Source organism: Nesterenkonia aethiopica (genome assembly GCF_039534665.1).
Classification (GTDB): domain Bacteria; phylum Actinomycetota; class Actinomycetes; order Actinomycetales; family Micrococcaceae; genus Nesterenkonia; species Nesterenkonia aethiopica.
This window is the reverse complement of record NZ_BAAAVT010000003.1, coordinates 55,143-168,675: the sequence shown is the minus strand read 5'-3', so window position 1 is coordinate 168,675 and position 113,533 is coordinate 55,143. Positions and strand designations below refer to the sequence as shown.

Here is a 113,533-nt window from a genome sequence, read left to right as displayed (position 1 = left end):
ACAGCCGCTGCTGCTGACCGCCCGAGAGTCCCGACCCGGGCTTGTCCAGGCGGTCCTTGACCTCGTTGAACAGGTTCGCCCCGCGCAGGGACCGCTCGACGACGTCGTCGGCCTCCGCGCGGGAGAGCCGCGTCCCGTTTAGCCGGTACCCGGCCAGCACGTTGTCCCGGATGCTCATGGTGGGGAACGGGTTGGGCCGCTGGAAGACCATGCCGACCATGGTCCGCACCGTCACCGGGTCCACCCCGGGGCCGTAGATGTCGTCGCCGTCCAGCAGCAGCTTCCCGGAGACTGTGGCCCCCGGCAGCACCTCATGCATGCGGTTCAGACTCCGCAGGAAGGTGGTCTTTCCGCAGCCGGACGGGCCGATGAACGCCGTCACCGACCGGGAGGCGATCTCGATGCTCACCCCCTCCACGGCGAGGAAGTCGCCGTAGTAGACGTTGAGGTCCTTCGCCTCGATGCTCTTGGACATGTCTCACTCTCTCACTGGATCGGCGCCGGGTGATGCCCGGCAGGATGAGGGCCTGATCGGCGCTCCGGGCAGCCCCGCCCGGTCTGTCAGTGGCCCGGTCTGTCAGTGGCCCGTCTGTCAGCGGCCCGTCTGTCAGCGGCCCGTCTGTCAGCGGCCCGTCTGCTTCGGCGCGAAGACCTTGGCCACCAGGCGGGCGATCAGGTTCAGCAGCATGACGATGATGATCAGCACCAGAGCCGCCGCCCAGGCCCGCTGATGCGACGGGTCCGAAAAGTTCGGGGAGGTCGGGTTCTGGAACTGACGATAGATGTACACCGGCAGTGCCGTCATCCATCCGGAGAACAGGTTCCAGTTCACGTTCACCACGAACCCGGCGGTCACCAGGATCGGAGCGGTCTCCCCGATCACCCGTGCGATCGCCAAGGTGACGCCCGAGGCGATGCCGGAGATCGCCGTCGGAATCACCACCTTCAGGATGGTGCGCCACTTGCGCACCCCCAGCGCATAGGAGGCCTCCCGCAGCTCGTTGGGCACCACCCGCAGCATCTCCTCCGTGGTGCGGACCACCACCGGGATCATCAGCACCGAGAGCGCGATGGCCGCAGTGATGCCCATGGTGGAGCGGATCCCGCCGAACGCCCCGGTGAGGGTGTTCACGGTGGAGAGGAACCACGCCATGGCGGCGCCGGCGAACAGACCGGCCACGATGGACGGAATGCCCGTCATCACGTCCACGAAGAAGGTGATCGCCCGCGCCAGGGGGCCGCCGCGCGAGTACTCCACCAGGTAGATGGAGGTCAGCAGGCCGATGGGCACCGAGATGACCGTCGCGGCGATAGTGATCAGCAGCGACCCGATGATCGCATGCCGGATCCCGCCCAGCACCGCGGCCCCCTGCTCCTGGGACGCCTGGTCGATGGTGCCGTCGATGCCTCGCATGTCCGAGGCGAAGAAGCCGGGCTCGATCAGCCCGGGAAGCCCCACGGAGACCACCGACCAGATCACCGAGACCAGCGGCAGCAGCGCCGTCAGGAACGCCAGATGCACCAGATTGGTCCACAGCCCGTCGGTGGCCTTGCGCCTGCCCACCCGAAGGCGGGTGACCACATAGCTGACGATCACGTGCAGCACCGCGGTGAGCACCAGCCACAGCGGCACTGAGAAGCCCGGCAGGGCGCTCACGGCCGCGGCGACGACGGCGGATCCGGCCAGCACCGCGAGCCACGTCCAACGCGGCGGGGTGTTCCGGGTCAGTCGGCTGCGCCGACCGGCGAGGTCCCCGGTACCCCGCCCCTCGGCGTCGCCGGAGCGGGAGCCGAGAGCCGGTGCCCCCGGGGTCTGCACGGTGGCCGGAGTCGGCTCCGGAGTCGACGTGGGCTCGGAGGTCGACGGGGACGTGGGGGCGGAGGCGCCGTCGTCGGGGCGCACGCCCTGCTGCGTGGAGTTCGGGGTGTCGGCCATCAGTTGGCTCCTGAGAATTCCTTGTGGCGGCTGACGATCCACCGGGCGGTCATGTTCACGATCAGGGTGATGACGAACAGCACCAGGCCGATGGCGATCAGCTGAGCCTGCCGCTCGGAGCCCGGAGGGGCCTCCGGGAAGCCCAGGGCGATCTCCGCCGGGATGGTGCTGTTGCCCGCCGAGATCAGCGAGGCCGAGAGCGGTCCCGCCGAGAGCACCAGCGCCACCGCCATCGTCTCTCCCAGCGCCCGTCCGAGCCCCAGCATGACTCCGGAGATGATGCCGGCCCGGGCGAAGGGGAACACCGCCATGCGGATCATCTCCCAGCGGGTCGCTCCCAGCGCGAGCGCGGCCTCCTCATGGAGCTTCGGGGTCTGCACGAAGATCTCCCGGGACACCGAGGTGATGATCGGCAGGACCATCACCCCCAGCACCACTCCGGCGGTGAAGATCGTGCGACCCGTCTGCGAGGGCGACTCCCCGAACAGCGGGATGAAGCCCAGGTGTTCGTGCAGCCACGTGTAGGCGGGCACCAGCGCCGGCCCGAGGAAGCTCATCCCCCAGGCGCCGTAGACCACCGAAGGGATCGCCGCCAGCAGGTCGATCACGTATCCGATGGACTTGGACAGCCGCGGCGGGGCGAAGTGAGAGATGTACAGGGCGACGCCGACCGCCACCGGGGTGGCCAGCACCAGCGCGATCGCCGAGGCCACGACGGTGCCGATCACCAGCGGATAGGCGTACTCCAGGAACGCCCCGATGATGAGCCCCTCCTCCTCCCGGTAGACCGCGCCGGTGGAGTTGGCGGTGAGGAACAGGGCCACGAAGGCCAGCACCACCAGGATGGCGACGCCCGCCGCCAGCGCCAGGCCGGAGAACACCCGGTCACCGAACACTCCCCCGGAGTCGGAGGTGGTCAGCGAATTGTGTCTGTTCTCCCGATCGGGTGCGGCCGCCACGGCCGTCCCGGGGGTGGGTGACTCGTCCGAGCTGGTCACAGGATCTCCCATCAGAGCATCACAGGTGTCAGTGGTGCGCACGCCGCCGGGCGAGCACCGTCGTCGTCGGCTGCGCCGCGCAGGTCAACGGACGGACCCCGGAGGAGGGCACCATGCGGCGCCCGCCACCGGGGTCCCGGATCAGTGGCCGGTCACTCGGCCGCGCTGATCTGGTCGAGGGCCTCGAGCGCCTGGTCGCGCAGCTCATCCGACATCGGGGCGTTGCCCGCGGCCGACTCGGCGGTGGACTGGCCGTCCTCGGAGACCACGTACTCGCCGAACGCCTTCACCAGGTCCACGGTCTCCTGCTCCGGGTACTCGTTGCAGAAGATGTTGTAGGCCACCAGCACGATCGGATACGCGCCGGACTCCTCGGTCTCGCGATCCAGCTCGACAGCCATGTTGTTCGGCGCCTGACCCTCCACCGGGCTGGAGGAGGCGACCGCCTGCGCGGCGGCCTCCGGGGAGTACTCCACATACTCCTCGCCCACCTGGACGGCCACCGAGTCCAGACCGCCGATCTGTGAGGCGTCGGCATAGGTGATGGCGCCGTCGGTGCTGGTGGTCAGGTCCACCACGCCGGACGTCTGCTGAGCGGACTCCGAGGAGACCTCCGCCGGCCAGGCGCCGTCGGCCTCCCATTCCCAGACGTCGGGGGCCGCGGCCTCCAGGTACTCGGTGAAGTTCTCGGTGGTGCCGGAGTCGTCCGCGCGGTGCACCACGGTGATCGGGGTGTCCGGGAGGTCCAGATCCGGGTTGTGCTCGGCGATCGCCTCGTCGTCCCAGGAGGTGATGTCCCCGGTGAAGATCCGCGCCAGGGTGTCAGCGTCCAAGTTCAGCGTGCCGTCGATGCCCTCGACGTTGTACGCCGCGGCGATCGGCGAGATGTAGGACGGGATGTGGAACGCGCCGTCGGGTCCGCAGACCTCCTGCGACTGCTCCCACTCGCCGTCGTCCATCGCCGCATCGGAGCCTGCGAAGTCATACTCCCCGCCCAGGAAGCCCTCCCGACCGGAGCCGGAGCCCACCGAGGCATAGTTGACCTGCGCCTCAGGGGCCACGGAGGTGAAGCCGTTGGTCCAGGCGGTCATGGCCGCCTCCTGGGCCGAGGAGCCGCCGCCGGAGAGCGTGCCCTGGACCTCCGAGGTCTCCCCGCCGTTCTCGCCGTCGCCGCCGTTGGCGTTCTCGCCACCGGGGTTGTTCGCCTCGCCGCAGGCGACCAGCGCCAGCGACGCCACGGACAGGATGGCCGCCGCGCGACCGTAACGATGAAGCTTCACGTCGTCCTCTCTCAGGTGTTGACTGCCAGGCGGAGCCGATCGGCTCCTGCTCGGTGTCCCCGCGCAGATGCGGGACCGGCATGATGCCAGGGGTGGCAGGGTGCCGCGGGTCCGGGCACAGTCATGCCGCGGACCGAGAGCCACAGTAGGCACGTCAGGTGACGGCACGGCCGGAAGGACGTGACGAGAGCCCGCGCATCCGGTGAACGCTGGGTGAACCACGGCACAGTCTGGGACCCCGAAGCCGGTCGTAGACTGGGGCGATGACCTCCACCGCGCCGGCCGGTCCCCAGGATCCGGCCCACGACACCTTCAGCATCCGGCCCGCCCGCACTCCCGACGTGCAGCGGATCGTGGACCTCTCGCAGCCGCTGGTGGAGCGACGCGTGCTGGTGCCCAAGGAGAAGGTCGCCTACTTCGAGTCCCTGCAGGAGTTCCAGATCGCCGAGTCCGACGCCGGCGAGCTCATCGGCTTCGGCGCCCTCCACGTGATGTGGGAGGACCTCGCCGAGGTCCGCACCCTGGCCACCCACGACTCCTGGCGCGGCCACGGCGTCGGCTCCGCCCTGCTGCGCCGACTGGTCCAGCAGGCGCGCGAGATCGGCGTCAGCAGGGTGTTCTGCCTGACCTTCGAGGTGGACTTCTTCACCCGACACGGCTTCACGGTCATGGAGCAGCAGGACGCCGTGCCGCCCGAGGTCTACTCGGAGCTGCTGCGTTCCCACGACGAAGGTGTGGCCGAGTTCCTGGACCTGGCACGGGTGAAGCCCAACACGCTCGGCAACACCCGGATGATCCTGCACCTCTGAGCCGACGCCCCGCCGCGCTGGTGGGCGGGTGGGCAGGCGTGCAGGCAGGCGGGCCTCCCGCTCAGCGCGGCGGCCGGGGGCCCTCCTCCGGGGCGTCGGAGCCGTCCGGGGCGGCACCGTCGTCGTCCTCCTCGAACGGCTCATGCTGCCAGGGGTCCTGCGGCTGGGGCTTCCGTTCCGCCCGCTCCGCGCGGCGTTCGGCCTTCACGATCCGGATCCGCCCGGTGAGCGTATCGCGGCGGCCCAGCGCCGGCAGGTGCTCTTCGGCCTCCTCGTGGGTCAGCCCTGCGGCCTCCATCACGTCCACGATCAGGGTGCGCAGCATCAGCACCACCGACTCCCCCTCCAGGGTGTCGATCTCCAGCCGGGTCGGGTGCAGACGCGTGGCCACCGCCGCCAACCCGTGCTGGGCTGCCTCCATGCGTTCCGCCGAGGCCGGCCCCGGCTCGGACACCGCCCGGGCGAGCATGTGGACGGCGTCGGCGAGCTCGTCCAGCAGCGCGGACAGACTGGTGGTGGCCTCATCGTTGAGGGAGGCGTTGTCCACCATGGACACCGCCCGCCGGGTGATGACCCGCATGGACCGCACCGCCAGGTCCATCTTCTCGGTCAGCCGCCCCATCCTGCGCACGTAGTGCCGGTGGCGCCGATACGCCGGTGAGTAGCGGGTCAGCTCCTGGGCGGAGGACACGGCGGCCTCGGCGTCGTCGATCCGCGACTGGATGCCCCGGCAGCGGATCAGCGCATGCCAGGCCTCCCGCGACTCCGAGGTGCGGATGGCCCGCGCGGTCTCCCGCAGCGCCAGCACCAGGTCGTCCACCACGGCGCGCAGCTCGCGGATCGGCTCCCGCCGGGGATCCTTGGGCGTCAGCAGGGCGATCAGCATCGCCACCGTGCCGCCCAGCACCGCGTCCGCACTCCGGGAGAACGGTCCCAGCAGGCCGCTCTCCGGGGCCGGGATCAGCACCACCAGCAGCGCCTGCAGACCCATCTGCATGGCCAGCAGAGACGAGTTGTCCAGCAGGCGGGCCAGCATCACGGAGATGAACAGCACGAACGAGGCCGTCACCAGTCCGGCGCCGAAGATGTGCAGCACCATGTCCCCGATGAAGATGCCCAGCGTGCAGCCGGCGGCCACCTCCACCACTTTGCGCAGCCGCGGCTCCTTGGTGAACCCGAGGGCGATCATGGCCGCGACCGCGGCGAACAGCGGGCCGTCGTGACCCAGCAGCGTCTCCGCCAGCGCAAAGGAGCCGACGCCGGCGATCGTCATCTGCAGCGCCGGGATCACCGAGCGGCCGGCACGGATCCCGCCGGAGCGGGCGCGGGCCACCACGAACCGGCGGATCCCGCCGACGAGCTGCCGCAGGTGCGCGACCATCCCCCACCGGCCGGTGCCGGCGGGGTCCGGGACGTCCGCAGCTGTGCTCACCCTTCGAGTCTATGCTCTCCCGAGCCTGTGATCAGGGGGCATGTGGCCGAGGACATGTGGCGCTCATCCGGCGTTGAGGCCCGCGATGAGCACCAGCACGCTGAACGCCAGGAAGGGCAGGAACAGCAGCACGTGCAGGAACATATGACCCTTCATCACCGCGATGAACTCGCGCAGGAACGCGCTGGGCACGTAGTAGCGGGCCGTCTTCGCGCCGGTGACCTCCGCGCGCATGCCCGCCTTCCGAGACAGCAGCGCCGCCCGCAGCACGTGGTAGTTGTTGGTGACCGCCAGCAGCGGACCGGAGCGACCGGCGTCGTCCTGGATCTGCTGGGAGAACCGCAGGTTCTGTGCGGTGTTCACCGCCCGGTTCTCCGGGATCACATCCTCTGCCGCCGCCCCCTGGCCCAGCAGATACTCGGCCATGGCCTCGCCCTCGGGGCGGGACTCGTCCGGCCCCTGCCCGCCGGAGGGGATGAGCAGCGGCTTCTGCTCGGACTGCCGGTAGATCTCCAGTGCACGGTCCAGGCGCGCCTTAAGCAGCGGCGGCACCCCACCGTCGATGAGCCGCGACCCCAGCACCACGACGGCGGCCGGGTGCTCCTGGTGCGTCATCCGCCCGTAGGCCGCCGCGTAGCTCAGGAAGATCACGAAGGCGGCGCCCGCGTAGCCGGTGGCCAGGAACAGCAGAACCGCCAACGTGATCAGGTACGGGTCCCCGGTGACGACGAGGACGACGGCGATCACCGGCAGTGCAGGGATGGCCAGCCCCGCCAGCAGGGAGAGCATGTTCCCCAGCCGACGGCCCTCACGGCGCAGCATGGTGACCCCGTTGGCGATGAGGAAGCCGCTGAGCACCAGCACGCTGGCCGGCAGCAGCAGCACGATCAGCAGGGTGACGAACCCGAAGCCGGGGACCACCTGGGTGAGGATCTCCACCACGCCCAGCAGGGCGCAGCCGACCGCGGCCACGAGCGCAACACCGTTGCGGAGCATGCGCCGGTCCTTCCGGCGGAAGTGCAGGTAGACAGCTCCGAAGAGTGCGGCGAGGATCAGCATGAACACGGGGCCAGCCTAGCTGTAGGAGGCCATGGCGGGGTGGATGGCCTCCCCAGACTCCGCACCCGATTCGTGAGATCGCACCCACAACGTTGTGGGTGCGATCTCACGAATCGGGTGCGAATCAGGAGGTTCCAGATCATCTCGCCAGCAGGACATCACGTTTTCCACAGATGCCTGCTGCGGCCCTGCGCAACGGCGGCACATACCGCAGAGTGAAGGACATGCGTCACACCTCACCGCGGACCCCAGAGTCGCCCGCCCTGGAGTCGCCCGCCCTGGCCGGTTCCGTCCAGCTGCGACGTCTCAGCGCAGTACCGCCGGCAGAGCAGGAGGCCGTGCGGCAGCGCTGGAGCCTCGAGGTCCGACGAGGTGGGCTGCTCCGCCTCGCCCCGGGCGTCTACGTGCCTCCGGAGCAGTGGCTGCGCGCCGCGCCCTGGGATCGGCACGTCATCGCCCTCGCCGCCCGGGCCTCTTCTGCAGGCGGCTCGCTGTTCTGCCGTGAGTCAGCTCTCGCCCTGTGGGGCGTGCCGCTGTTCCGGGTTCCCTCTGAGCTCTCCCTTCGCGCGTCTTCACGGGGGAAGGTGGGGCGTCGCCCGCTCCGACCTCTCACCGGAGCCGCCTCGACTGAGACGGTCTCTCTCCTTCTCGCTGCCCATCAGCGGCACGACGGCGTCCGGATGCGACCCAGCGCACCGCGGGACCTCCGTGGCTTCCCGGTTCGGCGGGTGGCACCTGTCCGAGCAGACGGCGCGGGACACCCGTCCGAAGTGCAGGTCGCGCCCACCAGGCTGGACCTGAGGCACTTTCCGTGGCTCCGCGGAGGGCCGCCCGGTGTCGACGTCGAGCCGCTGGCCTTCGCGGTGCTGGACACGGTGGCGGAGAGCTCACTGCCTGCGGCGACGGTGATACTGGATGCGGTGCTCGCGGGCAGGACCGGGCGAAAGGACCAGCTCTCAGTACCTGACCTGGCGGGGTGGTCGGAGCTTCTGCGCACCCGCCGCCGTCGACAGCGCTGGTCCGAGACATTGGAGTTCGCCGACGCTGACGCCGAGTCTCCGGGTGAGTCCGCCGCCCGGGCGCTGATCCATGAGCTGGGGTTCGAGGTCCCGCAGCTGCAGCGGAGGTACACCCTCCCGAACGGCCGAGGGGCGCGTGTGGACTTCGCCTGGGATCGGGTCGTCGCCGAGTTCGACGGCATGGTGAAGTATCAGGGAGCACGGGAGCTGAGCGGCATGAGCCCTGAAGCCGCGGTGGCGGCGGAGAAGGAGCGTGAGGACGGGCTACGGGCGCTGGGGCTCATCGTCGTGCGGATCGTCTGGGCTGATCTGCTCCGTCCGGAGCGCCTGTACCAGAAACTGCTCCGTGCGGGAGTGCCCCGCCAGGCATGAACGGGACGCCGCACTCGCTGCCTGCACGAGAACGCATCCGGTTTGTGAGATCGCACCCGGAACGTTGGGGGTGCGATCTCACAAACCGGGTGCGGAACAGGGAACGGCTGAGCCGGCCAGCGCCGGGACGCGGGGAGCCGGGCGCCCCAGCCGACCTCACTTCAGCGTGAACCGGTGCGGCTCCGAGGTGATCCCGCCCAGGCTCACCGTCAGCTCGTAGGCCCCGGGCTCGAGCTCCACGGGCTCGGTGCAGCTCGCGGACGAATCCGAACGGGGCCAGCTCAGCTGCGCCCGTTCCTGCTGGCCCGGTTCCATCGTGAGCTCATAGGAGTCCGCCTCGCCGCCGCACTCCGTGGTGGTGAAGACTTCGCGTCCGGCATGGGAGACCGTGAACTCCTGCTCGGCGGTGCCGACGTCGAGGGTGCAGTCCTCGTCCCCGACGTTCTGCACGGTGAGGATCAGCAGCGGCGCCACGGCGGCCGAGTACTCGGCGTCGTCAGTGTCGGCGATCACCCGAATGTCGCCCGGAGCGCAGTGGCCCTCCGGGACGTCGTCGGTGTCCGCGTCGGACCCTGCGTCTGAGTCCTCCTCCGAGTCCGCATCTGGGTCCTCCTCGGAGGCGGCACCCTCATCAGAGCCCTCGTCCGAGTCCGACTCCGAGCCGGATCCGCCCTCAGTGTCGTCCTCCTGCTGCGCCGTGGGGTCGTGCGGGTCCTCGTCCACCAGCAGCGCGAAGATCGCCGAGCCCGCCCACCACAGGCCCACCAGGACCACCAGGAGCAGCGCCCCGACCACGAGCCGGCGTCGCCGATACACCGCGGCGGACTGGCGCCTGGGCATGCGGCGCGGACCTGGGGAAGCCATGCGCACCAGGGTATCTCCGCGTCCTGGACGCATCCCGTCCACGCCACTCGGAGACGGGTGTGATGTTCACCGGCCGCCCCGTCGCGCGGCTGTCAGGCGGTCAGCCGTCCGACGAGCTCCTGCACACGGCGGCGGATGTCGTCGCGGACCAGCTCCATGCGTTCGCGGCCCTCGATGCCGCGCAGGCTGGGCTCGTCGGTCTCCCACCGCTCCACCAGCACACCGTCGGGCTGCGGCACCTGAGCCTCGGCGCCGAGGACCACCACATGCCCGGCACGGCGCATCATGTCCTCGGTGAGCAGGGTGGGAGTCTCGCCGGTGATGTCCACGCCGAGATCCTGCAGGACCGCGGCCGAGAGGGCGTTGACCGCCGCCCCCGGTGCGGTGCCGGCGGAGGCCACGCTCACCGACGACGGCGCCCCGGCCGCTTCCAGCTCGCGGCGCATCAGTCCAGCCGCCATCTGAGACTTGCCGCCGTTCTTCACGCAGACGAACAGCACGCCGTCGGAGGGCCGGTCGGCACGCTGGACGGCGGGGTCGGGTGTGGTGCTCATGCGGGCTCCAGGGGAGAGTTCGGGTGCGGTGGGACGATCCCATGGCCGACAGCGTGGGCGATGCTCTCCAGCGCCCCGTCGACGACGGCATAGTAGGACCAGACGCCGCGCTTCTCCCGCGTGAGGAGGCCGGCGTCGACCAGGATCTTCAGGTGGTGTGAGACCGTGGGCTGCCCCAGGTCCAGCGGGCCGGTGAGGTCGCAGACGCAGGCTTCTCCGCGGGCGTCGGCGGCGACGAGCGCGAGCAAGGTCAGGCGGTTGGGGTCGGCGAGGGCCTTGAGCCGGGCGGCGAGCTCGACGGCGGCCTCAGCGTCGAGTGCGGGCGTGCCAGGCTGGGGAGTGCAGCAGCTCGAGGTCTCGCCGTCGGCCTGGTCCGACGTGAGGGAGAGAGTCATGGGTCCTCCGGGTGATGGGGGCGTCGGGCGGCGCGTCCGTGATGCCTGGTGGCGTCGACATCCGGCGACGGCGACATTGACATTCTTCGATGCCCCTGACGATACTCGGACCATCGATGGTTGTCGATGCCGTCGTCTCACCCTCTGCGGCGCCCCTCCACGGAAGCGCCGCAGACCCTGAATCCGTCCTGCACCCAGACCTCAGGAGCACCGTGTCGCAGAGCACCACCTCGGCCACCGCCTCATCAGCCCCGCCGGACGCCTCCGGCGTCGTCGCGAAGCTGTCACTGCTGGACCGATTCCTGCCGGTGTGGATCATCGCCGCCATGGCGGTCGGTCTCGGCCTGGGCGCCGCAGCACCAGGCTTCGGTGAGGCGCTGGAATCGTTCAAGATCGCCGGGGTGTCCCTGCCCATCGCCCTGGGACTGCTGATCATGATGTACCCGGTGCTCGCGAAGGTCCGCTACGACGAGACCGCCACCGTGATCGGCGACCGGAAGCTGATCATCACCTCGCTGCTGATCAACTGGCTGCTCGCTCCGGCGTTCATGTTCGCCCTCGCCTGGCTCTTCCTGCCGGACCTGCCGGAGTACCGGACCGGGCTGATCATCGTGGGGCTGGCCCGCTGCATCGCCATGGTGCTGATCTGGAACGACCTCGCCTGCGGGGACCGTGAGGCCGCCGCCGTGCTGGTCGCCATCAACTCGGTGTTCCAGGTGATCATGTTCGGAGTGCTCGGCTGGTTCTATCTGCAGCTGCTGCCCAGCTGGCTGGGACTGCCCACCACCAGCGCCGAGTTCTCGGTGGTGGCGATCACCGTCTCCGTGCTGGTGTTCCTGGGCATCCCTCTGGTGGCCGGGTTCCTGACCCGCACCCTCGGCGAGCGCGCCCGCGGACGCGACTGGTACGAGGAGACGGTCCTGCCGCGCATCGGCCCCTGGGCCCTGTACGGTCTGCTGTTCACCATCGTGGTGCTCTTCGCCCTGCAGGGCGACCAGGTGCTGAGCAGCCCGCTGGACGTCGCCCGGATCGCGCTGCCACTGACCATCTACTTCCTGGTGACCTTCGGCGCCTCCATGCTGATCGGCTGGCTCCTGCGCCTGGGCTACGAGCGCTCCACCACCCTGTCCTTCACCGCGGCGGGGAACAACTTCGAACTGGCCATCGCGGTGTCCATCGCCACCTTCGGTGCCACCAGCGGTCAGGCGCTGGCCGGGATCGTCGGCCCCCTCATCGAGGTGCCCATCCTCGTGGCGCTGGTCTATGTGGCCCTGTGGGCGCGCCGCTGGTTCGCGACGTCGACGCCGGCCGCCGTCGGGGCCTCACCTGAGTCGCCGCGCCCCTCCCCTGCTGACACCCCTGCTGAGACTTCTGAGAGGACCCGCTGATGACCCGCGAGAACCACAAGCCCACCGTCCTGTTCGTCTGCGTGCACAACGCCGGCCGCTCCCAGATGGCCGCGGGTTTCCTGCGGGAGATCGCCGGCGACGACGTCGTCGTGCACTCCGGCGGCACCCAGCCGGCCGACCAGGTGAACCCGGTGGCCGTGGAGGCGATGGCCGAGGTCGGCATCGACATCTCCACCCGCGTGCCGGACCAGCTCTCCCCGTACACCGTCCAGGAGTCGGACGTGGTGGTCACCATGGGCTGCGGGGACGACTGCCCGTTCTACCCGGGCAAGCGCTACGAGGACTGGCAGCTGGACGACCCGGCCGGCCAGGGCATCGAGGCCGTGCGGCTGATCCGCGATGACATCCGGGCCCGCGTGGAGGAGCTGGTGGCCTCGCTGCGCACCCCGGCCTGAGGCCGCGTCGCCCCGCGTCGCCCCGCGTCGATCGTCCGTAGAATCGCAGGGATGCCTGAGACCGTACTGCCTGAAGGCGCCGCAGTCGCCGACGCCCCGATCCCGCCGGCGCCGGACGACGTCCACACCCGGGTGATCGACTGGTTCGCCGAGGCCGCCCGGGACCTGCCGTGGCGCCGCCCGGAGTGCACCCCGTGGGGTGTGCTGGTCAGCGAGATCATGCTGCAGCAGACCCCCGTGGTCCGGGTGCTGCCACGCTGGGAGGAATGGCTGCACCGCTGGCCCACGCCCGCCGCCTGCGCGGCCGCGCCGAGCGCCGAGATCCTCACGGTCTGGGACCGGCTGGGGTATCCCCGGCGGGCGCTGCGCCTGCAGGCCGCGGCGGAGGCGATCGTGGAACGGCACGACGGCGAGGTCCCGGCGGACCCGGAGGCGCTGCGCGCCCTGCCGGGAATCGGGGAGTATACGGCCGCCGCGGTGTCCTGCTTCGCCTTCGGGATCCCGGAAGTCGTGGTGGACACCAACATCCGTCGGGCGCATGCCCGCATCTTCACCGGCGTCGCCCTGCCCGGACAGACCTACACCGCTGCCCAGCGGCGGCTCGCCCGTGACCTGATGCCGGACACCGATGACGACGGCGGGCGCCGCGCCTGCGCCTGGAACGCCGCCACCATGGAGCTGGGGGCACTGATCTGCACCGCCCGTTCCCCGCAGTGTGCGATCTGCCCGGTGGCCGACCTGTGCGCGTGGCGGGCGGCCGGTTCCCCGCCGCCGACCGAGGAGCAGAAGACCCGCGGCCAAGCCTGGGCGGGCACAGACCGGCAGGTGCGCGGGGCGATCATGGCGGTGCTGCGCCGCGGTGAGCCGGTGCAGGCTGAAACCCTGTTGGCCGGACTGCCGCTTCCGGAGGCCGAGGACGACCAGCGCCGCCGCTGCCTGGACTCGCTGGTGCGGGACGGCCTGGCGGAGCGGCGCGGCGACATCGTGGCGCTGCCGGGAGTGCTGGGCGGCTGAGTGTCGCCGCGGCGCCGTCGGCTGCAGGACCTCCAGCCTGCCCGGCCGCTCCGGCCTCCGTTGTGACCCTCCGGCGTGCCGGGTAGGCTGGCCGTTCAGCTCGTCGAGGGAGGGGCGAGCCGTGGCGCCTTCGGCTCCGCGCATCGCACTCGACCTGAGGATGGGGACCTGAATGAGGCACGACCGTGGCTGGCAACGTCGAGGACCGGTGGCCGGATTCGGGATCGCCACCGTACTTGCCCTCAGTGGCTGTGGCATCTTCGCTCCGGAGGACACGGTCGACGAACAGGACTTCGAGGATTCCGTCAGCACGGCGGAGGACGGTTCGATCGTCCTCGAGTCGGACATCCTCTTCAGCGCCAACAGCTGGGAACTGCCGCGGGGTGCTGACGTGCTGATCGCGGAGCTGGCGGAGGCAGTCCCGGACGACGCCGAGGTGCATATCGTCGGCCACACGGATTCCCGGCCGATTCGCCAGAGCGATGAAGACCTCACCAATGAGGAGCTCTCCGAGAGGCGCGCGCAGTCGGTGGCCGACGCCCTGAGTGCGGAACGTGATGATCTCGTGCTGACGATCGAGGGACGGGCCGACACGGATCCGGCGGTGGAAGAGGACCCCACCGAACCGAGCACGTACGCCGAGAATCGTCGCGTGGAGATCCAGTTCGAGGACTGATCCGTGTCGGCTGTCGGGCATGACGCGCGTCGCTCCCGCCAGCTCAGGCACTACGCGACAGGACCTCAGTTCTGCGAGGCCTGTGCTGCGCCGCCGTCGAACAGCAGCGCCATCGCCTCCGGCAGGGAGCCGATCTCCTTCACCGTCATGCCGGCGGGGATGTCGCTCGTCGAAGCCCCGCGGGGCACGATCGCATGGGTGAATCCGAGCCGCTGGGCCTCCTGCAGGCGTCGCTGCAGCCCGGGAACCTGCCGCACCTCCCCGGCCAGGCCCACCTCTCCGAAGGCGAGGAACCGGTTGGGCAGGGGCTTCTCCAGCGCGGCCGAGGCCACGGCGAGCGCGATGGACAGGTCCGCGGCGGGCTCCGTGATCTTCACGCCCCCGACGGTGGCCACGTAGGTCTCCGACTTGAACAGGGTGGCCAGCCGGGCGCGCCGCTGCAGCACGGCCAGCAGCATCGAGACCCGGGAGGAGTCCAGCCCGGAAACAGCCCGCCGGGGTTGGGAGGCCGGGGACTCGGCCACCAGGGCCTGCACCTCGGCGGTCAGCGGGCGCCGCCCCTCCAGGGTGATGGTGATGCAGGTGCCGGGCACCCGGTCGGTCATCGCGGAGACGAACAGTCCCGACGGGTCGGCCAAGGAGGTCAGCCCGCCCTCGTTCAGATCGAAGCAGCCGACGTCGTCGGTCGGGCCGTAGCGGTTCTTCACCGCACGCAGCAGCCGCAGCCGGGAGTGCCGGTCCCCCTCGAACTGGCAGACCACGTCCACCAGGTGCTCGAGCATGCGGGGCCCGGCGATGTTGCCGTCCTTGGTCACGTGGCCCACCAGAATGGTGGTCATGTTGCGGCGCTTGGCCGCCTCGATCATCGAGGCGGTGACCTCGCGGATCTGAGTGACCCCGCCGGCCGCACCCTCCACCTCCGCCGAGGACAGGGTCTGCACCGAGTCCATGATGGTCAGCTGCGGGGAGCTCTGGTCGATCTGCCCCAGCGCCTGCCCCAGGTCCGACTCCGCAGCCAGATACAGCCCTTCAGCCATGGCGTCGATGCGTTCGGCCCGCTTCTTCACCTGCGCGGCGGACTCCTCGCCGGTCAGGTACAGCACCGGCTGGTCCGGGTGGGCCTGCGCGACGGCAGAGGCCACCTGCAGCAGCAGCGTGGACTTCCCGACGCCGGGCTCCCCGGCCATCAGGATCACCGCCCCGGGCACCAGCCCGCCGCCGAGCACACGATCCAGCTCCCCGATGCCGGAGGCGCGGAATTCGGCCACCGAGGCATCGACGTCGCCGATGGCCTTCGCTGGGGCGGCCAGATTCGAGGCGGCAGTGGTCCGCGCGGTGACCTGCCCCTTCTCCTCCACCGTGCCCCAGGACTGGCATTCCGGGCAGCGTCCGACCCACTTGACCGTCTGCCATCCGCATTCGGAGCACTCGAAGGTGGGGGCGTTCTTCCCCTTGCTGCGACTGGTGGTGCGGGTGGCCATGGGGACAACCGTACCGCGGGCCGCTGACACACCGGGGCGGCGTCGTCAGCGGCGAGGAACCGGATCCGTCTGGCTGCGCCGCACATGACTGCCGCAGCTGCTCAGCGCACCAGGTGCGCCCCGTAGGCCGGGTCGGTGCGCATCTGCTCCAGCGTGCCCGCCAGCTTCCGCACGTCACGCTCCTGAAGCGTCTCCTCGCGGCCAATGAACACCCACAGGGTCAGACCCGCGACGGCGGCCCCGCCCAGGCAGACGCCCGCGAGCAGCCAGTCCTCCCGCTCGCCGGCCCAGAAGAGCCCCAGCACTCCCACGATCACGGCCACGCCGCTGAGGCACTTCCTCAGCAGACGTGGCCCCGTCCTCCAGGCGCTCACCAGAGAGGGAGACGTGGCCGGGCTGTCCCGCACAACCTCCAGCGGACGCAGCATCGGGTCATAGGCGGCCGCCCGATCCTCCCGCTCCTGCCGAGCATCAAGCTTCTGCGGATCTCCGGGTGCGGCGACCACCCGCTGCCACCAGTTCGTATGGCGCACCGCTGTCGCATGCCCTCCCGGGGTGTCCGCGGCGAGCTCCCGGATGGAGACCGCGCGCATCGCGCGGATCCTCCGGTCGTGGACCGCACCGAGCACCGGCAGGGCGACGCACAGGACCAGCAGCATCGCCAGGAACACCACCAGCAGCGGCTGCAGGAGCTGCTCCGCCTCGAGATGCGCAGCCAGATAGGCGACGCCCAGCGCAGCTGCGGCCAGCACACCGCTGATCACCGCGGCGCCCCGGACCCTGCGCTCGAGTCGACGCATCGGCTGGGCGGCGTCGTCGATCTGCTCCCCGATCCGACGCACCTCGGCCCCGTGCTGCGCCGCAACGCGGTGCTGTGCCCCACTGTCATCCGCCTCGGATGTCTGATCGGCTGAGTCCAGGAGCCGGACGTTCTCGATATAGGCCTCGGCGGCCTCTGGGGACATCATCGGAGAGAGGCTCACCGACCCGCGGCGCCACTGGCGGTCCAGCGGACCGCCGGTGGAACCACGCCGGAGCAGCGTGTGGACGTCCCGGCGCAGCTGAGCCAGACGCCACTCCTCCTGTCGCGGGTGAGTCAGGTCCGCGGCCGTGCCGTAGTCCTCCGGGTCCTCGTCCTGGTGTGCGACGACGGCAGGGTTGTCTCGGCTGGCATCGGCCTGCGCCAGGATGTCCGCATAGGCCCGCAGCTGGTGGGCCTCCATGCCGTCCGGCCCGGGCCCTGCGAGGTCCAGATCCACCGGCCCCATGGTGGTGGTGAGCGTGTGGCGCAGCGTCACATCGGCCGTCCGTTCCGCGGCGGGATCGTCGTCATCCGGCCGCTGCCCGAAGACGCCGAGGAGCCCGGCAGGGTCGTCCTGCATGGTCAGTGGGGACTCGTGAGAGTCTCCCCCGATGATCTGGTCGACCGGAATCTCGCGGCCCTCCACCAGGAGAGCTCCCCCGCCCGGGGCGACGGCGACCGACCTCTTCGTCTCACCGAGCAGCAGTCGGGCGCCGATACGCATGGCGAGCCCCAGGATGAGGGCGGCCAGCGGTGCGAGCAGCCAGAACCAGTCGAGGAGGAGCACGACGCCGGCGGCGGCCACCGCGACCGTCCAGCCGAGGACACGGGGCAGGTGCCGGACCATCGGGCCGGACCCACGGAGAAGTTCGACGGCGGCTGAGCCGCCGAGCTGCGACGGATGCTGAGGAGTGTGCTGAGTCATGACCAGGACACTGTACCGACGACCCCGGACGCTTCGCCCCGCCTGCCGCCAGGGTCGTCCGAGCCCAGAGCCGCCCCGGGCGAGGCACACGCTAGCATCGGTGACCGTGACAGATGCCTCGCCGACCGGCGCCCGCGCCCGAGCCCGGCAACCGCACCGACCCATGAGCCTCGCCGCACGGCTCATGCCGCTGGTGATGCGCGCCCGGCGGGCCAACCGGCACTACCGCACCCGCGAGCATGTGCTCCGACACCTGGAGGACCTGACCCAGCGCCCCCAGTCTGTGGACCCGCCCCTCCGCCGGCGGAAGGACATCAGGATCTCCGCGTGGAAGGACAAGGGCTGGCTGATCCACAGGATCACTCCGGAAGCCTCACCTCCTCGCGGCACCGTGCTGTACCTGCACGGCGGCGGCTGGGTCCATGAGGCGGCGCGGGCCCATTGGCGGTGGATTCAGCGTCTGGCCGCAGAGGCCCAGGTGCAGGTGCTCATGCCTGCCTACCCGTTGGTGCAGGCAGGCGGCACGGCGGCCACGGTGGTGCCGCGCGTCGCGGAGCTCGCCGCAGAAGCGGAACGGCCTCTGGTGCTCATGGGCGACTCTGCGGGGGGTTCCATCGCCCTGTCCGCCGCCCTGATGCTGGCGCAGCAGGAGCAGCCGGCGTCGCTGACCGCGCTGGTCTCCCCGGCCCTGGACCTGCGATTCAGCAACCCGGAGATCGACGCCCGCCAACCGGAGGACCCGTGGCTGGTCAAGAAGGGCCAGCTCGAACTCTCGGAGCGGTGGATCGGCGAGCACGGGGAGGACCCCCTCCTCAACCCCTTCCTCGGTGACCTGACAGGCATCGGTCCGATGCTGGTCTTCAGCGGCACCCGAGACATCCTCCACCCTGACACCCGGTTGTTCATGCAACGCGCCACAGACGACGGCGCCGACGTCGAGTACCACGAGGAGCCCGGCCACCTGCACGTCTACCCGCTGCTGCCGACCCCGGAGGGGAGGCGGGCACGGCGCAGGATGGTCGACGCCGTGCGGCAGGCGACGTCGAGCACCGCCCCGACACTCTGACCGCCGTTCCCAGCCGGACCCCGTACCATACGGTCGGGCGACCGGGCCCGCACCGGGGCCGTCGTCGTCATGTCCCGTTCATCCCAGACCCTCAGGAGAGGCGTGTTCCGCTCCCCCAAGATCTTCTTCCGCGTCCTGGCGATCGCCGAGGCGATCTCCTGGACCCTGCTCATCGGCGGCATGATCCTGCGCGCCACCCATGGCCTCGACGTCGCCGTGACCATCGGCGGCGGCATCCACGGCTTCGTGTTCCTCGCCTATGCCGCGACCGCGGTGATCGTGGCGAAGAACCAGCGCTGGAGCGCCGGCCCGGCCGCCACCGCCATCATCAGCGCGATCATCCCCTACGCCACCGTCCCGGTGGACATCTGGCTCAAGCGCAGCGGCCGACTGGACGGACCGTGGCGCCTCCACGCCGGCGAGGACCCGCGCGACCACAGCTGGCATGACCGGCTGCTGCGGGTGCTGCTGAACCGGCCGGCGCTGGTCGGCGGCGCGCTGGCGGTCGGCGTCGTCGTCGTGTTCGTCGGACTGCTGGTGGCGGGGCCGCCCGTACCGAAGGGCTGAGGCCCGGCCGCGAGCGGCCCGCGCGCAGTTGAGGTCCGCACGCCGGCACCGTCCACGCACGACAGCGGGGGCCGAGTTCCTGGGATGGAACTCGGCCCCCGCTGTCGTTCACCGGGAGTCCCGGCCGCGTCAGCTCAGCTCTCGATCGCGGCGGGTTCCTCGGTGCCTTCGATCTGCGGCGCCGGGGTCGTCCAGTCGAAGGTGAGCTCGCGGTCGTCGCCCTCACCCTTGAGCCCGATGGTGATCTCCGCGCCGTGCGGGATCTCGCCGTAGAGGATCTGCTCGGAGAGCTGGTCCTCGATCATGGACTGGATGGTCCGGCGCAGCGGGCGGGCGCCCATGGACGGGTCGTAGCCCTTCTCCGCGAGGAACTCGCGGGCCGGCTGGGTGACCTGCAAGGTCATGGACTGCTCGGCCAGGCGCTCCCGCAGGCGGTTGACGAACAGGTCCACGATCTTGACGATCTCGGCCCGGTCCAGCTGCGGGAACACGATGGTGTCGTCCACACGGTTCAGGAACTCGGGACGGAAGTGCTGGCGCAGCTCCTCGTTGACCTTGCCCTTCATCCGCTCATAGTTCGTGGCGGTGTCCGTCGAGGACTGGAACCCGGTCATCACACCCTTGGAGATGTCCTTGGTCCCCAGGTTGGTGGTCATGATGATGACCGTGTTCTTGAAGTCCACCATGCGGCCCTGCGAGTCGGTCAAGCGACCGTCCTCCAGGATCTGCAGCAGCGAGTTGAACAGGTCCGCGTGAGCCTTCTCCACCTCGTCGAACAGCACCACGGAGAACGGACGACGCCGGACCTTCTCGGTCAGCTGGCCGCCCTCCTCGTAGCCCACATAGCCGGGAGGTGCACCGAAGAGCCGGGAGACCGTGTGCTTCTCCGAGAACTCCGACATGTCCAGAGTGATGAGCGCGTCCTCGTCGCCGAAGAGGAACTCGGCCAGCGTCTTGGCCAGCTCCGTCTTGCCGACGCCGGTGGGGCCGGCGAAGATGAACGAGCCGGACGGCCGGTTCGGGTCCTTCAGCCCGGCGCGGGTGCGGCGGATCGCCCGGGACAGCGACCTGACCGCCTCGTCCTGACCGATGACCCGCTTGTGGAGCTCCTCCTCCATCCGCTTGAGGCGGTCGGACTCCTGCTCGGTGAGCTTGAACACCGGGATGCCGGTGGAGAAGGCCAGGACCTCGGCGATCAGATCGGCGTCGACCTCGGCGATCTCATCCATGGAGCCGGACTTCCAGGCATCCTCCTTCTGCTGGCGCTCGTCGACGAGCTTCTGCTCCTTGTCACGCAGCGCAGCGGCGCCCTCGAAGTCCTGGGCGTCGATGGCGGCTTCCTTCTCCCGCCGGACGTCCTCGATCTTCGCGTCGTACTCCTTCAGCTCCGGCGGCGCGGTCATCTTCTGGATGCGCAGCCGGGCGCCAGCCTCGTCGATCAGGTCGATCGCCTTGTCCGGGAGGAAGCGGTCGTTGATGTACCGGTGGCCCAGGGACGCGGCGGCCTCCAGGGCCTCCTCGGTGATGGACACCTTGTGGTGGGCCTCGTAGCGGTCGCGCAGCCCGCGCAGGATCTGCACGGTGACCTCCACCGAGGGCTCCTCCACCTGGATGGGCTGGAAGCGGCGCTCCAGGGCGGCGTCCTTCTCGATGTGCTTGCGGTACTCGTCCAGCGTGGTGGCACCGATGGTCTGAAGCTCACCGCGGGCCAGCATCGGCTTGAGGATGTTGGCGGCATCGATGGCGCCCTCGGCGGCTCCGGCCCCGACGAGGGTGTGGATCTCGTCGATGAACAGGATGATGTCGCCGCGGGTGCGGATCTCCTTGAGGACCTTCTTCAGGCGCTCCTCGAAGTCACCGCGGTACCGGGAGCCGGCCACCAGCGAGCCGAGGTCCAGCGTGTAGAGCTGCTTGTCACGCAGGATCTCCGGGACGTCGTTGTTCACGATCGCCTGGGCGAGACCCTCGACGACGGCGGTCTTGCCGACGCCGGGCTCACCGATGAGGACCGGGTTGTTCTTGGTGCGACGGGAGAGCACCTGCATCACGCGCTGCCGCTCGTAGTCACGGCCGACCACCGGGTCCAGGGCGGCCTCCCGCGCGGCGGCGGTGAGATTGCGGCCGAACTGGTCCAGCACCACGGAGCCGGAGGGCTGCCCTTCGGTGGCCCCCTGCCCGACGCCGGCGCCGGCCTTCTCCTGGCCACCGCCCTGGTAGCCGGACAGCAGCTGGATGACCTGCTGGCGCACCTTGTTCAGGTCGGCGTTGAGCTCCACGAGCACCTGGGCGGCGACGCCCTCGCCCTCGCGGATCAGGCCGAGCAGGATGTGCTCGGTGCCGATGTAGTTGTGGCCCAGCTGCAGGGCTTCGCGCAGCGAGAGCTCCAGTACCTTCTTGGCGCGCGGAGTGAAGGGGATGTGGCCGCTGGGCGCGTTCTGCCCGGGGCCGATCTTCTCCTGGACCTTCTCGCGGACCCCGCCCAGCGAGATGTCCAGAGACTCCAGGGCCTTGGCGGCGACGCCCTCACCCTCGTGGATGAGTCCGAGCAGGATGTGCTCGGTGCCGATGTAGTTGTGGTTGAGCATGCGGGCCTCTTCTTGGGCCAGCACAACCACTCGCCGTGCGCGGTCTGTGAATCTCTCGAACATGGCCAATGACACTCCTCGCGTTGATGCTCACTCTCGATGCTACGGGGGTGTGACCGCTTTGGGGCGCCTGTTCGCCACCGGGGAAAGTTCGGTCCGGGTCGGGCCCTTCCCGCGCGGATCGTCTCTCTGCACGGATCCGCCGCCTCACACCCTCGCCGGCGGTGCCAGCGCCTCGCGCACCGAGGGCCAGGCGGCCAGTCGTGCCCGGACATCGCCACGGGACTCGATGGCGAGCGCCTGCCGCCAGGCGTTGTCGAGCACCTCGTCGACCCGCACGCGCCCGCCGCGGGAGGCCGATTCGACGGCGGCCTCCACCATCGCCAGGCTCATGACGTTCTGGTGGACCTCGCCCATCGGCGCTGTGCCGCCCGGGCCGGCCTCCAGGGCGTCCAGGAACTCCACCAGCGCCCCGGCGATGCCCTCCCCCGGCGCGACGGCGCCATCGTCGGTGTCGGCGTCACCGAACGTGCCGCTGACTGCCTCCGGCGCGCGATCTGGGGCGTCCGCCACCGGCGCCTCCTCGCCGTCCCAGACGACTGTGCCGTGTTCGGCCGAGAGCCGCCACGACCCGTTCCAGGAGGTCTCCTGCCCCGGGCTGCACCAGCTGCCGGTGTAGACGAACCGGGAGCCGCCCTCCATCTGGAAGATCGCGCTGGCCGCGGCGTCGCCGTCATACCAGGACCACGGCGGGTTGAACTCCTCGCAGTACACGGACACCGGTTCGGCGTCGAGCAGGAACCGGGCGGTGTCGAAGGGGTGGATGGCCATGTCCACCAGCAGCGGGTGGACCATCCGCTCCCGGAAACCGCCGAAGCGCGGAGCTTTGAAGAACTCGGTCACCAGCGCCCCCGGCGCGCCCAGGCCGCGCGCCTGCGCACGGAGGGTGAACAGCTGCTGGTTGTACCGGCGCGACTGGCTCACCATGAACAGCTGTCCGGTGACCTCCGAGGCGGCGGCCAGGGACAGGGCGCGGGGCAACGTGTCGGCCACGGGCTTCTCCCCCAGCACTGGCAGCCCGGCCGTCAGCGCCGCCGTGGTGACCGGGTGGTGGGCGCGCGGGATCGTCACGTTCACCACCGCCTCGGCGCCCGCCTGCCCGGCGAGCGCGACGGCGTCGGCCCCCACGGGCACGTCCGGACGGCCCGCCTCGGCCAGGGCGGCGCGGGCGGCCTCCATGTCGAGGTCCACGACGCCGGCGAGCTCGGCCCGAGGCTCGTCCAGGATGGTCTGCAGCCAGGCCCGGCCCATTCCGCCGGCGCCGACGAGGATCAGCGGGGTGCTCATGCGCGCACCTCCTCAGCATCAGAGTCCATCGGACCGGCGTAGCCGTGCCCCGTGTAGAAGTCCTCGGTCTCATAGCGCAGCAGAGTCGGGGTGGTCCGCTCCGGCCTGTGGGTGACCGCCCATTGCACGGCATTGGAGATCACCCGGCGCACGCCCTCATGGAAGTACGTGGGGAAGTCCTGATCCCCGGGCCGGAAGTAGAAGATCCTCCCGTAGCCGCGGCGGTAGGTCATCCCGGAGCGGAACACCTCCCCGCCGGAGAACGTGGAGAGGAAGATCAGCTCGTCGGGGGCGGGGACGTCGAAGTGCTCCCCGTACATCTCGTCCTCGTCGATGATCATCGGATGCGGGATGCCCTGGGCGATCGGGTGGGTGGGGTCCACCGTCCAGATCAGCTCCCGATCATGCTCGGTGCGCCAGCGCAGCGTGCAGGTGGTGCCCATGAGCTTCATGAAGATCTTCGACCAGTGCCCGGAGTGCAGCACGACCAGCCCCATGCCCTCCAGCACGTGCCGGTGGACGCGCTCGACGACGTCGTCGGCCACCTCTCCGTGGGCGGCGTGACCCCACCAGACCAGCACGTCGGTCGCGGCGAGCGTCTCCTCGGTGAGGCCGTGCTCGGGGTCGTCGAGCGTGACCGTGCGGACCTCGGCGGTGTCACCGAGGTTGTGGCGGACGCCGTCGGCGATCGCCCCGTGCATCCCGTCCGGGTAGCGTGCGGCGACCTCGGGTTCGACCTGTTCGTGGCGGTTCTCGCCCCAGACGGTCACCCGGATCGGGCGGGCGAAGGCCAGAGAGGGGGCGGGCTGGTCAGCAGATGTCATCGGTCCATCCTTGTCGATTGTCAGGGTCAGGTGCGGCAGGTCGGGTGGCGGCGACGCTCATTTGACGGCTCCACCAGTGGCCCCGGCGGCGACGTACTTCTGCGCCACAGCTAGCAGCACCACTGCCGGCAACGACGCGAGCACCGCCGTCGCCATCATGGAGCTCCAGTCGTTCACATAGGCGCCCAGGTAGTTGTAGATGCCCAGCGTGACGGGGCGGACCTCCTCCGTGGTGGTGAGGGTGAGGGCGAAGAGAAAGTCACCCCAGGTGAACAGGAAGGTGAACAGCCCCGCGGTGATGATGGCGTTGCGGCTCACCGGAACCACCACGGACAGGAACGCGCGCACCGGTCCGGCGCCGTCCACGTGGGCAGCCTCCACCAACGCCGGCGGGAGTGAGCCCATCAGGGCACGGCAGATGAGGATCGCGAACGGGATCCCTGCCGTGGAGTCGGCCAGGATGAGTCCCGGGATCGAATTCAGCAGGCCGATCTCCGCGTACACGTTGTACAGGGCGTTGGCGATCACGATGCCGGGGATCATCTGGCTGATCAGCACGCCGAAGAGCAGGTAGTCCGCCCAGCGGATGCGGAACTGGACCAGAGCGTACGCCGCCGGGACTGCGACCGCCAGGGACAGCGCCACGCTGCCGACGGCGACCATCAGACTGGTCATCAGGTTTCCGCCCTGCTCCTCCAGCGCGGCCCGGTAGCCAGCGAGGTCCGGGTTCAGCGGCAGCCAGGCGGTGTCCACCGTGACACCGCCGGGCTGGAGCGAGGCGTTGACCATCCAGTAGATCGGGAACAGCAGGACGGCGATGACCACCAGTCCCAGGGCGGTGTTGAGCTTGGGGTGTCGGACCGTGTTCATGGGTACCTCACTCGTCGACGGGACGCCGGTTCAGGCGCAGATAGACGGCCGCGAACAGCAGGGAGATCAGGATCAGGATGTTGCTGACCGCCGCGCCCTGGCCGAAGTCGAACGTGGCGAAGGACAGCTGATAGGCCTGGGTGGCCAGCGTCTGCGTGGCGTTGGCCGGACCACCTTCGGTGAGCCCCAGGATGATGTCCAGGACCTTCAGCGTGTAGACCACGCCGAGCACCAGCACCACGGAGACCACGGGCCGCAGCATCGGCCACGTGATGTGCCGGAACGCCTGCCAGCGGCTGGTGCCGTCGATGGATCCCGCCTCGTAGAGCTCCTGCGGGATGGTCTGCAGACCGCCGTGCAGGATCACGGCGTTGAACGGGATGCCGATCCAGATGTTCACCATGATCACGGTGAACAGGGCCAGGCCGGTGGAGGACAGCCAGGGGATCCCGGACTCCACCAGCCCGGACCCGATGAGCACCCGGTTCAACGCACCGGCGTCGGTGTCGAGCAGCCATTTCCACACCGCGCTGGCCACGATGAGGGGGATCAGCCAGGGCAGCAGGATCAGGGAGCGCAGCGCCCCGGAGAGCGGGAACCGCCGACGGAAGAACAGTGCAAGCCCGAGGCCGCACAGGAACTGGCCCAGGATCGAGCCGACCGTGAAGATCACGGTGTTGGCCGCCGCGGTCCGGAACAGCGGGCTGGTCAGGACCTCGGTGTAGTTGGACCATCCGGCCCAGGGCGCCTCCCCGGTGAAGAAGGTGGTTATCGTGTAGTGCTGGAACCCCATGATGACGTTCTGGACCACCGGGTAGCCGAAGAACAGGAGCATGTAGAGCACGGCCGGACCGATGAACAGGGCCGTCACCAGCCGGCGGCGCCACGCACTGGCCCGGGCAGAGACCCTCGGCGCGGCGTGGCCTTCCCCGCGCTGACCGGGCGCGGTAGGTGGCGTCGTCGTCTCGTGGACGCTGGTGATGCTCATACGTACTCCTCCGCTCGGTGAAGTGCCTCGGCGGGGGTGGCCTGCCCGGAGACCGCCAGCTGCACGGCGGTGTAGAGCGCCGTGGCCGTGGTGGGCCAGTCCTCGCCCAGCTGGGCCGTGCGCGCCCGGGCGTCCGGAATGAGGTCGGTGAACGTGTCCATCTCCGGGCGCCGCCGGAGGAACTCTGCGGTCAGCCCCGGCCGGCCGGGGACGGTGAACCGCTGCTCGGCCATGGACAGCACGCTGGAGTCGGAGAGGAACTCGGTGAGCACCGCCGCGGCCAGCTCCTCCTTGTCACGATCACCGGTGGCGGGGACCGTCCAAGCCTCACCCCCCAGCGGGGCGACGGAGCGCTGGGCCGAGTCCCGCACCGGAAGCTCGACGATCTCGTAGTCCAGGTCCTCGAGGCCGGAGAGCTCCGGGAGCTGCCACGGCCCGTTGATCATCATCGCGGCGCGCCCGGCCACGAACTGATCCTTCACATCAGCCTGACCCCAGTTCAGCACCGACGACGACGCCGAACCCTCCTGGACGAGGTCGGACAGCAGACCGAGGGCCTCCGCCGCCTCCGGGGTGCCGATATGCCGCTCGTCCCCGCCGTTGGACCAGAAGAACGGCAGGAACTGCCAGGTGCCCTCGTAGGTGGCATTGCCGCAGAAGGCGATCCCATAGCGGGTCCCCTGGGTCAGGTCGGTCGCACAGCGGCGCAGCCCTTCCCAGGTGCGCGGATAGTCGAGCCCGGCATCCTCGAACATGGCAGTGCGGCAGAACAGGGCGATCGTGTTGACCGTCGGCACCACACCGTGGACCTGCCCGTCATAAGTGCCGGCGTCCAGCACGCCGTCGTGGTATCCCGCGGTGGGGATTCCGAGCTCGTCGAAGGAGCGCAGCGCCGTGGTGGCGGCGATCTGCTGCAGGTCCGGGTTGTCCAGCATGAGGATGTCCGGCAACGTGCCCGAGGATCCCTGCTGCAGCACGCGCTGGATGAGGGACTGGCCGGAGACCGCCACACGCTGGAGCTTCACCCCGACCGTGTCCGCGGCCTGCTGGAGCGCCTCGCCGATGATCCCGTAGTCCGGATCATTGGAGTACGAGTCCATCACCCGCAGGGTGTCCGCCGGGGTGCGCCCGGTGTCTCCGCAGGAGCTCAGCAGCGCCGCGGCCGGAGCGAAGATCCCGGCGGAGAGCAGGCTGCGCCGGGTGAGTCCCGACGACGCCGGGCGGGACGGCGTCAGGCCGGGTGACCGAAGCCCGAGCGCCTTCAGGCCGGCGCGCGGGCCACCGCGATGGCGGCTGGACCCGGCGCGGCCCTGCTGGGCGTGGTGGTGTGTTCGTCTGCTCATCGCGCATCACCTATCGATACGTATCGACAGTGAGTGCAGAACTGCTGGGTGCAGAACCATGGACTCTCCTTCGGATCACGGAACTCTGGACTGTCGGTGGGTCTGCGCTGCAGCACAGACCGCTATCTGGGTCAGGCCCTCCCGGTGGATGCCCGACGGACCAGCGTGGCGGGCACGATGTCGACGCCCTCCTGGGCCGGACAACCTGCATCGATCAGCGCGAACAGCCGTTCGGCCACCATCCGGGACACGTCTCGGGGCTGGGTGGAGACTGCGGTCAGCGGAACCACCTGCTCCTCGGCCTCCGCCTCGGTGCACAGAGCGACGACGTCGGCGTCCCTCCCGGGGACCAGTCCGCGCAGGGCGAGCGCGCGCATCCCGCCGGAGAGACCGGCCGTCATGATGATCCCCGTCCGGCCACCGTCGGGATGCAGACCCGCGTCGAGGACTGCAGCGAAGCCGTCGGCCGCCGGCGCCAGGTGCCAGTCGACAGGAAGCCTATGCGCCTCCGCCGCCCCCGTGACCCCTCGTGCGAAGCGACCGATGTAGTTGTAGTCCCGGCCCACCGAGTCGGCCCCCCAACCCAGGACGCTGAGGCGTGTGTTCCCCAGATCGGCGAGCTCCTCGACGAGGAGCCTCCCGGCGGCCTCGAAGTCGAAGTCCACGCAGGCCAGGCCGGTGGTGTCCTCCGGCACTCCGATGAAGATCACCGGGAAGTCGAGGGTGCGAGCCAGATCGGCACGCTGGTCCTGCGCAGTGACCTGCATGACCACCGCAGCATCGCATTGGCGCCCTCCGGTGATCCGACGCAGGCCTTCGATCCCCTCCTCCGCCGTGACGAGCAGCACGTCATAGTCGTGGACCCGGGCAGCCAGGACGAACTCTTCGACGAAGGCCATCAGCTGACCGGCGTCGTAGGCCGAGGCGAACGGCATGACGATCGCGATGGTGTTCGTCCGGCTGCCCGCCAGAGCGCGGGCCCCAGCATGCGGCTGATAGTTCAGCGCCGCCATCGCCTCCTCCACCCGCCGGAGCGTCTCAGCAGAGATGGACCGCTTCCCGGACATCACATAGGAGACCGTGCTCTGCGAGACGCCGGCCAGCCGTGCGACATCCTTGCTGGTCGGACCACGACCCACAGAACCACCTCCTTCTGCCGAGATTCTCCCGTCACGAGAAGTCGATGCGTATCGACGCTCGGGATACAGCCGTGACTCTAGTCACAGGATCTGGTGCTGGCAACCCCTCCTCTCGTCGCACGAGTCCGGCCGACCCCGTCGAGATCTTCAGACCCCACGCATATACGGGGGGCTCAAAAACCTTGGTGGGGTGCGTGGGGGCGGCACCCCGGAGGCACGATCGACGACGCCGGCTTCGCTGCTTCACCGCCGGGCATCCTCACATCCGGCTCAGTCGCGCCCACAGGTCCGCGTCGAAGGCCTCGGGAGCCAGCGCCGACATGTGGCGCACCGCGTTGTCCAGCTTCGCCCGCCAGGTGCGCACCGCCTCCTCCGCGCGGCCGGCGATCAGCTCCGCCATCAGTCGGCGATCATCGTGGACGATCCTCTCCACCGCCGGCGTGTAGTCCAGCTGCAGCACGGAGATGAACATCCGCACCCGCAGGGTCAGCGCATGGAAGCTGCGGGCGGACTGATCCAGCCCCGCCGCATCGGCCAGCTCCTGCTGGAACTGCAGGTCAGCCTGGTCGACGTCGGCGCCGCCTCCCTCCCTTGCCGCGGCCTCCACCGCCCCCAGCGCCAGGCGCGCCGGCAGCAGCCGATGCCGCGGCTGCACCGCACAGCCGCGCAGCAGCACCATCCCCACGTGGAGTCGGGCCGCATAGAGGTCGATGACGTCGGCACCCGTCACCTGCGGCACGCTGAACCCACCGGCGCCCGAGGCCAGCAGGCCGTCGTCGGCCAGCCGCCGCATCGCCGTGCGCACGGTGCCGGCCCCCAGTCCCAGTCGGGAGGCCAGCGGCGCAGCACTCAGCCGGTCCCCCGGACGGTACCCGGCGTTCATGATCTCCTTGCGCAGCGCGATCGCGATCTGCTCGGTCACCGAGAGCTGCGCATGCGGCAGCCACCGACTCGCCCGCCCCGGGGCCGGATACTCGGGCACTGCCAACGATTCTGAGTCAGAAAACTGACGAGTTTCCACCGGCTCGCCCCGCCGCCAGTCCACCCCATGCAGCCCGCGCCCCGCCCGGGCGGCCAGCTGCTGCAGCAGATCCCCCGGCACGGCGTCGTCCACCGGCAGGCAACGGTCCAGCAGCCCCGCCACTGACCCCGCGAACTCCTCCCAGCCAATGGCTCCTGGCCGCCACACCACCCGCAGCCCCCGGACCGACTCTCCGCTGGCGGGCGCAGCCTCCCCCTGCTCCGGCCAGCCGCGCGCACCCGAGACCTCCAGAGCCGCCATCACCGCGGCGGCCCGTCGGCCGAACGCGGTCGGTCGCGGCGACACCGCGCGCTCCTCGGCCGGCGCAACCTCCCGGAACTCCACCAGAATCTCCGGGAAGCTCACCCGGACGCGCCCCAGCTGCAACGCACGCCCCGACGTCTCAACCGCCCGGATCGTCTCGATCGCCTCATCCTCGCCGCCACGCTCGCCACCGCGCCGTCCGGCGTGTTCCCCCGCGCGACGGATCCGTCGGAAGGCCCGGGAGACCACCGACTGGCTCAACCCCGTCAGCTCGGCCACCCGTCGGGTGGAGAACTCGGCGGTGCTGACCCTCGGACCCGCCGTCGCGAGCACGCTGGCCACGATCTGATCGGCGGTCTCCTGGATGCGGGGCCGCCCCCGGGACGCAGTCATGATCCTATTCTGACTCATCTTCGCCACCGTGGGGTCGATCACCCTTCCCCCGTCCGAATGCCACAGCGCACACTGGCAGAAAGCATCGACGCGCACCCGCCGGAAGACCCGCGCCTCGGCCGCACGCCCGTCCGGTCACCCCGAGCGGACACGTCCCGGCCCGCGGGCCGCCCACGGACCACCGCTGCTCCTCCCGGCACCGGTGCCGCCCCCGCACAGCTCACCCCAGACCCCAGCGAGGCATCATGACGGCAGATCTCCAGCACACCCCCGCCCCGTCCGCCGACGGATTCGAGCCCCTACCCGAGGCCCAGGCCGAGCTGACGGCCCTGGCCGACGCCGCCGTCGGGAAGGTCACCCAGTGGCTCGAGGCCACTCAGCGCGCCGGGACGAAGCCCCACGCCTCCGCCGAGCGGCTCTCCGCCGTGCTCTCCCACCCGCGCGGGCTCGACTTCACCGTCGGCTTCGTGGACCGCGTGATCCGCACCGAGGACACCAAGGCTGCCGCCCAGGCGCTGTCCGAGCTGGGCGGCATCGCCCCGGACACCCTCAACGCTCTGGACCGGGCCCAGATCACCGCCGGCTCTGCGCTGGGCCGGATGCTGCCGAACGTCGTCGTCCCCGCCGCCCGGGCCCGCATGCGCTCCATGGTGGGCCACATGGTGGTGGACGCCCGGGACAAGCAGTTCGGCAAGGCCGTGCAGACGCTCACCAAGGACGGCCACCGGCTCAACATCAACCTCCTCGGCGAGGCCGTGCTCGGCGAGGCCGAGGCGGACAAGCACCTGGAGGACACGCTGCGGCTGCTGCGCCGCGACGACGTCGACTACGTCTCCATCAAGGTCTCCTCCATCGCCTCCCAGCTGTCCATGTGGGGCTTCGAGGAGACGGTGGACTACGTGGTCGAGCGCCTGGTGCCGATGTACCAGGAGGCCGCCAAGGCACCGGCCGGCACCAAGTTCATCAACCTGGACATGGAGGAGTACCGCGATCTGCACCTGACCATCGCGGTGTTCAAGCGGCTCCTGTCCCTGCCGGAGGTCACGGACCTCGAGGCTGGCATCGTGCTGCAGGCCTACCTTCCGGACGCCCTGGCCGCCATGCAGGACCTCGCCGGCTTCGCCGCCCAGCGGGTCGCCGACGGCGGCGCCGGGATCAAGGTGCGTCTGGTCAAGGGCGCCAACCTGGCCCTGGAGACGGTCCACGCGGAGATCGCCGGCTGGCCCCGCGTGGTCTGCGAGTCCAAAGAGGCCTCCGACGCCAACTACAAGCTCGTGCTGCACTGGCTGCTCACCCAGGAGAACATGGCGGGCGTGCGCCTGGGCGTGGCCGGGCACAACCTGTTCGACATCGCGTTCGCCCACCTGCTCGGCGTGCAGCGCGGCGTCAGCGACCGGCTCGAGTTCGAGATGCTGCAGGGCATGGCCGCCGAGCAGGCCGAGGCCGTCAGCTCCGACGTCGGCCAGCTGCTGCTCTACGTGCCGGCGGTGCGCCCCGCCGAGTTCGACGTGGCGATCTCCTATCTGGTGCGCCGGCTGGAGGAGAACGCCTCCAGCGAGAACTTCATGTCCGGGATCTTCGACCTGCAGCCCGGCAGCCACGTCTTCCGCCGGGAGGAGGACCGCTTCCGCGCCTCGGTGGGCACTCTGGCGGAGATCCTGCGCAGCCACGGCCATCTGCCGCCGTCGCCGCAGCACACCCAGGACCGCCGTGAGGAGGAGCACAGCCTGGCCGAAGCCGCCCTGGCCTCCCCGGACTACGCCGCCGGCGTCCCGGACTTCGTCAACGAGCCGGACACCGACCCCTCCCTTCCGGCCAACCAGGAATGGGCGCGTGAGGCGCTGGAGCGTGCGGCCCGGCCCGGCTGGCTGGAGGCCCAGCCCGTGCCGGAGCAGATCACCGGCGACGACGTCGACTCCCTGGTCTCCGGCGCCCGGGCCGCCGCCGCCGAGTGGGCCGCCCGCCCCGCCGCTGAGCGCGCTGCCATCCTCTACCGCACTGCCGACATCCTCGCGGCCCGGCGGGGTCACCTGGTCTCCATCGCCGCCGCCGAGGTCGGCAAGTCGGTGGCCCAGTCCGACCCCGAGGTCTCGGAGGCCATCGACTTCGCCCGCTACTACGCCCACCGGGCCCTGGAGCTGGAACAGGTGGAGCATGCCGAGTTCACCCCGGACCGGCTGGTGCTGGTGACCCCTCCGTGGAACTTCCCCCTGGCGATCCCCGCCGGCTCCACCTTCGCCGCGCTGGCCGCCGGCGCTGCGGTGATCCACAAGCCCTCGAAGCCCACCCCGCACTGCTCGATGGCGATCCTGGAGGCCCTCTGGGAGGCCGGCGTACCGCGCGAGGTGCTCCACGGCGTCTACCCGGATGAGCGGGAGGCCGGCCAGAAGCTGGTCAGCCACCCGGACGTGGACCGGGTGATCCTCACCGGTGCCTCCGAGACTGCCGCCATGTTCCGCTCGTGGAAGCCTGACCTGCAGATCAATGCCGAGACCTCCGGGAAGAACGCCCTGGTGATCACCCCGTCCGCGGACCGCGACCTCGCTGTCCAGGACCTGGTGAACTCCGCGTTCGGCCACGCCGGGCAGAAGTGCTCGGCCGCCTCCCTGGGCATCCTGGTGGGCAGCGTGTACGGCTCCGAGCGGTTCCGCCGCCAGCTGGTGGACGCCGCCTCCTCGATGGTGGTGGACTGGCCCACCAACCTCTCCGCCACGGTGGGTCCGCTGACCGAGCTTCCCAGCGAGAAGCTCCACCGGGCGCTGACCACCCTGGAGGAGGGTGAGCGCTGGCTGCTGGAGCCGAAGCAGCTCGATGAGACCGGCAAGCTGTGGTCCCCGGGCATCAAGGAGGGCGTGAAGCCGGGCTCCTTCTTCCACAGGACCGAGGTCTTCGGCCCGGTGTTGGGCCTGATGCGGGCCAAGGATCTGGATGAGGCCATCGAGCTGCAGAACGCCGTGGACTTCGGGCTGACCGGCGGCATCCATTCTCTGGAGCCGCGGGAGGTCCGCACCTGGCTGGAGCGGGTGGAGGCGGGCAACGCCTACGTCAACCGCGGCATCACCGGCGCGATCGTGCAGCGCCAGTCCTTCGGCGGCTGGAAGCAGTCCTCGGTGGGTCTGGGCTCCAAGGCCGGCGGCCCCAACTACGTCATGCTGTTCGGCCGGTGGGCCGACACCGCGTCCACCCCCACAGCGGGCGCCGCCGTCGAGACCCCGCGGGCCGTCAACGGTGCGGCGGCCGCCGTGCTCGGCGCCGTGGAGGACAAGGGACTGCTCGACGACGCCGACCTGGCCTGGCTGCGCACCGCGATCGACGACGACGCCGTCTGGTGGGATCGCGAGTTCGGTGTGGGCGTCGACAGGACCGGCCTGCAGGCCGAAGCCAACGTGTTCCGCTACCTTCCGGAGGCCGTGCTGCTGCGGGTGGGCGACGACGCCGAGGCTCGTGAGGCGGCGCGTACCCTGGCCGCCGCCGCGGCCGCCGGCTCAGACGTCTCCGTGTCCTACGACCCAAAGGTCGACAAGGCGGTGAAGAAGACCGTGAAGTCCCTCGCCGACGAGCTCGGGCTCGCGCTGCACAAGGAGACCGTGGACGCCTTCACCTCCGCACTGGCGAACGGATCCCATGACACCGGCGTCGGCGTGCGGGTGCGCGTGCTCGGGGCCCTCCAGGACTCCGTGCGACAGGCCCTGGCTCCGCGGCCGGAGGTGGCGCTGCTGGACGACGCCGTCACCGCCTCCGGGCGGGTAGAGCTGCGCCACTGGGTCAAGGAGCAGGCGGTCTCCATGACCCTGCACCGCTTCGGCAACCCCAGCCCGGCCTTCCATGAGCTGGCCGACGAGCTGAAGGGCTGAGGCCGGGCACCGCGCGGAAGCGCCGGTGGTCTCACGGTCACACCCTCGCACGACGACGGCGGCCCGCCCCCGCCCGGGATCACCGGGCTGGGAGGCGGGCCGCCGTCGTGCTGTGCGCTGGGGTACGGGGCGTCGGCTCAGCGCTTCTTCGCGTTGCGATAGGCCTCGACGATGTCGCGGTGCAGTCGCCCGCGGCTGGAGACCTGGTAGCCGTTCTTGATCGCCCATTCACGGATCTTACGCGCCTCGTTCTGCGGCGACGGCGGGGCGATCGCCCGTCCCTTGCGGATGTACTTCTTCAGCAGCTCACGCAGTTCCTTGGCATGCTCTTCGCTCAAGTCGATCTCGTAGAAGCGAGAATCGAGACCGAATGTCACAGTCTCTTTCGCCTCGCTGCCATCAAGGTCATCGACCAGGACGACTTCAACTTTCTGGGCCATAAGCACCTCACTGCTCAACATAGGGTCGAACACGAGATCTCACGAAGAGTCCTCACTGATCGACCGGCGGGTTTCTCGGCGATTTCCTGGATTCACACCCCGACCAGAGTGGGCGAAGTGCGTCGATCTCAGAGACACCTCGAAGGACGAGAAGCACTGACCTCTGAATCTCGCGCCAGATGGACACCGTTGTCAGTTCCAGTCTTTCAACAAAAGACAATTATCGTCAACTGACGATCATTCAGGTAATTCCCAGGAAAGTGGTCAAAAGAATGCATCGTCCGGTCAGCGCTGCCGGCATGACAGGATCCGGCCGCCCACCGGGCCGCCGGATCCTGTCCAGAAGGGTCTCAGGCGCGCGAGGCGTCCGCAGAACCCGGAGACGGCGCCGACGGCGCCTGAGCCGCGTCAGGGCGGGGATCAGGCCGCTCCGCGGCGAGCTCCCGGCGCACCTCGGCCTCCATGGCGCGCTCCTTCCGGTCGGCTCGGAAGATCGCACGAATGGCCAGCCAGAAGACCAGGCCGACACCTACCGAAGGCGCCAGCACCTGGAAATAGGTCCAGAAAGTCTCCATGTCATTCCCTGCCTGTCATCAGGTTCACGCGTCGGATGTGACGAAACACGTCGCCAGAGGATTCATCGCTGGGCGGTCGCGGGCTCGGCCGTCGGCTTCTCCACGGTGTTCTCAGCACCGGCGTCGGCCGCCTCGGGCTTCAGCAGCGGGAACAGGATCGTCTCGCGGATCCCCGCACCGGTGAACAGCATCACCAGGCGGTCGATGCCCAGACCGATGCCGCCCATGGGCGGCGCGCCGTACTCCAGCGCGCGCAGGAAGTCCTCGTCGAACTGCATGGCTTCGTCGTCCCCGCCGGCGGCCTTGCGGGACTGCTCCACCAGACGCTCCCGCTGGACGACCGGGTCGATCAGCTCGGAGAAGGCCGTGCCGCGCTCCATGCCGCCGATGATCAGGTCCCAGGCCTCGATGACGCCAGGCTTCTCGCGGTGCTCACGAGCCAGCGGCTGGGCGGCCGGCGGATAGTCGCAGACGAACGTCGGCTGGATCAGCGTCGGCTCGACGATCTCGCCGAACAGCTCGATCACCAGCTTCTGAGCATCCCAGGCCGGATTCACCGCCACCTCGTGCCGGTCCGCAATCGCCCGCAGAGTCTCCACATCGGTCTCCGGGGTGACCTCCTGGCCGACAGCCTCCGACAGGCCCGGGTACACGCTGACCCACGCCCATTCGCCGTCGAGGTCCACCACGCCGTGCTCGGTCTCGATCTGCCGGCCCGCACCGACGGCGTCGGCGGCGTTGAGGATCATCTCCTTCATCCGGTCGGCCATGATATACATGTCCGCCCAGGCCTCATAGGACTCCAGGGTCGTGAACTCGGGAGAGTGCGTGGAGTCCACGCCCTCGTTGCGGAAGACCCGGCCGATCTCGAAGATCCGGTCGATCCCGCCCACCACCGCACGCTTCAGGTACAGCTCGGTGGCGATGCGAAGCGTCATGTCCTGGTCGAAGGCGTTCAGGTGCGTCTCGAACGGCCGGGCCTGGGCGCCGCCGTGGATCAGGTTCAGCATCGGAGTCTCGACCTCGACGTAGCCGCGCCCGTGGAGGGTGTCACGGATGGAGCGCGTGATCGCGGCACGCCGGTAGACCATCTCGCGGGCCTCGTCACGGACGATCAGGTCCGCATAGCGCTGCCGCACCCGAGTCTCCTCGTTGAGCTCCGCGTGCAGCACCGGCAGCGGACGGATCGCCTTGGACGCGACCTCGAAGGAGCTGGCCATCACGGACAGCTCACCGCGCCGGGAGGCGATGACCTCACCGGTCACCCGCACGTGGTCGCCCAGGTCCACCAGGGACTTCCACTGCGCCAGGGCCTCCTCGCCCACCTCGGCCAGGGAGAGCATCGCCTGCAGCCGGGCGCCATGGCCGTCCGGCCCGCCCTCCTGCAGGGTGGCGAAGCACAGCTTGCCGGTGTTGCGGATGAACATGACCCGGCCGGTGACCGAGACGGTCTCCCCGGTGGAGGCGCCAGGCTCCAGGTCCGGGAAGCGCTCACGCACCTCGGCCAGGGAGGAGGTGCGTTCCACCGTCACTGGGTAGGGCTGGACGCCCTCGGCGAGCAGCCGGGCACGCTTGTCCATGCGCACGGCGCGCTGGTCGTTGGTGTCGAGGTCACGGGCGGCGGGATTCTGAGCACTCACGGTGCCCCATTCTACGCGTCGCCGCACGGGCCCATCACCACAGCCCGTGAGACCGGAGCGCCCCCGAGCTCGGCCGACGGCGACGCCGCGAGGGCCGCCGTCGACCGGTGGAGCACAGGGCCGCCGTCGTCGGCCCTGCCGGTGTTCACCTCACCAGATGGTCACGCGCTGCTCGGGCGCCAGGTACATGCCGTCGCCCTCGGCGGTGCCGAAGGCCTCGTGGAAGGCGTCCAGGTTCTTCACCACCTGGTTGGCCCGGATCTCCGCCGGGGAGTGCGGGTCGATGCTGATCAGCGTGATGGCCCGCTCGCGACGCACGATCTGCCGCCAGGCCTGGGCCCAGGAGAAGAAGTACCGCTGGTCGCCGGAGAGGCCCTCGACGACGTCGTCCGCCTCCGCGAGGCCCTGTTGGTCCAGCCAGATCCGGTACGCCTGGTGGGCGATCCCCAGGCCGCCGAGGTCCCCGATGTTCTCCCCCAGGGTGAGCTCCCCGTTGACATGGTGCTCCGGCGCCACCGACGGCGCCAGGGCGGAGTACTGCTCCACCAGCGCGGACGTACGCTCCTCGAAGGCGGTCCGGTCGGCGTCGGACCACCAGTTGGTCAGCGAACCGTCGGCCCCGTAGCGGGAGCCCTGGTCGTCGAAGCCGTGACCGATCTCATGCCCGATGACCGCACCGATCGCCCCGAAGTTGGTGGCCATGTCCCGCTCGGCGGAGAAGAACGGGGGCTGCAGGATGGCCGCCGGGAAGCAGATCACGTTCTCCAGCGGGTGGTAGTAGGCGTTGACCGTCTGCGGGGTCATGTGCCACTTCTCAGGGTCCGGGCCCTCGTCGATCTCCTTCACGTCCCGGTTCCACTCGGCGACGGCGGCGCTGATCACGTTGCCGACGGCGTCGCCGCGGTCCACCGTGACGTCGCCGTAGTCGATCCAGCGCGCGGGGTACCCGACCATCGGCCGGAACGCCTCGAGCTTCTCCAGGGCCTTGGCCCGGGTCTCCTCCCCCATCCATTCCAGGGTGGAGATGGAGCGACGGTATGCCTCGACCAGCGCGTCGATGAGCTCGTCCATCCTGGCCTTGGCCTGCGGCGGGTAGTGGCGCTGCACGTAGATCCGGGCCACATCCTCCCCCAGGCAGGAGTTGGTCAGCGCGACCCCGCGCTTCCACCGCTCCTTGAGCTCCTGGGCGCCGCCGAGCACCTGGGAGTAGAAGGAGAAGTGCTCCTGGACGAGCGCACTGTGCAGCAGCGGGGCGGCCCAGCGCAGCAGCTGGGCGCGCAGCCAGTGCTTCCAGTGCTCGAGCGGCTGTTCGGTGAGCGCCGTCTGCATGGCGGGCAGCACGTCCGGCTGGGCCAGGACGATCTCCGCCGACTGGGAGTCGGTGAGCCGCCAGCCGGCCAGCGCCTCGGTGATCAGCGGCATCTCGGCGATGACCTGGTCGCGGGTGCGCAGGTTGTAGCGCTTCTGCGCGTCACGGGTGGCCACCCGGTCCCAGTGGTGGGAGGCGATCACGGTCTCCAGGGCGACGACGTCGGCGGCGGCCTGCTCGGCGTCGGCCACTCCGCCCAGCGCCAGGAAGCGGCTGAGGTGCTCGCGGTAGGAGGACAGCGTGTCGGCGAGCTGCTCTTCGCGGTAGTAGGACTCATCGGGCAGCCCGAGCCCGTCCTGGATGATGTGCCACAGGACCCGCTCGGGGTCACCGGCGTCGCGGCTGGCCCCGGCGGCGAGCAGCCCGTCCACGCCGTACCGCTGCCAGGAGGCGGACAGGCGGAGCAGCTCGGCAGGAGAGGAGACGGCGTCGAGGGCGTCGAGCATGGGCTCGATGGGGGCGAGCTTCAGCTCCTCGGCGCGCTCGGCGTCCATGAAGGCGGCGTAGAAGTCACCGATGCGGGCGGCGACGGCGTCGTCCCTCAGGTCCGTGGAGCCGGCGGCGGCGTCCTCGAGGATGGCGCGCACGTCAGCCTCGGACTTGTCGCGCAGCTCGATGAAGGAGCCGTAGGCGTCGAGGTCCGCGGGGATCTCGGCGGTCTTGAGCCATTCGCCGTTGACGTGGCGCTGCAGGTCGTCCTGGGGGCGGGTGGCCGGGTCCAGGTAGGGGAAGGTCGGGGTCGCCGTGGTGGTGGGAGTGTCGGTCACGTCTGCCGGCTCCTTCGTCTCGGGTGGGGTCGGATCGGAGGCGATCCGGAGATCCGTGGGATCTTTTCTTGAAGCAACTGTTTCACATGTCGTGCGGCCTGTGTCACGTCTCCCTGTTCGCGGGGCGCAGAATCGTGGGGCGCAGCATCATGTTGTCGATGAGCCGCACGGGACCGACCCGGGCGGCGACCAGCGCGAGGGCCTCCCGCTCCAGGACTCCGTCGGCGGGCAGCGCGGCGGGACGCAGGGTCTGCGGGTCCGCCACCACCAGGTAGTCCAGCTCCACCCCCTCGGCGGCACGCAGCGCGGAGACGACGCCGTCGACGTCGAGCCTCTGGCCCACCTCAGCACGCCGAGCCAGCGTGGACAGCGCCTCCACCAGCCGCAGGGCATGCTGACGCTCCTGCGCACTGAGCCGCTGGTTGCGGCTGGACAGCGCCAGGCCGTCGGCGTCGCGGACGATCGGCAGCGACCGGATGGTGACCTCAAGGTCCAGGTCGGCGACCATGCGGCGGATGATCGCCAGCTGCTCGGCGTCCTTCTCCCCGAACCAGGACTCGAAGCGCGCTCCGACGTCGGCCATGACCGGCGGAGACATGATGCTGAACAGCTTGGCGACCACGGTGACCACCCCGTCGAAGTGCCCCGGACGAGAGGCCCCTTCCCACCGGCGGCCGAGCTCCCCCGCGCTGACCCGCACCAAGGGTCCGTCCGGGTAGCCCGGATACATCTCCTCCACCTCCGGGGCGAAGACCAGGTCCACGCCGTGGGCGGTGAGGAGCTCGACGTCGGAGTCGAGGCTGCGCGGATAGTGACGGAAGTCCTCGGGATCGTCGAACTGCAGCGGGTTCACGAAGATCGAGGCCACCACGATTTCCGCCTCGGCGCGGGCGGCATCGGCGAGCGCGGCGTGCCCGGAGTGCAGAGCTCCCATGGTGGGCACCAGACTCACCGTGGGGCGGGCGACGCCGGCGGCGCGCCGGGCGCTGAGCAGTTCGGCCAGGGCGGCGCGGTAGGCGGAGACGGTGGTGAGGACCTGCGGTGCTGTCACCGGTCCATCGTAGTCCGGCCGCGGCGAGTGCCCGCAGACGTCTCGGGACTGTGTGACGGTGATCGAGGCGTCAGTTCCCCGTGCATCTCCGCCTCCTGACGCGCGTCACCCGGGGATGATGCGCGGGGAAGTGACTCCTCGATGTGTGGGGCGGGCGCCGACGCGGCGGGTGACCGCCCGCCGCTGCTCAGTCGGTGAGCACGTCGAGGATCGCGGCCGCCTGGGTGGAGCTGATGAGCCCGCGGTCCAGGGCCCGCTGCGCGGTGGCCCGGGCCATCTGCACATAGGCGGTGCGGACGTCGGCCGGCAGCTCGGAGTCACTGAGCAGCTGGACGTGCCGCGCCACGGTGCCCACGTCGCCGCGCGCGATGGGGCCGGTCAGCACGCCCTCCCCGGAGGCGAGCGCATTGTCCAGGCTCGCCTGCATCAGGGGGCCGAGCACGCGGTCCGGGGCCTCCACCCCGATGCCGCGCAGCATCTCGGACGCCTGCCCTGTGATGGTGTTCAGGTGGTTCGAAGCATGGGCGAGGGCCGCGTGATAGATGCCTCGGTCGGACTCGGAGACGGTGACGGGCTCTCCGCCCATCTCCACCACCAGGGCCTGGGCGATGGGCAGCACGGGCGCCGGGGCCGTCACTGCGAACGCGCAGGCGTTGAGCCGCTGCAGGTCCATGGTGAGCCCTGTGAAGGTCATCGCCGGGTGGACGGCCAGGGTGATCGCGCCGGCCTGCTGAGCCGGGGCGAGCACATCGGTGCCATAGCGACCCGAGGTGTGGATGACCAGCTGGCCGGCCTGGAAATGTCCGGCCTCGGCGGCGCCGGAGACGACGTCGGCGAGCGCGTCGTCCGGCACGGCCAGCAGCACCAGCTCGGAGCGGCGCAGGATCTCCGGGATCTCCAGGATCGGGACCCCGTCCAGCAGAGACTCCGCACGGCTGCGGGAGGCCTCCGAGACGGCGTGCACCCCCACCACCTGGTGGCCCGCGCCGCGCAGCGCGGCACCCAGCACCGCCCCCACCTTGCCCGCCGAGATGATTCCGACGCCGAGACGGCCGTCCCGCTGCGAGGGCTCCTTCTCGCTCGGATACGGATCAGCGACGACGTTCATCGGGCTCCTCGTCGGGACGGGGCTCGGGGTATGGGCGCGGATGCGGCGGCTGACCGGGCTGCGGCCCGGGCGGCGGTGCAGCAGGCGGGGCGGCAGGCGGGGCGGGGCTGCGCGGAGGCTCGCCCGGCTGACCCGGCTGGTACGGCTGCTGCGGCTGGTACGGCTGCTGCGGCTGGTACGGCTGGTACGGCTGGTACGGCTGGTGAGCACCGGGCTGCCACGGGCCAGGGTTCCCCGGGGCGGGGGTCCCCGGAGGCTGCGCGGACGGCCCGGGAGGCTGCGGCGGCAGCGCGGAGTATGACTGGCCTGAGTACGGCTGACCTGGGTGCTGCTGTCCTGAGTACGGCGGGCCGGCGACGGGACCCTCGGGCTCCGAGGCGGCGGCCACAGAGCCGTCCGCGGACTGGGAGCGGGTCTGGCTGACCATACGCTCGAACTCGTGGAGCTCTTCGGGGAGCATCCACTGGTTCCGGTCGCTCATGCGTCGGGCGACGGCGGCTCGACGCGCCTCGTTCTCGAACAGCCAGTGGGCGGCGTCGAGGTCCTGATTGGCCAGCTGCACCTGGAACGGGCCAGCCGGCGTGTGCAGATGGACGTCCGCCAGGCGCTTGGCTCGCTGCCACGGCCCCTGCAGCAGGGCCAGCGACTGGATCCGCTCATGCGAGATCAGGGTGAGCCGGCGGGACAGGCGCCCGTCACGGAACATCACCGCCGCAGGCGTGGTGCAGAACCCTCGCCGACGCCGCACGAACGGGTCGAAGATCCGTGCGCGCCGCGGCACCTCGGTGAAGCCTCCTGCCGTGCCGGAGCCGGTGAGGCCCTCACTGACCAGCTGCTCCGGATACGGCACCTGCAGATCGGGGAACATCTCCGCGGTGACCGCCATGACGTCTTCGCGGCGTCCCACCGGCAGCAGCACCGAACGGCTCTCTCCTGATCCGTAGCCGGCGACGACCACGAGCACCCGGAACCAGCCGCAGGACCGCCACAGCAGCGGCTGGTGGATCTGCAGCGCCTGCACCCGTCCCGGCGGGACGGTCTGGGTGGTGGTCTCCAGCAGGCCGTAGCGCATCCGCAGCCCGGCACCGGTCATGGTGGCGGTGAATCGGAATCCGCCGCTGAACTGCTGGTAGTAGACCGCCACCACGGCGATCCCCACCGGGATGAGGCCGGGAAGGACCGCCACACCGACGGTGCCGATCACGGCCCCCGCCTGCCCCAAGGGGTCCTCAACGCCCATCGAGAGGGACACGATGCCGCCGACCACCGCGGCGATGAGACCCGCCCCGGCGATGATCAGCAGGAACACCGTCCCCCAGCCCATGAGGACGGAGCCGATCAGGCGCCCGGTGGGCACCCGGGTGATCTCCCGGTCGGGCACGTCCTGGAACAGGGGCGCCGGCCCGGCAGGCGGCATGGCCTGCCCCGGAGGGAACGGCGCGGACCCACCCTGAGGGGGCCGGCCACCGGGGGGACCTGGCGGCGCGGCCCCGAACCCGTCAGGCTGAGCGGCGCCCGGGGAGGCCGCCGCCTCGGCCTGCTGGCGGCGCCACTGGGCACGCCCGGAGGCACGGTCCATGATGTCGGCCCGCAGCTGCTCGGCCTGGCCCTTCTTCAGGAAGGCCAGCGTCGCGGCGGTGCCGTCTCCTTCAGCCACCTCGAACTTCAGCTCCGCCAGACCGGTGATCCGGGCCAGCAGCGGCTGGCGCAGGTCCACGGCCTGCACCCGGTCGATGCGCGCCTGCCGGTGCTGGCGCACGAAGATCCCGGACTTCACCATCACGTGCTCGTCGGTGATCTTGTACCGGGTGAACCACCAGGAGAGCATGAACCCGCCGAAGACCACCACCACCAGGAGGACGAGCCCTCCGCCGCCGGCCAGGAACGCCACCGGGTTGCGGTCCACCTGGTCCCACAGCTCACCGGATCGCCACAGGTTCCACAGATCCGCCCAGATCTCCCAGTTGTAGCCGAAGACGATGCCGGGCACGGCGATCACCGTCAGCCAGCCGCGCACGAAGGGACTCAGCGGGTGGACCTTCGTCCAGGTCTCGTCGAACCACTTCTCGTCAGGCTGGGCCTCTGTCATCTCTCGCCCCCTCACAGGCCGGCCAGGCGGGCCTGGCCGCGGGCCGGCAGCTCTTCGCGCAGCCGGGCCCCCTCGTCCCGGTGGGCTCCGGGGATGACGGCGTCGGTCCCGGCGGAGGCGGTCTTCAGCTGCACGGTGCACACGTGGAAGTGGCGCATCAGCGGCCCGGCCTCGATGTCCACATACTGCAGGCGGCCGTACGGGACGGCCACCACCTTCTGGAACAGCAGACCGCGGCGGATGAGCAGGTCATCGGCGCGCTCGTGGTACCCGATGGCGCGGATGCGGCGCGGGATGAGGATCAGATCGGCGGCTGCCCAGAGGATCGCACCGATGACGACCACCAGCACCAGCCACAGGGGCAGGCTGATCACGTCTGCCAGGTCGAGCACGACAGGCACGGCGATGATCAGCAGCGTCACCGCCCATCCGATCACCGCGGAGATCATGCGCACCGTGATGTACCGCTCGTCGACCCGGGTCCAGGTCACTCCCGCCGGGTCAATGGGTTCCGCCGGCATGTCCCTCCTCAGTTCGTGCGTGGGCGCGGCGCGGGCCGCGCAGCGCGTGTCCATAGGTGGATCCGACATCAGGAGCGGCTTCGCGTGCCGCCCCGCCTGCAGTCCCGGGCTCCTGACCGAAGTCACGGCGGGGCCGCCGGACGGGCCCTCCGCCGTCGTCGCCGCGATTCGGCGGGAGGCGGCAGAGCTGCTCCACCACGAACCCGATGATCACCCACACCAGGCCGCCGATGATCATCAGCAGCGCCGCGTGGGCGTTCGGCGCGGCGAGGCCCGCCGTGGGACCCAGGTCGATCAGCACGCCGGCGTGCCAGCCGGCGATCACCGCACCCGCATATCCGCAGGCCTGCGCGGCGACCACCACGCGGGCGGCCTCCAGCGGGTGCAGACGTCGCCCGCGCCGCGGTCCCCGTCTCCCGGAGCGCCGGTCCGCGTCCTGTCGCTCACCGTCGCGTCGCGCCTGGTCAGCGTCCTTCTCCAGGCCGCGCTGGTCCCACCACACCACCATACCCAGGCCCAGGACCACCAGCCCGATGCCGCCCAGGGTGATCAGCGAGACCGGGGCCAGCACGGGGGAGCCGAAACCTCGGGTCACCATGAGCACGGTGGCCACGAGTCCGACCAGCGCCGAAGCGCCGGCGATGATCATCAGCCACATGGGCTGCAGCCTGGTCATGGCGCCACCTCCCGGCGCACGCCCTCGGCGTCGGCGGCCTCGGCGGCGAGCTGCCGCACCGGGACGCCGTCGAGCAGCGCTATGGGGTCCATCCAGGACCACGGCAGCAGCACGAAGGCGCGCTCGGCGGCCCGCGGATGGGGCACGGTCAGCCGGGGTGAGTCCACATGCGCCCCGGCGTAGGTGATGATGTCGACATCGAGGGTGCGCGGGCCCCAGCGGACCTCGCGGGTGCGGTGGTGCTCCGCCTCGATCCGCTGGGCGACGTCGAGCAGGGCGTGGGGCGACAGGGAGGTCTCCACCTCCACCACCTGGTTGAGGAAGTCGGGCTGCCCGACGGGCCCGCCCACTGGGGCGGTGAGCGCGCGAGGAGAGGTGTTCAGGACGTCCACCTGATCGGACCCGTCCAGGGCGGCGACGGCGTCGTCGAGGATCTGCGCCGAGTCGCCCAGGTTGGAGCCCAGCGCGAGCACGGCGCGCACCGGGAAGCTCGCGGGCAGGTCCGGGTCGCGGAGGGCAGACCCACGACCCACGCCATGGGACCCGGCGCCGCGCCGCGCCGAGGGAGAGGCGTGCTGGTCGCCGGCTTCGGCCGCGTCGGCCTGGTCGGCGAGGGAGACGGTGTCATAGCCGCCGACGGCCGCGGTGCGGGTGAGGATCCGTCCGCCCTGCAGCTCAGCGCGGGTCCGGTGGACCGTGACCGCGACGTCGGCGAAGCTCTGCTCCAGAGGCGCCTCCGGCTTGTGGACGGTGATGCTCGCCGCCTCGATGCGATGATCGGCGGAGAGGACGTCGGCAGCGATCTTCTGGGCCAGCGCCTCGATGAGGTCATAGGGTTCCCCGGTGATGGCCGCTTCGATGCGCTCCGCGATGTCCACGTAGGAGACCGTGTCCTCCAGAGCGTCAGAACGGCCGGCCGCCCTCAGGTCCACCGCGAGCTCGGCGTCCACACGGAAGGGCTGGCCCTGCCGCCTCTCGAACTCGAAGACCCCGTGATGGCCGACGGCGGTGACGCCCGTCAGGCGGATCATGTCGCTGCGCATGCCTCTACCTTCTCCCATTCCGGGCCGATCCTGAACCCGCGCCGCATCATCGACCCCGACGAGCATAGGACTGGCGCCGACGAGCACAGAACCGACGAGGACAGAACAAGGGGGTGGAACTCCGGGATTCCCCCGGGGATCCACCCCCTGTGCACTGGTCAGGTCACGTCACCGGACCTGAGGGCTCAGCGAGTCAGCCGCACTGCGAGACGTTGCCGCTGAGCTCACCCCCGGCCGAACCGGTGGTGGTCATGGTGACGGTTGCGTCACCGGCCTGCAGCGCGGCGACCTGCTCGTCGGTCAGTTCGAAGCTGCCGCCGGCTGCGCCGCTGGTGCCGCCGGTGGCCGTCAGCTCGAGGTCGCTGCCGCCGGTGTGCAGGGTCACGCCGGTGACGTCCGAGGTGGTGCCGGCGTAGAGGCAGTTGACCGTCAGCGAATTGCCGGTCAGGGTGCCGTCGCACTGGCCCAGCCCGGAGGACTCGGTGCCGCCCAGCAGCACGGTGTACTCGGTGGTGACGGAGGCATCGCCGTCGGTGTCGCCGGAGTCGCCTCCGCCGCCCAGTAGGCCGCCGAGGCCGCCGCTGCCGAGGAGACCGTCGTCGCCGCCGAGGAGACCGTCGAGCAGGCCGTCCAGACCGAGTCCGCCCAGCAGGCCTTCCACGCCGCCCTCGTCGAGCAGGCCCTCGAGCTCCAGCAGGCCGTCCAGTCCGTCCTGGCTCAGCAGGTCCTCCAGTCCGCCGTCACCGACGAGGCCGTCAAGACCGCCCTCATCCAGGACTCCGTCCAGACCACCCTCGTCGAGCAGGCCCTCGAGCTCCAGCAGGCCGTCCAGCTCACCGGCGTCGAGGAGACCGCCGAGGCCGCTCTCGTCCAGGAGCCCGTCCAGCTCCAGGATGCTCTCCAGGTCACCGGCGTCGAGGAGCTCGCCGAGGTCGCCCTCCCCGAGGAGGTCACCCAGGGCGTCGTCGCCGACGACGTCGGAGAGCGACTGCAGGGTGTTGATGTTCTCGGTGATCTGCAGCAGCTCCAGGGTCCCGGTGGGGTTCCCGCTAGTCACATCGTCCAGCGCGGTCTCCCACAGGAGCCGCCAGGTGTCGAAGTGGTCCCCGGCGAACCCGACGTACTCCTCCAGGTTGAGCAGCGTCTCCGGAGTGACCCGGTCCAGGATGGCGGAGGCGTCAGTGGTCTCCCACAGGTAGTCCGAGGTCAGCATCTCCGGGGTGGGCAGTCCCGGGATGATCAGGTCCGACAGGTCCGCCAGCTCGTCCGCCGAGGGCACGTCCAACGCAGTCAGATCATTGCTGTCCAGCGGGATGCCGATGCCGCCGCAAGAGGTCAGCAGCGTGACGTAGTCGGTGTTGTGGCCCTTGACGTGCGAGGGGTTGAAGACGGGAATCCAGCCCAGGGGCCCGCCGTAGATGTCGATGATCGGCATCTCGGAGTTCCCGATGGCGCCGCTCGCTAGCGAGAGGACCAGGTTCTCGTAGGCGGGATCGGTGTGGTACTCGTTCACGTGGGCGAAGCTTCCGAGCAGCGGAATGCCGTCCTCGTTGGCCCACATGTGCTCCAGGAAGAACTCGCAGGCGTCACCGCCCTCGTGCCCATCGTGTCCATCGTGCCCGTCATGGTCATTGGCGGCGTGTCCGGCGGCCGCCGTGGCGATGCCGCCGCCGATGACGAGCGCGGAGGTGGCCGCCGTCGTCGCTGCGGTCTTCAGCCATCTCCGGCTGACGTCCGCGAACCTGCTAGTCATTGTGATGCCCTTTCTTTCGCATTCCGAAGGGCTCATCAAGCAGTCTTGACATGCCATCAATGCCATACAGGTGCTGGAATCAAGCCCCCCGGTGAGGATTCCCCTCCGAAGGTGACACTATGCAACCATCGTCAGGTCAGTCAAGAGGCTTGGAGATGCCGATGCAGTCTGCACCACGCCCGTTCACGACAGCCATCCGGGCCAGGCAAGTCCTGAAGCGCTTGAGCATCACCGCCTCGGGTATCACCAGAAACCCCCTCCGTGACCGAAGGTGACGAACCCCGACTCCCCAGTAACCACAGGGGTCGACGCCCTGTCGAGACGGCATCTCACCGCAACCCCCGGCGCCTCACCCGGAATCGATGGACTGAAACGCGACAGCTGCCACGCCGCCATGACATCTGAGGCGACTGCGGGAAGACGCAGACCCTCTCGGCGCTCAGATGCCCGAATCGACGGGGTGGCCCACGTCGCTATTTTTATGAAAAGAGTGCTTCATAATGAGGTTCATGGCGCCGAGGAAAACATCGGAGGCCGACGAACACCCGTGGAGACCGGAGGGCCGCCGTCGCCGGCCTCCGGACGGCGCTCAGGCCCGCCGCAGGGCGCCGACCGCCTTCATCGCGTCTACCGTCGGCTCGACGTCGTGGACACGCACGGCCCAGACGCCGGCCTGGGCCGCCAGGGCGTTCAGGGCCAGCGTGGCGGCGTCCCGCCCCTGAGCCTCGCGCGGGGCGCCGGAGCGGGCCAGCAGTTCGCCCAGGAAGCCCTTCCGGGAGACGCCCAGCAGAACCGGATGCCCCAGGGCCACGATGCGGTCCAGGTGGCGCAGCAGCTCCCAGCTCTGGGCGGCGGTCTTCGCGAAGCCGATGCCCGGATCCAGAATGATCCTCTCCGCCGGGACCCCGGCGTCGAGGTAGCGGTCGCGGATCTGCTGCAGCTCGGCGACCACCTCGGCGACCACGTCGTCGTACTGCGCGCGGGACTGCATGGTCTGCGCATCGCCCCGGTTGTGCGTGATGATGACCCGCACGCCGCCGTCGGCGACGACCTGCGGCATCTCCGCGGCGGTCACCATCCCCGAGACGTCGTTGATGATCAGGTGCTCCGGCCCGGGGGCCGCCGCGATCGCCGCCGCAGCGGTGGAGGGGTGGCGGGTGTCCACCGAGACCACCGCGCCACCGGTGAACAGCGCCTCCAGCACCGGGAGGATGCGGCGCTGCTCCTCCTCCGGCTCCACGGGGTCGGCGCCGGGTCGGGTGGACTCTCCGCCGACGTCAACGATGTCCGCGCCCGCATAGTGCTGCGAGAGTCCCGCGTGGACGGCGGACTCGTGGTCGACCACCGTGTCCGGCGGGGCCACGAACCGGCCGCCGTCGGAGAACGAGTCCGGGGTGACGTTCAGGATGCCCATCACCAGGGTCCTGTCGGTGGGCAGGTCTGCCACCGTCTTCTTCGCCGCCGCGCGGCGGACCACGCTCACGGGTCCGGTGTTCGGGCCTGTGCCCGGGGCTGCGCCCATGGTGTCCATCAGGGTCCTCCTTGGGTGGTGTGCCGCCGGGCCGCCCTGGTCAGGGCTCGCCGTCCGCGTCCGCACCCCATCGTCGGGGGCGGCGCGGGCGATGCTCAGCGGTGCAGGATGAGGCTCATGGCCTCCGATCGGGTCGCGGCGTCACGGAGCTGTCCGCGCACCGCTGAGGTGATGGTCTTCGCGCCGGGCTTCGAGACCCCGCGCATGGACATGCACAGGTGCTCGCATTCGACGACGACGATCGCGCCCAGCGGCTCCAGGTGCGCCATGAGCGCCTCGACCACCTCCGTGGTGAGGTTCTCCTGCACCTGGGGGCGCTTGGCGAAGATGTCCACCAGGCGCGCCAGCTTGCTCAGCCCGGTGACTTTTCCGTCGGCCGACGGGATGTAGCCGATGTGCGCGTGGCCGAAGAACGGCACCAGGTGGTGCTCGCACATGGAGTAGAACGGGATGTCGCGGACGAGGACGAGCTCCTCATGGCCGATGTCGAAGGTGGTGCCCAGCAGCTCGGCAGGGTCCTCATGCAGGCCCCGGAAGGCCTCCTGATAGGCCCGCGCCACCCTCCCCGGGGTGTCCTTCAGGCCGTCCCGCTCCGGATCCTCGCCGACGGCGACCAGGATCTCCCGCACGGCGGCCTCGATGCGCGGCAGGTCCACCGGAGCGTCCTGCGGCAGATCAGGGCTGCCAGGGGTGGTGATCGTGCTGCTCATCGGACGTCCTCCCCGGCCTCAGAGGTCTCGTCGGCCGTCTCGCGAGCCGTCTCACCGGCGGCCTCGCCGGGCTCGGTGCCGATGAACTCCCCGTCAGCAGGATCGGGCGAATCCGCGACGGTCTCGGAGGTGATGATGATGGGCCGTTCCGGGGAGGACTCCCAGACCTGCCGATGCGGTCGCTTCCTCACGTCATGGAAGATCGCCGCGACCTCGTGGGCATTGAGGGTCTCCACGCGGAGCAGCTCCTCGGCCAGTCGGTCCAGCACGTGTCGGTTCTCCGTGAGCGCCCAGTAGGCCTCGTCGTGCGCCTCCTCGATGATGGCGCGGACCTCGGCGTCGACGATCGCCGCCAGCTCCTCGGAGTACTCCTTGCCGGTGGCCATCTCCCGGCCCAGGAACGGACTGGTGTCCCCGGACCCGAGCTTCACGGACCCCACCCTGGCGCTCATGCCGTAGTCGGTGACCATCTTCCGTGCCGTGTCGGTGGCCTTCTGGATGTCGTTGGCCGCCCCCGTGGAGGGGTCGTGGAACACGATCTCCTCGGCGACCCGACCACCCATGGCATAGGAGATCTGGTCCAGCAGCTCGTTGCGGGTGGTGGAGTATTTGTCATCCTCCGGGACCACCATGGTGTAGCCCAGGGCGCGGCCGCGCGGCAGGATGGTGATCTTAGTGACCGGGGCCGAGTAGTTCAGGGCGGCGGCGACCAGGGCGTGGCCGCCCTCGTGGTAGGCGGTGACCCGGCGCTCGTGGTCCTTCATCAGCCGGGTGCGCTTCTGCGGGCCGGCCATCACGCGGTCGATGGCCTCGTCCACGGCGCGGTCGTCGATGAGGTCGGCGTTGGACCGGGCGGTCAGCAGGGCCGCCTCGTTGAGCACGTTCGCGAGATCCGCACCCGTGTACCCCGGGGTCTTGCGAGCGATGGACTCCAGATCCAGGTCCTCCACCATGGGCTTGCCCTTGGCGTGGACCTCGAGGATGGACCGGCGACCGGCGAAGTCGGGGGCCTCCACGGGGATCTGCCGGTCGAAGCGCCCCGGGCGCAGCAGGGCGGGGTCCAGGACGTCCGGGCGGTTGGTGGCGGCGATGACGATGATGTTCGCATTCGCCTCGAAGCCGTCCATCTCCACCAGCAGCTGGTTCAGGGTCTGCTCGCGCTCGTCATTGCCGCCGCCCACGCCGGCGCCGCGCTGGCGGCCGACGGCGTCGATCTCATCCACGAAGATGATCGCCGGAGAGTTCTCCTTGGCCTGCTTGAACAGGTCACGCACCCGGGAGGCGCCGACGCCGACGAACATCTCCACGAAGTCGGAGCCGGAGATCGAGTAGAAGGCGCCGCCGGCCTCACCGGCCACGGCTTTGGCCAGCAGCGTCTTGCCGGTACCGGGCGGACCGTAGAGCAGAACGCCCTTGGGGATCTTCGCGCCCAGGCGCTGGAACTTCTCCGGCTCGGAGAGGAACTCCTTGATCTCGTGGAGCTCCTCCACAGCTTCCTCAGCTCCGGCGACGTCGCGGAAGGTCACCTGCGGCACGTCCTTGTCGAACATCTTGGCCTTGGACTTGCCGAACTGCATGACCCGCGAGTTGCCGCCGGACATGCGGGTGATCAACCAGATGAACAGCAGGGCAATCAGCAGGAAGGGGATCATGAAGCTCAGCAGCGAAAGCAGCCAGTTCGACTGCTCCGGCTCGTCCGTGTAGCCCTCCAGGTCCGCCTCGGCGATCGCATCGACGACGGTCTCAGCCCGCGCCTGCGAGAAGTGGAAGTGGACGACGTCGCCGAGCTCCTCCCCCTCCTGCTCATAGGGCTCGGTCAGATGCAGGTCCACGCGGTGGTCGCCGTCGTCGATCCTGGCCTCCGAGACCTGGCCGTCGGCGATGAGCTCCATGCCCACATTGGTGTCCACGCGGGCGCCGGTCTGGCCCGAGGAGAACAGCATGGGCACCACGATGAGCAGCGCCGCCACCGCCAGGAGGATCCAGAACAGCGGACCGGTGAAGATCTTCTTCAAGTTCATGCAGCTCCGTCAGACACAAGGGGGTACACCTAGCGCACCAGGGTACTGCCAGTGCCTGACAACGGCACCTGGGACGTCGTCACGTTCGCGACAGGTGGAATGGCTCGCCTCCCGACGTCGACCATTTATTGCACATGATTCGCATTAGACTGGGGAAGATGTCCACGCCCCGAGGTGAGCCCCATGATGATCGTCCCTGAGCTGACCAGGTTGGCACGAGGCCACCCCCGCGGCCTCAGCCGGCTGACAGCAGCGCTGGTGGGCGTCTCGCTCACATACGTGGCCCAGGCCGTGGCTCTGGCCGGCGCACTGACCGCAGCGGTGCAGGCGCGCCCAGGCCTCGGCGCCATGTGCCTGGCCGTCCTGGCCGCGGCCGCCGTCGCGAGGCTCCTGCTGCGCCAGCTTCAGCAGCACCTGGTCTCCGCACTGGGCACCACGATCCGCCAGCAGATGCGGGCCCGCGTGCTGCGGCGGATCCTGGCGCCCGAACGGCTCCATGACGTGCGCAGCCGGGCCGGCTCGGCACGGCTGACCGCGGTGGATGCCGTGGAAGGCGTGGACACCTACCTCACTCGATACCTGCCCCACGTGGCGCAGGTGGCCCTGCTCTGCCCACTGCTGGTGCTGGCCATGGCGGCGCTCTCCCCCGCCGTCGCCGGCGCGCTGGGAGTCTTCGTGGTGGCCGCCGTCGGGGCACCGCGGGCCTTCAACCGATGGATGGCGCACCGCTCCCACGAACGCTGGGAGTCCTACGACGAGCTCAGCGCCGACGTCCAGGAGTCCCTGCAGGGCATGCGCACCCTGCAGCTTCTCGGCGCCGTGCCGGGGCGTCGCCGGGCGCTCAGCGCGCGCTCGGCCCGACTGCACCGGGAGACCGTGCGCACCATGCGCGCCTCCCTGGGAGAGACCGGGATCCTGGATCTGATGATCCAGGCGGGCACGGCGACCGCCGCCGCCCTGACGATCCTCACCGCAGCCGGAGTCGAGCCGCAGGGAGTGCTGGCCACCCCGCTGGCCGCTGTCGCCGAGGAGCCGCTTCGGATCTTCGCGATGCTGATGCTGGCCTCGGAGACCTTCCGACCCATCCGTGACGTCTCCCAGCAGTGGCACGCCGGGTTCCTGGGGCTCTCCGCCGTGAGCGCGCTGCGCGAGCACGGCGCCTTCGCCGCCGCCGGGACCGCGCAGGGTGACGTGTCGGGGACCGATGCTGAGCCCCCCACCGGCACGGCGGCCGTCGACGGGCCCGCCGGAGCGCCGACCGCGCGTCCCGGGCCGACACCTGGTGCGCTGCGTCTCAAGGACGTCCATCACCAGTACCCCCAGACCGTCGCCCCGGTGCTCTGCGGTGCCGACGCCGTCATCGAGCCGGGCCGGATCACGGTGATCTCCGGGGCGTCAGGGGCCGGGAAGTCCACGGTCTTCGACATCATCCTGGGCCTGCTGAGACCTACGTCAGGCACGGTGACGCTGGCCGGACGCCGGCCCCGGCCGGAGGAGATCGCCGTGGTGTCCCAGAATCCGTCGCTGTTCTCCGGCACGTTGCGGGAGAACCTGCGCCTGGCGGCGCCGGACGGCGTCGACGAGGCGACGCTGCTGGCCGCCTGTCACGACGCCGGACTTGGCGGCCTCCTCCGCGTGCTGCCCGAGGGTCTGAGCACGCCGATCACTGAGGGCGGCACGTCGCTCTCTCGGGGCCAGGCCCAGCGGGTGGCCATCGCCCGGGCCTATCTGGCCGATCGGCCGATGATCCTCATGGATGAGCCGACCAGCGCCCTCGACGAGGACACCGCCGGGGCCGTGCTGTCCCGACTCCGCGAGCGCGCGGCCGGACGGATCGTGCTGATCATCAGCCACCGCGAGGACGTCGCACAGGTCGCGGACGACCATCGGATCCTCGAGAACGGCCGGCTCCGCCCCGGCCGAGCCCCGACCCCGGCAGCCGCCGCAGCCCCGCAGGAGGAGGACGCATGAGCCTCACCGTTGACAGCACCCGCCACCGCCCGGAGCTCGCCGCGGGCGACGAGACGCCGGACCGGCCCCTGCTGGTGCTGCTGCGCCTGCTGCGCCCGATGGCGGCTCCGCTGCTCTGGACCGGCCTGGTCTCCTGGGCAGGCTGGCTCTCCCTGATGGCCATCACCGTGATGGGCGCCTGGGGAGTGGGCCATGCCGTGGTGCTCGGGAACCTGCCGCCGTCGGAGTTCTGGTGGAGCCTGGGGGCCGCGGTGGCGGTGCGAGCGCTGCTCACCTGGCATGAGATGGACGTCTCCCACGCTCTGGCCTACCGGGTGCTGGACCTGCTGCGGATGCGTCTGTTCGACTCCTACGCAGCTCGCGTGATGGAGGGCCGACAGGCCCATTCCGGCGATGCGGCATCCACCACGTTGACCGATCTGGAGAAGCTGGAGTTCTTCTACGCGCACACGATCGCCCAAATCGCCTCGGCCGCGCTGACCTTCGCGGTGGGAGCTGCGGCGCTGTGGCTGCTGGACCCCGTCCTGGGCGCCGTGGTGCTGGTGCTGGGCGCGGTGCTGATGTCCAGCAGCCTGCTCCTGCGGCGACGCTCGACCCAGGCGGGACAGGATCAGCAGGAGGAGTCGACCAGGCTGTCCCGGTTCATCACCGATGCCCTCGGCAACGCTCGAGACGTGCTGAGCCTCTCCCTGACGGAGAAGATCGTCGAGGAGTCCGCCCGGCGCACCGGGCGGATCAGTCGCCATGGGCGCCGGGCGGCGCTGCTGGAGAGCCTGGCCTCCGGGGTCCGCGATCTGCTCACGGTCACGGCCCTGCTCGTGGTGCTGCTGCTGGGGCTGCGTCATGCCGCTGCGCCGGAGCCGAATGTGGCTCCAGAACTGATGGCCGCCGCGGTCACCCTGGCGATGATGAGCCTGGCCCCGCTGATCGGCGCCGCAGATACGCTGGGGAAGCTCCACCCGCTGCGGGCCTCCGCCGCACGAGTGGCCGCACAGCTCGACGACGACGCCGGCTCTGCCGCTCCCCGCGTGGCCCCGCGGGCGCACGGCCACGATGACGTCGGGCCGCATGCTGCTGCTTCCACCCTCGCGGCTCCGACCGCCTGGGGTGTGCGGATCAGCGGACTGCGGTACCGCCACCCCGGCCGTGGGGAGCTGCGCTTCCCACCGACGATCGTGGATCCCGGTGAGCATGTGGCCATCACCGGGCCCTCCGGCGCAGGGAAGACCACGCTGGTGAATCTCGTGGCGGGGCTGTGGCGCCCCAGCGCGGGCGAGGCAGCGCTGTTCGCCCCGACCGAGGACCGACGGGGCCGGAGGCCACGGGAGATTCCCGAGGAGGAGCTCCGTGCCCGGGTGGCGGTCGTGGATCAGGAGTCGCGGCTCTTCCGCGGAACCGTGGCGCAGAACCTGCGATCGGGGGTGCCGGAGGGGGCGCTGACGGAGGAGGATCTCCGCGGGGCGCTGACCGCCGTCGGAGCCGATGAGTGGATCAGCCTGGAGGACGAGCTCGGCGAGACCGGACTACGGCTCTCCGGCGGTCAGCGCGCTCGGCTCTGCCTGGCCCGAGCCCTGGTCCGGCGCCCTGCGCTGCTGATCCTCGACGAGGTCACCGCCAACCTCGATGCCGAGACGGAGACCGGTATCACCGACCTGATCCGCTCCCTCGAGTGCACCGTGCTGACGGTCTCGCACCGGGCCAGCACGGTGGCGGGCGCGGACCGCGTCGTTGCCCTGTGAGGACGGTCGATCGGGGATCTGCGAGGGCCCCGGCCCACGGGCCGAGCACGATGCAGGGGGCGCACCGAGACGCTTCCGTCGGGTGCTCTCCCGCCGCCCCGAGGCGCCGTCAGCCCCCGTACAGCCCGTCCGCCACGCGCTCCACGGCGTCGATGTTCTGCAGCGAGCCGGGGAACAGGTGGTGGTTCGGCACCGGGATCAGCCGGTCCTCCTGGACGGCCTGGACCTCTGAGTGATTCTGCGCGAAATACTCCCGGGTGGTTTCCTCATGAGCGGTGTCCTCGACGCCGAAGACGATCGCCTCCGGGTCCCGGGCGGCCAGCTCCTCGGCGCTGATCTGGGCGAAGACGAAGGAGTCGAACTGGTCCTCATCCGGGGAGAAGACATTGTCCCCTCCGGCCTGGGCGATGATGTCGTACTCCACACCACCGCCCACCACGGAGAGCGTGTCCCCTTCCACGTAGACCTGCGCCACGCTCAGCGGCTCGGCCCCGTCGCTCAGCTCAGCGGCGCCCTGGAGGCGGTCCCGGCCGTCGTCGATGAGCTCCTCGGCCGCCTCCTCGGCGGCGAAGATCTCCCCGAGGTTCTCGATGTCGGTGAACAGGTCCTCCACGGTGCCCTCGGAGCGGCGCTCGAAGCAGCCGCCGGTGGCGATGTAGGACGCCGCGCCGGCGTCGGCAAGCTGCGCGATGCTGGCGAAACCCTGATCCGCGCTGAACTCGTAGCTGGTCGGGGCAAAGACGAAGTCCGGCTCCACCTGCAGCAGCACCTCCCGCGACGGCGGCTGGTCGTCGCTGAGCTCCTCGGCCTCCCCCAGCTGCGCGCTGACATCCTCGGGCAGCTCGGAGGAGGAGGTCTGCGCCACACCGACCACCTGGTCCCCCAGCCCCAGCCGCACCAGCAGCTCGGTCTGTGCCGGACTCATCCCGACCGCCCGCTGCGGTGCGGCGTCGAACTCCATCTCCTGACCGCAGTTCTCCAGAGCCACGTCGACGACCGCCGCGTCGCCGTCGTCGACCCCGCCGTCCGCGTCGGCCCCCGTCGGACCCTGCACCCCGGTCCCGCAGGCGGTCAGCAGCAGACCCGCGCCGGCGAGCACGGCGATGCCCAGACGGGTGCTCGACAGCGCAGCGGGCAACGCAGGCAACGTCGTCAGGAGGGTCGGGCGGGTCGGTGTCATCAGCGGCATGGGTGTCCTTTCGATCAGGGGTGGTCGGGCCGTGCTGCGAGGTCGCATCACGGCCGTGTCAGGGCTCACGCCTCCAGGCGCTCGAAGGCCAGGCGGGTCTGGTCTCCGCCGGGAAGTCTCATCGTGGTGGCCTGCACGCCGAACGCATCGCGGACCTGCCCCGCGGTCAGCACCTGGTCCACGGGGCCGTGGTCCACCAGCCGCCCGGAGGAGAGGACAGCGGCGTGGTCGCAGTAGGCCAGCGCCAGGTTCAAGTCATGCACCGCCACGACCGCGGTGCGGCCGAGACCCCGGACGATGTGCAGCAGCTCCATCTGGAAGGCGATGTCGAGGTGGTTGGTGGGTTCGTCCAGCAGCAGCGTTCCGGCTCCCTGGGCAAGCGCCCGGGCCAGCAGCACCCGCTGCTTCTCCCCGCCGGAGAGCTCCGCGAAGCCGCGGTCCGCCAGGTGCCCCGCGCGGGCGGTCTCCAGGCTGCGCACGACGACGTCCAGGTCGGCATCGGTGTCCGGGCTGAAGCCGGAATGGTGCACGGAGCGCGCCATCAGGACGATGTCCAGCACGGACTGGCCCATCCCGGCGCTGTCCACCACGGCCTGGGCCTCCTGCGCCATGACGGCGACCCGCCGGGCCACCTGCCGCCGCGGCAGCTGCCACAGGTCCTCGCCGTCGAGGCTCACGGCGCCGGCGTCGGGGCGGATGAGCCGGTAGGCGGTCTTCAGCAGGGTGGACTTCCCCGAGCCGTTGGGGCCCACCAGGGCGGTGACCTGGCCCGCCGGCGCGGTGAAGCCGACGTCGTCGACCAGCCTGCGCCCGGCGCGCTCCACGGTGACGCCGTCGAAGCGGAGCCCCTCCCCCGGACCATGCTGCCGGGGGTTCACGCGTCCACCACCTGACGGCGGCGCAGCAAGCCGGCCAGACCCCCACGAGTGCGGCCGGGGCGCAGCAGCCACAGGAAGAACGGGGCCCCGACGGCGGCGGTGAAGATCCCGATGGGCACCTCCGTGGGTGCGGCGGCGGTGCGGGCCGCCAGATCCGCGGCCGCCAGGAACAGAGCGCCTCCGAGGACTGCGACCGGCAGCATCAACCGGTGGTCCGAGCCCACCAGCAGCCGGGCGGTGTGCGGGATGATCAGCCCGACGAAGCCGATGCCGCCGCAGACCGCCACCACCGAGGCGGTGAGCAGGGCGGCCAACGCCAGGGAACCGAGTCGCAGGGCATGGACGTTGACGCCCAGAGCTGTGGCGGTCTCATCCCCGGCCATCAGCGCGTTCAGACCCCGGGCGTTGAGCGCGGCGAAGACCAGCACTCCCACCAGCACGATCGTCGGCAGCACCAGCTGGCCGAAGGAGGCCGCCGAGAGGCTGCCCAGCAGGAAGAACATCACGGAGAAGACCTGGTGGGCGTCGCCGGTCAGGGTCAGGAAGCTGGTGACCGCGCTGAGCAGCGAGCCCAGCGCCACCCCGGCGAGGATGAGCCGGGTGGGGACCACCACGCCGTCCTGCCGGGCGCAGAGGAACACGGCGCCGGTGGCCGCCAGAGCACCCACGAAGGCGGCCAGGGAGATCGACAGCCCGCCCAGAGCCGCCGAGCCGAAGGAGATGACGGCGACCGCACCCAGGCCCGCCCCGGAGGAGACTCCGAGCAGGTAGGGCTCGGCCAGCGGATTGCGCACCACCGCCTGCATGAGGGCACCTGCCAGCGCGAGGCCGGCGCCGCCGATCAGGGCCAGCAGGACTCGGGGGAGCCGGAAGTGCCAGACCGCCTGATCCTCCAAGCCGGTGTAGGTGCCGTCGCTCATCCACGGCATGCCGGGGATCAGATGCCCGAGGATCAGGCGCCCGGCATCACTCATGCTCAGGCTGATGGGCCCGGTGGAGACCGAGAGCAGCACGATGGCGACGATTCCGCCCAGCAGCAGGGCCACGACCAGGCGCTGGAAGCGCAGCACCCAGCGGCGAGTGGCGGCCACCCGCCGGCCGGTGCTGCTGAGTGCGTGGTTCTCCTCGTACTCCCCCGTTGCGGCCGCCGGGGCGACGGCGGAGGCGGCCTCGACGGAGGGAGCCTCGGCGGAGGGAGCCTCGGCGGAGGGAGCCTCGGCGGAGGGGGCGGGGCCGGCGTCGGCGGAGGGCGCGGGGCCCCGGCGCAGATCGGCGGAGAGCATGGGAGGACGCTGGGTCACTCCGCCATAGTACGCTGTTGCGAACTATTCTCAACACTGCCGAGCCGGGCGCGGGCATCGAGCGAGACGCAGAACCTCAGTTCAGGAACGGGATGAGCACCGAGACCGTCAGCAGCACCAGGGCCCCGCCGATCCGCGAGCTCACCTGCAGGAAGGGCATGAGCTCGAGCCGGTTGGCCGCGGAGACGACGGCGACGTCCCCGGTGCCTCCCATGTCCGTCATGCCCATGCCGATCGCCACCGAGGTCTCGGCGAAGTACATCTTCACCAGCCAGCCGAGCGTGCCCGCTACGAGGATCGCGACGACGACGGCGAGCGCCACCAGCACCGGATAGCGCCAGTCGGAGAGCAGCGCGCCCAGCTCGTCGAACTCGAAGTAGGTGATGGAGATGCCCACCAGCAGCGCCGGGGTCAGCGTGGAGGAGACGAAGGCGAACCACGTGGAGACCGCATCCTCGAACGCCTCAGGCACCAGGCCGAAGATCTTGATCAGCGCCGCCAGCAGGATCGTCCAGGCATAGGCATGGATGCCCGGGACGAACTCGGCCACCAATGTGCCCAGCAGGAAGAGCGTGCAGGCCATGGTCAGGCCCACCAGGAGCACCGGGAAGGCCCCCATAGTCGCCTTCGGCTTGGTCGTGAACTGGTCCGTCCGGCCCTGCACGCGGACGATCTGCCCGTTGCCGTTGAAGCCGAGGAAGAACTGCTGGCCCTTATAGGTGATGCCGTTGAAGATGCCGGCGCAGAGGATGGTCAGCACGTTGGCGATGATCACCGCTGGGATCAGCTGTGCCACGTAGGAGCCGGCGTCGCCGCCCATCTGGTCCGCATAGATCCCGGACATCGGGACCACTCCGGCACCGACGCCTCCGCCGATGATCGGCGCGGCGATGAACAGCACGGACTCCCGCAGGCCGAAGCCCAGGGCCGTGCCGACCAGCCCGATCACGGTGAACACCGCGATGATCGTACCCAGCAGCGGCACCGCGATGCGCGCACCGGCCTTGAGCAGCAGCGCCCGCGGCATCCCCAGGATCGAGCCGGCGATGAGGCTGGCGATGTAGAGATCGATGAACCCGATCTGACCGCCGTCGGTGAAGACCTCCATGGTCTCGGCGAAGGAGGTCGGGAACAGGCCCAGATGCAGCAGCACCGCCGGGGTCAGGATGCACAGCACTGTGGGCAGCCCGTAGTTGCGCAGCACCGGCACGCGGCCGCCGATCCAGTTCAGCAGCGCCCCGATGAGGATGACCACCGCGAAGCCGCCGAGCATCGTCGGCGGCAGCGCCCCCAGAGCGGCACAGGCGGCCACGACAGCGAAGAGCACGGCGAACCACCCGATGGGCAGCCCCATGATGCGAGTCCAGCTCTCCGGACGGGCGAACTCGGCGGCAAGCCGGTCCGCGGCGGTGCTCGCGGCCGCACCGGCGGCCCCACTCGCGGCGGTCTCACTCACCGCGGTCTCAGCCGAGTCGCGGCGCTCGTCGTCGGCACCTCCGACCTGAGCTTCATCGGAGGTCGGCGGTGTCGACTGCGGCGTCGACGGCCGTGTCGACTGCGGCGTCTGGTCCATGGATGTCTCCCCATCGTCATGCGCGCTCCCGCAGCCCGGCCCCACGGATGGATGGGCGTGCTCGCGCGCTCCTGTCATGCATCTCACACACTGTGACGGCCATGACACTAGTCTGCACTTTATAAAATATCAACACAGTGCGCGGAATCACCCTCAGAACGGGCATCCGGAGGCTCGATGCGCATCCAGGAGTCACTTTCCCCTGCACCTCATGGGGCTGACGCGCGTCACCTGGAGGGAGATGTGCCGGGAAGTGACTCCTCGATGAGAGGACGTCACGTGAGGAGGAACAGGAGGGACCCACGGGAGAGCGCCACGGGAAGGAGCCCATGACACGGGCGGCCCCCGACCCCGGCGCTCAGTCCGCGTCGAGGTTCTTCAGGGCGGCCGCGCGGCCGTGATCGATGTGCAGGCGCATCGTCTCTGCGGCGTCGTCGAGCCGTCCCTCCGCCATCGCCTCCACGATGCGGTGATGCTCCTGGGAGGACTGGCTCACCCGGGACTGGGAGCCGTAGAGCCCCAACGAGGGGTAGGGCATGCCGGCCCAGAGCTGATCGATGAACCCCAGCAGCAGGGAGTCTCCGCTGAGCCGGTAGATGGCCAGGTGCAGATCCTCGTTGTTCTCCACCACCTCCAGCGGGGTGGTGGCCTCGTCGCAGGCGAGGACGAGTTCCCGCAGCCGGTCGATGTCGGCCGGCGTCGCCCGCTCTCCCGCCAGACGGACGGCCATCGGCTCCAGGACGCCCCGCAGCCGGTACACCTGCTCGATGCGTGCCGGCGTCAGTTCGGCGATGGAGGTCCCTCGGTGGGGGTCGTGGACCACGAACCCCTCGGACTCGAGCCGGCTCAGCGCTTCCCGCACCGGCGTCAGGCTCATCCCCAGATGCTCGGAGAGCCGCTTGAGGGTGACCCGCTCCCCAGGCTCCAGGTCACCGACCCGGATGCTCTTGCGCAACGAGGCATAGGCCGCGGCCGCCTTGCTGACCGGCCGCACCGAGCCTGATCCGACTCCCAGGCCGGACCCGGAGCCGGGCGACCGCGTCTCCGACGACGCCACAGCTCACCTCACCCGTTCGACAGCAGAATGCGCATCACGCCGCAGCCGGCAGCCTCCCGGAGGGACCCGTGGTGCGGCGTGATCCGCCTGCCAGTCTACGGGCTCGCAGCCCCAGGCTCAGCGCGTCACTGATAGACGTGCGGGGCCAGGATGCCCACGCAGTCCAGGTTGCGGTACTTCTCTGCGAAGTCCAGGCCGTAGCCGACCACGAACTTGTTGGGAATGTCCATGCCCACGTACTTGACGTCGATGTCCACCTTCACGGCCTCCGGCTTGCGCAGCAGGGTGCAGATCTCCACCGAGGCCGGCCCGCGGGACTCCAGGTTGGACTTCAGCCAGGACAGGGTGAGTCCGGAGTCGATGATGTCCTCGGCGATGAGCACATGACGGCCCATCAGGTCGGCATCGAGGTCCTTGAGGATGCGGACGACACCGGAGGACTTGGTGCCGGACCCGTAGGAGGACACCGCCATCCAGTCCATGGTGACGTGGCTGGTCAGGGCGCGCGACAGGTCGGCCATGACCATGCACGCCCCCTTCAGCACACCCACGAGCAAGATGTCCTTGCCCTCGTAGTCCCGATCGATCTGCGCGGCGAGCTCCTTGACGCGCGCGTCGATCTCTTCCTTGGTGTAGAGGACCTCGGTCAGGTCTGCAGTGACGTCCTGGGCGTCCATGAGTGCTGATGCGCTCCTCAGTCTGGGCAGGTGCCGGGCGATGCGCCCGGACGGCAGTAGGCTTCTCCGGCGCAGTGCCGGGCCCTCAGGACTCCGGCGCGGCGGCACCCCGAGGAACGAGGACCAGTTTTCCATAGTCGGGCGAATCGTGCGTGCCCCGGTGGGCCGCGACGTGCCCCTCCAGCTGGATGGGCCCCGCCGACCCCTGCCGGGCCAGCAGCGACTCCACCGCCCTCAGCCTCTCGAAGGACGGCGCCGCCCCGCCGGCGGCCACCACGGCCAGCGCGATCACTCGCCGCCGCAGCGCCGCAGGGGCTTCCGCCAGCCGGTCCAGCGGCAGGCGCAGCCGGCCCACGTCGTCGGGGTCCTCCATCAGCTGGGAGAAGAGATCCTGGGCCTGGGCGTCCAGCAGGTCGGCGTCCTCGGCCGCGATCTGCGCCGTGCGTGCCAGGGCCTGGCGCACCCCGGGCGTCAGCCGTTCCTCCAGCAGCGGGAGGATCTCGGTGCGCACCCGGGAGCGCAGCAGCTGGGGGTCGCTGTTCGCGGGGTCCTGCCACGGCGTCAGCGAGGCCCACCGGCAGATCGCCTCGGTGTCCTCCCGGCCGAGCCCCAGCAGGGGACGCCGAAAGGGGCCGCGCACCGCGGGCATGCCCGCCAGCGAGCGGGTCCCCGATCCCCTGGCCAGCCCCAGCAGCACCTGCTCCGCCTGGTCGTCGCGGGTGTGCGCCAGCAGCACTCGGGAGGCTCCGGTCTCGGCCATCGCTCGGGCGAAAGCCTCATACCGGGCCCGTCGGGCAGCGGCCTCCGGGCCCTGCGGGGACCCGAAGTCGACGTCGACGGTGAGGCTCAGCACCGGCTCCAGCCCCAGGCCACGCAGCTGATCGACAGCGGTGGAGGTGACCGCGGCGCTCTCCGGATGGAGCCGATGGTCCACGACGACAGCGCCCACGGCGACGTCGCCGCGGCGATGATGATGCGCCGCGGCCACGGCCAGCGCCAGCGAATCGGCCCCGCCGGAGCAGGCCACGAGGTTCAGCCGGTCGGCATCCAGCATCTCTGCGACGGCGCGGCGGGCCGCACCGACCACCGGGGGCAGTGCGGCCATCTCAGCCCTCGGAGGCGGAGTCCGCGGACGCGTCGGCGGGGCCCTCAGCGACGTCGCCGGAGGTGAATCCCATGCGGGTGATCCAGCGGTCGGGGTCGTGCAGCTCATCCTCGGTGGGGAGGTGCTCGGCGCTGGTCCAGATCTGATTGAACCGGGCCATGCCGACAGCCTCCACCACGTGGCCGACGAAGCGCTGCCCGTCGGTGTACTGGCGGGCCTTCACGTCCAGCTGCAGCAGCCGACGCACCCAGCGCTCCAGGACGCTGCGGTGCTTGCCGCGCTCCTGGAACCGCCGACGGATGGTCTTCACCGAGGGCACGATGGAGGAGTCGACGGCGTCCATGACGTGGTTGGCGTGGCCTTCGAGCAGGCTCATCACGGCGGTGATCTGCGAGTACGCCTCGCGGGCCTCCTCGCTGCCGATGAGTTCGATGAGTCGGTTGCGCTGCGGTCCGGGGCCCTCGTCGTCGGAGTCCCCGTCAGCACCCGCACCGTCGTGTCCCGCACCGTCATCCTGCGTCCCGGCCGCGGCACGGCCGCGCTGCAGCTCCTCCTTCAGGTGGCGCAGTGCCTCGGCCAGCCGCTCGCCCATCGAGTCCGCCGCCCCCAGGGTGGAGCTGGAGAGCGTCCCGATCAGCCCGAGCAGATGCTCCGGCAGCCAGGGCGCGGCGGCGAACTGCACCCGGTGGGTCTGCTCGTGCAGGCACACCCACAGGCGGAAGTCCTCGGGCTCCAGGTTCAGCTCCTGCCGGATCATCACCACATTGGGGGCCACCAGCATGAGCCGGCCGCCGTCGGGGGCGAAGGGGTCGAACTGGCCCAGCACATTGGCGGAGAGGAAGCCCAGCACTGCCCCCAGCTCAGAGCCGGCCACACCGGAGCCGAGGACCTGGCTGGTGCTGCCGGGACGCAGCATCTCCGGCTTCGCCGCCACCGCCTCCTCCAGAGCGGGCGTGAGCAGTCGCCGGAACGAGGCGGCGTTGGCCTTGGCCCAGGTGGCGCGGTCCACGATGAACGTGTCCGAGTTGCCCGCTTCGGAGCCGGCGCCCAGGCCGGCCGCCGCCTCCAGCTCGGTGATCCGGTGGACGTGCTCCACGCTCTCCCATGCCGCTCGGCGCAGCGCGGCCACCTCGGCTGCCGCCTCACGGGCGCCCAGCCGCGGCCCAGGGGGCACCAGCCGTGCGGCGGACCGTTCGGCGACGTCCCAAGCGATGAGCAGGTCGGCGGGAGAGGACTCAGCGGCAGTGTGCTCCATGGATCCATCACACCACAGGTGGCTGGGCGTCGGCGGTGCCGCAGCTGCTCCCCCGCGCACGACGACGGCGCGCCGCCTGGGGCAGGCGACGCGCCGTCGTCGTGTGGACCGCCTCGGGAGGGCGGCGGATCAGCTCGGCTGAGCCGGGGTCAGTGCGCCGGGGTCACTTGCCGTAGCGCTCGATGGACCGCTGCAGCTCCGCCTCGGCGGCCTCGCGGCCCTCCCAGCCCTCGATCTTGACCCACTTGCCGGGCTCGAGATCCTTGTAGCGGGTGAAGAAGTGCTCGATCTCCTCCTTGAGGAACTCGCCGAGGTCCTCCAGCTCCTGGATGTGGTCGAAGCGCTTGTCGTCGGGGACGCAGACCAGCTTGGCGTCGCCGCCGCCGTCGTCGGTCATGTTCAGCACCCCGATCGGGCGGGCCTCCACGACCACGCCGGGGATCAGGTCGACGCCGGGGATGTAGACCAGGGCGTCCAGCGGGTCGCCGTCCTCACCGAGGGTGTCGTCGAAGTAGCCGTAGTGGGTCGGGTACTGCATCGGAGTGAACAGCACGCGGTCGAGGCGGAGACGGTGGGTCTCGTGGTCGATCTCGTACTTCAACCGGGAGCCGGCGGGGATCTCGATGGTCACATCGCGGGTCAGCGACACAGGGGGCCTCCTTGGGAAAGACGTGGATTGCTCGAAGCCAGCGTACACAGATCACCGGGGCGGGGTGCGCGCACGACGACGCCGGCACCTGCAGCCCTCGCGCCGCCCGGCCGAAACGCACCCTCTCACCAGGATGGGGTCAGGAACTGATGATCAGGGAGACGGCGAGCACCACAGCCAGGATCACGCCGCCGAGCAGGATCGTCTTCGGGTCGGCGAACATGGGGCGTCCGCCGTTGCCTCCCATGTCCGGCAGGCGGCGGTCTCGGTTTCGGTCGTCCATCACACGAGACTCCGCTTTCCCCTCGACGTCGCTCAGGTCTCCTATGACCCTATCCCGTGAGACGCTCGGCTCACTCGGCGTGGACGGTCTCGAAGCTCTCTCCGCCGTCGGTGCTGTGCAGCACGGCCCCCTCGACGGCCACCCACAGCTCATCCGCGTCCACGCCATGGACCGCCTCCGGGTAGCCCTCCGGCAGCTCCGCGGACCCTGGAACCTCGTCCCAGGTGGCGCCGTCGTCGTCGCTGCGGTGCAGCCCCGCGGCCGGGTCCAGGGCATAGAGGGTGCCGTCGGCGGCCCAGTCGGCGATCAGCAGCAGCGGAGCATCCTCCAGGGCCGTGACGCTCTGCCCGCCGTCGGTGCTGAGCATCGGCCCATCCGGGGTCGTGACCAGCAGGGTGTCCGGGTCGCGGGGGTCCACGGCGACGCCGGCCATCGCGGGAACGTCCGGGGACTCCCAAGTCTCGCCGCCGTCGTCGCTGACCATCAGCTGGCCGCCGCTGGTGGAGTCCACCCCGTAGACGCGCTCCCCCACGGCGTCGAACCCATGGAAGTCCGCCTCCCCGCCGAGGGAGACCTCCTCCCAGGTGGCGCCGCCGTCGGTGGATTCGATGAGCCCCAGGTTCGACGGCGCGTCCTGCCCCTGGCCCGGATGGCCGGAGGCCAGCAGCCGATCCTCGTCCACCACGGTGAAGCCCATGAAGTCCTGGACCTCGGAGACCCGCTCCGGGGCGCCCTCGCCCATCCGGAAGAGGCCATAGTGGGTGGCGATCAGCAGCGCACCGTCTGACGGGTCGACCCCCAGGCCGTGGATGTGCTCCATCCGGGCCTCTGACGCCTCGTCGGCATCGGCGTCGTGCCCGGCCATGTCGCCGCCGGGGGCGGCGCCCTCGGGAGCGTCGTCTTCGGGAGCGTCATCGCCGCCACCCAGCACCGAGATCAGCACGACGGCGAGGATCAGAGCGATCAGGATCCCCGCTCCAGCCCATCGCAGGGCGCGGGCGGAAGATCGTGCGGGCTGAGGCTGCGCGGGCATGGGTCCTCATTCGATGGGGTGCGACGACAACGGCATGGAATTTCTACGCAGTGTAGTAGATGTGATGCGCGCTACGCTGGAGAGGTGACGCCCCCTGACCTGCCGACACTGCTGAGCACGCGACTGCGGCTGCGCGCCGTGACGGAGGACGACACCGCATTCGTCCAGGACCTGTACGCCCGCCCGGAGGTGACCGAGTTCATCGGCACCACCGACTGGGTGGAGACCACCCGGGAGCAGTCCCTGGCCCGCATCCACCGGTACCGGGCCGCAGCCGGACGAGCAGCAGGGATCTGGCTGGTCGAGACGGTGGAAGGCCGACGGGCGCTCGGGGTCGCCCTGCTCAAGCCCATCCCCAGGTCCGTCCGCCTGGCCGACTCCCGCGCCCAGGCAGGCCTCGCCCAGGACACCGAGATCGGCTGGCACCTGCACCCCGACGCGTGGGGCCACGGCTACGCCATCGAGGCGGCGCGCGCCCTGCTGGCCCACGCCCGGCGCCGCGGGCTCACGGAGGTGGTCGCGGTGACCCATCCGCGGAATGTGGCCTCACAGCGGGTCGCCGAACGGATCGGGATGACTCACCAGGGCACCACCGACCGCTACTACGACACCACCTGCGCGCTGTTCACCCTCACGCTCTGAGCTCTCACGCTCTGAGCCCTCACGCGCGGCGCCGTACGTGCCGCCGAATGGGTCCCTCATGTCCACAACTCGGCTCGATCGACTCGAGTTTCCACAACGTCCGACCAACTCGGCCAGGGCGGAGAGCCCGAAGCCCCGCCCGGAGCCCCGCCTGAAGCCTCGGCCGCATCACCCACCAGGCATCACGAGCCCGGCATCACGAGTCAGGCATCACGAGTCAGGCATCACGAGTCCGGCATCACCAGCTCCGCGCCCAGCTGCCGAGCCAGCGTCTTCCCAGCGCCGCGGACCCGCGGCAGCAGGACCCGACGCGGCACGCCGGACTCCGGGAACGCCCCGTTGATGCGCAGCTCAGCGCCCACCCGCTGGATGTCCACCCGGCCGATCATCCTCCCGCCGGAGAGCACGCCCATCACATAGTGCCCGTACACCCGCTTCGCCCGCGGGACATAGGCCTCGAAGAGGTAGTCGAAGCCGAACACCCGGCGCGCCCGGCCACGGTCACGCAGCAGCGGGTCGAAGGGGCCGATGAGCCGCGCCTCCCGCGGTACGCCCCACTGCTGACGGGCCCCGCCCACGCCGTCGCCGACGTCGACGGCGGTGTGCGCGGCATGCGCGGCCGGTCCGGGCAGCACGCCCTGGGCCGTGGGGTCGGGCAGCTCACCGTCGAGAAGCTCCGGCAGGCAGTACGCCTCGTGCCGGGCATCCCACCCCTCGACCTCCAGGGGTACGAGCCCAGCGAGCGCGATGCCGGCCGCAGCGTCCTCGGCGGTGAGGTGGTAGTGGTGGGCGAAGTCCGCCCGGGTCATCACCGCCAGGTTGGCTGCGGCACGGCGGGCCAGGGCGGCACGCAGCTCGTCATCGGGCAGCTCCGCGGCCTCCCGCACCTGGGCGGGCAGCGCCCGCTCGGGGAGGTCGAACAGCCGGGTGGTGCCGTCCCGGGCGGTGATCACCAGCTCCCCGGTGCGGACCATGAGCTCGGCGACGACCTTGACCTGCGTCCAGTTCCAACCGGTGGTCCGCTCACCGTCGCCCACCTGCGACTCGATGGCGCCGATCTGCACGCCGCGCCCCGCCTCGGAGACGACCTGGCGGATCTGCTCCACCATCGCGACCGGCATCTCCCGACGATGCCCGGCGGCCTGACGCTCTCTCCGCAGCCGCAGCAACGGCCAGTCCTCGATCGGAAAGACGCAGGCCACCTTGGTGAAGGACTCGAAGGCGGCCACACGTCCCTGTGGCCACAGGGAGTCGTCGACGTCGTCGGCCCGGTGCGTGCGGGGCAGTCGGGTCAGGCAGGTGAGCCGCTGGGCGGTGGAGACCCGCATCAGTGGGTCGAGTTGGATCAGACCGATGTCCCGCAGCACGTCGGCGGCATCGGTGGCGAAGCCGCTGTCCCGCAGGCCGGCGTCGGCGCCGTCGGCAGGAGGGATCCGCTGCGCGGCCACGACGGCGCGACGCACCCAGTCCTGGGTGACGCTCACCGGGCGGCCCGACGTCGTGGGCCCCCTCGAGGGCTGCAGAGAGGGGGACGTCCGGACGGAAGAGCCAGTGGAAGTCTGCACATCCTCATCCTGCCGCATCCCTCTGCCACGGATCGTCTCCCGGTGAGAGATCGTCCCCAGATCGGGCGACGACCTCTCACCGAGAGACGATCGCCGGGGCGGTCCGGGTAGTCGGGGTGGTCCGGGTAGTCGGGGTGGTCCGGGTAGTCGGGGCGGTCCGGGGCGCCGCGCGTCTCGGCCGGACGTCAGCCGTCGAAGAACGCCCGCAGCCGGTCCGACCCCTGGACCTGGACCTCCCAGTCCGGGCGCACCAGATCGGCGGCCGGCAGCCGGTAGTCGTCATGCCACTGCGCCTGCTCCGCGTGGGCGTCCGGCACGCGGCTGCGTCCCACCACCTGGTAGCCGAGCCCGAGCGACACCCGCCGCGAGCGCTCGTTCCACTCATAGGCCCCGGAGGCCGCGTACTCGGCCCCGAAGTGGTCGAACGCCCAGAGCAGCATGCCGGCGCGCATCTCCCGGCCGTAGCCGTTCCCCTGCGCATCGGCGCGCAGCCAGCTGCCGGACGTGACGGTCCGCAGCACCGGCCAGTGCTCAGCGCCGCAGTCCTGCATGCCGATCAGCCGCTCCCCGTCACGCACGACGCCGGCGGCACCGTCAGCGGCAGGGGCGCCGTCAGTGCCGTCGTCAGCGGCGGCCTCGGGCTTGAGGAACACGCCCAGCATCAGCAGCCAGGACGTCGGCCCGATCTTCTCCCGACTGGACCACAGCCAGGGCAGCGACGCACGCACCAGCTCCTCGGGCGACTTCTCGTTCCAGGCATGCGCGAAGGGATTCCGTTCGGTCCGCGTCACACCGGAGGTCGCGGCAGCCACGTAGTCCGGGAAGTCGGTCTCCCGGATCACGCGCAGGGCGAGCCGCGGGGTGTCGATGCGGAGCCCGAACGGGGGCCAGATCTCCTCCAGGGACTGGGCGGAGTCATCGGAGCGGATGCCGAAGCGAGACATCCCCCCATCCTGCCTCACCGCTCAGCCTCACCGTCCAGCATCACCGCTCAGAGAGCCGGAACCTCAGCCGATAGGGGTCCAGCAGGGACGGCATCTCCTTCTCCCGCCCCAGGCTGTGCGAGAGCAGGTCCACTTCGCGGCTCTCCAGCACCCGGGCCAGCAGGCTGGAGGTCACCAGCAGCACCAGCTGCCGCCCCGGACAGATGCCCGTCCCCAGGCTGAACGGCATCAGCGGCCAGGCCTCCCCGTCGGCGTCCCGCTGCGGGTCTCCCTGCGCGTCCCGACGCAGCCCCTCCTCCCAGACCTCCGGGGCGAAGCGGTGGGCGAAGTCCAGATTCCGCTCGTCACGGTGGAAGTAGGGCGCGAAGATCAGCACCGAGACGCCGGCGGGCATGATCCCGTGCTCGAACTCCACCTCCATGGTGGTCTCGCGCAGGATCAGCGGGGTGGTGGGCCACAGGCGCAGAGCCTCCAGCACCGTGGCGCGGAGCAGCTCCAGTCGGGCCACTCCCCCGCCGGATTCGTCCTCGGCCTGCAGGCGCGCGGTGCGCAGCCGCGCCGGATGCGAGGCCAGCAGCGCCAGCGCCCGGAACGTGGCCATGCCGGCGGGGTCGAAGGCGAAGAGCCACTGCGGCACCTGGTGCTCCGGTCGGCCGCCGTCGGCATCCAGCGCCCCGTCCGCGTCCTGGTCCTGAGCCTGCGCCATGACGGCGGCCAGGCTGCCGGGCTCGGGACGGTCCAACGCGTCGCGGATCCGGTCCAGGAAGTCTTCCCGAGCCTCGTCGTCCACCGGGCGCAGGAAGGCGAGGTTCCCGCGCTCACGCAGCTCGTCCAGCAGCGTGGTCAGTTCCTCGTCGTCGCGGGCGAAGTCACCGAGCACCAGCCGCCGCACGATCCGGAACCACGCGCTGCTGAACCGCTCCCAGTCGAGGGCGCCGCCGTCGTCGTCGGCCTCGGCGAGCATCTGGTCGGCCTCTTGGTGGACCACAGGAAGGAAGGACTTCGCCATCCGATGCACCGGATGCTCCGGTTCGAGGACCGCTTCGTTGAGCCGACGCCGCACCGCCCGGTCCCCGCCGTGGGAGATCAGTGAGACCCCCGGCTCGAAGTGCTGCAAGGCATGGCGCTTGAGGGTCTCCGCGGCGGCGAACGGCTCCGGGGTGCGGTCCAGGATCCGGTGCACATGCTCCGGGTCCAGCACCAGCGCCAGCGGCCGGCCGGGCAGCGGCACCAGCAGAGGTCCTCGGCCGTACTTCTCCGCCAGCGCCTGCACCCGGCGCACCGCACGGCCCTCCAGGTCGAGCCGTTCGACGGCGGCCACGACGCCGGGCCGTCGCGTGATCGGCCCCTTCGCCGCCATGGGGGTGAGCACCTCGGCGAGGATCTGCAGCGTCTCGGCCGGCGTCGCGCGCGGCAGCGGGTTCTGCACCGAGCTGGGGGTCGGCGGGGTCCCGATGGTTCGAGGCCCCGGGGTATGAGCCTCGGACGACCGCTTCTCGGGGACAGGGGGATGCTGGGTCATGTCAGGCACCTCTCACAGGGGTGTCTCGGGGTCGGTCTCCGGCATGCGGCGCCGCGCTCCAGGCCTTCGGCGCCTCCTCGCCCCGGCGGGGCCGGGGCGGCGTCCCTCCTCCTCAGCCAGGGTAGATCGAGTCAGCGCCTCAGGACAGGCCCTGCGGCCTGAGGTCACCGTGACGGGGGTCTCACGCGAGTAGCATGTCAGGCATCACTGGCATCGTGTCCCGGGGGCTCAGTGTGGAGCCTGCCCGAGAGAGAGTAGGGAGATCATGGACGGGCCCAATGCACTCATCCTGGCCGTCATCGGTGTGACGATGATGCTGGCCGGGTACTTCCTGTACTCCAGGTTCCTGGCCAAGAAGGTCTACAAGCTCAATGCGGAGTTCAAGACGCCGTCGCATGAGTTCCGCGACGGCGTGGACTTCCTCCCCACCAACAGGTATGTCCTGTGGGGCCACCACTTCACCTCCGTGGCCGGCGCGGCACCCATCGTGGGTCCGGCGGTCGCGGTGATCTGGGGCTGGCTGCCCGCCTTCCTGTGGGTGACCATCGGCACCGTGTTCATCGCCGGCATGCACGACTTCGGCGCCCTGTGGGCCTCGGCCCGCAACAAGGGCCGCTCCATGGGGGCGCTGTCCGGCACCTACATCGGCAACCGGGGGCGCAACCTGTTCCTGGTGGTCATCTTCCTGCTGCTGCTGATGGTCATCGCCGCGTTCGCCGTGGTGATCTCCGGCCTGCTGGTCTCCCAGCCCACGGCAGTGATCCCCACCTGGGGTGCGCTCATCGTCGCCCTGCTGGTGGGGCAGGCGATCTACCGGCTGCGCTGGAACCTCGTGGCGATCAGCTCGGTGGGCGTCGTCGCGCTCTACGGGCTGATCCTCGTCGGAGACCGCTACCCGGTGGAGCTGCCCGAACAGTTCATGGGCCTGGCCCCGGAGGGCCAGTGGATCGTGCTGCTGTTCGTCTACGCGGCCATCGCCTCGCTGCTGCCCGTGTGGGTGCTGCTGCAGCCGCGGGACTTCATCAACGGCATCCAGCTGTTCATCGGCTTGGGCATCATCTACGGCGCCGTGCTGCTGGCCACCCCCACGGTGGTCGCCCCGGCCTACAACCAGCATGTGCCCGAGGGGACGCCGGGCATCGTGCCGCTGCTGTTCGTCACCATCGCCTGCGGGGCGATCTCCGGATTCCACGGCATCGTCTCCTCCGGGACCAGCGCCAAGCAGCTGGACCGCGAGACCGACGCGCGGTTCGTGGGCTACTTCGGCGCGGTCGGTGAGGGCCTGCTCGCCCTGGGGGCGATCATCGCCACCACGGCGGGATTCCAGACCATCGCCCAGTGGGAGGAGGTCTACGAGTCCTTCGGAGCCGGCGGGGTGCCGGCCTTCGTGGAGGGCGGGGCGTCCATCATCAACTCCGGTCTGGGCCTGCCGGCCGGCCTGTCCGCCACCATCCTGGCCACGATGACGGTGCTCTTCGCCGCCACGACTCTGGACACCGGGGTGCGCCTGAAGCGCTTCGTGGTCCAGGAGATCGGGCAGATCGCCGGAGTGCGGATCGGCACGGGCCCGGCGACGGCGATCGTCATCGTCATCTGCGCGGCCCTGACGTTCTCCCAGGGCGCGGACGGCGCCGGCGGTCTGACGATCTGGCCGCTGTTCGGCACCACCAACCAGCTGCTCGCAGGCCTGACGCTGACCATCCTGACCGTGATCCTCATCCGGAAGGGGCGCCCGTTCCTGCCGGTGCTGATCCCGGCGGTCTTCGTGCTGGCCATGACGATCTACGCGGCCCTGGTGCAGCTGTTCGACCTCTTCGCCGACGGCGAGTGGCTGCTGTTCACCCTGGACGTGGTGATCATCGTGGCGGCCCTGTGGGTGCTGGTCGAGGCCGTCATCGCCATGGGGCAGGCACGCCGCGGGGAGAGGGAGCCGGAGGACGACGTCGCTCTCACCCCCGAGCAGCGGCTGCCGCTGGACCGGTGACGCTCCTGGCGGGGCTGCGCGCCCCGCTGCGCCGGGTCGAAGCGGGGCTGCGGGAGTTCTACGTGGCCCCGTACCGGCGCACGTTCGCGCGCGCCCAGCGCGACGAGGAGGACCTGTTCATGATGCTGGTCCTCTCCGAGGCGCTGGGCGTGCCCAACCCTGCCTCCGGCACCACGTTGGAGCTGCTGCCGGAGATGCTGGACCGGATGCACCAGTGGCATCTGCGGATGGGGATGGACCGCTCCCCGTTCGAGGAGCAGCTGGCCTGCTGCTGATCGGACCGCGGCTCGCCCTGCACCCCTGACCGCACAGCCCTGACCGCACAGCCCTGACCACTGGAAGGACGCCTCGGATGCTGCTCGACCTCGCCCGGGATCGCCGCGTGCTGTTCATCGGCGGCAAGGGCGGGGTCGGGAAGACGGCGGTGGCCTCCGCGACGGCGCTGCACAGGGCCCAGCACAGCGCCCCGCAGGGTGCAGCGCGACAGGGCACCCAGCAGGGCGCCCGTGTCCTGGTGGTCTCCACGGACCCGGCGCATAATCTCGGACACCTGTGGGAGCGGGAGGTCGGCGATGAGGTCGTCACGCTCTGGGAGGACCGCGGCGCCCCTCCGGGAGTCCGTCCGGCTCGCCTGGACGGCGTGGAGATCGACCCGGAGGCCACCACGGCCGCGCATCTGGCCGACGTGGGAGAGACGCTGCGGAGCATGATGCCGGCGCATCTGCACGGAGAGGTGGACAAGCATCTGCGGCTCGCCGCCCGCTCTCCGGGCACCCATGAGGCCGCCATCCTGGAGCGGATCGCGGCCCTGCTGCAGGATCACGGCGAGGACCACGACCTCATCGTCTTCGACACCGCGCCCTCCGGCCACACCGCCCGGCTGATGGCTCTGCCGGAGATCATGACCGCCTGGACCGAGGGGCTGCTGGATCGGCGCACCAGGGCTGAGCGGTTCGGCGCCGCGGTGCGCGCCCTGGACGGCGACGACGCCCCGGACGGGTCCTCGCCGGCGGCGCGCGACCGCCGGATCCGTCAGGTGCTCACCCGCCGTCGGAACCGCTTCGAGGCGATGCGGCAGGTCCTGTCCGACGCCTCCCGGTGCAGCTTCGTGATCGTGCTGACCGCCGAGCGGCTGCCGGTGCTGGAGTCCGTGGAGCTGCACGCCCAGCTGACCGAGACCGGGGTCGACGTCGGGGGCTTCGTGGTGAATCGGCTCGCGCCCCGTGACGCCGGCGACTTCCTGGCCGCACGTCGGGACCAGGAGCAGCGGCACCTCGACGAGCTGGGACGTCGGGTACCCGGCGCCGTCGTCGACACCCTGTCGCTGCTGCGCGGCGACCTGGTCGGCGTCGCGGCCCTGGAGCGCCTCGGCGAGCACCTGCGCTGACGCCCACCGCACCCCCGTTCCACCTCGCACGCCCCACCACATCGGCTCCGGTGCCGTGGGCGGAATACGGGCACTCAAGCGAGGTTCAGCGACAAGATCTCCGAGCTCGACGCAGCAGGGAGGATCAGTCCTCCAGGATGCTGGTGAGCACGTCCACCAGGCCGTCCTCGTCCACATGGCCGGTGACCTCGTCCGCGACGGCCTTGACCTCCTCAGGGGCCTGGCCCATCGCCACCCCGCGGGCGGCCCAGGCGAGCATCTCGATGTCATTGCGGCCGTCCCCGCAGGCCACCGTGGCCTCCAGAGGTGCGTCGAGCTTGCCGCGCAGCCATTCCAGCGAAGAGGCCTTGGTGACGCCGGCGGCGGCGATGTCCAACCAGGCGGACCAGCCCACCGAATAGGTCACACCCTGCAGCCCGATCCCCTCCACCGCGGCGGCGAACTCGTCGGCGGTGGAGTCGTCGGAGTTGACCACCAGGCGAACCGCCTCGGCCCGGCGCATCTGCCGCAGGCTGGTGCCCTGGGCCTGCAGGCCGAAGGACATGTCCTGGAACCGCTCGGTGGACAGGAACGTGCCCTCCGAGGTCTCGATGGCGTACTTCGCATTGGGCAGCCGCTCCTGCAGAGCGTCCAGGGCGGGTGCGGGGTCGAAGATCCGGCGGTCGATGACCTCGTAGCCCTCGGACTGTTCCAGATCGATCCTGACCGTCACGCCCCCGTTGCTGCACACCGCATAGCCGTGCGTGACGCCGAGCATCTCGACGATCGGCAGCGTGGCCGGCAGCGACCTCCCGGTGGACACCACCACGGTGTGGCCGTCGGCGACGACGGCGCGTCCCGCCTGCCGAACGGCCTCGGACATGTGACCATCATGATTGACCAATGTGCCGTCGACGTCGAGGCAGACCATCGCCCGGCCCTGCTGGTGGACGAACGTCCCACCCAGGCCCGCCGCGGGGATGGAGAAGTCGGTGGTGTCATCGGTTCGGATGCTTGAGTTCATATCGCTGCCTGTAATGTCTCGAGTGTGGTCCGTCTCCTGGTGTGGCATGGTTCAGCTCACAGGGGAATGGTCCATTATGCCGGATCGTGCCAGGACAGGCAGAATGACGGATGAACGGAAGAGGGACGTCGCACGACGTTCCGCCGCGGATGGCCGGGCCAGCACCGGCTGGGGACCACGGGAGGACACATGGACGAGTCGCTGAGCAGCGTGACGATCACCGGCGGCGGGTACGCCGCGGAGATCGGCCTGCGGGGTGGGCGGCTGCTGAGCCTGCGCCACGAGCAGGACGAGATCGTGGTGCCGGCAGCGCAGGCTGAGGGCTCCTTCGCCGGAGCGGTGCTGGCTCCGTGGCCGAACCGGGTCTCGGGTGCCACCTACGTCCATGACGAGACCCTCTACGAGCTGCCCGTCACCGAGGAGGAGACCGGCGCGGCGCTGCACGGCCTCCTGCTGGACGCCCCCTTCGAGGTGGTCAAGCAGGAGGAGTCCGGCGTCGAGCTGCGCACCGTCCTGGAGGCCAGCGAAGGCTACCCGTTCACGCTGGAGTTCGTGCTGTTCTACCGTGTGTCCTCCGACGTCGGCCTCGCCGCCACCCTGATGGCCCGCCAGCCGGTGGCCCCGGGTGGGGACGACGACGCCGACTCCTTCGAGGCCGCGAACGCCGCGCCCGCGCTCTACGGAGCCGGCTTCCACCCCTATCTGCGGGCAGGATCCGCCCCGCTGGACGAGTGCCGGCTGAAGCTGCCCGCCCACACGGTGGTCTCCCTCGACCGCGCGGGCAAGGTCGGCTCCCGGGAGACCGTCTCAGGTGACCTGGACCTCACCGGCGGACCGCTGCTGGTGGGCCGCTCCATCGACCACGCCTACACGGGCTTCCCGGAGGAGGGATGGACCGCGGAGCTGGTGCACGGGCCCACGGGCTTCGTAGTCCGGATGATCGCTGACACCCCCTGGGCGCAGATCTACACCGGGGAGCGGATGGACCGGGCCGGCGTCGCCGTGGAGCCCATGACCTGCCCGCCGGATGCGTTCAACTCCGGCGAGGACGTCGTGTATCTGGCGCCGGGCCAGTGGCACCGGGTGGGGTACAGCATCGAGGTCATGCACCGCGACTGAGCCGCCGGACCCCGACGACGGAGCCCCTGCCGCTCGGCGCACCAGTCCACTCCAGGGCGCGGCTGGCCCTCAGGTGGCCTGGGGCACCCAGCGGAGCGGCTCGTCCACCACGGCGCGCAGCGCACGCAGCGCCCCGCCGGTGGTGGCCGGTGAGAGGCGGATGGAGGTCTCCCGCACCCGGAACCGGCTCCATCGGGCGGCGAGCACGCGCTGGCGCAGCTCCTGCTCGATGCGCGGCCGCAGCAGGTCAGCCAGCGGCCCGAACTCTCCGCCGAGGACGATGTCGTCCACGTCCAGCAGGTTCACGGCCCCGGAGAGCGCGACGCCGAGCGCCCAGCCGGCACGGTCGATGGCCTGGCGGGCCCGTTCGCCGGGCTCGTCCTCCCATTCGGTGAGCGCCACGAGCGTCTCGGCGTCGGCATCAGGCTCCAGGCCCGCCGCCTCCAGCAGCGCGCGCTTGCCGGCGAACACCTCCAGACAGCCGGAGGACCCGCAGCCGCACTGCGGGCCGCCGGGCTCGACGGCGACGTGGCCGATCTCCCCGGCCCAGCCGCGGGGGCCGGCGTCGACGATCCCGTCGATGACCACGGCGGCGCCGATGCCCATCTGAGCGGAGACGTAGAAGAAGGTCTGCTCCTCCTGCTCGCGGGCGCTGAACTCCTGAGCCACGGCCAACGCGGCGAGCTTGGCCTCGTTGGCGATCACGAAGAAGTCTCCGAACTCAGCGAGCCGGGGGCTGCCCTCAGGCAGCTGGGACAGCCGCTCCGGGCCGCCCAGGGACCGGCACATCAGGCGAGGGACGTCGACGTCGCGCCACCCGAGGTTCGGCGCCAGCATCAGGTGGTCCTCCTCGGCGGTCACCAGGCCGGGCAGCGCCATGACGGTACCCACCACACGGGCACCGGCCTCGGCGGCCCGCCGGGCCACACGCAGCGCCATCTCGCCGATCTGCGGGATGACCTCCTGAGGGTCGGAGGCGGAGAAGTCGCCTTCGATGAGCTCCTCCGCCAACGCGGTGCCGGTGAGGTCCAGGACGCGGGCGGCCATGAAGTCCACGTTGATCTCCACGCCCAGGCCGGCGAGGGTGCCGCGCGCCGGGTGCAGCGGGACGGCGGGGCGCCCCCGGGTACCCCCGACGATCGGCGAGCCCTCGCGCACGATGCCCGCGGCGAGCAGGTCGTCCACCAGGCGGGAGACCGTGGAGCGGGTCATGCCGGTGCGGATGGACAGGTCGGCGCGCGACGGCGGCTCCGCGGCGGAGAAGATCTCCTCGGTGATGAGCAGCAGGTTGGACTCGCGCAGGGTCTCCTGGCGAGCTCCGGGGCGCTGCGCACGGTGATGAGGGGGTCTCTCGCGACGGCCGGAGCCGGCGTCGAGATCCTCCTGAGGAGCGCCGTTGCCGGTGAGGCCGCGGCTGATGCCGCGCCGTCCCAGGCGGGCGACAGGGCCAGGGCCGAAGCCGCCCAGGCGGCCGGTGGGGCCCGCGCCCGAGACGTGGCCAGGCCCTGGGGGCGGGGTGGGGCTGCGTGTCGGATCCGTCACGGACTTGATCTTAGCCTCCATAGGATTTATGTTTTATCTAGATACAAAATGAGTGCCGGGTCACAAGTCTGCACCCACCCTACGTGCTCACCCACTCCCTTTCCCTCAGGAGGACCTCATGACCACCCCTCAGGACCACAAATTCTCCTTCGGCCTCTGGACCGTGGGCTGGACCGCCCAGGACCAGTTCGGCTCCGCCTCCCGCCCGGCCTTCGAGCCGTGGGAGTACCTGCCGAAGCTCAAAGAGGCCGGCGCCTCCGGCGTCACCTTCCATGACGACGACGTCGCCCCCTTCGGCACCGACGAGGCCGAGCGGGAGAAGTGGTTCACCCGCTTCAAGGACGTCGCCGACGAGGTGGGCCTGAAGGTCGAGATGGTCACCACCAACACCTTCGGCCACCCGGTGTTCAAGGACGGCGGCCTGACCTCCAACGACCGCTCCATCCGCCGCTTCGGCCTGCGCAAGCTGCTGCGCAACGTGGACCGGGCCGCCGAGTTCGGCGCCGAGACCTTCGTCATGTGGGGCGGCCGCGAGGGCTCCGAGTATGACAACGCCAAGGACCTCCACGCCGCGCACGCGCGCTACGCCGAGGGCATCGACACCATCGCCGGCTACATCAAGGAGAAGGGCTACGACCTGCGCATCGCGCTGGAGCCCAAGCCCAACGAGCCCCGCGGCGACATCTTCCTTCCCACCATCGGCCACGCCCTGGGCCTGATCGCCCAGCTGGACAACGGCGACATCGTCGGCCTGAACCCGGAGACCGGCCACGAGCAGATGGCCGGGCTGAACTTCACCCACGGCATCGCCCAGGCGCTGTGGGCCGGCAAGCTGTTCCACATCGACCTCAACGGCCAGCGCTCCATCAAGTACGACCAGGACCTGGTCTTCGGCCACGGCGACCTCATCAGCGCCTTCTTCACCGTGGACCTGCTGGTCAACGGCTTCCCCAACGGCGGGCCGCGCTACGACGGCTGGCTGCACTTCGACTACAAGCCTTCCCGCACCGACTACGTGGACGGCATCTGGGACTCCGCAAAGGCCAACGTCGAGATGGTCACCCTGCTCGCCGAGAAGGCGAAGGCCTACCGCGAGGACCCGAAGGTCCAGGAGGCCTTCCGGACCGCCGGCGTCTTCGAGCTGGGCGAGTCCACCCTGGCCGAGGGCGAGACCGTGGCCGACCTGCTGGCCGACCGGTCCACCTATGAGGACTTCGACCCGGAGGCCGCCGCGCAGCGGAACTTCGGCTTCGTGAAGCTCAACCAGCTGGCGCTGCGTCACCTCATCGGCTGACGCACCGCCCGCGTCACCCGCCTCCCGGCGGCGAGCATGAGTCCGGAGGATCCGCCCGACGTCGCGCAGCAGCCCGACGCCAGGTGGGTCCTCCGGACTCATCTGTCCGGTGACCTGACTCACCAGCCTCACTACACTGGCCCCGACGCCATTCCGCCCCCATCACCTGACGAAGGAGACCCCGGTGCCCCCTCTCGTGGCCGGAATCGATTCCTCGACCCAGTCCTGCAAGGTCATCATCCGCGACGCCGAGACCGGCGCCGAAGTCCGCAGCGGCTCCGCCAAGCACCCGGAGGGCACCGAAGTGGCCCCCTCCGCCTGGTGGGAGGCGCTGCTGGAGGCACTCGAGCAGGCCGGCGGGCTCGCCGACGTCGCCGCCGCCGCGGTGGGCGGCCAGCAGCACGGCCTGGTGGCCCTCGACGCCGACGGGCAGGTCATCCGAGACGCGCTGCTGTGGAACGACACCCGCAGCGCCGATGCCGCAGCGACCCTGATCGAGGAGCTCGGCGGAGGGACCGACGGCGCCGCCGCCTGGACGGCGGCCACCGGCTCGGTGCCTGTGGCGTCGCTGACGGTGACCAAGCTGCGCTGGCTGGCCGACGCGGAGCCCGAGAACGCCCGGCGCGTGGCCGCCGTCGCCCTCCCCCACGACTGGCTGACCTGGCGGCTCTCCGGATCCTCCGACATCCGCGACCTGACCACCGACCGCTCCGACGCCTCCGGCACCGGGTACTACGACCCGGCGGCCGGCCAGTACCGCTATGACCTGCTGGCCCGCGCCCTGCGGATCTCCGAGGATCAGGCCCGCAGCGTCGTGCTGCCGCGGGTGGTGACGGCGAACGAACAGGCCGCCACGGGCGACGCCTCCCGGGGGTGGGGCCACCTGGTGCTCGGCCCGGGCGCCGGGGACAACGCCGCCGCCGCCCTGGGACTGGGCATGCGGCCCGGGGACGTGGCGATCAGCATCGGCACCTCCGGAGTGGTCTCCGCGATCTCGCCGGGGCCCATCCAGGACCCCACCGGGATGGTCACCGGCTTCGCCGACGCCACCGGCCAATTCCTGCCCTTGGCGGTCACCCTCAACGGCTCCCGCGTGCTGGACGGCGCGGCCCGGATGCTGGGCGTGGACCACGCCGGGCTGGCCGAGCTGGCGCTGGCCGCGGAGCCGGGCGCGAACGGGCTGACCCTGATCCCGTACCTGGAGGGTGAGCGGACCCCGAACCTGCCCCGGGCCACCGGCTCGTTCATCGGGCTGTCCCTGGCCTCGATGAACCCGCAGGACGTGGCCCGCGCCGCCGTGGAGGGCCTGCTGTGTGGGCTGGCGGACGGACTGGAGGCCATGACGGCCCTGGGCGTCCCGGTGGAGTCGGTGAAGCTGATCGGCGGGGCTGCCCGTTCGGCGGCCGTGCAGCAGATCGCTCCGGCGGTGCTGGGCCGGCAGGTGCAGGTGCCCGAGCCCGGCGAGTATGTGGCCGACGGCGCGGCCCGCCAGGCAGCCTGGGTGCTCTCCGGGGCCCAGGAGCCGCCGTCGTGGACCACCTCGGCGGTCCACACCTTCACCGCGGAGTCGACCCCCCAGGTGCGCGAGGCCTACGCCTCGCGGCAGGGGCTCATCGCCCAGCGGGACTGAAGCCCGCCCTCGGAGGGCCGGCAAGGCTCAGCACCCGCAAGGCTCAGGACCCGGCGCGCTCCAGGTGGGAACGGATGAACCACTGGAACAGCTCCAGCTCCTTGACCTGACCGATGAGCATGTCCTCGGTGATGGGGTCCACCTGCCCGGCCTTGGCGAGGACGTCACGGTGATCCTCGATGACGCCGGTGTAGACCCTGTCCAGCTCCGCCAGGTGGGCCATGGAGTCGGCCTTGCCGAGCGGGTAGTCCTCCCAGTGGCGGCGGGCCACGAGCTCACCGGTGCGGCCGCTGGGACTGCCGCCCAGGGTCGCGATCCGCTCGGCGGTCTCGTCCACGAAGCCGCGCACGACGTCGACCTGGGGGTCGAGCATCTCGTGGACAGCGATGAAGTGCGGCCCGGTCACGTTCCAGTGGACATGCTTGAGGGCCAGCTGCAGGTCGTTCAGGGCGTGGAGCCGGACCTGGAGCAGGCCGGCGATCTCATGTCCGTTCTCGCGGGCCAGACCCGGCACGGTGTAGTCGGAGTACTGGTCTTCTGCCATCGGGAACTCCTTTCGCGGCGGGCACGGGTGCCCGCAGTCGACTGCTCGTGCCCGCATCCTAAACCCGACACGGGGCCACGGTCATCCGATGGGGTTCCGCAGACGCTATGACGCGAGGCGGCCCGGTCAGCTCACGAGGGCCGGGGTTGTGAGCACCCGTCCCTCGCCGACCTCACGGATCTCACCGGTCAGCCGCACGGAGGCCTCCAGGAGCAGATCCCCGGCGGAGGGTCCGGACCACAGGTCGATGCGTCCCGGCTCCACGATCCGGCGCAGCTGCACACCGGTGAAGGAGAACCTGTCGGCATGGAGGGTGAAGGTCACCTCGCGGGTCTCCCCGGGCTGCAGGGCGGCCCGCGCATAGCCGACCAGCTGCCGGACCGGGCGGGCCACCTGGGCCACCGGGTCGCCCACGTAGAGCTGCACGACCTCATCCACCGGACGCTCCCCGGTGTTGGCGACGGTGACGGTGGCCTCCACCGTGCCGTCGACGGCGATCTCCTCCGCGGACAGGCGCAGATCCCGATACTCCACAGTGGAGTAGCTCAGCCCGTGGCCGAAGGGATACAGCGGTGTCGGGTCCAGGTTGGACACCCCCTGGCTGTTCTGTCCCAGCGGGGCGGCGATGTAGCCCGCCGGCTGGCCGCCCGGATGCGCGGGCACGCCGATCGGCAGGCGCCCGGTCGGCTCCACTGCGCCGGTGAGCAGCCCGGCCAGGGCGGGGGCGCCCTCCTCACCGGGGAAGAAGGCCTGCACGATCGCCGAGCACCGCTGGGCCAGGCCGCCCAGCGCGTAGGGGCGTCCGGAGACCACCACCAGCACCACAGGAGTCCCGGAGGCCTCAGCGGCGTCCAGCACGGCCTCCACCAGCTCGTGCTGGGCGCCGGGCAGCCGCAGGTCCTCCACATCGCAGCCCTCACCCGAGGTGCCCGCGCCGAACATGCCGGCGATGTCGCCCACCGTCACCACGGCCAGGTCGGACTCCGCCGCGGCCCGTGCGGCCGCGGCGATGCCGGAGGTGTCATGCTCCACGATCGGGGCGCCGCCGGCATAGGTGATCTCGGCGCCTTCGTAGGCCTCGCGCAGCGCGGCGAGGATGGTGGGCATCGGCACGCCGATCCCCTGGTGCGGGAAGGTCCCGGCGGGGTACTTGGCCAGCACATGGTTGGGGAACGAGTAGCAGCCCATCATGGTGCGCGGCTCGTCGGCGGAGGGCCCGACGACGGCGATCCGCCTGCCGGCCAGGGACTGCGGCTGAGCCGGCAGGACGCCGTCGTTGGCCAGCAGCACCAGCGAACGCTCGGCGACCTTCCGCGCCAGGGCACGGTTGGCCGGGGAGTCCAGGTCGATGCTCTCGTCCACGGCAGGCTCATAGGCCTCACCCTCGGCGGCGTCGAGCAGACCGAGCTCGATCTTCTGGCGCAGCACCCGGCGCACGGAGCGGTCGAGGACGGCCTCGTCGAGCTTCCCATCGCGCACCTGCTGGGCCAGAGTGCGGTAGCCGCCGGTGTGCGGCAGCTCCACGTCGAGCCCGGCGCTCACGGCCAGGCGCGCCGCCTCCGCCTGGTCTTCGGCCACACGGTGCATCTTCTCGAGGAAGGCCACGGACCAGTAGTCGGCGACCACGGTGCCCTCGAAGCCCCACCGATCGCGCAGCACCTCGGTGAGCAGCCGCGTGGAGGCGGCGGGGGCCTCGCCATCGATGTCGGCGTAGGAGTTCATCACCGAACCGACCTGCCCCTCGCGTACCGCCATCTCGAAGGGCACCAGGATCAGGTCCTCCAGCTCACGGGGGCCGATGTGCACCGGGGCGTGGTTCCGCGCCGCGCGGGAGGCGGCGTAGCCGGCGAAGTGCTTCAGCGTGGCGATGATCCCTGCCCGCTGCAGCCCCTTCACATAGGCGGTGCCCAGGGTCCCGATCACATACGGGTCCTCGCCGATGGTCTCCTCCACCCGGCCCCATCGGGCGTCCCGGACGACGTCGAGCACCGGCGAGAGCCCCTGGTGGACGCCGACGGCGGCCATGTCCCGCCCGATGGCGGCGGCCATCTCCTCGATGAGCTCGGGGTCGAAGGTCGCGCCCCAGGCCAGAGAGGTCGGGTAGACGGTCGCCTGGTAGGCGGTGAAACCGGTGAGGCATTCCTCATGGGCGATCGCGGGGATGCCGAAACGGTTGGCGGCCACCACGGCGGCCTGCCGTTCGCGCAGGTCCTTCGCCCCCTCGGGGACGGTCAGCGCCACGGTGCCGTAGGTGCGGGTCAGGTGGCCCTCGCCGTCGACGATCTCCTGCGCGAAGGGCAGCTTCCCGGCGGACATGGCGTCCTCCATGGGGGCGACCTCCCCCTGGGCCTCCTCGTCCTCGCGCATCTCCCAGTGGGAGCCCAGCTGAGAGACCTTCTCCTCCAGGGTCATCTGCGCCAGCAGCGCCTCGACCCGCTCCGCAACCGGCAGCGAGGCGTCGTTCCACGGACCGGTGATCCGGTCCACGGCAGAGGCGTTCTGGGTGGTCACGTCGCTCATGGGAGCTCCTTCGGGAAGATCGTCGGGGTCGAGGGGGCGTCAGATCACTTGCCGAAGCCGGCGGTCAGGCCGGCGACGATGTACCGGCGGCCCAGGATGTAGGCCACCAGCAGCGGCACCGCCGAGAGCACGACGGCGGCCAGAGTGGCGGGCACGTCGATGGCGAACTGGCCCTGGTACTCCCACAGGGACAGCGGCAGCACGCGCACGTCACGGGACTGGGTGAGGATCAGCGGGAACAGGAACCCGTTCCACACCTGCAGCGCCTGGTAGATGCCCACGGTCATCAGCGCGGGGATCGACATCGGCACCACCAGGTTCCACAGGATCTTCCACTCCCCGGCGCCGTCCATCCGCATGGACTCGAACAGCTCCGCCGGGATGTCCCGGACGAAGTTGACGATGATCAGCACGCTCAGCGGGATCGCGAAGGCGATCTGCGGCAGGATCAGCGCCCACAGGGTGTCATACAGACCCAGCTGCCGGATCAGGTAGTACACCGGGATGATCGTGGCCTGCACCGGGATCGCGATGCCCAGCAGGATCACGCTGAACAGCCGCTGCCCGCCGGCGCTGACCGAGCGCACGATGTAGTAGGAGGCCATCAGCGAGACGGCCAGCACCACGGCGACGGTGGCCAGGGTGACGATCACCGAGTTGAGGAAGAAGTGGAAGAAGTCGTTCTCGATGACCCGGACGAAGTTGCCCAGCGTCGGCTCCGTCGACGGCACCAGCGGGTTCGACTGTGCCAGGTCAGAACGGTCACGGAATGCCGTGATGACGATGAAGTAGATCGGCAGGATGATCACGGCCAGCCAGAGCCAGCCGGAGATCCCCGCCAGCACGTTGGGACGCTCGGTGGGCTTGCGCGCCTTGCGGCGGTTCGGCGTCGGGCGCCCCGCGGGGGTGACGACCTTCTCGGCGGCGCGTTCGGGGGTCTTCACGGTCTCGGTGCTCATCCCATACCTGCCTTGTCACTCTCCATACGGCTGGATCCGGAGATCTTGTTCAGCGCCAGGGAGAGGGTCAGTCCGACGGCGACCAGGATCACGGCGATCACCGAGGCGCCGCCCATGTCGAAGTTGCGGAAGCCGGTGATGTACATGTCCAGCGGCAGGATCCTGGTGGCACTGCCGGGGCCGCCCTGGGTCAGCACGAACACCAGGTCGAAGTAGGTCAGCGAGCCCACCAGCATCAGCGTGGAGGAGGTGATCGCGGTATAGCGCAGCTGGGGCAGCGTGATGGAGAAGAACTGCCGCACCCGCCCGGCGCCGTCGATGGTGGCCGCCTCGTACAGGGAGGCGGGGATCTGGCGCACGCCGGCCTGGTAGAGCAGCGAGTGGAAGGGGACGAAGCACCATCCCACCACGAAGATCACCACGTAGAGGGCGATGTCCGGGTTCCCGAGCCATTGAGCCGGCAGCCAGTCGAAGGGCAGGGCCGTACTGATCCCGTAGTTCGGGCTGAACAGCGCCTGGAAGGTCAGACCGACCGCCACCGAGGAGAACAGCAGCGGCAGGAAGAACAGCACCGACAGGAAGGCTCGGTACTTCTGCACGCCGGCCATGAAGACACCCAGCAGCAGCGCCACCGGTGCCTGGAAGATGAACGAGACGGTCACGAAGACGAAGGTCAGCCACAGCGCGTTGTGCGTGTGGTCGCGCTCCAGGATCCGGAACCAGTTGTCCAGTCCCACGAAGCTGGGAGAACCGAGGCCGTCCCAGCTCATGAAGGACAGGACCACCACGCCGGCCAGCGGGATGAGGGCGAAGACGCCGAAGAACAGGACCGCGGGCAGCGCCATGAGGAACGAAGGTCCCTTCTGGCGCCGCCCGGTGATCCCGCCACGGCGGACGGGGGAAGCGGTCTGAGTCATGATGCTGGTGGGCTCAGTCCTGGTAGGCGTTCATGTTCTCGGCGAACTCTTCCGGAGTGATGGTCCCCAGGAGGATGTTCTCCAGGTTCTCCATCAGCGGCTGGGCCACTTCAGGCGCCACCGCCTGGTCCCAGGAGAGCTGGAAGTGGTTCGCCCCGGCGACGATCTCGTCGGCGAACTGCAGGAAGTCGGCGTCCTCGGTCTCGGCGATGACGTCGTCGATGTCGTTCAGCGGGGGCAGACCGCCGCCTTCGACCATGGTCTGGACGGTGTCCTCGTTGTAGAGGTGCTCGGTGATGTAGTCCAGGGCGACCTGCTGCTCCTCCTCGGAGGCGTCGGCGGAGACCGACCAGAAGTTGGCCGGGTTGCCCACGATGTTGCTGGGGTCCCCAGCGCCGTCCTCCAGGACGGGGAACTCGGCGAAGCCGAAGTTCCCGGACTCCGCGAAGTCGGGGAAGTCCGAGTGCACGGTGGCGTAGACCCACGAGCCCTGCAGCAGCATGGCGGCCTCGCCGTCGGCGAGCAGGCGGGCGTCCTCGTTCTGGCCGGCGTCGACTCCGGTGAAGGTGTCGGCGTCGAAGCCGCCCTCGGTGGCCAGATCCTGGATGGTCTCCAGCGCGAACAGGATGGACTCGTCGCTCCAGGCCTCCGCCTCGCCGTCGACCACGGCCTGGAAGACCTCCTCGCCGCCGTGGCGGTCGGTGAGGTACTGCAGCCACATCAGCGCCGGCCAGACGGAGCCGCCGGCCAGCGAGAACGGGGTGACGTCGTGCTCGTTGAAGACCTCGATGGCCTCCTCGACCTCGGACCAGGTCTGCGGGACCTCGAGTCCGACCTCGTCGAAGAGCTCCTGGTTGTAGTACATGACCACCGGCTGGACGTCGTTCATCGGCACCGCATACTGGGCGCCGTCGACCTCGCCGTTCTGCCAGACGGACTCGTGCACGCGGGACTCGAGCTCGCCGACCTGCTCGGTGAGGTCCACCACGCGGTCCTGGGCGACGTACTCGTTCAGCGCGCCCCCGGTCCAGGACATGATCAGCGTGGGTGCCTCGCCGGAGCCGACCACTGTGCGGATGCGTTCCTTGTAGGCGTCGTTCTCGAACTCCTCCACGGAGATCTGTTCGCCGTCCTCGGCCTGCTCGTTCCAGCGGTCGAAGTCCTCGGCGATCGTGGGCCAGCCGCCGCCGGTGAGGATCCAGGCGTCGGCGCCGTCTCCGCCGCTCCCTCCGCCGCAGGCGGAGAGGGCGAGCAGAGAGGTGGCCGCGACGCCTGCGGTGGCGATGCGGAGCGGTGTTCTGCGGCTCATGAGGGGTCCTTTCCCTTCGGTGCGAGGTGGTGGACGCCGGCGCCTCCGAGCACGCCGACGACGGTGCGGTCGGCGGTGTGCTCGGCGCGGCGGCGGGAGCGTCGTCGCCGGTGCCGCGACGGATGCCCCCCCGGGGGTGCCACCGGAGTGTGATCCCTATTTCGTCTTTCCGCAAGACTAAATACCGCGCACGAGGGTGTCAAGCGCCACAGGTCAGGGGAGGATGCGAGGCGGCGTCGAGGGTGATGTGCACAGCGACAGAGATGGTCACGCTCTCGCAGAGTGCACGGGAGGCTCGGGCGCCCGCACGGCACGGCAGATCGTCTCTCGGTGAGAGATCGTCCCTCAATACAGCGACGATCTCTCATGAGGAGACGATAAGTTGCTCAGGTGCGCGTTCTCAGGCTCTCCCACCGCGGCAGCCACACGCCCACTCGGCGGCGATACTCGTCGAACTCGGCGCCGAACCGGGCCGCGAGGTCAGCCTCCTCGAGCGGCCGGACCAGAGTGTTCCAGATCAGGGAACCGGCCACGGCATAGGCGATCACCAGCCAGGACCCGACCAGCATGCCCACGGCCACTCCCTGGACGATGCCGGCCACCGCCATCGGGTTGCGCAGGTGCCGGTAGGGCCCGGCGGTCACCAGACGGCGGGGCTGGGCCGCCGGCAGCGGAGTGCCCTCACCGAGCGTGCACATGGTCCAGGCGGACCAGACGCCCAGCAGACTCGCGCCGAGAAGCACGACGCCACCCACGGCGGCCACGATGCCGGCGACGGCGCCCTGCAGCTCGAGCCCCAGGCCCCACCGGTGCTCGCACCACAGGATGATCCCGGGCAGGACGACGAGGAACAGCAGCCAGAAGACGGCCAGCTGAGCGAACGTCTGCCGCACCAGTCGACCACGGCTCGAGGCCCGCGCCACCCGGAAGCGGAAGGGCCCGCGCAGCAGCAGCTCGGCCGGCAATCGCCCGCGACGCAGGACTTCCCCGGCTCCCAGCGAGCCGCAGGCCGCCGCGATCATGATCAGCGCACCCCAGCCCGCCTGCCCGGTGATCGAGGCGTACCCGACCATCGCAGCCGTCACCAGCACCGTCCAGGGAACGGCCACCCAGATCAGCGGCCGCAGTCCAGCGGCCACCAGCGCTGAGGCGACCACGAAGAGCGGCACGTCCAGGATCCCCACAAGCACTGGGTCGAGTCCCCCGAGTGTCGACCGGCGGACCCACGGGACGGTGAAGACACCCACCCACCACATGATCCCTCCGAGCGCCTGGACCGCGAAGTACCACCGCGCCCACCGGACGCCGACGACGTCGTCGGTGAGGATCCGGGGCAACTCTGGAGGCATGGGCTCAGCCTACCGAGCGGCCCACCAGGGCTCCCCGCGCAGCACCTGCCACCCCCGACGCACCCGGCCCGCGCGGGCGTCGGCCAGGATGCCGTCGATGTCGCGTGAACCTCTCAGGCCGTAGCCTGACCACCCGTCGGGAGTCGTCCTGACCTCCCAGCGGCGCCGCCCGCGGCCTCCTCGGACATACGTGATCCCTGCGACGACGGTCACCATCAATGTGTCGACAGCCTCCAGCAGATCTGCGGAGCCGGAATCGCAGGCGTCGCAGCCGCAGTCCGGCTCCCACCCCAGGAGCACCGGGGCACGATGAGACGCACCTGCGGCTGCTCCGGCTGGAAGGTCCAGGCCGTCGGCACCGCGTTCAACGCTGCCGTCGGACCAGTGGTCGGCGCTGTGGCCAGCCCGGCGTCACCGAGACCCAGCCGCTCCAGCGCACGCTCCCAGGCCCGGGCCCGTGCGCCGACGATCCGGTACTTCTCAGGCTCGCTGACCCGGGAATACGCGTCCTCGGGCGGCGCCCAGTCTTCGCCTGGCAGGAGGCGCTGCGGATACGGGTCATCCCACTGGGTCTTGCTCAACGGGTCGGCTCGGTATGCCGCCTCGACGGCGGCCAGGAGCCCGAACGTCATGTCTTCCAGCTGACCAGGGACGACGTCGCAGCGGAACCCCAGGGCACATACGAAAGATCGTCCCTCTATGAGAGATCGTCCCTCGATACAGCGACGATCTCTCACGGAGGGACGATCTTCTGTGAAGGGCGAGCGCTGTCAGCCGCGCCAGGCGGCGTCGCGGACGGTGACCCGCTGGTGGTACAGCCCGGTGGTGGCGGTGATGTAGAGGTCGAGGCCGTCCGGGCCGCCGAAGCACAGGTTCGACACCACCTCCGGGACCGGCAGGTGCCCCAGATGCTCGCCGGACGGCGAGTACAGGTGCACTCCGTCCCCGGCGGAGCTCCAGATGCGGCCGCCCACGTCCACCCGGATGCCGTCCGGCACACCCTCGGCGATCTCGAACAGCGTCCAACCCTCGCCGCAGCGCACCGCCCGACCGGTCCGGGCGGCCTCCCCGTCGCGGATCACCGGGTAGGCGCGCACATGGTGCGGGCTCCCCTCTCCCGGCTTCCGGGCGGCGAGGGTGTCGCTGACGTAGAGCACCGACTCGTCGGGGGAGAACGCCAGCCCGTTGGGGTCGCCCATCTCGGTGACCATCGGCTGGGCCTCCCCAGAGTGCGGGTCCACGCGGAACACGTGGCAGCCGCCGTACTCCATCTCCCCGGGGTGACCCTCCTCCGGGTTGACGATGCCGTACGGCGGATCCGTGAACCAGACGGCTCCGTCGGAGGCGACGACGACGTCGTTGGGCGAGTTGAACCGCCCCTCGGCCCAGCGCTCCACCACCGGAGTGACCGCCGGACCTTGACCCTCGGCCACCTCCACCTCCACCCGGCGCAGCCCGTGGGAGCACTGCACCACCGCGCCGTCGGGACGCAGCGTCCGCCCGTTGGTGAACTCCACACCCTCCCGATGCACCGTAGTCTCCCCGCTGGCGGGGTCGTACTGCAGGATGCGGTCGCCGGGGATGTCGGACCAGCGCACGACGCCGGCGTCCGGCACCCAGCAGGGCCCCTCCGACCACGTGGCGCCGTCAGCGACCTTGCGCAGCGTGGATCCGGGTTCGAGCAGGTCGTCCAGCGTCATGGAGCTCATCCGTCCAGCCTGCCACGATGGGCCCGCCCATGGGAGGCCCCGATCTTCAGCAGCTCCAGATACCCGTCCAGCCCCCAGGCCGAGCGGCCGACGAACAGCCCGTCCACCCCGGGGATCTCCAGCAGCTCAGCCGCATTGTCCTGGTTGACGGAGCCACCGTAGAGCACCGCCTCCACCTGGGCGCCGTAGGCACGGTCCAGGGCGGCGAAGGGCGCGGCGAGCTCCTGCGCCGTGGCGGGCCTGCCGTGCTCGCCGATGGCCCAGATGGGCTCATAGGCCACCAACACCCGCGCCAACTGGGCGGAGTCCAGCCCGGCGAGCGCCCCGCGCACCTGGGCGAGGATGAACTCCTCGGCCTCGTCGGCGTCCCGGACCGAGGCGGGCTCACCGACGCACAGCAGGGGCCGCAGCCCATGGCGCAGCGCGGCGCGGACCTTCAGCGCGGTGATCTCCACCGTCTCGCCGAAGTGCTCGCGCCGCTCGGAGTGGCCGATCTCGATCAGCCGGGCCCCGGCGTCGGCCGCCTGCGGCACTGAGATCTCCCCGGTCCAGGCGCCGGCGTCCTCCCAGTGGGCGTTCTGGGCACCCAGCAGCACCTGGGCCTGGACGTGCTGCAGCTGCCGGTCCACCTCGGCCAGCGCGGTGTGCGGCGGGATGACGAATGCCTGCACAGCGTCGGTCAGCTCCGGGCGGGCCTGGAGAGTCTCGGCGAGTCCGGCCGCGTAACGGCGCGCCTCGGCGAGGGTCTTGGTCATCTTCCAGCTGGTGCCGATCCAGCACGACGACGTCGCGGCCAGTCCCATCAGCGGGCCTCGAGCCAGGAGGCGACGTCGGCGGCGAGCATGCCGAAGGAGACCGCCCCGGGGTCAGGGGTGCCGCGGGACTTCTCACCCAGCACCCGGGAGCGGCCGAGCCGGGCGGTGAGCTCTGCGGTGGCCTCCGCGGCCTGCTGGGCGGTGCGAGCGGCCTGCCGTGCGGCGGCGGCCAGATCCCCGTCGGCGTGGAACGTCGCGGCCAGGCTCCGGGCGTAGGGGGCGGCGGCGTCCATCATGGTCTTGTCCCCGGGCTGGGCCCCCCCGAGCCGAGCGACGGCGTCCACGGCGGCGCCCAGTGCGGCGGCGACGTCGGCGTCAGTGGGGGCCGCATCGTCGCTCAGCGCACCGCCGGCTGCCGTCAGAGCGGCGCCCCACAGGGCTCCGGAGGTGCCTCCGGCGGATTCGGCCCAGGCGGAGCCGGACCGCACCAGCAGCGTGCGCACCCCGGCGCCGCCGTCGAGGGCTTCCTGGGCGGCGGCCACCGCACCCCGGGTGCCCAGGCGCATGCCCTGACCGTGGTCCCCGTCTCCGGCGACCGCGTCGATGCGGCCCAGCTCCTCCTCGTGCGCCGCGCAGGTGGCCTCGAAGCGCTCCACCAGCCGCAGCACCTGGGCGGCGCAGGCCCGGGAGGCCTCGGCGGCCTCCGGGATCGCCTCGGCGCCGGGAGCGTAGATCTCATCGCGGGAGGGGGCCTCAGCACTGGGTCCGACGACGGCGCCGCCGCGCCGGAGCGCGGGAGTGTCTACGGGGGCGAGCCAGTGGCGCTCCAACTCCTCATCGAGGACCACGAGGGTCAGCGAGAGACCTGCCATGTCGAGGCTGGTGACGAACTCACCGACCTCGGGACGCACCACGGTGAGCCCGGCGTCGGCAAGACGTTCCGCCACCCGCCGGTGGACCACGAAGAGCTCCTCGTACTTGACCGTGCCCAGCCCGTTGAGCAGCATCGCCACCCGGCCGGAGTGTCCGGCGGGAGCGACCGCGGCCTGCACGGCGAGGAGCTCGGCGAGCAGGCCTTCCACCAGCAGGTCCGCGACCTCGTCGGCGGTGCCGAGGGCACGGTCCTCCACTCCCGGTTCGCCGTGGATGCCCAGGCCGACCCCCATGGTGCCGGGTTCCACGTGGAACAGGGGCTCCTGGGCCCCGGGCAGGGTGCAGCCGTCGAAGGCCACGCCCAGGGAGATCGTCGCGCTGTCGGCCCGGCGGGCGATCCGCTCGGCCTCGTCCAGGTCGGCGCCCGCCTCGATGGCCGCACCGGTGATCTTGAAGACCGGCAGGTCCCCGGCGATGCCGCGCCGGGTGCGCCGCTGGTCGGCGGGCCCGGAGGCGACGTCGTCGGTGACGGCCACGATACGGGTGTCGATGCCCTCGGCGCGCAGCTTCTCGGCGGCCGCCCCGAAGTGGAGCACATCGCCGGCGTAGTTGCCGAAGCCGAGGATGACCCCTCCCCCGTTGTCGGCGTTGCGGGCCACCGCATGCACCTGGGAGGCCGAGGGGGAGGCGAAGATGTTGCCGCAGGGGGCGCCGTGGCCCATCCCTGGGCCGACCCAGCCGGCGAAGGCCGGGTAGTGGCCGGAGCCGCCGCCGATCACCAGGGCGGGCTGGCCGGGCGGTGTCTGCCGCGCCCGGACCACCCCTCCATGGACGGCGATCACGTGCTCAGGGTGGGCGGCGACGAATCCCGCCACCGCCTCGGCAGCGAAGTCGGAGGCGTCGTTGATCAGGTAGGTCATCAGGTGTCCTCGGTTCCGTTCTCTCAGACGACCAGCGCGTAGGCCGCCCAGCTCAGCAGGAAGGCCATGACGCCGATCGCGGTGCCGATGACGCTCCAGGTCTTCAGCGTGGTCATGGTGTCGAACCCGCAGAAACGGCCCACCAGCCAGAAGCCGGAGTCGTTGAAGTGGGAGCAGGTGATGGAGCCCGCCACGATGGCCACCACCACGGTGGCCAGCGCGAAGCCGTCCAGGCCGAGCCCGGCCACAGCGGGGGCCATGATGGAGCCGGCCGTGGTGGCCGCGACGGTGGCCGACCCCTGGGCGACGCGGATGACCACCGCCACCAGGAACCCGGCGAGGATGACCGGCAGCCCCATGGCGTCGAGGCCGTCGGCGATGGACTCCCCGATGCCGGTGGCGGTCAGCACGGCGCCGAAGGCACCGCCGGCTCCGGTGATCAGGATGATCGAGCAGACCGGGGCCAGGGCGTTGTCGGTGAGGTCGGACAGCGCCGAGCCCACCGTGGCGCCGCGGGCCCGGCGGGGGCGGATGTACAGCAGGTACATGGCTACCAGAGAGGAGATCAGCAGCGCCACCGGGGTGGGGCCGATCAGCTGGGACAGCGCGTAGACGGGACTCTCGGTGGGCAGCGTGCCGTCGGCCTCCAGCGTGGAGGACAGCGTGTTGAAGAAGATCAGCACAAGCGGAAGCACCAGGCAGCCGATCACCGTGCCGAAAGCCGGCAGCTCGTCCTCCTCCTTGACTTCGGGTTCACCGAACAGCGTCGGCACCGGGTAGCCGGGGTATCGCCTGGCCAGCACGAGGCCAAGTCGGTAGCCGGCCAGGTACCAGGTGGGCAGACCCACCAGCAGAGCCACCAGCAGCACGGTGCCGACGTCGGCGCCCATCACGGTGGCCGCCGCCGTCGGGCCCGGATGCGGCGGGGTGAGCGCATGCATCATCAGGAACGCCCCGATGGAGGGCAGCACGTAGAGCATGAAGCTGCCGCCCAGTCGGCGGGCCACCGTGTAGATGATCGGCAGCATCACGATGAACCCGGCGTCCAGGAAGATCGGGAAGGCGTAGAACAGGGAGGCCACGGCGAGCGCCAGCGGCGCCTTGCGCTCGCCGAAGGTGCGCAGCATACGGTCCGCCAGCACCTGGGCGCCGCCGGAGGCCTCCACGAGGCGGCCCAGCACCGCGCCGAAGCCGATGAGCAGCGCCACGTTGCCCACGGTGGTGGAGAATCCGCTCACCACGACGTCGAGGACGTCGCCGATGCCGATCCCGGCGACCAGTGCGGTGAGCAGGGAGACGATGATCAGGGCGAAGAAGGCGTGGAGCTTGACCTTGACGATGAGCACCAGCAGGGCCGCGATGGCGGCGACCGCGATGAGCATGAGCGCCCAGGTGGGGTGCTCCACGGCGAGGGTGATGCCGTCCATGGGACTCAGTCCGTCCCCTCGGGGCGGGTGCCCGTCGGCGCCGGGCCGAGCTCGCGCAGCAGGTCACCCATCCGGGCGTAGGCCTTGTTGCGGTAGGCGATGAGCTCGGCGGCGGTCTGCTCGTCGAAGTCGCCGGTCCAGCCCTTGCCGTTCTTCACCCCGTGACGGCCGGACTCCACCTGGTCGAGCAGCATCTGCGGGGTGGCCATACGCTCTCCGAAGGCCTCTTCGACGATGCGGAAGCACTTGGCGTAGACGTCCAGGCCGGCCTGGTCGGCGATGGCGAAGGGCCCGAAGAAGCCCAGCCGGAAGCCGAAGGTGGTACGGACGATGATGTCCACCGCCTCCGGGGTGGCCACGCCCTCTTCGACGACGGTGACGGCCTCTTTGAGCAGAGCGTACTGGAGGCGGTTGAGCACCATGCCGGGCACGTCGGCGACCTCGGCGCCCTCCTTGCCGATGCGCGGCAGCAGCTCCTTGACGGCCTCGACCGCCCAGGCCTCGGTGGCCTCTCCGGAGACGAGTTCGACACCCGGGATGAAGGGGGCCGGGTTGGAGAAGTGGACGGTGAGGAATCGGCCAGGGTTGGTCACATGCGGGGCGAGCACGTGGACGGGAATGGTGGAGGTGTTGGTCCCGATGATGGCGTCCTCACGGGCGTGCTCGGAGATGCGCCCGAGGACCTCCTGCTTGACCTCGGGGGACTCGAAGACGGCCTCCTCGATGAGGTCGGCCCGGGCGACGGCGGCCTCGAAGCTCGTGCCGGCGCTCAGGTGGGTGCGGATGGTCTCCGTGGAGCCGGCCGGGTAGAGGCCCTGGTCTTCGAACTGCTGGGCCTCAGCGAGCAGGCGCTCCAGGCCGCGGGCGGTGGTCTCGGAGTCGACGTCGACGATCTGGACGTCCAAGCCGGCCAGAGCCATGGACTGGGCGATGCCGCCACCCATGTAGCCGGCGCCGACGACGGTGACGGTGCTGATGGTGGTCATGCGGGTGTTCTCCTTGGGTCAGGGACGGGATCAGCCGGTGGGCAGCGCGGAGCGGAGCACCTGGCGGATGTAGTCACGGTTCTCGGCGCAGACGCCGATGGAGTCGGAGCCGTAGTGCTCGCAGCAGAACGGTCCGGTGAAGCCGAGCTCCAGGGCCCGGCGGATGATGCGCCGGTAGTTGATGTAGCCGTGCTTCAGCGGCAGCGGCGCGGTGGCGTGGGCCCCGGTGGCGGGGTCGAAGTCCCGCGAGTAGTTCTTGATGTGCCAGAAGTTGGTGTGCGGCAGGACCTTCTCGAACATCGCGTCGGGGTCCTCCACGGGGCGATGGAGCCGCACCAGGTTGCCGAGGTCGGGGTTGAGCCCGACGGCCGGATGGTCGACGTCGCGGAGGAAGGCCACGGCCTCATCGGGAGTGCCGACGAACGTGTCCTCGTACATCTCCAGGCTCAGTTCGACGCCGTTGGCCTGCGCGTGGTCGCCGAGCTCACGGATGCGCTCGACCGCCAGGGGCCGCAGGGCGGGGTCGTCCACGTGCCCGTCGGCCAGCCAGAACCACAGGGCGTCGGCCTGGGCGGAGGTGAAGGCCTGCATGAATCCGGTGTTGACGATGGTGGCGCCGAACTCCGGAGCCAGGTCGAGGAGCCGGTGGGCGTCGGCGAGGTTCCGTTCCCCGTGCTGGACGTCCACCACGGAGTTCCGCGTCATGGAGATCGAGGGGATCTGCAGGCCGTGGTCGGCCAGGACCGCTTTGAACTCGGCGATCCGGGCGTCGCTGAGCCGGTGCAGCGGCAGCCAGGCGTCGGTGGGATCGATGTGGGTGAAGCCGAGGTCGCGCATCTGGGCCAGGCAGTCGGCCCAGGCGGAGGCGGGCTCGTCCCACCAGGGGCGCCCGCTGGGGCCGGTGGGGCCGAAGGCGAGCATGTTGCCGGCGATGGGCCAGGTCTCCGCCGCGTACGGGACAGGGCTCGGGGTCTGGACGGGCATGGGCGGGTCCTCTCTGCCGGGGCATCGGACGACCTTCCCCGGACTGTGACGCAGGTCCTGTGGTTCGGACCACATGCTCGCATATCCTATAGGAAATAGGAAGATGCAGGACCGTGTCGCCGTCGACCCGCTAGGATCACCAGACGATGAACCGCTCGCTCAGCCCTCGCTCCGGCCGCCGCTCCGACCTCCGCGGCGGCGACTCCGATGCCACCGACCCCGGCGCCCGGGTGGCCCGGCGCGCGTTGCGCGATGAGGTCTACTCCGCCCTGTTCGACCGCATCCTGGACGGCTCGGCGCCTGCGGGCAGCTCGATGAGCATCGACGCCCTGGCCCGGGAGCTGGACGTCTCCCCCACCCCGGTGCGGGAGGCTCTGGTGCAGCTGGAGCACACCGGGCTGGTGACCCGGGTGGCGCTGAAGGGATACCGGGTGGCGCCCCAACTGAGCGGCCAGCAGCTGCGCGAACTGTTCGAGATGCGCATGATCGTGGAGATGGCCGCCGTGGAGCGCGCCGCCGAGCGGGCCGCCGCCCTGGCCCCTGTGCTGCGCGCCGCCCACGAGCGGCACGTCCGCGCCGCCCAACGGGTACGCGCCCTGCGGACCCAGGAGGGCCACGCCGAGAGCCACACGGCAGGCGACGCCGCCCCGCAGGACTTCGAGGACCTGCGGGAGTACTTCGAGGCTGACCGTGACTTCCACCGGGTCATCCTCGAGGCGGCCGGGAACCGCTATCTGCTGCAGACCAGTGAGTCACTCAGCGCCCATGTGCAGCGCCTCCGCCAGACGGTGGACCACGGAGAGCTGGATCTGGACGAAGCCCTGGCCGAGCATGAAGCGGTGCTGGAGGCCTTCGAGTCCGGAGACCCGGAGCTGATGCGTCGTACGCTGCGCACGCACCTGCAGGCCGTGGCCTCCCGCGTGCGCAGCGACGACTGATCACTGACTCCGGCCCTCACTCCGGCTGAGTGGCGTTCATGTTCTCGGCGAACTCCTCCGGGGTGATCTGCCCCAGGAAGACGCTCTCCAGGTTCTCCAGCAGCGGCTGCTCCTGGCTCGGGTCCACCGCCTGGTCCCAGGACAGCTGGAAGCTCGGGGCGTCTCGCACCATGTCATAGGCGAAGCCCAGGAACTCCTCGTCCTCCGTGTCGGCGATCTTCTCCTCGAGCCCTTCCAGCGGCGGGATGTTGCCCGTCTCCAGCATGGCGTCCACGGACTCGTCGTTGAACAGGTGCTCGCTGAGGTAGTCGATCCCCGCCTGCTGGTCCTCCTCGGAGGCGTCCGCGGACACGGACCAGAAGTTCGCCGGGTTGCCCACGATGTTGGCCGGGTCCCCTGCCCCGCCCGGGATCTCCGGGAAAGTGGTGAACGCCAGGTCCCCGGAGGCGGCGAAGTCGGGGACGTCCTCGAGCATGCGCGAGTACACCCAGGATCCCTGCAGCACCATGGCGGCCCGCCCGTCGGCGAGCATCTGGGCATCCTCGTTCTGGTCGGCCACCACGGAGGAGAAGTTCGGGTCGAAGGCCTCGGCGTCGAGCAGCTCCTGGACCCGCTCGAGCGCCTCGATGATCGCCGGATGGGACCAGGCGTCGGGCTCGCCGGCGACGACGGCGTCGAAGGCCTCCGGACCGCCGATCCTGTCGGTCAGGTACGAGGCCCACATCAGCATCGGCCATCGGGAGCCGCCCGCGAGTGCGAAGGGGACGATGTCGGCGTCGTTGAAGGCCTCCACGGCCTCGAGCATCTCGTCCCAGTCGGTGGGGACGTCGACGCCGACCTCGTCGAAGACGGCCTGGTTGACGTACATGACCACCGGCTGGACGTTGTTCATCGGCACCGCGTAGGTGCTGCCGTCCACCTCCCCGTTGGCGACCACGGAGTCGATGAGCCGCTCGCGCAGGTCTTCGGTGGACTCGGTGAGGTCGACGACGTAATCGTGCTCCACATACTCCAGCAGCGTGCCGCCGGTCCAGCCGACGATCAGCGTGGGCGCCTCGCCCGAGCCGACGGCGGTGCGGATGCGCTCCTTGTAGACGTCGTTGGCGAAGGAGTCCACGGTGATCGCCTGATCCGGATTCTCCTCGTTCCAGGCCTCGAAGTCCTCCTCGACGACGGGCCAGACCCCTCCGTTGAGCACCCAGGCATTGGCCTCCCCTCCCCCGCCGCCCCCGCCGCAGGCCGTGAGGCCGAGCAGCAGGGTCGTCGTCGTGGCGCCGATGGTGGTGATCCGTGATGCCTGCATGGCGATGCCTTCCCTGGGTGATGTGACTCACAGGGATTATGGCCTCTTCGAGAGACAAAAGAAAGGGCCCCGTCTGGACGGCCCTGCGACGCGCCGATGGTCAGTCCAGCAGCGCCCGCTCCCTGACGACGTCGACCGCCCGCGAGACGGCACCGCGCAGGACCACGTCACCGCCGGCGGTGGAGGCCACGAGCTCCGGGCAGCGGAAGACGACCGAGGCCTCCAGGATCTCCCGGGTGCGACTGAGCAGCGGCTCCGCCGAAGCGGCGAAGGGGCCCGCCAGCACGATACGATCCAGGTCCAACAGGCCGGTGAGCAGCGTGACCACGGGCGCCAGGCGTCGCGCCAGACGGTCCACGATCTCCAGGGCGACGGGATCGCCCCGCGTCGCCGCCTCGAGCAGCGCCTCCGCGCCCCAGTCCTCCGGCGGAAGCTCCGCCAGCTCCGAGGCCAGCAGGCCGTCGTCGGCCATCCGCTGGATCTCCCATCGCGTGCGGCGCCCCAGGCCGTGCGGCGCATCGACGCCGGAGACCATGTCCAGCACGCGCAGCTCGCCCACGCGGCCGCGCGTGCCGCGCAGCAGCGCGCCGTCGACCACGATGCCGGCGCCGAACCGCTCGGCCGCCAGCAGCACGGCGAAGGAGCGCGCCCCCACCCCCGCCCCGTCGGCAGCCTCGTAGAGCGCTCCGAGGTTGGCGTCGTTGTCCAGTCGGACCATCCACCCCCGGTCCTGGAACATGTCGGCGTAGCCGGGGTTGGCGATGCTCCAGTAGTGGGCGTCGTCGTCGGGCGGGGGCGAGGCGCCCTGCAGGTCCACCGGTGCGGGCACACCGATGACGACGGCGGCCACGCGCTCCCCGGCCACACCCGCCGCCGCGAGCGCGGCATCGACGAGTGCCTCGAGCTCCTCCCTCCGCAGACCAGGATCCCGGAGGGCGCGCACCTCCCGGCGGACGCGCGCCAATTCCTCTCCGTGCAGATCCGCGACGACGGCGGTGAAGACGTCCTCATCGGCGTCGCAGCCGACCACATAGGCGGCCTCCGGGCAGAAGGCATGCCGCAGCGCCGGCCGCCCCTTCACATATCGGCCCGCAGCACGGGCGTCGGCCACCTTCCGCAGCCATCCGGCCTCGACCAGGTCACGGCACAACGAAAGCACGGTGGCGCGCGTCAGTCCCGTGCCCTCCATGAGCTCGGTGGCCGTCATCGGCTCGCCCGACCAGGCGTACTCGAGCAGACGTCGGCCGTTGAGCACGCGCTGGGACAAACCGTTCAGGGCCAGTCCGCCCGTCTGCCTCGATTCCTGATCATCCACGCCGCCATCATAGATAGCCTTAAATATAGATGCTAAATTTACGCACCACAGGATGTGGCGGAGATCACCAGGGCTTCTCCCGCATGGATTCCCTGCTCGCACCACAGGTTCGATTCGCACCTCAGGAGGACAAGCATGGGCGCACCCCCACCGTCGGTGTCCCGGCGGAGTCTCATCGCCGGAGCGGCAGGCCTCGCCGCACTCTCCCTGGCCGGCTGCGGCGGCGGCCGCAGCGACGCCACGGAGCTCCGCTTCTACCAGACCAAGCGTGAGGTCATCCCCTACGTCCGCGACCTCCTCGGCGACTTCCGCGAGGAGTTCCCCGGGGTCCGCCCCATCCATGACACCGCCGAAGGCACGCTCAACGGCATGTTCGTCCGCAACTCGCCGCCGGACATCGCGCTGCAGCTCTACAACTTCGAGATGGCCCGCTTCGTGGAGCGCGGCGAGCTCAGCGACCTCTCCGACCTGCCCGAGACCCAGGCCATCGCCGCACCGGTGATGGAGCAGGTCCAGCTCTATCCGCAGTACGAGGACCACGTCTCCGTGCTGCCGTATTCGATGATGGCCGCCTCGGTCATCTACAACCGCGAGATCTTCGCCGAGCACGGCGTCGAGGTCCCCACCACCTACAGCGAGTTCATCGCCGCCTGCGAGACCTTCCAGGACGCCGGCGTCACTCCCGTCTACGGCACCTACGCCGACGCCTGGACCGTGAAGCAGGGCCTGGTGGACTACGCGGTGGGCGGGATGGTCGACGTCATCGACTTCTTCCAGCAGCTCCGGGCCCAGGGCCCCGACGTCACGCCCGACTCCCCGGTCTCCTTCAGCCAGGTGCTGCACGAGCCGCTGGAGAAGATGCTGGAGATCTCCGAGTACACCCAGCATGATGCGCTGAGCCGCAACTACGGCGACGGCAACAACGCCTTCGCCAACGGCGAGGCGGCCATGTACTTCCAGGGCCCCTGGGCGCTCATCGAGATCGGACAGATCAACCCGGACCTGGAGGTCGGCACCTTCCCGCTGCCCATGACCGAGGCCCCGGCGGACAACAAGGTCCGAGTCAACCTGGACCTGGCCCTGTGGATCCCCGAGGGAGCCCGGCACCCCCAGGAGGCCCGCCAGCTGCTGCAGTATCTGGCCCGCCCGGAGATCCAGGACGCCTACAACGAACACGCCCTGGGGTTCGGAGTCCGCGAGGACGCCCCGGACGTCACCGACGAACGCATCGCCGAGATGCAGCCCTACGTGGACAGCGGCGCCATCTACCAAGGCGTCTCCCAGGGCATCCCGCTGACCATCCCCTTCGAGAGCTACTGCCAGGACCTCGTCTTCGGAGCCGACCTCGAGCAGATGCTGCGCACGCTCGACGCCGACTGGGCACGCCTGGCCCAGCGCACCTGACCGGCCGCTCGACCAAGGAGCATCATGTCTCACAGCACCGCTGACACTCGGACACCCGCAGTCACCCCCGCCCCAGCCTCGGGATCCTCCGGCACCCGCCGAGCGCCCCAGCCCTCCACGTCGGGGCCCCGACGGGGCCCGGACCTCACCCATTGGCTGTTCCTTCTGCCCACGCTGATCGCCTTCACCCTGGCCATCGCCCTGCCGGCGGTGATGGGCATCTTCTTCAGCTTCACGAACTCGGTGGGCTACGGCGACTGGGACTTCGTGGGTCTGGCCAACTACCGGCTCATGCTGACCGACCCGGCCATCCTGTGGTCCTTCGGCTTCACGCTGGGCTTCGCCGCGGTGACCGTGGTGGTCACCAACATCATCGCTTTCCTCCTGGCGGTGGGGCTGACGTCCCAGATCCGCGCCCGCATCACCATGCGGACCATCTTCGTCATTCCCATGGTCGTCTCGCCGATCATCATCGCCTTCGTCTTCCAGTTCCTGTTCGCCCGCTCCCTGCCGGCGGCCGCCCAGACCGTCGGGTTCGGTCCGCTGGAGTCGAGCATCCTCGCCGACGCGGACCTGGCCTGGATCTCCATCGTGATCGTCACCGCCTGGCAGGCCATCCCCGGCACCATGCTGATCTACATCGCCGGACTCGTGGCCATCCCCGACGACGTCTACGAGGCCTCCGCCCTCGACGGAGCCAGCCCCTGGAAGCAGCTCCTGAAGATCACCGTCCCGCTGATGAGCGGGTACATCCTCATCAACGTCATCCTCACCTTCAAGAACTTCCTCAACGCCTACGACATCATCGTGGGCCTCACCGACGGAGGACCCGGCACCGCCACCCGCTCGGTCGCGATGACCATCTTCTCCGGGTTCACCGACGGCGACTACGCCTACCAGATGGCCACCGCCACCATCTTCTTCCTCATCACCCTCGCCATCGCCCTCATCCAGCTGCGCCTGATGCGCCGAAAGGAGAAGTGATCATGTCCACCCAGGAGATCACCTCGAGCAAGGCGTCACGCACCAGGCGCCGGTACAACCTCCCGCTGACCGTCGTGCTCGCACTGTGCACGCTGACGGTGCTGATTCCGCTGTTCGTGACGGTGTCCATGGCGTTCAAATCCGGGGCCCAGGCCGTCCAGGGCGAGGCGTTCACCCTGCCGAACCCGCTGAGCATCGAAGGCTTCATCGAGGCCTGGCGGCTGACGGACTTCCCGGTCAGCTTCGGCATCTCGGTGTTCGTCTCCGCGATCGCCGTGGCCGGTGCGGTGCTGATCAGCAGCATGGCCGCCTACGCGATCCACGCCAACTGGGAGCGACGGTTCTTCAAGTTCGCGTTCTTCTACATCCTGGCCGCCATGTTCCCGCCCTTCCCGGTGCTCGCGCTCTCGCAGATCAAACTCACCGGCATGGTCGGCCTGGACACCCCGCTGGGTGTGGGCATCCTGCACATCATGTTCCATCTGGGATTCAACGTGCTGCTGCTGACCACCTTCCTGCGCAACATGCCCCATGAGCTGGAGGAGGCGGCCAGGATCGACGGCGCGAGCACCTGGCAGACGTTCTGGCGGGTCATCTTCCCCGTGCTGGCCCCGATGAGCGCCACGGTGGGCATCTTCGCCTTCCTGTTCTCCTGGAACGACTTCATGATGCCGTCGATAATCATCTCGGATCCCTCCCTGCAGACGCTGCCCGTGGTGAACCAGCTCTTCCAGAGCCAGTTCAGCAGCAACTACCACGTCTCCTTCGCCTCCTACCTGATGGCGCTGGCCCCCTCGATCCTGGTCTTCGTCTTCACTCAGCGCTGGGTGCTCTCCGGAGTCACCCAGGGCGCGGTGAAGTCCTGAGGACCCCGGAACTCCGTATCGTGACCACCTGACATCCACATCTGACACCCACATCTGACACCCTCTGAGAAAGGACACCGCCCTGTGACTTCCACCCCGCAGACCGACGTCGTCGGTTCGCCGCAGCACATCTCTGCCGAGGACCCCACCTGGTGGCGGCAGGCCGCTGTGTATCAGATCTATCCGCGCAGCTTCGCCGATGCGAACGGCGACGGCATCGGTGATCTGCAGGGCATCATCTCCCGCGTCCCCTACCTGGCCGAGCTGGGGATCGACGCGGTCTGGCTGAGCCCGTTCTACCCCTCCGCCCTGGCCGACGGCGGATACGACGTCGCCGACTATCGCGACGTCGACCCCCGGATCGGCACGCTGGAGGAATTCGACCAGATGGTGGCCGCCCTGCACGCCGAGGGCATCAAGGTGGTGGTGGACATCGTTCCCAACCACTCCTCGGACGAGCACGTGTGGTTCCGCCAGGCGCTGGCCGCCGGCCCGGGCACGCCCGAGCGGGAGCGCTACATCTTCCGTGACGGTGCGGGCCCGGACGGCTCCGAGCCGCCCACCGACTGGACCTCGATCTTCGGTGGTCCGGCCTGGACACGGGTCACCGAGCCGGACGGCACGCCGGGCCAGTGGTACCTGCACCTGTTCGCCCCGGAACAGCCCGACTTCAACTGGGCCAACCCCGAGGTCCGAGCGGACTTCCTGGAGACCCTGCGCTTCTGGTCCGACCGCGGCGTCGACGGTTTCCGCATCGACGTCGCCCACGCGCTGACCAAGGACCTCACCGACCCGCTGCCCTCGGAGGCGGAGCTGGACGCGATCCCGCGCGGCGAGGGCCAGCACCCGATCTGGGACCGCGACGAGGTCCACGAGATCTACGCGGAGTGGCGCAAGGTCTTCGACTCCTACGACCCGCCGCGCACCGCCGTGGCCGAGGCCTGGGTGGAGCGCCACCGGCGCCCGCGCTACGCCAGCGCCGAGGGCCTGGGGCAGGCCTTCGAGTTCGACCTGCTCACCCAGGAGTTCGACGCCGCCGCGTTCAAGGAGGTCGTCGTCGACAGCCTCACCCTCGCCGCGGAGTCCGGCTCTTCCTCCACCTGGGTGCTCTCCAATCACGACGTGGTCCGGCACGCCACCCGCTACGGGCTGCCCCCGCTGGCCGACCAGGTCGGCAGCACGGAGCAGGACCAGAAGCAGGGCGCCGCCTGGGTGCTCGCCGGCGGGCCGGAGGATCAGCTGGACCGGGAGCAGGGTGAGCGGCGTGCGCGTGCCGCGACGCTCTTCGAGCTCGCCCTGCCCGGGTCGGCCTACCTGTACCAGGGTGAGGAGCTCGGCCTGCACGAAGTCGGCGACATCGCCGACGACGCCCGGCAGGACCCGACGTTCTTCCGGAACCCGGGCGTGGACAAGGGCCGTGACGGCTGCCGCGTCCCGCTGCCGTGGGCCCGTACGGGCTCCTCCTTCGGCTTCGGCCCCGGCCCGGCCCACCTGCCGCAGCCGCAGTGGTTCGCTGAGTACTCCGTGGAGGCCCAGGACGGTCAGCAGGACTCCACCCTGGAGCTCTACCGGTCCGCGCTGCGGCTGCGCCGCCAGCTGCAGACCGCGGAGACTCTCGAGTGGGTCGACACCGGGCGCGACGACGTCCTCGCCTTCCGCCGTCCGGGCGGCTGGGTGACCGTCACGAACTTCGGCACCGCCGAGGCTCCGCTGCCGGCAGGCGAGGTGCTGCTGACCAGCGCCCCGCTGCGGGACGGCCAGCTGCCCGGCGAGGCCACCGCCTGGATCCGCCAGTAGCTCCCTTCTACGCAGTGACACAGCGCTGACACAGCAGACGGCGGCGGACCCTGACCGGGTCCGCCGCCGTCTGCTGTGCTGCGATGTGCTGCGGTGCGGGGCGCTCCGCCCGGTCAGCCGACCGGCTCGAGCACCTCCAGGCCGCCCAGGTACGGACGCAGCGCCTCGGGCACGCGCACCGAGCCGTCGGCCTGCTGGTGGTTCTCCAGGATGGCGACCAGCCACCGAGTGGTGGCCAGCGTGCCGTTCAGGGTGGCCACCGGGCGGGTGGGCCCCTTGGAGCCGTCCGGCGTGACGGTGCGCTCCCGGATGTTCAGCCGCCGTGCCTGGAAGGTGGTGCAGTCCGAGGTGGAGGTCAGCTCGCGGTAGGTGCCCTGGGTGGGGACCCAGGCCTCGCAGTCGAACTTCCGGGCCGCGGAGAGGCCGAGGTCCCCGGCGGCGATGTCCACCACCCGGTAGGGCAGCTCGAGCGCGGAGAGCATCTCCTCCTCCCAGCCGAGCATGCGGCGGTGCTCGGCCGCCGCGTCCTCCTGGGAGCAGTAGATGAACATCTCCAGCTTGTTGAACTGGTGCACGCGCAGGATCCCGCGGGTGTCCTTGCCGTGCGAGCCGGCCTCCCGGCGGTAGCAGGAGGACCATCCGGCGTAGCGGATCGGGCCGCCGGTGAGGTCCATGATCTCGTCGGCGTGGTACCCGGCGATCGCCACCTCAGAGGTGCCCACCAGGTAGAGGTCGTCCCGCTCGAGCCGGTAGATCTCCTCGTCGTGCTCGACGTCGAAACCGGTGCCCTGCATGGTCTCCGGACGCACCAGGGTGGGGGTGATCATCGGAGTGAAGCCTGCGCCGAGCGCCTTGTCCAGCCCCATCTGCATGATGGCCAGCTCCAGGCGGGCTCCGAAGCCCTTGAGGAAGTAGAACCGCGCACCGGAGACCTTCGCCCCGCGCTCCATGTCGACCGCGTCCAGCCCTTCTGCCAGGGCCAGGTGGTCCTTCGGCTCGAAGCCCTCGCCGGCGAAGTCCCGCGGCGTGCCTTCCTCGCGCAGGACCACGAAGTCCTCCTCCCCGCCGGCGGGGACGCCGTCGTGGATGAGGTTCGGAACCCGGCGCTGCAGGTCGCGCAGCTGATCCTCGGCCTCCCCGGAGGCCGCCTCGGCGGCCTTCACCTGGGCGGCCAGGTCCTTCACCTCGGCGAGCAGCCGCTGCTTCTCCTCGCCCTGGGCCTGAGCCACCTTCTTGCCGAAGGCCTTCTGCTCCGCGCGCAGGGACTCGAACCGGGAGATCGCCTCGTTCCGGGCCTGCTGCGCGGAGATCAGCTGATCCACCACGGACTCGTCGGCCTGCCGCGCGCGCTGGCTGGCCCTGTAGGCGTCGGGGTTCTCGATGAGGTCCTTGATGTCGATCACGGGCCCCAGCCTATCGGGTCACGCCGGTTTCAGGCGCTCCCCAGGTCAGCCTGGATAGACTGTCCCGGTGAGCCTGGAGCTGCTGACCACCCTGCTGATCGTCTCCGCCGTCGTGCACGTCATCGCGCTGGCGGTGATCGTCCGCGCCCTGGTCACCACCCGGCGCCTGCAGGGGGAGATCGCGGAGATCGGTCGCCTCCGTGATCAGCAGGAGGCCGCACCGACCGCCCCGGCCCGTGCCGGCCGCCAGGTGGCCCTGGTGGTCAACCCCACCAAGGCAGAAGCCGACGAGGTCGTCCGGCTGGTGCACTCGGCATGCTCCCGGGCCGGAATGCCCGCCCCGCTGCTGCTGGCCACCACCGCGGAGGACCCCGGCCAGCGGATGGCCGCCGAGGCCCTGGAGAAGGGCGCCGACATCGTCGTCGCCGCCGGCGGCGACGGCACCGTCCGGGCGGTGGCCAAGGAGCTGACCGGCACCGACGCCGCTCTGGGCATCATCCCCATGGGCACCGGGAACCTCTTCGCCCGCAACATCGGGCTCCCCCACCATGACCTGTCCGCCTGCGTGGACGAGGCCCTGCACGGGCTCGCCCACCGTGTGGACACCCTCGACCTGGCCCTGCATCGCGAGGACGGCTCCACGGAGAAGGAGAACTCGCTGGTGATCGCTGGCGGCGGGCTCGACGCCGAAGTCATGAACGACACCCGCGAGGCGCTGAAGGCCCGGGCGGGGTGGCTCGCCTACGGCGAGGCCGGCATGCGACACGTGATGGGGCGCCGTCGTGCCATCACCGTGGCCGTGGACGACGCCGAGCCGGAGACCCACCGGGTCCGTTCGGTGCTGCTGGCCAACTGCGGGATGCTCCAGGCCGGGATGGTGCTGGTCCCCTCGGCCCGCTTCGACGACGGCATGCTCGACGCGGTGCTGTTCACCCCGCGGCACGCCTGGGACTGGGCCAAGATCATCGCCAAGACCGTCACCCGGTTCTCCGCCGAGATCCCGGTCATGACCGTGCGTCAGGCCCGGGTGAGCACCTTGACCATGGCCGAGCCGCTGCCCTTCCAGATCGACGGCGACGCCGTCGGGGAGGTGGTCGCGGTCGAAGCCCGGGTGCGGCCGGCGTCGCTGACCGTCAACGGGGTGGCGGCGGTGCCGTGGCTGGTGTCCGGACGTTTCACCGTGGACCCCGCCGAGGACTGGGAGCCCACGCACGAGACGCGCGACTGATCACCGCGAGCGACTGATCACCGGCGGCGCAGCGCCTCGATCCAGGTGCGCGCCGCGGAGAAGGCGGCTTCGCTGACTTCGGCGGTCACCTGCTGGGGACGCTGATCCGCCCGGGGGTAGGAGCCCAGGAAGCGGATCTTCGGCGAGATCCGGTGGACCCCGGCGAGCGCGTCAGCCACCCGGGCCTCGTCGATGTGACCCTCCAGGTCGATGGAGAAGAAGTACTTCCCCAGGCCGTCTCCGGTGGGGCGGGACTCGATGCGGCACAGGTTCACCCCGCGGGTGGAGAAATGCTCCAGCAGCTCCATCAGCGCGCCGGCGCGGTCCTCCGGCAGCGGGATCATGATCGTGGTCTTGTCGGCCCCGGTGGCCTCCGGCACAGGTCCGGGCTTGGAGACCAGCACGAAGCGGGTGACCGCCCCGGCGACGTCCTCCACACCGTGGGCGACGACGTGCAGCCCGAGCTGCTCCGCCACCAAGGGAGCACAGATGGCCGCGTCGGCGGCGTGGTCCTCCTGGAGCAGGGCCCGCGCCCCCGCCGCAGTGGAGGAGGCCGGGATGAACTCGGCATGCGGCACGGACACCTCGGCCCAGCGGCGCACCTGCGCCCACGCGTGGGTGTGGGTGGTCAACGAGCGGATGCGGCTCAGTGTGGTGGGCTCGCGGGAGGCGACCACGAAGGTGATGGGCACCAGCGCCTCGGCGACGATGTGCAGCTGGTGCGCCACCGAGACGGCGTCGAGGGTGGCGGTCACCCCGCCCTCGACCGAGTTCTCGATCGGCACCATGGCGGCGTCGACGGTGCCGTCCTCCACCATGGTCAGCGCGGAGAGCACCGAGGCGGCGGGGACCCGTTCGGCCTCGTGCGCTCCGGGCATCTGCAGCAGGGCGGCCTCGGTGAAGGTCCCGGCGGGCCCCAGGTAGGAGTAGCGGGCGAAGGGCAGGTTCTCGGGCGGCTGGCTCACAGGACCCGGGGCTCCTCTCCGCCCTCGGCCTCCAGGGGCCGGCCGGCCTCCACCCACCCGTCCATGCCGTCGGCCACGAAGACCGCCGAATACCCCTGGGCGGTGAGCCACTGGGTGATCTGCACCGACCGCCCCCCGGTGCGGCAGATGACGTGGTAGTCCTCATCCGGGTCCAGCTCCGCCTCGAAACGCGTGGGGATCTGATCCACGGGGATGTGCAGCGCGCCCGGTGCATGGCCGGCGGTGAATTCGTAGTCCTCACGGACGTCCAGCAGGTGGGCGCCCGCGGGCACATCAGCGGCGCGCACTGTCTCGAAGTCCGACATGACTGCCTCCCTGGTGACGGGGACGGGGTCCCGGCATGTGACGATCTGCTCCGCGACGAGACTACCGGCTCCGCCTGTGCGGGCGTGGGCGCGGCGCCGTCGGCCCAGCATCCGAGACGGGTGCCGCCTCTGCCGTTTCGGGGTCCGTGGTGCATAGGGTGGCGTCATGAGCCATCGCGCCGATCCGCCCGCCCCTGATCAGGCACACACCACGGACACCTCCATGACGGACTTCCGCGCCGCGACGGCCGCCCACTGGCGGGCGGCGTTCCTGGCCGGAGACGTGACGGCGGTGGAGCTGGCGACCACCGCACTCACCGCTGCGGCGGCCGGCTCCCGGCTGGGCGCGTTCCTCCACGTGGACGCTGAGGCGGCGCTGGCCCGCGCCGCGGAGATCGATGCGGTGCGCGGCCTCGTGCTGGGCACCGGTCGGGACAGGACGGCGCGGCTGAGCGAGCTCTCCGCCCATCATCCGTTGCTGGGGCTGCCCACGGCCTTCAAGGATCTGGTGGACGTCGCCGGGATGCCCACCACGATGGGCACCACGGCGCTGCCTCCCCGGGTGCCGGGCCGGGACGACCCGCTGGCCCGCCGGGTCCACTTCGCCGGCGCGGTCTCCGTGGGCAAGACCCAGGTGCCGGAGTTCGGCCTGCCCTGCTATTCGGAGAACGCCCTGGCCGCCCCGTCTCGGAACCCGCTGGACCCAGCCCGGATCTCGGGCGGCTCCACCGGCGGTGGGGCCGCCGCAGTGGCGGCCGGAATGCTGCCGCTGGCCCCGGGCAGCGACGGCGGCGGCTCGGTGAGGATCCCTGCGGCGGCCTGCGGGCTGGTGGGGCTGAAGCCGGGGCGGGGTCGCCTCCCCGACGACGCCGCCTCCACCCGGGTGGAGGACCTGGTGGTCTCCGGGCCGATCGCCGAGACCGCCGAGGACGCGGCGCTGCTCTTCGACGTCATGGCCGGGCACCGCTTCGAGGTTCCGGACCGGCCGCGCGGTCGGCGGGCCCGACGGCGTGAGGCGGAGGCCGGCGTCGTGCTGGCGCAGGGGCCGGCGATGCGCGCAGTGCGACAGGCCCTGGACTCGGGGCTGAGCCCCCTGCGGGTGGGCGTCACCACGGAGTCGCCGTTCAGCCCGGACCTGGACATCGTGCTCGACGAGGATGCGGTGCGAGCCCTGGAGGTGGGGCTCGGACGACTCGAGGCTCTCGGGCACGCACTGCAGGGTCGTTCGCGAGGGGGTCAGGCCGGCGGCCTCACGGGCGACCTCCGGGAACGCCTCTGGCCTGCCGACTATCACCGACATTTCCAGGCGCTGTGGACCTCCCGCCTGGGGCAGGCCGGGTTCACCGGAGACCAGCTGGAGCAGCTCGCTCCGCTGACCCGGCATTTCGTGGAGCTCTCCGCCGAGCGTCCGGAGGATGAGACGGCGCAGGCCAGGGCCGCGCTGCAGCAGGCCTCCGACCACGCGGAGGATGTTCTGGGCGACTGGGATGTGCTGGTCACCCCGATGCTCGCCTTCCGGGCACCGCCGGTGGGCTGGTTCGCCTCCCTCGACCCCGCCGAGGACTACATTCAGCAGTGCCGGTTCACCCCGTACTCCTCCGTGGTGAACGTGCTGGGCCTGCCCGCGGTCACCGTGCCGGTGCACACCGATGCGGACGGAATGAGCTGGTCGGTGCAGATCATCGGCCGGCACGGGCAGGAGGAGCGGCTGCTCGCCCTGGCGGCGACGATGCAGGCCGGCTGAGCGCTGCGCAGTCTGGAGCATGGCCGGTCAGGAACGTGACCACGCCGGGCCGCCCGATGGGGCGACCCGGCGTGCCGGATGGTGAGACATCACAGATGCGGTCAGAACTGGCGGGGGAACGTGAGCACGCGCAGGGCGGCCTGCTCACGGCGCTCCTCGGCCTCCTGGCGCACCATCCGACGACGGTGGACCTCCTGCGGACTCAGCCGCGGGACGCGGCGCACCTGCTTACGCTGGGTGCGCGTCGCCCACTCCACCATGGCGGAACCCACGGAGTGGGCGGCCCGGCGCAGAAGAGACTGATGGAAAGAACTGCTGTGCACGACAGACACTGATGAACTCCAGAGAAGAAAAAGGGCATGAGTAGGCCCAGAAAAAGATGTGTGAGAAAAAAACTGATCCAGTCAGGCGGAATTCAGCTCAAAGTGAGTGAAGACGGCCTGGGCGATGAGGCGTGGAAGTCTCCGCGCACTGCTGCGGAAGAGAACCAAGGACCACGGGGATCAGACGAGCGCAGTCCGTGGAAGCACGGACTTCGGGGGACCGACCGCAGAGGATCTGCGGGAGCCTCAGGCTGGCCGTCCCCGCACACGGGGCCGAACGCGGACGCCGGGGCGCCACGCTTCGTGCCGGTGCTGCGGGAAGGCGGCGAGCGTCAGCTCTGCCGTCGCGCGAGAATCACGCGGTGCATCCCTGATAGATGCCGCCGAGGACTCCGCGGGGGTGGGCGATCGCTCGATCGGTCCCGACATCACGCCCGGTCATGCCGGTCGCGCCGGTGCTGTGAGCCAGCTTCTGTGTGATCTTCATGGTGATCGCCCCCTCCTCTCGTCGGATCCTGCGGCACAGGAATGATGCGCTCAACAATAACAGCCCATTCGGCGGTTGTGAACATCTTCTCCGATATTTCCTGGAGATTCTTCGGAAGATTCTTGTGGGTCGCGCGGAAACCTTCCGGACATGACGACGCCGGGACCGCATCTGCGATCCCGGCGCCGCTCAGAGTTCGAGGTTCACACCCCGAAGGACGGACTCACTTCTTGAAGTTGTCGGTGAAGCCCTTGGCGGCATCCTTGAGGTCGCCCGCCGTGTCCTTGACGTTCTCGGCGGTCTCCTTGACCTTGCCCTGGAGGTCCTGGGCCTTGCCTTCGCCTTCGGTGCGCTTGTCACCGGTGGCCTTGCCCGCCGCCTCCTTGGCCTGGCCTGACACCTGGTCCTTCGCGGCGTCGAACTTGTCTCCGAGTCCCATAGTGAACTCCTCTCCGTCGGTGACATGTGGACACGCGTCACGTTACCGGTCAGAAGTTTCGGCGTCATCAGGTGCCGGCAGATTCACAGGAAACGCGCAGACAGCTCCCGACGGCGGCGGAGCCGTGACGCACACGTTCCGGGCACAGGGCGGCCGCGACCCCTCGCCGCCCGGGCCGAGGCGTCAGTACACTCGTCGCACCGCCGCAGACCTCAGGAGCGCCATGAGCCTTCCCGCCGCCTCCGCTGCGCGCCACCGCCGCGTCGCCGAGGACTTCACACGAGTGAGTGCTGCCGTCACGGACTGGGACGCGCCCACTCCTGTGCCCGAGTGGCGAGCCCGGGACGTCCCGCGCCACCTGGTGGAGTGGTCCAGTGAGTTCCTTCGGTCCGTGGACGTCATCCTGACCGCCGGCCCCTCCCCGCTCCATGATCCGCACGGCGCCTGGCGCCACCACAGAGAGCAGATCCAGAGCCTGGTGGACGCCGAGGACGCCGACCGGGATGTCACCCACCCGCAGCTGGGCACGCTGCCGCTGCAGGATATGGTGGATCGCTTCTACACCGCAGACGTCTTCATGCACACCTGGGATCTCGCCGTCGCCACAGGCCAGGACCCGGCCCTGGACGAGGAGCACGCCGAGGCCCTGCTGCAGGGGATGCGCCCGATGGAAGAGGCGATGCGCGCCTCGGGACAGTTCGGCCCGCCGGTACCCGTCGAGGACGACGCGCCCGCCTCCGCGCAGCTCATGGGGTTCATCGGACGTGACCCCCACTGGAGGCCCTGACGACGTCCCGCGGCGCCCCCACCAGATCCTCGATCCTCACCGATCTTCGCGGGGTTCGAGAATCTCGGAGGGGCAGCACGCGACGGGGGCGCCGGGGGCGCCGGAGCATCATCAGGGCTGGAGCGACGTCGGTCGGCCCATGACGATGCGGGGCCACCTGCCCAGCCCGTGCTCCGCTTCTGCGCCCACCCGCGCGGCCAGCTCGGCACCCCAGCGCTCGGGGCTCAGCTCCCGGAATCCGAGCCGCCGATAGTAGGGAGCGTTCCAGGGCACATGGACAAACGTGGTCAGTGTCAGGGCGTCCAACCCTTGCTCTGCGGCCCAGGCCGACGCACGGTCCAGCAGCGCGGCCCCGATCCGGCGCCCGGACCATGCCGGGTCCACGGAGACCTGCTCCACGTGGCCGGCGTCGTCGAGCCGTTCGGCCAGCAGATACCCGACGACGATTCCCTCGCAGACATGCACCCAGGCGGCGCCGGTCGCGACGACGGCGGCGAACTCCTCCGCGGTGACGGCCTCGTCGTCGGCGATGTCCTCCATCGGAGTGCCCACGAAGAGCAGCCCGGCACGATGCTCGATCTGCACCACGGCCGCGTGGTCACCGAGCGTGGCCTCTCTGATGCTGCTGTCCATCTCTCCTCCTCAGCGCCTCTTCCACAGGAGCCTCCGCTGTGCCATGCTCGCCCCATGATCACAGAGCACGCCATCCTTCCGGTCTCCCCCGGCCGCGAGTCCGAGTTCGAGGCGGCGTTCGCCCAGGCGCGACCGCTGATCAGCTCGATGCCGGGCTTCCTGAGGTTGGAGCTGCTGCACCACTTCTATGACCCGTTCCCCCGCGTCGAGCACTTCACCGAGGTGAGATCATGACCGAGCCCCTGCACGTCGTCGCGCTGCTGTTCCCCCACGTCACCCAGCTGGACTTCACCGGCCCGGCTCAGGTCTTCGCGAAGATGCCCGGGGCCGAGCTGCACGTCGCCGCCGATTCCCTGGACCCGGTGCCCACCGATGCCGGGTTCAGCATCCTGCCCACCACCACGCTGGAGGCGGCCCCGCAGGGCGATGTGCTGTTCGTCCCGGGCGGCCGCGGCACCTTCGAACTGCTGGAGGACGAGCCGACGCTGGCGTTCCTCCGCCACCAGGCCGCCGAGGCCCAATGGGTGACCAGCGTGTGCACCGGCTCATTCCTGCTGGGCGCGGCCGGGCTGCTGCGCGGGCGGCGGGCCACCAGCCACTGGGGCTCCCTGCATCTGCTGGAGCGTCTGGGGGCGATCCCCACCGCGGAACGGGTGGTCCGCGACGGCCCGGTGATCACGGCTGCGGGCGTCTCGGCCGGCATCGACTTCGCCCTGCGGCTGACCGCGGAGATCCACGGCGACGACGTCGCCAAGCGCCTGCAGCTGCTGCTGGAGTATGACCCCGAGCCGCCGTTCGACGCCGGCGCGCCGTCCCGTCCCGACGCCGATGACGAGCTCGCCCAGGCGCAGATCTCCGCCACCACGGAGCTGCGCGGAGACGTCGTCGAGCGGGCCGCGGCACGGCTGACGGGGGACTGAAGCCCGGAGTTCAGACGAGCGGGATCAGGCGCCTGGTCGCGGGGCTACCTCGTCGGGAACGGGCTCGTCCCGCGCCTCAGGCGGCAGTGCCGTACCGCGCAT

The 113,533-nt window shown here is 70.4% G+C and carries 101 protein-coding genes (2 of these 101 only partly in view); 28 read left to right on the top strand and 73 right to left on the bottom strand.

What is annotated here, in order from left to right; translation table 11 throughout:
• The 4 genes from pstB to pstS all read right to left on the bottom strand — a co-directional run.
• Nucleotides 1-475, bottom strand: the 5' portion of a protein-coding gene (gene pstB / locus ABD658_RS03165) for a phosphate ABC transporter ATP-binding protein PstB (RefSeq protein WP_070162697.1). Its footprint begins 305 nt before the window's first position; 475 of the gene's 780 nt are visible here — the first part of the coding sequence; the start codon lies at nt 473-475; the stop codon falls past the left edge of the window.
• A gap of 147 nt (nt 476-622) precedes the next feature.
• Nucleotides 623-1,936, bottom strand: a complete 1,314-nt coding sequence (pstA, locus tag ABD658_RS03160; protein ID WP_344684991.1) for a phosphate ABC transporter permease PstA — start codon at nt 1,934-1,936, stop codon at nt 623-625.
• On the bottom strand, nt 1,936-2,934 hold the full coding sequence (gene pstC, locus ABD658_RS03155) for a phosphate ABC transporter permease subunit PstC (protein WP_344743819.1): 999 nt from the start codon (nt 2,932-2,934) through the stop codon (nt 1,936-1,938). The genes pstA and pstC overlap by 1 nt, the downstream gene beginning before the upstream one ends.
• A 152-nt stretch (nt 2,935-3,086) precedes the next feature.
• A complete protein-coding gene (gene pstS, locus ABD658_RS03150) occupies nt 3,087-4,214 on the bottom strand; it encodes a phosphate ABC transporter substrate-binding protein PstS (RefSeq protein ID WP_344684993.1) in 1,128 nt (375 codons plus the stop codon).
• Between the two features lie 263 nt (nt 4,215-4,477).
• Here pstS and ABD658_RS03145 point away from each other — a divergent pair, with 263 nt between their 5' ends.
• On the top strand, nt 4,478-5,023 hold the full coding sequence (locus ABD658_RS03145; RefSeq protein ID WP_311025448.1) for an amino-acid N-acetyltransferase: 546 nt from the start codon (nt 4,478-4,480) through the stop codon (nt 5,021-5,023).
• A 61-nt stretch (nt 5,024-5,084) separates the two neighbouring features.
• Here ABD658_RS03145 and ABD658_RS03140 read toward each other — a convergent pair whose 3' ends face one another.
• Entirely contained in the window at nt 5,085-6,455 is a 1,371-nt protein-coding gene (locus tag ABD658_RS03140; RefSeq protein ID WP_344684994.1) for an FUSC family protein, read from the bottom strand.
• Between the two features lie 63 nt (nt 6,456-6,518).
• Nucleotides 6,519-7,514: a YdcF family protein gene (locus ABD658_RS03135; protein ID WP_344685341.1), complete on the bottom strand. Its 996-nt coding sequence runs from the start codon at nt 7,512-7,514 to the stop codon at nt 6,519-6,521.
• Between the two features lie 224 nt (nt 7,515-7,738).
• Between ABD658_RS03135 and ABD658_RS03130 the strand changes: the two genes are divergently transcribed.
• The gene (locus ABD658_RS03130; RefSeq protein WP_344684996.1) at nt 7,739-8,905 is read left to right on the top strand and encodes a hypothetical protein; all 1,167 of its coding nucleotides are present in this window, start codon (nt 7,739-7,741) and stop codon (nt 8,903-8,905) included.
• Between the two features lie 156 nt (nt 8,906-9,061).
• Here ABD658_RS03130 and ABD658_RS03125 read toward each other — a convergent pair whose 3' ends face one another.
• The 3 genes from ABD658_RS03125 to ABD658_RS03115 form a co-directional block, all read right to left on the bottom strand.
• Complete coding sequence (locus tag ABD658_RS03125) at nt 9,062-9,769, bottom strand: hypothetical protein (protein WP_344684998.1); 708 nt, start codon at nt 9,767-9,769, stop codon at nt 9,062-9,064.
• 92 nt (nt 9,770-9,861) lie between these two features.
• Nucleotides 9,862-10,323 (bottom strand): arsenate-mycothiol transferase ArsC, encoded by a 462-nt coding sequence (locus ABD658_RS03120; protein ID WP_344685000.1) that lies wholly within the window; start codon nt 10,321-10,323, stop codon nt 9,862-9,864.
• Nucleotides 10,320-10,718 (bottom strand): ArsR/SmtB family transcription factor, encoded by a 399-nt coding sequence (locus ABD658_RS03115; RefSeq protein ID WP_070162708.1) that lies wholly within the window; start codon nt 10,716-10,718, stop codon nt 10,320-10,322. Before ABD658_RS03115 ends, ABD658_RS03120 begins: the two co-directional genes overlap by 4 nt.
• A gap of 281 nt (nt 10,719-10,999) precedes the next feature.
• Here ABD658_RS03115 and arsB point away from each other — a divergent pair, with 281 nt between their 5' ends.
• The 4 genes from arsB to ABD658_RS03095 all read left to right on the top strand — a co-directional run bounded on the left by arsB (nt 11,000) and on the right by ABD658_RS03095 (nt 14,212).
• Nucleotides 11,000-12,106 (top strand): ACR3 family arsenite efflux transporter, encoded by a 1,107-nt coding sequence (gene arsB, locus ABD658_RS03110; protein ID WP_344743851.1) that lies wholly within the window; start codon nt 11,000-11,002, stop codon nt 12,104-12,106.
• Complete coding sequence (locus ABD658_RS03105) at nt 12,106-12,522, top strand: arsenate reductase ArsC (protein WP_070162710.1); 417 nt, start codon at nt 12,106-12,108, stop codon at nt 12,520-12,522. Before arsB ends, ABD658_RS03105 begins: the two co-directional genes overlap by 1 nt.
• 51 nt (nt 12,523-12,573) lie before the next feature.
• Nucleotides 12,574-13,536, top strand: coding sequence for an HhH-GPD family protein (locus ABD658_RS03100; RefSeq protein WP_344685007.1), 963 nt, complete (start codon nt 12,574-12,576; stop codon nt 13,534-13,536).
• Nucleotides 13,537-13,708: 172 nt separating this feature from the next.
• Nucleotides 13,709-14,212, top strand: a complete 504-nt coding sequence (locus ABD658_RS03095) for an OmpA family protein (RefSeq protein ID WP_311025456.1) — start codon at nt 13,709-13,711, stop codon at nt 14,210-14,212.
• Nucleotides 14,213-14,277: 65 nt separating this feature from the next.
• Here the strand turns inward: ABD658_RS03095 and radA are convergent, their stop codons facing one another.
• Nucleotides 14,278-15,693 (bottom strand): DNA repair protein RadA, encoded by a 1,416-nt coding sequence (radA, locus tag ABD658_RS03090; protein ID WP_344685010.1) that lies wholly within the window; start codon nt 15,691-15,693, stop codon nt 14,278-14,280.
• Between the two features lie 101 nt (nt 15,694-15,794).
• Nucleotides 15,795-17,420, bottom strand: coding sequence for a hypothetical protein (locus ABD658_RS03085; protein WP_344685012.1), 1,626 nt, complete (start codon nt 17,418-17,420; stop codon nt 15,795-15,797).
• A 163-nt stretch (nt 17,421-17,583) separates the two neighbouring features.
• On the opposite strand from ABD658_RS03085, the gene ABD658_RS03080 reads away from it, so the two are divergent.
• Nucleotides 17,584-18,486 carry an alpha/beta hydrolase fold domain-containing protein gene (locus ABD658_RS03080; RefSeq protein WP_344685014.1) on the top strand — a complete coding sequence of 301 codons (903 nt, stop codon included), beginning with the start codon at nt 17,584-17,586 and terminating at the stop codon, nt 18,484-18,486.
• A gap of 102 nt (nt 18,487-18,588) precedes the next feature.
• Entirely contained in the window at nt 18,589-19,053 is a 465-nt protein-coding gene (locus ABD658_RS03075; protein ID WP_070162726.1) for a DUF3817 domain-containing protein, read from the top strand.
• Between the two features lie 134 nt (nt 19,054-19,187).
• Here ABD658_RS03075 and ABD658_RS03070 read toward each other — a convergent pair whose 3' ends face one another.
• The 8 genes from ABD658_RS03070 to ABD658_RS03035 all read right to left on the bottom strand — a co-directional run bounded on the left by ABD658_RS03070 (nt 19,188) and on the right by ABD658_RS03035 (nt 29,827).
• Nucleotides 19,188-21,701 (bottom strand): ATP-dependent Clp protease ATP-binding subunit, encoded by a 2,514-nt coding sequence (locus ABD658_RS03070; protein WP_311025460.1) that lies wholly within the window; start codon nt 21,699-21,701, stop codon nt 19,188-19,190.
• Nucleotides 21,702-21,845: 144 nt separating this feature from the next.
• Nucleotides 21,846-22,985 carry a Gfo/Idh/MocA family protein gene (locus ABD658_RS03065; protein ID WP_344685017.1) on the bottom strand — a complete coding sequence of 380 codons (1,140 nt, stop codon included), beginning with the start codon at nt 22,983-22,985 and terminating at the stop codon, nt 21,846-21,848.
• Entirely contained in the window at nt 22,982-23,809 is an 828-nt protein-coding gene (locus tag ABD658_RS03060; protein ID WP_344685020.1) for a ThuA domain-containing protein, read from the bottom strand. Before ABD658_RS03060 ends, ABD658_RS03065 begins: the two co-directional genes overlap by 4 nt.
• 57 nt (nt 23,810-23,866) lie before the next feature.
• Nucleotides 23,867-24,679 (bottom strand): carbohydrate ABC transporter permease, encoded by an 813-nt coding sequence (locus tag ABD658_RS03055; protein ID WP_344685022.1) that lies wholly within the window; start codon nt 24,677-24,679, stop codon nt 23,867-23,869.
• Between the two features lie 7 nt (nt 24,680-24,686).
• On the bottom strand, nt 24,687-25,667 hold the full coding sequence (locus ABD658_RS03050; protein ID WP_344685024.1) for a carbohydrate ABC transporter permease: 981 nt from the start codon (nt 25,665-25,667) through the stop codon (nt 24,687-24,689).
• On the bottom strand, nt 25,664-27,010 hold the full coding sequence (locus ABD658_RS03045; RefSeq protein WP_344685026.1) for a sugar ABC transporter substrate-binding protein: 1,347 nt from the start codon (nt 27,008-27,010) through the stop codon (nt 25,664-25,666). Before ABD658_RS03045 ends, ABD658_RS03050 begins: the two co-directional genes overlap by 4 nt.
• Nucleotides 27,011-27,141: 131 nt before the next feature.
• A complete protein-coding gene (locus tag ABD658_RS03040) occupies nt 27,142-28,149 on the bottom strand; it encodes a LacI family DNA-binding transcriptional regulator (RefSeq protein ID WP_344685028.1) in 1,008 nt (335 codons plus the stop codon).
• Nucleotides 28,150-28,408: 259 nt separating this feature from the next.
• Nucleotides 28,409-29,827 carry a GntR family transcriptional regulator gene (locus tag ABD658_RS03035; RefSeq protein ID WP_344685030.1) on the bottom strand — a complete coding sequence of 473 codons (1,419 nt, stop codon included), beginning with the start codon at nt 29,825-29,827 and terminating at the stop codon, nt 28,409-28,411.
• 245 nt (nt 29,828-30,072) lie between these two features.
• Here ABD658_RS03035 and ABD658_RS03030 point away from each other — a divergent pair, with 245 nt between their 5' ends.
• The gene (locus tag ABD658_RS03030; protein ID WP_344685032.1) at nt 30,073-33,681 is read left to right on the top strand and encodes a bifunctional proline dehydrogenase/L-glutamate gamma-semialdehyde dehydrogenase; all 3,609 of its coding nucleotides are present in this window, start codon (nt 30,073-30,075) and stop codon (nt 33,679-33,681) included.
• Between the two features lie 137 nt (nt 33,682-33,818).
• Here the strand turns inward: ABD658_RS03030 and ABD658_RS03025 are convergent, their stop codons facing one another.
• The 14 genes from ABD658_RS03025 to ftsH all read right to left on the bottom strand — a co-directional run bounded on the left by ABD658_RS03025 (nt 33,819) and on the right by ftsH (nt 50,975).
• Nucleotides 33,819-34,121 (bottom strand): histone-like nucleoid-structuring protein Lsr2, encoded by a 303-nt coding sequence (locus tag ABD658_RS03025; protein WP_070158660.1) that lies wholly within the window; start codon nt 34,119-34,121, stop codon nt 33,819-33,821.
• A 350-nt stretch (nt 34,122-34,471) separates the two neighbouring features.
• A complete protein-coding gene (locus ABD658_RS03020) occupies nt 34,472-34,696 on the bottom strand; it encodes a hypothetical protein (protein ID WP_070158659.1) in 225 nt (74 codons plus the stop codon).
• A gap of 62 nt (nt 34,697-34,758) precedes the next feature.
• Entirely contained in the window at nt 34,759-36,336 is a 1,578-nt protein-coding gene (gene lysS / locus ABD658_RS03015) for a lysine--tRNA ligase (protein WP_344685036.1), read from the bottom strand.
• Nucleotides 36,337-36,486: 150 nt separating this feature from the next.
• A complete protein-coding gene (locus ABD658_RS03010; RefSeq protein ID WP_344685038.1) occupies nt 36,487-38,472 on the bottom strand; it encodes a M13 family metallopeptidase in 1,986 nt (661 codons plus the stop codon).
• Nucleotides 38,473-38,575: 103 nt separating this feature from the next.
• Nucleotides 38,576-39,523: a pantoate--beta-alanine ligase gene (gene panC / locus ABD658_RS03005; protein WP_344685040.1), complete on the bottom strand. Its 948-nt coding sequence runs from the start codon at nt 39,521-39,523 to the stop codon at nt 38,576-38,578.
• A gap of 187 nt (nt 39,524-39,710) precedes the next feature.
• Nucleotides 39,711-40,631: a Rossmann-like and DUF2520 domain-containing protein gene (locus tag ABD658_RS03000; protein ID WP_344685343.1), complete on the bottom strand. Its 921-nt coding sequence runs from the start codon at nt 40,629-40,631 to the stop codon at nt 39,711-39,713.
• The gene (locus ABD658_RS02995) at nt 40,615-42,720 is read right to left on the bottom strand and encodes a PH domain-containing protein (RefSeq protein WP_344743807.1); all 2,106 of its coding nucleotides are present in this window, start codon (nt 42,718-42,720) and stop codon (nt 40,615-40,617) included. The genes ABD658_RS03000 and ABD658_RS02995 overlap by 17 nt, the downstream gene beginning before the upstream one ends.
• A gap of 11 nt (nt 42,721-42,731) precedes the next feature.
• Nucleotides 42,732-43,241 carry a PH domain-containing protein gene (locus tag ABD658_RS02990; protein ID WP_344685044.1) on the bottom strand — a complete coding sequence of 170 codons (510 nt, stop codon included), beginning with the start codon at nt 43,239-43,241 and terminating at the stop codon, nt 42,732-42,734.
• Nucleotides 43,222-43,917 (bottom strand): DUF3180 domain-containing protein, encoded by a 696-nt coding sequence (locus ABD658_RS02985; protein ID WP_311025475.1) that lies wholly within the window; start codon nt 43,915-43,917, stop codon nt 43,222-43,224. The genes ABD658_RS02990 and ABD658_RS02985 overlap by 20 nt, the downstream gene beginning before the upstream one ends.
• Nucleotides 43,914-44,960: a 2-amino-4-hydroxy-6-hydroxymethyldihydropteridine diphosphokinase gene (gene folK / locus ABD658_RS02980; protein WP_344685047.1), complete on the bottom strand. Its 1,047-nt coding sequence runs from the start codon at nt 44,958-44,960 to the stop codon at nt 43,914-43,916. The genes ABD658_RS02985 and folK overlap by 4 nt, the downstream gene beginning before the upstream one ends.
• A 193-nt stretch (nt 44,961-45,153) precedes the next feature.
• The gene (locus ABD658_RS02975) at nt 45,154-46,713 is read right to left on the bottom strand and encodes a hypothetical protein (protein ID WP_344685049.1); all 1,560 of its coding nucleotides are present in this window, start codon (nt 46,711-46,713) and stop codon (nt 45,154-45,156) included.
• A gap of 589 nt (nt 46,714-47,302) precedes the next feature.
• On the bottom strand, nt 47,303-48,244 hold the full coding sequence (gene folP, locus ABD658_RS02970) for a dihydropteroate synthase (RefSeq protein ID WP_344685051.1): 942 nt from the start codon (nt 48,242-48,244) through the stop codon (nt 47,303-47,305).
• Between the two features lie 95 nt (nt 48,245-48,339).
• On the bottom strand, nt 48,340-48,954 hold the full coding sequence (folE, locus tag ABD658_RS02965) for a GTP cyclohydrolase I FolE (RefSeq protein ID WP_311025479.1): 615 nt from the start codon (nt 48,952-48,954) through the stop codon (nt 48,340-48,342).
• Nucleotides 48,951-50,975, bottom strand: coding sequence for an ATP-dependent zinc metalloprotease FtsH (gene ftsH, locus ABD658_RS02960; RefSeq protein ID WP_344685054.1), 2,025 nt, complete (start codon nt 50,973-50,975; stop codon nt 48,951-48,953). Before ftsH ends, folE begins: the two co-directional genes overlap by 4 nt.
• Before the next feature lie 183 nt (nt 50,976-51,158).
• Here ftsH and ABD658_RS02955 point away from each other — a divergent pair, with 183 nt between their 5' ends.
• Both ABD658_RS02955 and ABD658_RS02950 read left to right on the top strand, forming a co-directional pair.
• Complete coding sequence (locus ABD658_RS02955) at nt 51,159-52,946, top strand: ATP-binding cassette domain-containing protein (RefSeq protein ID WP_344685056.1); 1,788 nt, start codon at nt 51,159-51,161, stop codon at nt 52,944-52,946.
• Nucleotides 52,943-54,685 (top strand): ATP-binding cassette domain-containing protein, encoded by a 1,743-nt coding sequence (locus ABD658_RS02950; RefSeq protein WP_344685058.1) that lies wholly within the window; start codon nt 52,943-52,945, stop codon nt 54,683-54,685. Before ABD658_RS02955 ends, ABD658_RS02950 begins: the two co-directional genes overlap by 4 nt.
• A gap of 109 nt (nt 54,686-54,794) precedes the next feature.
• Here ABD658_RS02950 and ABD658_RS02945 read toward each other — a convergent pair whose 3' ends face one another.
• The 11 genes from ABD658_RS02945 to ABD658_RS02895 form a co-directional block, all read right to left on the bottom strand.
• A complete protein-coding gene (locus tag ABD658_RS02945; RefSeq protein WP_344685060.1) occupies nt 54,795-55,874 on the bottom strand; it encodes an ABC transporter substrate-binding protein in 1,080 nt (359 codons plus the stop codon).
• A 65-nt stretch (nt 55,875-55,939) separates the two neighbouring features.
• Nucleotides 55,940-56,752: an ABC transporter ATP-binding protein gene (locus ABD658_RS02940; RefSeq protein ID WP_344685062.1), complete on the bottom strand. Its 813-nt coding sequence runs from the start codon at nt 56,750-56,752 to the stop codon at nt 55,940-55,942.
• Nucleotides 56,749-58,053, bottom strand: coding sequence for a FecCD family ABC transporter permease (locus tag ABD658_RS02935; protein WP_344685064.1), 1,305 nt, complete (start codon nt 58,051-58,053; stop codon nt 56,749-56,751). Before ABD658_RS02935 ends, ABD658_RS02940 begins: the two co-directional genes overlap by 4 nt.
• A 76-nt stretch (nt 58,054-58,129) precedes the next feature.
• The gene (locus ABD658_RS02930; protein WP_344685066.1) at nt 58,130-59,626 is read right to left on the bottom strand and encodes a 2-hydroxycarboxylate transporter family protein; all 1,497 of its coding nucleotides are present in this window, start codon (nt 59,624-59,626) and stop codon (nt 58,130-58,132) included.
• 358 nt (nt 59,627-59,984) lie between these two features.
• A complete protein-coding gene (locus ABD658_RS02925; RefSeq protein ID WP_085437686.1) occupies nt 59,985-60,683 on the bottom strand; it encodes a GntR family transcriptional regulator in 699 nt (232 codons plus the stop codon).
• 125 nt (nt 60,684-60,808) lie between these two features.
• Complete coding sequence (hpt, locus tag ABD658_RS02920) at nt 60,809-61,360, bottom strand: hypoxanthine phosphoribosyltransferase (protein WP_070159109.1); 552 nt, start codon at nt 61,358-61,360, stop codon at nt 60,809-60,811.
• Between the two features lie 85 nt (nt 61,361-61,445).
• Nucleotides 61,446-62,465: a tRNA lysidine(34) synthetase TilS gene (gene tilS, locus ABD658_RS02915; RefSeq protein WP_344685070.1), complete on the bottom strand. Its 1,020-nt coding sequence runs from the start codon at nt 62,463-62,465 to the stop codon at nt 61,446-61,448.
• Nucleotide 62,466: 1 nt separating this feature from the next.
• Nucleotides 62,467-63,720, bottom strand: a complete 1,254-nt coding sequence (locus ABD658_RS02910) for a zinc-dependent metalloprotease (RefSeq protein ID WP_344685071.1) — start codon at nt 63,718-63,720, stop codon at nt 62,467-62,469.
• Between the two features lie 163 nt (nt 63,721-63,883).
• Entirely contained in the window at nt 63,884-64,363 is a 480-nt protein-coding gene (locus ABD658_RS02905; protein WP_344685345.1) for an inorganic diphosphatase, read from the bottom strand.
• Nucleotides 64,364-64,508: 145 nt separating this feature from the next.
• Nucleotides 64,509-64,652, bottom strand: coding sequence for a hypothetical protein (locus ABD658_RS02900; RefSeq protein ID WP_170922671.1), 144 nt, complete (start codon nt 64,650-64,652; stop codon nt 64,509-64,511).
• 70 nt (nt 64,653-64,722) lie between these two features.
• Nucleotides 64,723-65,685, bottom strand: coding sequence for a F510_1955 family glycosylhydrolase (locus ABD658_RS02895; protein WP_344685074.1), 963 nt, complete (start codon nt 65,683-65,685; stop codon nt 64,723-64,725).
• An 84-nt stretch (nt 65,686-65,769) separates the two neighbouring features.
• Here ABD658_RS02895 and ABD658_RS02890 point away from each other — a divergent pair, with 84 nt between their 5' ends.
• Nucleotides 65,770-66,327: a GNAT family N-acetyltransferase gene (locus ABD658_RS02890; protein WP_344685076.1), complete on the top strand. Its 558-nt coding sequence runs from the start codon at nt 65,770-65,772 to the stop codon at nt 66,325-66,327.
• 224 nt (nt 66,328-66,551) lie between these two features.
• Here the strand turns inward: ABD658_RS02890 and ABD658_RS02885 are convergent, their stop codons facing one another.
• The 3 genes from ABD658_RS02885 to ABD658_RS02875 form a co-directional block, all read right to left on the bottom strand.
• Complete coding sequence (locus tag ABD658_RS02885) at nt 66,552-67,811, bottom strand: DNA glycosylase AlkZ-like family protein (protein WP_344685078.1); 1,260 nt, start codon at nt 67,809-67,811, stop codon at nt 66,552-66,554.
• Nucleotides 67,812-68,077: 266 nt separating this feature from the next.
• Nucleotides 68,078-68,836 (bottom strand): GNAT family N-acetyltransferase, encoded by a 759-nt coding sequence (locus ABD658_RS02880; protein ID WP_344685080.1) that lies wholly within the window; start codon nt 68,834-68,836, stop codon nt 68,078-68,080.
• 40 nt (nt 68,837-68,876) lie between these two features.
• Nucleotides 68,877-70,358 carry a cytochrome P450 gene (locus ABD658_RS02875; RefSeq protein WP_344685082.1) on the bottom strand — a complete coding sequence of 494 codons (1,482 nt, stop codon included), beginning with the start codon at nt 70,356-70,358 and terminating at the stop codon, nt 68,877-68,879.
• 265 nt (nt 70,359-70,623) lie between these two features.
• On the opposite strand from ABD658_RS02875, the gene ABD658_RS02870 reads away from it, so the two are divergent.
• The 3 genes from ABD658_RS02870 to ABD658_RS02860 all read left to right on the top strand — a co-directional run bounded on the left by ABD658_RS02870 (nt 70,624) and on the right by ABD658_RS02860 (nt 73,729).
• A complete protein-coding gene (locus tag ABD658_RS02870; protein ID WP_344685084.1) occupies nt 70,624-72,342 on the top strand; it encodes a carbon starvation CstA family protein in 1,719 nt (572 codons plus the stop codon).
• A complete protein-coding gene (locus ABD658_RS02865; protein ID WP_344685086.1) occupies nt 72,339-72,617 on the top strand; it encodes a cory-CC-star protein in 279 nt (92 codons plus the stop codon). Before ABD658_RS02870 ends, ABD658_RS02865 begins: the two co-directional genes overlap by 4 nt.
• A gap of 77 nt (nt 72,618-72,694) precedes the next feature.
• Nucleotides 72,695-73,729 carry an ArsA family ATPase gene (locus tag ABD658_RS02860; protein ID WP_344685088.1) on the top strand — a complete coding sequence of 345 codons (1,035 nt, stop codon included), beginning with the start codon at nt 72,695-72,697 and terminating at the stop codon, nt 73,727-73,729.
• A 124-nt stretch (nt 73,730-73,853) separates the two neighbouring features.
• On the opposite strand, the gene ABD658_RS02855 is transcribed toward ABD658_RS02860, so the two are convergent.
• Entirely contained in the window at nt 73,854-74,732 is an 879-nt protein-coding gene (locus ABD658_RS02855) for an HAD family hydrolase (protein ID WP_083277802.1), read from the bottom strand.
• Between the two features lie 189 nt (nt 74,733-74,921).
• Between ABD658_RS02855 and ABD658_RS02850 the strand changes: the two genes are divergently transcribed.
• A complete protein-coding gene (locus ABD658_RS02850) occupies nt 74,922-75,851 on the top strand; it encodes an aldose epimerase family protein (protein ID WP_344685092.1) in 930 nt (309 codons plus the stop codon).
• 69 nt (nt 75,852-75,920) lie between these two features.
• On the opposite strand, the gene ABD658_RS02845 is transcribed toward ABD658_RS02850, so the two are convergent.
• Nucleotides 75,921-77,393, bottom strand: a complete 1,473-nt coding sequence (locus ABD658_RS02845) for an ROK family transcriptional regulator (RefSeq protein WP_344685094.1) — start codon at nt 77,391-77,393, stop codon at nt 75,921-75,923.
• 118 nt (nt 77,394-77,511) lie between these two features.
• On the opposite strand from ABD658_RS02845, the gene xylA reads away from it, so the two are divergent.
• Nucleotides 77,512-78,687 (top strand): xylose isomerase, encoded by a 1,176-nt coding sequence (gene xylA, locus ABD658_RS02840; protein WP_344685096.1) that lies wholly within the window; start codon nt 77,512-77,514, stop codon nt 78,685-78,687.
• 184 nt (nt 78,688-78,871) lie between these two features.
• A complete protein-coding gene (xylB, locus tag ABD658_RS02835) occupies nt 78,872-80,317 on the top strand; it encodes a xylulokinase (RefSeq protein WP_344685099.1) in 1,446 nt (481 codons plus the stop codon).
• A gap of 43 nt (nt 80,318-80,360) precedes the next feature.
• Here xylB and ABD658_RS02830 read toward each other — a convergent pair whose 3' ends face one another.
• The 14 genes from ABD658_RS02830 to ABD658_RS02770 all read right to left on the bottom strand — a co-directional run bounded on the left by ABD658_RS02830 (nt 80,361) and on the right by ABD658_RS02770 (nt 95,569).
• A complete protein-coding gene (locus ABD658_RS02830) occupies nt 80,361-80,861 on the bottom strand; it encodes a Dps family protein (RefSeq protein WP_344685101.1) in 501 nt (166 codons plus the stop codon).
• Between the two features lie 126 nt (nt 80,862-80,987).
• Nucleotides 80,988-83,381, bottom strand: coding sequence for a glycoside hydrolase family 3 N-terminal domain-containing protein (locus ABD658_RS02825; RefSeq protein ID WP_344685103.1), 2,394 nt, complete (start codon nt 83,379-83,381; stop codon nt 80,988-80,990).
• A gap of 44 nt (nt 83,382-83,425) precedes the next feature.
• Nucleotides 83,426-84,340, bottom strand: a complete 915-nt coding sequence (locus ABD658_RS02820; RefSeq protein WP_083277215.1) for a carbohydrate ABC transporter permease — start codon at nt 84,338-84,340, stop codon at nt 83,426-83,428.
• On the bottom strand, nt 84,337-85,257 hold the full coding sequence (locus tag ABD658_RS02815) for a carbohydrate ABC transporter permease (RefSeq protein ID WP_344685108.1): 921 nt from the start codon (nt 85,255-85,257) through the stop codon (nt 84,337-84,339). Before ABD658_RS02815 ends, ABD658_RS02820 begins: the two co-directional genes overlap by 4 nt.
• A 13-nt stretch (nt 85,258-85,270) precedes the next feature.
• A complete protein-coding gene (locus ABD658_RS02810; protein WP_344685111.1) occupies nt 85,271-86,566 on the bottom strand; it encodes an extracellular solute-binding protein in 1,296 nt (431 codons plus the stop codon).
• Nucleotides 86,567-86,952: 386 nt separating this feature from the next.
• Complete coding sequence (locus ABD658_RS02805; protein ID WP_344685113.1) at nt 86,953-87,915, bottom strand: methyltransferase family protein; 963 nt, start codon at nt 87,913-87,915, stop codon at nt 86,953-86,955.
• Between the two features lie 9 nt (nt 87,916-87,924).
• A complete protein-coding gene (locus tag ABD658_RS15345; protein ID WP_425544564.1) occupies nt 87,925-88,215 on the bottom strand; it encodes a DUF6226 family protein in 291 nt (96 codons plus the stop codon).
• On the bottom strand, nt 88,131-88,547 hold the full coding sequence (locus tag ABD658_RS02800) for a DUF6226 family protein (RefSeq protein WP_344685115.1): 417 nt from the start codon (nt 88,545-88,547) through the stop codon (nt 88,131-88,133). The genes ABD658_RS15345 and ABD658_RS02800 overlap by 85 nt, the downstream gene beginning before the upstream one ends.
• Before the next feature lie 138 nt (nt 88,548-88,685).
• Nucleotides 88,686-89,615, bottom strand: coding sequence for an SMP-30/gluconolactonase/LRE family protein (locus ABD658_RS02795; protein WP_344743848.1), 930 nt, complete (start codon nt 89,613-89,615; stop codon nt 88,686-88,688).
• Between the two features lie 5 nt (nt 89,616-89,620).
• A complete protein-coding gene (locus ABD658_RS02790) occupies nt 89,621-90,427 on the bottom strand; it encodes a triose-phosphate isomerase (protein WP_344685119.1) in 807 nt (268 codons plus the stop codon).
• Nucleotides 90,427-92,172: a dihydroxyacetone kinase family protein gene (locus ABD658_RS02785; RefSeq protein WP_344743791.1), complete on the bottom strand. Its 1,746-nt coding sequence runs from the start codon at nt 92,170-92,172 to the stop codon at nt 90,427-90,429. Before ABD658_RS02785 ends, ABD658_RS02790 begins: the two co-directional genes overlap by 1 nt.
• Before the next feature lie 23 nt (nt 92,173-92,195).
• Complete coding sequence (locus tag ABD658_RS02780) at nt 92,196-93,599, bottom strand: GntP family permease (RefSeq protein ID WP_070158800.1); 1,404 nt, start codon at nt 93,597-93,599, stop codon at nt 92,196-92,198.
• Nucleotides 93,600-93,604: 5 nt separating this feature from the next.
• Entirely contained in the window at nt 93,605-94,585 is a 981-nt protein-coding gene (locus tag ABD658_RS02775) for a 3-hydroxyacyl-CoA dehydrogenase family protein (protein ID WP_070158801.1), read from the bottom strand.
• A gap of 30 nt (nt 94,586-94,615) precedes the next feature.
• A complete protein-coding gene (locus ABD658_RS02770) occupies nt 94,616-95,569 on the bottom strand; it encodes a sugar phosphate isomerase/epimerase family protein (RefSeq protein WP_344685126.1) in 954 nt (317 codons plus the stop codon).
• Between the two features lie 146 nt (nt 95,570-95,715).
• Here ABD658_RS02770 and ABD658_RS02765 point away from each other — a divergent pair, with 146 nt between their 5' ends.
• On the top strand, nt 95,716-96,507 hold the full coding sequence (locus ABD658_RS02765; RefSeq protein WP_344685128.1) for a GntR family transcriptional regulator: 792 nt from the start codon (nt 95,716-95,718) through the stop codon (nt 96,505-96,507).
• Between the two features lie 16 nt (nt 96,508-96,523).
• Here the strand turns inward: ABD658_RS02765 and ABD658_RS02760 are convergent, their stop codons facing one another.
• Nucleotides 96,524-97,810: an extracellular solute-binding protein gene (locus ABD658_RS02760; protein ID WP_311025509.1), complete on the bottom strand. Its 1,287-nt coding sequence runs from the start codon at nt 97,808-97,810 to the stop codon at nt 96,524-96,526.
• Between the two features lie 100 nt (nt 97,811-97,910).
• Nucleotides 97,911-99,125 carry an ROK family transcriptional regulator gene (locus tag ABD658_RS02755; protein ID WP_344743787.1) on the bottom strand — a complete coding sequence of 405 codons (1,215 nt, stop codon included), beginning with the start codon at nt 99,123-99,125 and terminating at the stop codon, nt 97,911-97,913.
• A gap of 135 nt (nt 99,126-99,260) precedes the next feature.
• Here ABD658_RS02755 and ABD658_RS02750 point away from each other — a divergent pair, with 135 nt between their 5' ends.
• The 4 genes from ABD658_RS02750 (at nt 99,261) to ABD658_RS02735 (ending at nt 104,176) form a co-directional block, all read left to right on the top strand.
• On the top strand, nt 99,261-100,529 hold the full coding sequence (locus ABD658_RS02750; protein ID WP_344685135.1) for an ABC transporter substrate-binding protein: 1,269 nt from the start codon (nt 99,261-99,263) through the stop codon (nt 100,527-100,529).
• Nucleotides 100,530-100,553: 24 nt separating this feature from the next.
• Nucleotides 100,554-101,513, top strand: a complete 960-nt coding sequence (locus tag ABD658_RS02745; RefSeq protein ID WP_344685137.1) for a carbohydrate ABC transporter permease — start codon at nt 100,554-100,556, stop codon at nt 101,511-101,513.
• A gap of 2 nt (nt 101,514-101,515) precedes the next feature.
• Nucleotides 101,516-102,379: a carbohydrate ABC transporter permease gene (locus tag ABD658_RS02740; RefSeq protein WP_344685139.1), complete on the top strand. Its 864-nt coding sequence runs from the start codon at nt 101,516-101,518 to the stop codon at nt 102,377-102,379.
• Between the two features lie 84 nt (nt 102,380-102,463).
• The gene (locus ABD658_RS02735; RefSeq protein ID WP_344685141.1) at nt 102,464-104,176 is read left to right on the top strand and encodes a glycoside hydrolase family 13 protein; all 1,713 of its coding nucleotides are present in this window, start codon (nt 102,464-102,466) and stop codon (nt 104,174-104,176) included.
• A gap of 113 nt (nt 104,177-104,289) precedes the next feature.
• Here ABD658_RS02735 and serS read toward each other — a convergent pair whose 3' ends face one another.
• Nucleotides 104,290-105,579 carry a serine--tRNA ligase gene (gene serS / locus ABD658_RS02730; protein ID WP_344685143.1) on the bottom strand — a complete coding sequence of 430 codons (1,290 nt, stop codon included), beginning with the start codon at nt 105,577-105,579 and terminating at the stop codon, nt 104,290-104,292.
• 67 nt (nt 105,580-105,646) lie between these two features.
• Here serS and ABD658_RS02725 point away from each other — a divergent pair, with 67 nt between their 5' ends.
• Nucleotides 105,647-106,807: a diacylglycerol/lipid kinase family protein gene (locus ABD658_RS02725; RefSeq protein WP_344685145.1), complete on the top strand. Its 1,161-nt coding sequence runs from the start codon at nt 105,647-105,649 to the stop codon at nt 106,805-106,807.
• A 17-nt stretch (nt 106,808-106,824) separates the two neighbouring features.
• Here ABD658_RS02725 and pheA read toward each other — a convergent pair whose 3' ends face one another.
• Both pheA and ABD658_RS02715 read right to left on the bottom strand, forming a co-directional pair.
• Complete coding sequence (gene pheA / locus ABD658_RS02720; RefSeq protein ID WP_344685147.1) at nt 106,825-107,772, bottom strand: prephenate dehydratase; 948 nt, start codon at nt 107,770-107,772, stop codon at nt 106,825-106,827.
• Complete coding sequence (locus ABD658_RS02715) at nt 107,769-108,098, bottom strand: rhodanese-like domain-containing protein (RefSeq protein ID WP_344685149.1); 330 nt, start codon at nt 108,096-108,098, stop codon at nt 107,769-107,771. The genes pheA and ABD658_RS02715 overlap by 4 nt, the downstream gene beginning before the upstream one ends.
• Nucleotides 108,099-108,264: 166 nt before the next feature.
• On the opposite strand from ABD658_RS02715, the gene ABD658_RS02710 reads away from it, so the two are divergent.
• Entirely contained in the window at nt 108,265-109,842 is a 1,578-nt protein-coding gene (locus ABD658_RS02710) for an amidase (protein ID WP_344685151.1), read from the top strand.
• Between the two features lie 101 nt (nt 109,843-109,943).
• Here the strand turns inward: ABD658_RS02710 and ABD658_RS02705 are convergent, their stop codons facing one another.
• From ABD658_RS02705 to ABD658_RS02695, 3 genes are all read right to left on the bottom strand, one after another.
• Nucleotides 109,944-110,165, bottom strand: a complete 222-nt coding sequence (locus ABD658_RS02705; RefSeq protein ID WP_344685153.1) for a hypothetical protein — start codon at nt 110,163-110,165, stop codon at nt 109,944-109,946.
• A 355-nt stretch (nt 110,166-110,520) separates the two neighbouring features.
• Nucleotides 110,521-110,652, bottom strand: coding sequence for a hypothetical protein (locus ABD658_RS02700; RefSeq protein WP_272896835.1), 132 nt, complete (start codon nt 110,650-110,652; stop codon nt 110,521-110,523).
• Nucleotides 110,653-110,875: 223 nt separating this feature from the next.
• On the bottom strand, nt 110,876-111,091 hold the full coding sequence (locus ABD658_RS02695) for a CsbD family protein (protein ID WP_070159724.1): 216 nt from the start codon (nt 111,089-111,091) through the stop codon (nt 110,876-110,878).
• 223 nt (nt 111,092-111,314) lie between these two features.
• Between ABD658_RS02695 and ABD658_RS02690 the strand changes: the two genes are divergently transcribed.
• Nucleotides 111,315-111,878 (top strand): TIGR03086 family metal-binding protein, encoded by a 564-nt coding sequence (locus tag ABD658_RS02690; RefSeq protein WP_344685157.1) that lies wholly within the window; start codon nt 111,315-111,317, stop codon nt 111,876-111,878.
• 111 nt (nt 111,879-111,989) lie between these two features.
• Here ABD658_RS02690 and ABD658_RS02685 read toward each other — a convergent pair whose 3' ends face one another.
• The gene (locus ABD658_RS02685) at nt 111,990-112,511 is read right to left on the bottom strand and encodes a GNAT family N-acetyltransferase (protein ID WP_344685159.1); all 522 of its coding nucleotides are present in this window, start codon (nt 112,509-112,511) and stop codon (nt 111,990-111,992) included.
• A gap of 54 nt (nt 112,512-112,565) precedes the next feature.
• Here ABD658_RS02685 and ABD658_RS02680 point away from each other — a divergent pair, with 54 nt between their 5' ends.
• A complete protein-coding gene (locus tag ABD658_RS02680) occupies nt 112,566-112,745 on the top strand; it encodes an antibiotic biosynthesis monooxygenase family protein (protein ID WP_344685162.1) in 180 nt (59 codons plus the stop codon).
• Nucleotides 112,742-113,431 (top strand): DJ-1/PfpI family protein, encoded by a 690-nt coding sequence (locus tag ABD658_RS02675; protein WP_344685165.1) that lies wholly within the window; start codon nt 112,742-112,744, stop codon nt 113,429-113,431. The genes ABD658_RS02680 and ABD658_RS02675 overlap by 4 nt, the downstream gene beginning before the upstream one ends.
• Nucleotides 113,432-113,455: 24 nt before the next feature.
• On the opposite strand, the gene ABD658_RS02670 is transcribed toward ABD658_RS02675, so the two are convergent.
• Nucleotides 113,456-113,533: the end of a uracil-xanthine permease family protein gene (locus ABD658_RS02670; protein ID WP_070159715.1), read on the bottom strand. It continues 1,263 nt past the right edge of the window; the window shows 78 of its 1,341 coding nt (coding positions 1,264-1,341); its start codon lies beyond the right edge, outside the window — the gene reads right to left on this strand; the stop codon is at nt 113,456-113,458.

What these genes read in the sequence shown, in the direction of transcription:
- ABD658_RS03030 (WP_344685032.1), top strand. Translation starts at nt 30,073, where the DNA reads ATGACGGCAGATCTCCAGCACACCCCCGCCCCGTCCGCCGACGGATTC.
- ABD658_RS03025 (WP_070158660.1), bottom strand. Translation starts at nt 34,121, where the DNA reads ATGGCCCAGAAAGTTGAAGTCGTCCTGGTCGATGACCTTGATGGCAGC.
- ABD658_RS02750 (WP_344685135.1), top strand. Translation starts at nt 99,261, where the DNA reads ATGGGCGCACCCCCACCGTCGGTGTCCCGGCGGAGTCTCATCGCCGGA.
- ABD658_RS03000 (WP_344685343.1), bottom strand. Translation starts at nt 40,631, where the DNA reads ATGAACGTCGTCGCTGATCCGTATCCGAGCGAGAAGGAGCCCTCGCAG.
- ABD658_RS03060 (WP_344685020.1), bottom strand. Translation starts at nt 23,809, where the DNA reads ATGACATCTGCTGACCAGCCCGCCCCCTCTCTGGCCTTCGCCCGCCCG.
- ABD658_RS02995 (WP_344743807.1), bottom strand. Translation starts at nt 42,720, where the DNA reads ATGACAGAGGCCCAGCCTGACGAGAAGTGGTTCGACGAGACCTGGACG.
- ABD658_RS02800 (WP_344685115.1), bottom strand. Translation starts at nt 88,547, where the DNA reads ATGACGTTCGGGCTCCTGGCCGCCGTCGAGGCGGCATACCGAGCCGAC.
- tilS (WP_344685070.1), bottom strand. Translation starts at nt 62,465, where the DNA reads ATGGCCGCACTGCCCCCGGTGGTCGGTGCGGCCCGCCGCGCCGTCGCA.
- hpt (WP_070159109.1), bottom strand. Translation starts at nt 61,360, where the DNA reads ATGGACGCCCAGGACGTCACTGCAGACCTGACCGAGGTCCTCTACACC.
- ABD658_RS03045 (WP_344685026.1), bottom strand. Translation starts at nt 27,010, where the DNA reads ATGAGCAGACGAACACACCACCACGCCCAGCAGGGCCGCGCCGGGTCC.
- ABD658_RS02860 (WP_344685088.1), top strand. Translation starts at nt 72,695, where the DNA reads ATGCTGCTCGACCTCGCCCGGGATCGCCGCGTGCTGTTCATCGGCGGC.
- ABD658_RS02990 (WP_344685044.1), bottom strand. Translation starts at nt 43,241, where the DNA reads ATGCCGGCGGAACCCATTGACCCGGCGGGAGTGACCTGGACCCGGGTC.
- folE (WP_311025479.1), bottom strand. Translation starts at nt 48,954, where the DNA reads ATGAGCAGCACGATCACCACCCCTGGCAGCCCTGATCTGCCGCAGGAC.
- ABD658_RS03080 (WP_344685014.1), top strand. Translation starts at nt 17,584, where the DNA reads ATGAGCCTCGCCGCACGGCTCATGCCGCTGGTGATGCGCGCCCGGCGG.
- ABD658_RS03020 (WP_070158659.1), bottom strand. Translation starts at nt 34,696, where the DNA reads ATGGAGACTTTCTGGACCTATTTCCAGGTGCTGGCGCCTTCGGTAGGT.
- ABD658_RS02695 (WP_070159724.1), bottom strand. Translation starts at nt 111,091, where the DNA reads ATGGGACTCGGAGACAAGTTCGACGCCGCGAAGGACCAGGTGTCAGGC.
- ABD658_RS02760 (WP_311025509.1), bottom strand. Translation starts at nt 97,810, where the DNA reads ATGCAGGCATCACGGATCACCACCATCGGCGCCACGACGACGACCCTG.
- ABD658_RS02895 (WP_344685074.1), bottom strand. Translation starts at nt 65,685, where the DNA reads ATGCCCGCGCAGCCTCAGCCCGCACGATCTTCCGCCCGCGCCCTGCGA.
- ABD658_RS03065 (WP_344685017.1), bottom strand. Translation starts at nt 22,985, where the DNA reads ATGAGCACCCCGCTGATCCTCGTCGGCGCCGGCGGAATGGGCCGGGCC.
- ABD658_RS02770 (WP_344685126.1), bottom strand. Translation starts at nt 95,569, where the DNA reads ATGCCCGTCCAGACCCCGAGCCCTGTCCCGTACGCGGCGGAGACCTGG.
- ABD658_RS03085 (WP_344685012.1), bottom strand. Translation starts at nt 17,420, where the DNA reads ATGACTCAGCACACTCCTCAGCATCCGTCGCAGCTCGGCGGCTCAGCC.
- xylA (WP_344685096.1), top strand. Translation starts at nt 77,512, where the DNA reads ATGACCACCCCTCAGGACCACAAATTCTCCTTCGGCCTCTGGACCGTG.
- ABD658_RS02765 (WP_344685128.1), top strand. Translation starts at nt 95,716, where the DNA reads ATGAACCGCTCGCTCAGCCCTCGCTCCGGCCGCCGCTCCGACCTCCGC.
- ABD658_RS02825 (WP_344685103.1), bottom strand. Translation starts at nt 83,381, where the DNA reads ATGAGCGACGTGACCACCCAGAACGCCTCTGCCGTGGACCGGATCACC.
- ABD658_RS03105 (WP_070162710.1), top strand. Translation starts at nt 12,106, where the DNA reads ATGACCCGCGAGAACCACAAGCCCACCGTCCTGTTCGTCTGCGTGCAC.
- ABD658_RS02985 (WP_311025475.1), bottom strand. Translation starts at nt 43,917, where the DNA reads ATGACCAGGCTGCAGCCCATGTGGCTGATGATCATCGCCGGCGCTTCG.
- ftsH (WP_344685054.1), bottom strand. Translation starts at nt 50,975, where the DNA reads ATGAACTTGAAGAAGATCTTCACCGGTCCGCTGTTCTGGATCCTCCTG.
- ABD658_RS02830 (WP_344685101.1), bottom strand. Translation starts at nt 80,861, where the DNA reads ATGGCAGAAGACCAGTACTCCGACTACACCGTGCCGGGTCTGGCCCGC.
- ABD658_RS02930 (WP_344685066.1), bottom strand. Translation starts at nt 59,626, where the DNA reads ATGGACCAGACGCCGCAGTCGACACGGCCGTCGACGCCGCAGTCGACA.
- ABD658_RS03035 (WP_344685030.1), bottom strand. Translation starts at nt 29,827, where the DNA reads ATGACTGCGTCCCGGGGGCGGCCCCGCATCCAGGAGACCGCCGATCAG.
- ABD658_RS02715 (WP_344685149.1), bottom strand. Translation starts at nt 108,098, where the DNA reads ATGTCGGACTTCGAGACAGTGCGCGCCGCTGATGTGCCCGCGGGCGCC.
- ABD658_RS02690 (WP_344685157.1), top strand. Translation starts at nt 111,315, where the DNA reads ATGAGCCTTCCCGCCGCCTCCGCTGCGCGCCACCGCCGCGTCGCCGAG.
- ABD658_RS02900 (WP_170922671.1), bottom strand. Translation starts at nt 64,652, where the DNA reads ATGGACGACCGAAACCGAGACCGCCGCCTGCCGGACATGGGAGGCAAC.
- ABD658_RS02850 (WP_344685092.1), top strand. Translation starts at nt 74,922, where the DNA reads ATGGACGAGTCGCTGAGCAGCGTGACGATCACCGGCGGCGGGTACGCC.
- ABD658_RS02975 (WP_344685049.1), bottom strand. Translation starts at nt 46,713, where the DNA reads ATGACTAGCAGGTTCGCGGACGTCAGCCGGAGATGGCTGAAGACCGCA.
- ABD658_RS03100 (WP_344685007.1), top strand. Translation starts at nt 12,574, where the DNA reads ATGCCTGAGACCGTACTGCCTGAAGGCGCCGCAGTCGCCGACGCCCCG.
- ABD658_RS02785 (WP_344743791.1), bottom strand. Translation starts at nt 92,172, where the DNA reads ATGACCTACCTGATCAACGACGCCTCCGACTTCGCTGCCGAGGCGGTG.
- ABD658_RS02775 (WP_070158801.1), bottom strand. Translation starts at nt 94,585, where the DNA reads ATGACCACCATCAGCACCGTCACCGTCGTCGGCGCCGGCTACATGGGT.
- ABD658_RS02815 (WP_344685108.1), bottom strand. Translation starts at nt 85,257, where the DNA reads ATGACTCAGACCGCTTCCCCCGTCCGCCGTGGCGGGATCACCGGGCGG.
- ABD658_RS02875 (WP_344685082.1), bottom strand. Translation starts at nt 70,358, where the DNA reads ATGACCCAGCATCCCCCTGTCCCCGAGAAGCGGTCGTCCGAGGCTCAT.
- ABD658_RS02950 (WP_344685058.1), top strand. Translation starts at nt 52,943, where the DNA reads ATGAGCCTCACCGTTGACAGCACCCGCCACCGCCCGGAGCTCGCCGCG.
- ABD658_RS03125 (WP_344684998.1), bottom strand. Translation starts at nt 9,769, where the DNA reads ATGGCTTCCCCAGGTCCGCGCCGCATGCCCAGGCGCCAGTCCGCCGCG.
- ABD658_RS02685 (WP_344685159.1), bottom strand. Translation starts at nt 112,511, where the DNA reads ATGGACAGCAGCATCAGAGAGGCCACGCTCGGTGACCACGCGGCCGTG.
- folK (WP_344685047.1), bottom strand. Translation starts at nt 44,960, where the DNA reads ATGCGCAGCGACATGATCCGCCTGACGGGCGTCACCGCCGTCGGCCAT.
- ABD658_RS03095 (WP_311025456.1), top strand. Translation starts at nt 13,709, where the DNA reads ATGAGGCACGACCGTGGCTGGCAACGTCGAGGACCGGTGGCCGGATTC.
- ABD658_RS02880 (WP_344685080.1), bottom strand. Translation starts at nt 68,836, where the DNA reads ATGTCTCGCTTCGGCATCCGCTCCGATGACTCCGCCCAGTCCCTGGAG.
- ABD658_RS02805 (WP_344685113.1), bottom strand. Translation starts at nt 87,915, where the DNA reads ATGCCTCCAGAGTTGCCCCGGATCCTCACCGACGACGTCGTCGGCGTC.
- ABD658_RS02680 (WP_344685162.1), top strand. Translation starts at nt 112,566, where the DNA reads ATGATCACAGAGCACGCCATCCTTCCGGTCTCCCCCGGCCGCGAGTCC.
- ABD658_RS02810 (WP_344685111.1), bottom strand. Translation starts at nt 86,566, where the DNA reads ATGAGCCGCAGAACACCGCTCCGCATCGCCACCGCAGGCGTCGCGGCC.
- ABD658_RS03115 (WP_070162708.1), bottom strand. Translation starts at nt 10,718, where the DNA reads ATGACTCTCTCCCTCACGTCGGACCAGGCCGACGGCGAGACCTCGAGC.
- ABD658_RS02795 (WP_344743848.1), bottom strand. Translation starts at nt 89,615, where the DNA reads ATGACGCTGGACGACCTGCTCGAACCCGGATCCACGCTGCGCAAGGTC.
- ABD658_RS03055 (WP_344685022.1), bottom strand. Translation starts at nt 24,679, where the DNA reads ATGAACACGGTCCGACACCCCAAGCTCAACACCGCCCTGGGACTGGTG.
- folP (WP_344685051.1), bottom strand. Translation starts at nt 48,244, where the DNA reads ATGGACACCATGGGCGCAGCCCCGGGCACAGGCCCGAACACCGGACCC.
- ABD658_RS03120 (WP_344685000.1), bottom strand. Translation starts at nt 10,323, where the DNA reads ATGAGCACCACACCCGACCCCGCCGTCCAGCGTGCCGACCGGCCCTCC.
- ABD658_RS02855 (WP_083277802.1), bottom strand. Translation starts at nt 74,732, where the DNA reads ATGAACTCAAGCATCCGAACCGATGACACCACCGACTTCTCCATCCCC.
- ABD658_RS03050 (WP_344685024.1), bottom strand. Translation starts at nt 25,667, where the DNA reads ATGAGCATCACCAGCGTCCACGAGACGACGACGCCACCTACCGCGCCC.
- ABD658_RS03135 (WP_344685341.1), bottom strand. Translation starts at nt 7,514, where the DNA reads ATGCTGATCCTCGCCGCACTCTTCGGAGCTGTCTACCTGCACTTCCGC.
- ABD658_RS02910 (WP_344685071.1), bottom strand. Translation starts at nt 63,720, where the DNA reads ATGGAGCACACTGCCGCTGAGTCCTCTCCCGCCGACCTGCTCATCGCT.
- ABD658_RS03070 (WP_311025460.1), bottom strand. Translation starts at nt 21,701, where the DNA reads ATGTTCGAGAGATTCACAGACCGCGCACGGCGAGTGGTTGTGCTGGCC.
- pstA (WP_344684991.1), bottom strand. Translation starts at nt 1,936, where the DNA reads ATGGCCGACACCCCGAACTCCACGCAGCAGGGCGTGCGCCCCGACGAC.
- ABD658_RS02710 (WP_344685151.1), top strand. Translation starts at nt 108,265, where the DNA reads ATGAGCCATCGCGCCGATCCGCCCGCCCCTGATCAGGCACACACCACG.
- ABD658_RS02955 (WP_344685056.1), top strand. Translation starts at nt 51,159, where the DNA reads ATGATGATCGTCCCTGAGCTGACCAGGTTGGCACGAGGCCACCCCCGC.
- ABD658_RS02790 (WP_344685119.1), bottom strand. Translation starts at nt 90,427, where the DNA reads ATGGGACTGGCCGCGACGTCGTCGTGCTGGATCGGCACCAGCTGGAAG.
- ABD658_RS03130 (WP_344684996.1), top strand. Translation starts at nt 7,739, where the DNA reads ATGCGTCACACCTCACCGCGGACCCCAGAGTCGCCCGCCCTGGAGTCG.
- ABD658_RS03145 (WP_311025448.1), top strand. Translation starts at nt 4,478, where the DNA reads ATGACCTCCACCGCGCCGGCCGGTCCCCAGGATCCGGCCCACGACACC.
- ABD658_RS02700 (WP_272896835.1), bottom strand. Translation starts at nt 110,652, where the DNA reads ATGAAGATCACACAGAAGCTGGCTCACAGCACCGGCGCGACCGGCATG.
- ABD658_RS02675 (WP_344685165.1), top strand. Translation starts at nt 112,742, where the DNA reads ATGACCGAGCCCCTGCACGTCGTCGCGCTGCTGTTCCCCCACGTCACC.
- ABD658_RS02945 (WP_344685060.1), bottom strand. Translation starts at nt 55,874, where the DNA reads ATGCCGCTGATGACACCGACCCGCCCGACCCTCCTGACGACGTTGCCT.
- radA (WP_344685010.1), bottom strand. Translation starts at nt 15,693, where the DNA reads ATGGCCACCCGCACCACCAGTCGCAGCAAGGGGAAGAACGCCCCCACC.
- ABD658_RS02870 (WP_344685084.1), top strand. Translation starts at nt 70,624, where the DNA reads ATGGACGGGCCCAATGCACTCATCCTGGCCGTCATCGGTGTGACGATG.
- ABD658_RS02820 (WP_083277215.1), bottom strand. Translation starts at nt 84,340, where the DNA reads ATGAGCACCGAGACCGTGAAGACCCCCGAACGCGCCGCCGAGAAGGTC.
- ABD658_RS02745 (WP_344685137.1), top strand. Translation starts at nt 100,554, where the DNA reads ATGTCTCACAGCACCGCTGACACTCGGACACCCGCAGTCACCCCCGCC.
- ABD658_RS02740 (WP_344685139.1), top strand. Translation starts at nt 101,516, where the DNA reads ATGTCCACCCAGGAGATCACCTCGAGCAAGGCGTCACGCACCAGGCGC.
- ABD658_RS02780 (WP_070158800.1), bottom strand. Translation starts at nt 93,599, where the DNA reads ATGGACGGCATCACCCTCGCCGTGGAGCACCCCACCTGGGCGCTCATG.